The sequence below is a fragment of the Filibacter tadaridae genome (genome assembly GCF_900609045.1).
In the GTDB taxonomy this organism is placed as follows: domain Bacteria; phylum Bacillota; class Bacilli; order Bacillales_A; family Planococcaceae; genus Sporosarcina; species Sporosarcina tadaridae.
In genome coordinates this window covers 1-115343 of the sequence record NZ_UXAV01000042.1, presented here as the reverse complement: position 1 = coordinate 115343, position 115343 = coordinate 1, and the positions used below count along the sequence as shown (strand labels likewise).

Annotated in this window: 121 protein-coding genes (1 of these 121 running past the window's edge); 71 read left to right on the top strand and 50 right to left on the bottom strand. The window is 40.7% G+C overall.

Going from position 1 to position 115343, the window contains the following annotated elements; genetic code table 11:
• The 4 genes from FILTAD_RS09915 to FILTAD_RS09900 all read left to right on the top strand — a co-directional run.
• On the top strand, positions 1–297 hold the end of the coding sequence (locus FILTAD_RS09915) for a methyl-accepting chemotaxis protein (RefSeq protein ID WP_124070606.1). The gene continues 1404 nt to the left of window position 1, outside the view; 297 of the gene's 1701 nt are visible here — the last part of the coding sequence; its start codon lies off the left edge, out of view; its stop codon occupies positions 295–297.
• A gap of 301 nt (positions 298–598) precedes the next feature.
• The gene (locus FILTAD_RS09910) at positions 599–1567 is read left to right on the top strand and encodes a proline dehydrogenase family protein (protein ID WP_124070604.1); all 969 of its coding nucleotides are present in this window, start codon (positions 599–601) and stop codon (positions 1565–1567) included.
• Positions 1568–1679: 112 nt separating this feature from the next.
• The gene (locus FILTAD_RS09905) at positions 1680–2099 is read left to right on the top strand and encodes a DUF948 domain-containing protein (RefSeq protein ID WP_160117600.1); all 420 of its coding nucleotides are present in this window, start codon (positions 1680–1682) and stop codon (positions 2097–2099) included.
• A gap of 24 nt (positions 2100–2123) precedes the next feature.
• Entirely contained in the window at positions 2124–2657 is a 534-nt protein-coding gene (locus FILTAD_RS09900) for a DUF948 domain-containing protein (protein ID WP_124070600.1), read from the top strand.
• 73 nt (positions 2658–2730) lie between these two features.
• Here FILTAD_RS09900 and FILTAD_RS09895 read toward each other — a convergent pair whose 3' ends face one another.
• From FILTAD_RS09895 to FILTAD_RS09875, 5 genes are all read right to left on the bottom strand, one after another.
• Positions 2731–3174 carry a DUF948 domain-containing protein gene (locus FILTAD_RS09895; RefSeq protein ID WP_160117599.1) on the bottom strand — a complete coding sequence of 148 codons (444 nt, stop codon included), beginning with the start codon at positions 3172–3174 and terminating at the stop codon, positions 2731–2733.
• A gap of 39 nt (positions 3175–3213) precedes the next feature.
• Positions 3214–3702, bottom strand: a complete 489-nt coding sequence (locus tag FILTAD_RS09890) for a DUF948 domain-containing protein (RefSeq protein ID WP_124070595.1) — start codon at positions 3700–3702, stop codon at positions 3214–3216.
• A gap of 159 nt (positions 3703–3861) precedes the next feature.
• Positions 3862–5352, bottom strand: a complete 1491-nt coding sequence (locus tag FILTAD_RS09885; RefSeq protein WP_124070585.1) for a peptide MFS transporter — start codon at positions 5350–5352, stop codon at positions 3862–3864.
• Between the two features lie 592 nt (positions 5353–5944).
• Positions 5945–6799, bottom strand: a complete 855-nt coding sequence (locus FILTAD_RS09880) for an ABC transporter permease (RefSeq protein ID WP_124070584.1) — start codon at positions 6797–6799, stop codon at positions 5945–5947.
• Positions 6783–7712 carry an ABC transporter ATP-binding protein gene (locus FILTAD_RS09875; protein ID WP_124070583.1) on the bottom strand — a complete coding sequence of 310 codons (930 nt, stop codon included), beginning with the start codon at positions 7710–7712 and terminating at the stop codon, positions 6783–6785. Before FILTAD_RS09875 ends, FILTAD_RS09880 begins: the two co-directional genes overlap by 17 nt.
• A gap of 265 nt (positions 7713–7977) precedes the next feature.
• Between FILTAD_RS09875 and FILTAD_RS09870 the strand changes: the two genes are divergently transcribed.
• The 5 genes from FILTAD_RS09870 (at position 7978) to FILTAD_RS09850 (ending at position 13303) form a co-directional block, all read left to right on the top strand.
• Positions 7978–9858, top strand: coding sequence for an ABC-F family ATP-binding cassette domain-containing protein (locus tag FILTAD_RS09870; protein ID WP_124070582.1), 1881 nt, complete (start codon positions 7978–7980; stop codon positions 9856–9858).
• Positions 9859–9875: 17 nt separating this feature from the next.
• Positions 9876–11009: a conserved virulence factor C family protein gene (locus FILTAD_RS09865; protein WP_124070581.1), complete on the top strand. Its 1134-nt coding sequence runs from the start codon at positions 9876–9878 to the stop codon at positions 11007–11009.
• Positions 11010–11162: 153 nt separating this feature from the next.
• Positions 11163–11621 carry a hypothetical protein gene (locus tag FILTAD_RS09860; protein ID WP_124070580.1) on the top strand — a complete coding sequence of 153 codons (459 nt, stop codon included), beginning with the start codon at positions 11163–11165 and terminating at the stop codon, positions 11619–11621.
• A gap of 154 nt (positions 11622–11775) precedes the next feature.
• Positions 11776–12579: an N-acetylmuramoyl-L-alanine amidase family protein gene (locus FILTAD_RS09855; protein WP_124070579.1), complete on the top strand. Its 804-nt coding sequence runs from the start codon at positions 11776–11778 to the stop codon at positions 12577–12579.
• A 250-nt stretch (positions 12580–12829) separates the two neighbouring features.
• Positions 12830–13303 (top strand): flavodoxin domain-containing protein, encoded by a 474-nt coding sequence (locus FILTAD_RS09850; protein ID WP_160117598.1) that lies wholly within the window; start codon positions 12830–12832, stop codon positions 13301–13303.
• A 123-nt stretch (positions 13304–13426) separates the two neighbouring features.
• On the opposite strand, the gene FILTAD_RS09845 is transcribed toward FILTAD_RS09850, so the two are convergent.
• Positions 13427–13627, bottom strand: coding sequence for a hypothetical protein (locus FILTAD_RS09845; protein ID WP_124070577.1), 201 nt, complete (start codon positions 13625–13627; stop codon positions 13427–13429).
• A gap of 194 nt (positions 13628–13821) precedes the next feature.
• Between FILTAD_RS09845 and FILTAD_RS09840 the strand changes: the two genes are divergently transcribed.
• The 16 genes from FILTAD_RS09840 (at position 13822) to FILTAD_RS15980 (ending at position 26434) form a co-directional block, all read left to right on the top strand.
• Positions 13822–14259 (top strand): BrxA/BrxB family bacilliredoxin, encoded by a 438-nt coding sequence (locus FILTAD_RS09840; RefSeq protein WP_124070576.1) that lies wholly within the window; start codon positions 13822–13824, stop codon positions 14257–14259.
• A complete protein-coding gene (locus FILTAD_RS09835; RefSeq protein ID WP_238988220.1) occupies positions 14256–15035 on the top strand; it encodes a class I SAM-dependent methyltransferase in 780 nt (259 codons plus the stop codon). The genes FILTAD_RS09840 and FILTAD_RS09835 overlap by 4 nt, the downstream gene beginning before the upstream one ends.
• A 273-nt stretch (positions 15036–15308) precedes the next feature.
• A complete protein-coding gene (locus FILTAD_RS09830) occupies positions 15309–15896 on the top strand; it encodes a YpjP family protein (RefSeq protein ID WP_124070574.1) in 588 nt (195 codons plus the stop codon).
• A gap of 111 nt (positions 15897–16007) precedes the next feature.
• Positions 16008–16949, top strand: a complete 942-nt coding sequence (locus FILTAD_RS09825) for a thymidylate synthase (RefSeq protein WP_124070573.1) — start codon at positions 16008–16010, stop codon at positions 16947–16949.
• 24 nt (positions 16950–16973) lie between these two features.
• Positions 16974–17453 carry a dihydrofolate reductase gene (locus tag FILTAD_RS09820; protein ID WP_124070572.1) on the top strand — a complete coding sequence of 160 codons (480 nt, stop codon included), beginning with the start codon at positions 16974–16976 and terminating at the stop codon, positions 17451–17453.
• A 91-nt stretch (positions 17454–17544) separates the two neighbouring features.
• On the top strand, positions 17545–18198 hold the full coding sequence (locus tag FILTAD_RS09815) for a lysophospholipid acyltransferase family protein (protein WP_238988219.1): 654 nt from the start codon (positions 17545–17547) through the stop codon (positions 18196–18198).
• A gap of 333 nt (positions 18199–18531) precedes the next feature.
• Positions 18532–19371, top strand: coding sequence for a DegV family protein (locus FILTAD_RS09810; RefSeq protein WP_124071173.1), 840 nt, complete (start codon positions 18532–18534; stop codon positions 19369–19371).
• A gap of 45 nt (positions 19372–19416) precedes the next feature.
• Entirely contained in the window at positions 19417–20238 is an 822-nt protein-coding gene (locus FILTAD_RS09805; RefSeq protein WP_124070570.1) for a GDSL-type esterase/lipase family protein, read from the top strand.
• A gap of 4 nt (positions 20239–20242) precedes the next feature.
• Positions 20243–20821 (top strand): YpmS family protein, encoded by a 579-nt coding sequence (locus FILTAD_RS09800; protein ID WP_124070568.1) that lies wholly within the window; start codon positions 20243–20245, stop codon positions 20819–20821.
• Positions 20822–20833: 12 nt separating this feature from the next.
• Positions 20834–21364: a peptide-methionine (S)-S-oxide reductase MsrA gene (msrA, locus tag FILTAD_RS09795; protein ID WP_124070566.1), complete on the top strand. Its 531-nt coding sequence runs from the start codon at positions 20834–20836 to the stop codon at positions 21362–21364.
• A gap of 29 nt (positions 21365–21393) precedes the next feature.
• The gene (msrB, locus tag FILTAD_RS09790) at positions 21394–21780 is read left to right on the top strand and encodes a peptide-methionine (R)-S-oxide reductase MsrB (protein ID WP_124071171.1); all 387 of its coding nucleotides are present in this window, start codon (positions 21394–21396) and stop codon (positions 21778–21780) included.
• A 30-nt stretch (positions 21781–21810) separates the two neighbouring features.
• Positions 21811–22032 carry a YozE family protein gene (locus FILTAD_RS09785; RefSeq protein WP_124070564.1) on the top strand — a complete coding sequence of 74 codons (222 nt, stop codon included), beginning with the start codon at positions 21811–21813 and terminating at the stop codon, positions 22030–22032.
• A gap of 80 nt (positions 22033–22112) precedes the next feature.
• Entirely contained in the window at positions 22113–22817 is a 705-nt protein-coding gene (deoD, locus tag FILTAD_RS09780; protein WP_124070562.1) for a purine-nucleoside phosphorylase, read from the top strand.
• Positions 22818–22901: 84 nt separating this feature from the next.
• Positions 22902–24407, top strand: coding sequence for a lmo1851 family serine protease (locus FILTAD_RS09775; protein ID WP_124070560.1), 1506 nt, complete (start codon positions 22902–22904; stop codon positions 24405–24407).
• A 64-nt stretch (positions 24408–24471) separates the two neighbouring features.
• Positions 24472–25386: a CobW family GTP-binding protein gene (locus FILTAD_RS09770; RefSeq protein WP_124070559.1), complete on the top strand. Its 915-nt coding sequence runs from the start codon at positions 24472–24474 to the stop codon at positions 25384–25386.
• Between the two features lie 178 nt (positions 25387–25564).
• Entirely contained in the window at positions 25565–26434 is an 870-nt protein-coding gene (locus FILTAD_RS15980; protein ID WP_238988218.1) for a CAP domain-containing protein, read from the top strand.
• 68 nt (positions 26435–26502) lie between these two features.
• Here FILTAD_RS15980 and FILTAD_RS09760 read toward each other — a convergent pair whose 3' ends face one another.
• Positions 26503–27849, bottom strand: coding sequence for an MATE family efflux transporter (locus FILTAD_RS09760; RefSeq protein WP_415579167.1), 1347 nt, complete (start codon positions 27847–27849; stop codon positions 26503–26505).
• A 116-nt stretch (positions 27850–27965) separates the two neighbouring features.
• Between FILTAD_RS09760 and FILTAD_RS09755 the strand changes: the two genes are divergently transcribed.
• From FILTAD_RS09755 to FILTAD_RS09730, 6 genes are all read left to right on the top strand, one after another.
• A complete protein-coding gene (locus tag FILTAD_RS09755; protein ID WP_124071167.1) occupies positions 27966–29042 on the top strand; it encodes an undecaprenyldiphospho-muramoylpentapeptide beta-N-acetylglucosaminyltransferase in 1077 nt (358 codons plus the stop codon).
• A 267-nt stretch (positions 29043–29309) separates the two neighbouring features.
• Positions 29310–32117, top strand: coding sequence for a 2-oxoglutarate dehydrogenase E1 component (locus FILTAD_RS09750; RefSeq protein WP_124070555.1), 2808 nt, complete (start codon positions 29310–29312; stop codon positions 32115–32117).
• Positions 32118–32162: 45 nt separating this feature from the next.
• The gene (gene odhB / locus FILTAD_RS09745; RefSeq protein ID WP_124070553.1) at positions 32163–33392 is read left to right on the top strand and encodes a 2-oxoglutarate dehydrogenase complex dihydrolipoyllysine-residue succinyltransferase; all 1230 of its coding nucleotides are present in this window, start codon (positions 32163–32165) and stop codon (positions 33390–33392) included.
• Between the two features lie 106 nt (positions 33393–33498).
• Entirely contained in the window at positions 33499–33693 is a 195-nt protein-coding gene (locus tag FILTAD_RS09740; protein ID WP_124070551.1) for a DUF6501 family protein, read from the top strand.
• A 70-nt stretch (positions 33694–33763) separates the two neighbouring features.
• Positions 33764–34618 (top strand): ATP-binding protein, encoded by an 855-nt coding sequence (locus tag FILTAD_RS09735; RefSeq protein ID WP_238988239.1) that lies wholly within the window; start codon positions 33764–33766, stop codon positions 34616–34618.
• Positions 34619–34628: 10 nt separating this feature from the next.
• Positions 34629–36530, top strand: a complete 1902-nt coding sequence (locus tag FILTAD_RS09730; RefSeq protein ID WP_124070547.1) for a vWA domain-containing protein — start codon at positions 34629–34631, stop codon at positions 36528–36530.
• A 49-nt stretch (positions 36531–36579) separates the two neighbouring features.
• On the opposite strand, the gene FILTAD_RS09725 is transcribed toward FILTAD_RS09730, so the two are convergent.
• A complete protein-coding gene (locus FILTAD_RS09725) occupies positions 36580–37776 on the bottom strand; it encodes a toxic anion resistance protein (RefSeq protein ID WP_124070545.1) in 1197 nt (398 codons plus the stop codon).
• Positions 37760–38425 carry a 5-bromo-4-chloroindolyl phosphate hydrolysis family protein gene (locus FILTAD_RS09720; RefSeq protein WP_124070543.1) on the bottom strand — a complete coding sequence of 222 codons (666 nt, stop codon included), beginning with the start codon at positions 38423–38425 and terminating at the stop codon, positions 37760–37762. The genes FILTAD_RS09725 and FILTAD_RS09720 overlap by 17 nt, the downstream gene beginning before the upstream one ends.
• A 204-nt stretch (positions 38426–38629) precedes the next feature.
• Here FILTAD_RS09720 and FILTAD_RS09715 point away from each other — a divergent pair, with 204 nt between their 5' ends.
• A complete protein-coding gene (locus tag FILTAD_RS09715; RefSeq protein ID WP_124070541.1) occupies positions 38630–38941 on the top strand; it encodes a DUF1033 family protein in 312 nt (103 codons plus the stop codon).
• 193 nt (positions 38942–39134) lie between these two features.
• The gene (locus tag FILTAD_RS09710; protein WP_124070540.1) at positions 39135–39335 is read left to right on the top strand and encodes a cold-shock protein; all 201 of its coding nucleotides are present in this window, start codon (positions 39135–39137) and stop codon (positions 39333–39335) included.
• A 64-nt stretch (positions 39336–39399) separates the two neighbouring features.
• Here FILTAD_RS09710 and FILTAD_RS09705 read toward each other — a convergent pair whose 3' ends face one another.
• Together FILTAD_RS09705 and FILTAD_RS09700 are read right to left on the bottom strand one after the other, a co-directional pair.
• On the bottom strand, positions 39400–40086 hold the full coding sequence (locus FILTAD_RS09705) for a lipoprotein (RefSeq protein ID WP_124070538.1): 687 nt from the start codon (positions 40084–40086) through the stop codon (positions 39400–39402).
• Between the two features lie 109 nt (positions 40087–40195).
• Positions 40196–41800, bottom strand: coding sequence for an ABC-F family ATP-binding cassette domain-containing protein (locus FILTAD_RS09700; protein ID WP_124070536.1), 1605 nt, complete (start codon positions 41798–41800; stop codon positions 40196–40198).
• A 331-nt stretch (positions 41801–42131) separates the two neighbouring features.
• Between FILTAD_RS09700 and FILTAD_RS15830 the strand changes: the two genes are divergently transcribed.
• Complete coding sequence (locus FILTAD_RS15830; protein WP_160117597.1) at positions 42132–42308, top strand: hypothetical protein; 177 nt, start codon at positions 42132–42134, stop codon at positions 42306–42308.
• 292 nt (positions 42309–42600) lie between these two features.
• Here FILTAD_RS15830 and msrA (FILTAD_RS09695) read toward each other — a convergent pair whose 3' ends face one another.
• Both msrA (FILTAD_RS09695) and FILTAD_RS09690 read right to left on the bottom strand, forming a co-directional pair.
• Positions 42601–43143: a peptide-methionine (S)-S-oxide reductase MsrA gene (gene msrA / locus FILTAD_RS09695; RefSeq protein ID WP_282432581.1), complete on the bottom strand. Its 543-nt coding sequence runs from the start codon at positions 43141–43143 to the stop codon at positions 42601–42603.
• A 162-nt stretch (positions 43144–43305) separates the two neighbouring features.
• Positions 43306–43404: a YjcZ family sporulation protein gene (locus FILTAD_RS09690; RefSeq protein WP_124070534.1), complete on the bottom strand. Its 99-nt coding sequence runs from the start codon at positions 43402–43404 to the stop codon at positions 43306–43308.
• A gap of 288 nt (positions 43405–43692) precedes the next feature.
• Here FILTAD_RS09690 and FILTAD_RS09685 point away from each other — a divergent pair, with 288 nt between their 5' ends.
• The 20 genes from FILTAD_RS09685 to FILTAD_RS09595 all read left to right on the top strand — a co-directional run bounded on the left by FILTAD_RS09685 (position 43693) and on the right by FILTAD_RS09595 (position 62500).
• Positions 43693–44652, top strand: a complete 960-nt coding sequence (locus tag FILTAD_RS09685; protein WP_124070532.1) for an LCP family protein — start codon at positions 43693–43695, stop codon at positions 44650–44652.
• Positions 44653–44684: 32 nt separating this feature from the next.
• On the top strand, positions 44685–45902 hold the full coding sequence (locus FILTAD_RS09680) for an AI-2E family transporter (RefSeq protein ID WP_124070530.1): 1218 nt from the start codon (positions 44685–44687) through the stop codon (positions 45900–45902).
• 33 nt (positions 45903–45935) lie between these two features.
• On the top strand, positions 45936–46337 hold the full coding sequence (locus tag FILTAD_RS09675) for a sporulation protein (protein WP_124070528.1): 402 nt from the start codon (positions 45936–45938) through the stop codon (positions 46335–46337).
• A 197-nt stretch (positions 46338–46534) separates the two neighbouring features.
• Positions 46535–46945 (top strand): MarR family winged helix-turn-helix transcriptional regulator, encoded by a 411-nt coding sequence (locus FILTAD_RS09670; protein WP_124070526.1) that lies wholly within the window; start codon positions 46535–46537, stop codon positions 46943–46945.
• 498 nt (positions 46946–47443) lie between these two features.
• On the top strand, positions 47444–48580 hold the full coding sequence (yfkAB, locus tag FILTAD_RS09665; RefSeq protein ID WP_124070524.1) for a radical SAM/CxCxxxxC motif protein YfkAB: 1137 nt from the start codon (positions 47444–47446) through the stop codon (positions 48578–48580).
• Positions 48581–48787: 207 nt separating this feature from the next.
• Positions 48788–49489 carry a YwaF family protein gene (locus FILTAD_RS09660; RefSeq protein ID WP_124070522.1) on the top strand — a complete coding sequence of 234 codons (702 nt, stop codon included), beginning with the start codon at positions 48788–48790 and terminating at the stop codon, positions 49487–49489.
• A gap of 115 nt (positions 49490–49604) precedes the next feature.
• Complete coding sequence (locus tag FILTAD_RS09655; protein WP_124070520.1) at positions 49605–50318, top strand: EcsC family protein; 714 nt, start codon at positions 49605–49607, stop codon at positions 50316–50318.
• Between the two features lie 291 nt (positions 50319–50609).
• Complete coding sequence (locus FILTAD_RS09650; protein ID WP_124070518.1) at positions 50610–50813, top strand: hypothetical protein; 204 nt, start codon at positions 50610–50612, stop codon at positions 50811–50813.
• A gap of 235 nt (positions 50814–51048) precedes the next feature.
• A complete protein-coding gene (locus FILTAD_RS16105; protein WP_238988216.1) occupies positions 51049–51144 on the top strand; it encodes a putative holin-like toxin in 96 nt (31 codons plus the stop codon).
• Positions 51145–51513: 369 nt separating this feature from the next.
• Entirely contained in the window at positions 51514–51786 is a 273-nt protein-coding gene (locus tag FILTAD_RS09645) for a hypothetical protein (RefSeq protein WP_238988215.1), read from the top strand.
• A gap of 2 nt (positions 51787–51788) precedes the next feature.
• Entirely contained in the window at positions 51789–53144 is a 1356-nt protein-coding gene (locus FILTAD_RS09640; RefSeq protein WP_124070517.1) for a tripartite tricarboxylate transporter permease, read from the top strand.
• A gap of 35 nt (positions 53145–53179) precedes the next feature.
• The gene (gene mvk, locus FILTAD_RS09635) at positions 53180–54142 is read left to right on the top strand and encodes a mevalonate kinase (RefSeq protein WP_124070515.1); all 963 of its coding nucleotides are present in this window, start codon (positions 53180–53182) and stop codon (positions 54140–54142) included.
• A 32-nt stretch (positions 54143–54174) separates the two neighbouring features.
• Entirely contained in the window at positions 54175–55176 is a 1002-nt protein-coding gene (mvaD, locus tag FILTAD_RS09630; RefSeq protein ID WP_124071161.1) for a diphosphomevalonate decarboxylase, read from the top strand.
• Positions 55177–55202: 26 nt separating this feature from the next.
• Entirely contained in the window at positions 55203–56312 is a 1110-nt protein-coding gene (locus tag FILTAD_RS09625) for a phosphomevalonate kinase (protein ID WP_124070513.1), read from the top strand.
• A 19-nt stretch (positions 56313–56331) separates the two neighbouring features.
• Positions 56332–57366 (top strand): type 2 isopentenyl-diphosphate Delta-isomerase, encoded by a 1035-nt coding sequence (gene fni / locus FILTAD_RS09620; protein ID WP_124070511.1) that lies wholly within the window; start codon positions 56332–56334, stop codon positions 57364–57366.
• A 672-nt stretch (positions 57367–58038) separates the two neighbouring features.
• Positions 58039–58911: an ectoine/hydroxyectoine ABC transporter substrate-binding protein EhuB gene (gene ehuB / locus FILTAD_RS09615; protein WP_124070509.1), complete on the top strand. Its 873-nt coding sequence runs from the start codon at positions 58039–58041 to the stop codon at positions 58909–58911.
• A 74-nt stretch (positions 58912–58985) separates the two neighbouring features.
• The gene (locus FILTAD_RS09610; RefSeq protein ID WP_124070507.1) at positions 58986–59648 is read left to right on the top strand and encodes an amino acid ABC transporter permease; all 663 of its coding nucleotides are present in this window, start codon (positions 58986–58988) and stop codon (positions 59646–59648) included.
• Positions 59645–60334 carry an ectoine/hydroxyectoine ABC transporter permease subunit EhuD gene (ehuD, locus tag FILTAD_RS09605; RefSeq protein ID WP_124070506.1) on the top strand — a complete coding sequence of 230 codons (690 nt, stop codon included), beginning with the start codon at positions 59645–59647 and terminating at the stop codon, positions 60332–60334. The genes FILTAD_RS09610 and ehuD overlap by 4 nt, the downstream gene beginning before the upstream one ends.
• Positions 60335–60355: 21 nt before the next feature.
• The gene (gene ehuA / locus FILTAD_RS09600) at positions 60356–61129 is read left to right on the top strand and encodes an ectoine/hydroxyectoine ABC transporter ATP-binding protein EhuA (RefSeq protein WP_124070504.1); all 774 of its coding nucleotides are present in this window, start codon (positions 60356–60358) and stop codon (positions 61127–61129) included.
• Positions 61130–61408: 279 nt separating this feature from the next.
• Positions 61409–62500 (top strand): metallophosphoesterase, encoded by a 1092-nt coding sequence (locus tag FILTAD_RS09595; protein WP_124070502.1) that lies wholly within the window; start codon positions 61409–61411, stop codon positions 62498–62500.
• Positions 62501–63106: 606 nt separating this feature from the next.
• Here FILTAD_RS09595 and FILTAD_RS09590 read toward each other — a convergent pair.
• From FILTAD_RS09590 to parE, 3 genes are all read right to left on the bottom strand, one after another.
• Positions 63107–64327 (bottom strand): MFS transporter, encoded by a 1221-nt coding sequence (locus tag FILTAD_RS09590; protein WP_124070500.1) that lies wholly within the window; start codon positions 64325–64327, stop codon positions 63107–63109.
• A 96-nt stretch (positions 64328–64423) separates the two neighbouring features.
• On the bottom strand, positions 64424–66856 hold the full coding sequence (parC, locus tag FILTAD_RS09585; RefSeq protein ID WP_124070497.1) for a DNA topoisomerase IV subunit A: 2433 nt from the start codon (positions 66854–66856) through the stop codon (positions 64424–64426).
• Positions 66853–68826 (bottom strand): DNA topoisomerase IV subunit B, encoded by a 1974-nt coding sequence (gene parE / locus FILTAD_RS09580; RefSeq protein ID WP_124070496.1) that lies wholly within the window; start codon positions 68824–68826, stop codon positions 66853–66855. Before parE ends, parC begins: the two co-directional genes overlap by 4 nt.
• Positions 68827–69127: 301 nt before the next feature.
• On the opposite strand from parE, the gene plsY reads away from it, so the two are divergent.
• Positions 69128–69730 (top strand): glycerol-3-phosphate 1-O-acyltransferase PlsY, encoded by a 603-nt coding sequence (gene plsY, locus FILTAD_RS09575; protein WP_124070494.1) that lies wholly within the window; start codon positions 69128–69130, stop codon positions 69728–69730.
• 38 nt (positions 69731–69768) lie between these two features.
• On the top strand, positions 69769–70062 hold the full coding sequence (locus FILTAD_RS09570) for a HesB/YadR/YfhF family protein (RefSeq protein WP_124070492.1): 294 nt from the start codon (positions 69769–69771) through the stop codon (positions 70060–70062).
• Positions 70063–70066: 4 nt separating this feature from the next.
• Here FILTAD_RS09570 and FILTAD_RS09565 read toward each other — a convergent pair whose 3' ends face one another.
• From FILTAD_RS09565 to FILTAD_RS09535, 7 genes are all read right to left on the bottom strand, one after another.
• Positions 70067–70387 carry a hypothetical protein gene (locus FILTAD_RS09565; RefSeq protein ID WP_124070490.1) on the bottom strand — a complete coding sequence of 107 codons (321 nt, stop codon included), beginning with the start codon at positions 70385–70387 and terminating at the stop codon, positions 70067–70069.
• Positions 70387–70812, bottom strand: coding sequence for an acyl-CoA thioesterase (locus FILTAD_RS09560; RefSeq protein ID WP_124070488.1), 426 nt, complete (start codon positions 70810–70812; stop codon positions 70387–70389). Before FILTAD_RS09560 ends, FILTAD_RS09565 begins: the two co-directional genes overlap by 1 nt.
• Before the next feature lie 134 nt (positions 70813–70946).
• Positions 70947–71900 (bottom strand): NAD-dependent epimerase/dehydratase family protein, encoded by a 954-nt coding sequence (locus FILTAD_RS09555; RefSeq protein WP_238988214.1) that lies wholly within the window; start codon positions 71898–71900, stop codon positions 70947–70949.
• Between the two features lie 53 nt (positions 71901–71953).
• Entirely contained in the window at positions 71954–72892 is a 939-nt protein-coding gene (locus tag FILTAD_RS09550) for an NAD-dependent epimerase/dehydratase family protein (RefSeq protein WP_124070485.1), read from the bottom strand.
• Between the two features lie 46 nt (positions 72893–72938).
• Positions 72939–73817, bottom strand: coding sequence for a hypothetical protein (locus FILTAD_RS09545; RefSeq protein ID WP_148085399.1), 879 nt, complete (start codon positions 73815–73817; stop codon positions 72939–72941).
• On the bottom strand, positions 73783–75039 hold the full coding sequence (locus FILTAD_RS09540) for a glycosyltransferase family 4 protein (protein WP_124070481.1): 1257 nt from the start codon (positions 75037–75039) through the stop codon (positions 73783–73785). The genes FILTAD_RS09545 and FILTAD_RS09540 overlap by 35 nt, the downstream gene beginning before the upstream one ends.
• 98 nt (positions 75040–75137) lie before the next feature.
• The gene (locus FILTAD_RS09535) at positions 75138–75458 is read right to left on the bottom strand and encodes a DUF4183 domain-containing protein (RefSeq protein ID WP_238988213.1); all 321 of its coding nucleotides are present in this window, start codon (positions 75456–75458) and stop codon (positions 75138–75140) included.
• Between the two features lie 180 nt (positions 75459–75638).
• Here FILTAD_RS09535 and FILTAD_RS09530 point away from each other — a divergent pair, with 180 nt between their 5' ends.
• From FILTAD_RS09530 to FILTAD_RS09520, 3 genes are all read left to right on the top strand, one after another.
• On the top strand, positions 75639–76019 hold the full coding sequence (locus FILTAD_RS09530) for a DUF4183 domain-containing protein (RefSeq protein ID WP_124070479.1): 381 nt from the start codon (positions 75639–75641) through the stop codon (positions 76017–76019).
• Positions 76020–76252: 233 nt separating this feature from the next.
• A complete protein-coding gene (locus tag FILTAD_RS09525; RefSeq protein WP_124070477.1) occupies positions 76253–76879 on the top strand; it encodes a DUF1796 family putative cysteine peptidase in 627 nt (208 codons plus the stop codon).
• Between the two features lie 32 nt (positions 76880–76911).
• On the top strand, positions 76912–77886 hold the full coding sequence (locus FILTAD_RS09520; RefSeq protein ID WP_124070475.1) for a polysaccharide biosynthesis protein: 975 nt from the start codon (positions 76912–76914) through the stop codon (positions 77884–77886).
• A 164-nt stretch (positions 77887–78050) separates the two neighbouring features.
• Here FILTAD_RS09520 and acnA read toward each other — a convergent pair whose 3' ends face one another.
• Positions 78051–80765 carry an aconitate hydratase AcnA gene (gene acnA, locus FILTAD_RS09515; RefSeq protein ID WP_124070473.1) on the bottom strand — a complete coding sequence of 905 codons (2715 nt, stop codon included), beginning with the start codon at positions 80763–80765 and terminating at the stop codon, positions 78051–78053.
• A gap of 377 nt (positions 80766–81142) precedes the next feature.
• Here acnA and FILTAD_RS09510 point away from each other — a divergent pair, with 377 nt between their 5' ends.
• A complete protein-coding gene (locus FILTAD_RS09510) occupies positions 81143–81688 on the top strand; it encodes a cysteine hydrolase family protein (RefSeq protein WP_124070471.1) in 546 nt (181 codons plus the stop codon).
• 116 nt (positions 81689–81804) lie between these two features.
• Complete coding sequence (locus tag FILTAD_RS09505; protein WP_124070470.1) at positions 81805–82059, top strand: GlsB/YeaQ/YmgE family stress response membrane protein; 255 nt, start codon at positions 81805–81807, stop codon at positions 82057–82059.
• Positions 82060–82113: 54 nt separating this feature from the next.
• On the opposite strand, the gene FILTAD_RS09500 is transcribed toward FILTAD_RS09505, so the two are convergent.
• Together FILTAD_RS09500 and FILTAD_RS09495 are read right to left on the bottom strand one after the other, a co-directional pair.
• Positions 82114–82776: a lytic transglycosylase domain-containing protein gene (locus FILTAD_RS09500; protein WP_203229690.1), complete on the bottom strand. Its 663-nt coding sequence runs from the start codon at positions 82774–82776 to the stop codon at positions 82114–82116.
• Between the two features lie 34 nt (positions 82777–82810).
• The gene (locus FILTAD_RS09495; RefSeq protein WP_124071157.1) at positions 82811–83404 is read right to left on the bottom strand and encodes an SCO family protein; all 594 of its coding nucleotides are present in this window, start codon (positions 83402–83404) and stop codon (positions 82811–82813) included.
• Between the two features lie 360 nt (positions 83405–83764).
• On the opposite strand from FILTAD_RS09495, the gene FILTAD_RS09490 reads away from it, so the two are divergent.
• Positions 83765–84172, top strand: coding sequence for a DUF2621 family protein (locus tag FILTAD_RS09490; RefSeq protein WP_124071156.1), 408 nt, complete (start codon positions 83765–83767; stop codon positions 84170–84172).
• Positions 84173–84391: 219 nt separating this feature from the next.
• On the opposite strand, the gene FILTAD_RS09485 is transcribed toward FILTAD_RS09490, so the two are convergent.
• From FILTAD_RS09485 to FILTAD_RS09465, 5 genes are all read right to left on the bottom strand, one after another.
• Entirely contained in the window at positions 84392–84916 is a 525-nt protein-coding gene (locus tag FILTAD_RS09485; protein WP_124070466.1) for a CcdC family protein, read from the bottom strand.
• Complete coding sequence (locus tag FILTAD_RS09480; protein WP_124070465.1) at positions 84909–85238, bottom strand: thioredoxin family protein; 330 nt, start codon at positions 85236–85238, stop codon at positions 84909–84911. Before FILTAD_RS09480 ends, FILTAD_RS09485 begins: the two co-directional genes overlap by 8 nt.
• A gap of 20 nt (positions 85239–85258) precedes the next feature.
• Positions 85259–85969, bottom strand: a complete 711-nt coding sequence (locus FILTAD_RS09475; RefSeq protein ID WP_124070463.1) for a cytochrome c biogenesis CcdA family protein — start codon at positions 85967–85969, stop codon at positions 85259–85261.
• A 146-nt stretch (positions 85970–86115) separates the two neighbouring features.
• A complete protein-coding gene (locus FILTAD_RS09470; protein WP_124070461.1) occupies positions 86116–87903 on the bottom strand; it encodes an ABC transporter ATP-binding protein in 1788 nt (595 codons plus the stop codon).
• Positions 87903–89657 (bottom strand): ABC transporter ATP-binding protein, encoded by a 1755-nt coding sequence (locus tag FILTAD_RS09465; protein WP_124070459.1) that lies wholly within the window; start codon positions 89655–89657, stop codon positions 87903–87905. The genes FILTAD_RS09470 and FILTAD_RS09465 overlap by 1 nt, the downstream gene beginning before the upstream one ends.
• A 191-nt stretch (positions 89658–89848) precedes the next feature.
• Here FILTAD_RS09465 and FILTAD_RS09460 point away from each other — a divergent pair, with 191 nt between their 5' ends.
• Complete coding sequence (locus tag FILTAD_RS09460) at positions 89849–90298, top strand: DUF4362 domain-containing protein (RefSeq protein ID WP_124070457.1); 450 nt, start codon at positions 89849–89851, stop codon at positions 90296–90298.
• A 399-nt stretch (positions 90299–90697) separates the two neighbouring features.
• Here FILTAD_RS09460 and FILTAD_RS09455 read toward each other — a convergent pair whose 3' ends face one another.
• Positions 90698–91033: a YolD-like family protein gene (locus tag FILTAD_RS09455; RefSeq protein ID WP_124070454.1), complete on the bottom strand. Its 336-nt coding sequence runs from the start codon at positions 91031–91033 to the stop codon at positions 90698–90700.
• 110 nt (positions 91034–91143) lie between these two features.
• Between FILTAD_RS09455 and ilvA the strand changes: the two genes are divergently transcribed.
• Positions 91144–92418: a threonine ammonia-lyase IlvA gene (ilvA, locus tag FILTAD_RS09450; protein ID WP_124070452.1), complete on the top strand. Its 1275-nt coding sequence runs from the start codon at positions 91144–91146 to the stop codon at positions 92416–92418.
• A gap of 115 nt (positions 92419–92533) precedes the next feature.
• On the opposite strand, the gene FILTAD_RS09445 is transcribed toward ilvA, so the two are convergent.
• The 9 genes from FILTAD_RS09445 to FILTAD_RS09405 form a co-directional block, all read right to left on the bottom strand.
• Positions 92534–93787 (bottom strand): Y-family DNA polymerase, encoded by a 1254-nt coding sequence (locus FILTAD_RS09445; RefSeq protein ID WP_124070450.1) that lies wholly within the window; start codon positions 93785–93787, stop codon positions 92534–92536.
• A 482-nt stretch (positions 93788–94269) separates the two neighbouring features.
• The gene (locus tag FILTAD_RS09440; protein ID WP_124070448.1) at positions 94270–94416 is read right to left on the bottom strand and encodes a small, acid-soluble spore protein L; all 147 of its coding nucleotides are present in this window, start codon (positions 94414–94416) and stop codon (positions 94270–94272) included.
• A gap of 104 nt (positions 94417–94520) precedes the next feature.
• Positions 94521–94712, bottom strand: a complete 192-nt coding sequence (locus FILTAD_RS09435; RefSeq protein ID WP_124070446.1) for a DUF2281 domain-containing protein — start codon at positions 94710–94712, stop codon at positions 94521–94523.
• A gap of 100 nt (positions 94713–94812) precedes the next feature.
• Positions 94813–95187, bottom strand: a complete 375-nt coding sequence (locus tag FILTAD_RS09430; protein WP_124070444.1) for a YhfM domain-containing protein — start codon at positions 95185–95187, stop codon at positions 94813–94815.
• A 326-nt stretch (positions 95188–95513) separates the two neighbouring features.
• On the bottom strand, positions 95514–95624 hold the full coding sequence (locus FILTAD_RS16100; RefSeq protein ID WP_238988211.1) for a putative holin-like toxin: 111 nt from the start codon (positions 95622–95624) through the stop codon (positions 95514–95516).
• 405 nt (positions 95625–96029) lie between these two features.
• The gene (locus tag FILTAD_RS09425; protein ID WP_160117596.1) at positions 96030–96845 is read right to left on the bottom strand and encodes an alpha/beta fold hydrolase; all 816 of its coding nucleotides are present in this window, start codon (positions 96843–96845) and stop codon (positions 96030–96032) included.
• A gap of 382 nt (positions 96846–97227) precedes the next feature.
• Positions 97228–97731, bottom strand: a complete 504-nt coding sequence (locus FILTAD_RS09420; RefSeq protein WP_124070440.1) for a hypothetical protein — start codon at positions 97729–97731, stop codon at positions 97228–97230.
• A gap of 254 nt (positions 97732–97985) precedes the next feature.
• A complete protein-coding gene (locus tag FILTAD_RS09410; RefSeq protein WP_124070436.1) occupies positions 97986–98738 on the bottom strand; it encodes an SDR family NAD(P)-dependent oxidoreductase in 753 nt (250 codons plus the stop codon).
• Positions 98725–99669: an MBL fold metallo-hydrolase gene (locus tag FILTAD_RS09405; protein WP_124070434.1), complete on the bottom strand. Its 945-nt coding sequence runs from the start codon at positions 99667–99669 to the stop codon at positions 98725–98727. Before FILTAD_RS09405 ends, FILTAD_RS09410 begins: the two co-directional genes overlap by 14 nt.
• 439 nt (positions 99670–100108) lie before the next feature.
• Here FILTAD_RS09405 and proC point away from each other — a divergent pair, with 439 nt between their 5' ends.
• A complete protein-coding gene (gene proC, locus FILTAD_RS09400) occupies positions 100109–100918 on the top strand; it encodes a pyrroline-5-carboxylate reductase (protein ID WP_124071154.1) in 810 nt (269 codons plus the stop codon).
• Positions 100919–100969: 51 nt separating this feature from the next.
• A complete protein-coding gene (namA, locus tag FILTAD_RS09395) occupies positions 100970–101989 on the top strand; it encodes an NADPH dehydrogenase NamA (protein WP_415579164.1) in 1020 nt (339 codons plus the stop codon).
• A 69-nt stretch (positions 101990–102058) separates the two neighbouring features.
• Here the strand turns inward: namA and rnz are convergent, their stop codons facing one another.
• From rnz to mce, 6 genes are all read right to left on the bottom strand, one after another.
• Entirely contained in the window at positions 102059–103015 is a 957-nt protein-coding gene (rnz, locus tag FILTAD_RS09390; RefSeq protein ID WP_124070430.1) for a ribonuclease Z, read from the bottom strand.
• 16 nt (positions 103016–103031) lie between these two features.
• Positions 103032–104216: a DNA polymerase IV gene (locus FILTAD_RS09385; protein ID WP_124070428.1), complete on the bottom strand. Its 1185-nt coding sequence runs from the start codon at positions 104214–104216 to the stop codon at positions 103032–103034.
• Between the two features lie 468 nt (positions 104217–104684).
• The gene (locus tag FILTAD_RS09380; protein WP_124070426.1) at positions 104685–105161 is read right to left on the bottom strand and encodes a chemotaxis protein CheW; all 477 of its coding nucleotides are present in this window, start codon (positions 105159–105161) and stop codon (positions 104685–104687) included.
• Between the two features lie 14 nt (positions 105162–105175).
• Positions 105176–106297 carry a M20/M25/M40 family metallo-hydrolase gene (locus FILTAD_RS09375; protein WP_124070424.1) on the bottom strand — a complete coding sequence of 374 codons (1122 nt, stop codon included), beginning with the start codon at positions 106295–106297 and terminating at the stop codon, positions 105176–105178.
• A 112-nt stretch (positions 106298–106409) separates the two neighbouring features.
• Positions 106410–107957: an acyl-CoA carboxylase subunit beta gene (locus FILTAD_RS09370; protein ID WP_124070422.1), complete on the bottom strand. Its 1548-nt coding sequence runs from the start codon at positions 107955–107957 to the stop codon at positions 106410–106412.
• 3 nt (positions 107958–107960) lie between these two features.
• Complete coding sequence (gene mce / locus FILTAD_RS09365; protein ID WP_124070420.1) at positions 107961–108371, bottom strand: methylmalonyl-CoA epimerase; 411 nt, start codon at positions 108369–108371, stop codon at positions 107961–107963.
• Positions 108372–108482: 111 nt separating this feature from the next.
• Between mce and prli42 the strand changes: the two genes are divergently transcribed.
• Positions 108483–108578 carry a stressosome-associated protein Prli42 gene (prli42, locus tag FILTAD_RS15825; RefSeq protein ID WP_160117595.1) on the top strand — a complete coding sequence of 32 codons (96 nt, stop codon included), beginning with the start codon at positions 108483–108485 and terminating at the stop codon, positions 108576–108578.
• A 56-nt stretch (positions 108579–108634) separates the two neighbouring features.
• Here the strand turns inward: prli42 and FILTAD_RS09360 are convergent, their stop codons facing one another.
• Positions 108635–109075 (bottom strand): BrxA/BrxB family bacilliredoxin, encoded by a 441-nt coding sequence (locus tag FILTAD_RS09360; RefSeq protein WP_124070418.1) that lies wholly within the window; start codon positions 109073–109075, stop codon positions 108635–108637.
• A 478-nt stretch (positions 109076–109553) separates the two neighbouring features.
• Positions 109554–110564, bottom strand: coding sequence for an Rpn family recombination-promoting nuclease/putative transposase (locus FILTAD_RS09355; RefSeq protein ID WP_124070416.1), 1011 nt, complete (start codon positions 110562–110564; stop codon positions 109554–109556).
• Positions 110565–111070: 506 nt separating this feature from the next.
• Here FILTAD_RS09355 and FILTAD_RS09350 point away from each other — a divergent pair.
• From FILTAD_RS09350 to FILTAD_RS09340, 3 genes are all read left to right on the top strand, one after another.
• Positions 111071–111703, top strand: coding sequence for a helix-turn-helix domain-containing protein (locus tag FILTAD_RS09350; RefSeq protein WP_124070414.1), 633 nt, complete (start codon positions 111071–111073; stop codon positions 111701–111703).
• Positions 111704–111908: 205 nt separating this feature from the next.
• The gene (locus FILTAD_RS09345; protein ID WP_124070412.1) at positions 111909–112502 is read left to right on the top strand and encodes a hypothetical protein; all 594 of its coding nucleotides are present in this window, start codon (positions 111909–111911) and stop codon (positions 112500–112502) included.
• A 61-nt stretch (positions 112503–112563) separates the two neighbouring features.
• Positions 112564–113091 carry a hypothetical protein gene (locus FILTAD_RS09340; protein WP_124070410.1) on the top strand — a complete coding sequence of 176 codons (528 nt, stop codon included), beginning with the start codon at positions 112564–112566 and terminating at the stop codon, positions 113089–113091.
• A 449-nt stretch (positions 113092–113540) separates the two neighbouring features.
• Here FILTAD_RS09340 and FILTAD_RS09335 read toward each other — a convergent pair whose 3' ends face one another.
• Positions 113541–114389, bottom strand: coding sequence for a pyridoxamine kinase (locus FILTAD_RS09335; protein ID WP_124071153.1), 849 nt, complete (start codon positions 114387–114389; stop codon positions 113541–113543).
• Positions 114390–114609: 220 nt separating this feature from the next.
• Between FILTAD_RS09335 and FILTAD_RS09330 the strand changes: the two genes are divergently transcribed.
• Positions 114610–115161 (top strand): ECF transporter S component, encoded by a 552-nt coding sequence (locus FILTAD_RS09330; RefSeq protein ID WP_124070408.1) that lies wholly within the window; start codon positions 114610–114612, stop codon positions 115159–115161.
• Positions 115162–115343: the final 182 nt, after the last annotated feature.

The window sequence follows — 115343 nt, the reverse complement described above, 5'->3', positions numbered from 1 at the left end:
ACAGTCCGATTAACTGCTAAGTCCTTGGGAGATATTTCACATGCGGTATCTGAAACGGTGGATAGAATTAACAGTATTTCAACTTTAACAACTACTGAAGCAGAAAACTCAAGCCATGTTGTTGAGCTTATCAAGCAATTAGCAGTAGCTATTCATGAAATCGAAGAGGCAACTTCTGAGGTATCTGCCGCAACAGAACAAACATCCGCTTCAATTGACGAAGTAGCAAATCGATCCAATGAAACAAGTCACTTAGCCACGGAGTTGGAACAAGTGGTCAAACAATTTAAGTTATAAGAAAAGAAAACTATATATGTTGAACTAATGATTCTATATAGTCTCCAGCGAAGGCGCCTAACTGGGGTAGCCGAAGCAATAAGACTGACAGCGGTCTTCTGGCTGGCTTATTGCGGGAGGCATCCCCAAGCGCCGAGCGTTGTTGAGAGAATTCTTTATGTCAACATACATGGGATAGTTTATAAAAATGAGGCTAAAATACAAAGTATAAAGTCTACATTTCTTAGACATTTTAATACGAAAATTGTCGGACTGTGTGGTATAATTAAAGAGAAAAAACGCGAATTAAGGAGCATCGGAAATGTTAAAAGATCTATTCATCGGGTTATCCCAAAACCAACTTCTAAATAGTGCAGCTAAAAAATATGGTTTGAAATTAGGCGCACAATCTGTTGTCGCAGGAACGAATATCGAAGAAACGATTAAAACCATTAAAGAACTAAATGCGCATGGTATTTCATGTACTGTCGATAATTTAGGCGAATTCGTTTATAAAGAAGAAGAGGCTACTGCAGCAAAAAATCAAATCCTAGAAGTGATTCAAGCTATCCATGAAAATGGAGTAAACGCTCATATTTCGCTAAAACCATCTCAACTTGGTTTGGATATTGACTATGAATTTTGTTTGGGTAATTTAAAAGGGATTGTTGAAAAAGCGAATGAATATAATATATTCATCAATTTCGATATGGAAGATCACAATCGTTTAGATCCGTCATTTAAACTTTTGGACGAGCTCTCGAAACAATATGTTAACATCGGAACAGTGATTCAAGCCTATTTCTTCAGAGCGCAGGAAGACCTTGAAAAATATAAAAATTATCGTTTGCGTATTGTAAAAGGTGCTTATAAAGAAACTGAGGAATATGCATACCAAGACAAGAAAGACATTGATGAAAACTTTATAAAACTCATCGAATGGCATTTATTGAATGGTAAATTTACATCGATTGCAACTCATGATCATGTAATTATCAATCATGTGAAGCAATTCGTAAAAGAGCATGCGATTCCTACCGACAAATTCGAATTCCAAATGCTTTACGGGTTTAGAAAAGATATGCAATTGCAACTGGCAAGTGAAGGCTACAACTTCTGTACGTATGTGCCATTCGGTGATGATTGGTATGGTTATTTCATGAGACGTCTTGCGGAAAGACCGCAAAACTTAAACCTTGTTGTTAAACAAGTATTCACGAAAAAAACGAATACGATGATTGGATTGGCAGCAGGAGCATTCTTGGTAGGAAGATTATCAAAGAAAAAATAAAACATTTTTAAAAAGTCGTGAAGTGATTACGTAATCACGCCACGACTTTTTTCTTTCATGTTTTGGATACTTGTTTTTAGTGGTATAAGACATACAGAGGGGGGTGAAAGTAGTGACATTTGTTCACATTGGCATTTTTATCACAGCGGTCTCATTTGCACTTGTATCCATCTTTTTAGCTAAAATTCTTTTACGGGTTTCTGGTGTGATTCAATCTGTCGGACAAACTGTAAGCGGCGTTGAGTCAAAGTTAGATAAAACAATTGAAGCACTGGAAAATTCGTTAGTAGAAACAAATGCTACGGCATTAGATGTTGAAGTTAAACTACAAGCACTAGACAGCGTCTTCCATACGATCAAACATGTAGGAGATACATCATCACTTTTGAGCGAAGAACTTGAAACGACAACAGAAAAGTATAATAAGGATGCATCTCTACCTAGGATAAGACCATTTGTAAGGATTATTCAGTTAACGGAATTTACGTTGGGCCTACTCAGACCATGGAAACGCGGTAAAAGAGCCTTATGAAATAATAAGAAATGAGGGATTGATATGAATTTAACGGGAATTGGTGTACTGCTCATCGGAGTTGCTTTTTTGGTGCTAGCCATTTTCTTTGCTCGTGTTTTAAATAATTTTTCTTCAATTTTAAGAGGAGTTGATAAAACAGTCGAACAACTCCCCAATCAGTTGGATAGTATTTTGAACGAAACAGGAAGCCTGATTCAAAATAGTAATAATACACTTGCAGATGTAAATGAAAAACTGGGAACGCTAACACCATTGTTCAATATTGTCGGAGATGTTGGGGAATCCACACGCACGCTGTCAGCTTCGCTTGTTGATGCAGCAGCTTCAGCTAAGAAGAAGATGGACAAAGTAGACGTGCAGGCGAAAAATGAACGCCTGGGCAGTACATATGGGTCCGCTGCACTCGGATTTTATTTGTTAACTAAACGAAACGATGCAAAAAAAGTACCCGGCTTCATACGTGGAAGAAATTTGTATGTAGAAGGGGAGAAAAAATCATTTGATATCCACCAAATGAAGGGAAAAGCGAAAGAAGCAGCGATAACTGGTAAATAGATTGATTTTGATGGTAAATGAAAAGTAGCGTGTGAAGGAGATGAATCCCACCACACGCTACTTTTTTCACTGTTTATTTTAGATTTTGAACTTGTTTTTTTATTTCTACTTTTCTTTGGGATAGAAAGTAAATGAATGACAGTAATCCAAATACTCCATCGTACTTTTCACGTTCTGTGAATTTTTTCGCGTTTTCTGTTTGCTGTTTCATTGCACGCATCTTATTAAGTGCCACGGAAGTAAGCTTATTGGAGGTATTTCCTATTTCACCGATAACATGAAAGACTGGGCTTATTTCTACAACCTGCTTGTTAACGTTATCCAATGTGCTATTACTAGTGTGAAGAACTTCTGATACTTGGCCTGCAACACTGTCTAGCGTGGATGGTAACTGATCAGTCGTCTGTTGTACGCTATTTAAAACAGACGCTAATTTCGACAGTGGTTTAAGTAGGAAAATGACAAGTACCGCAAATGCGATTGCAATAATAAGTACACCAATACCCATCCAATCCATAATTAATCGCCTCTTTCTTAGATTATCCATTCGGCTAGTTCATTTCTTATAATCATCCCATTGCTTGGGTACAGGTAATTGCTTAAGCAAACCATCAGCTTCCATTTGATCACTTCTATTTTTTTCACGCTTGAACCGATAAAAAATCTTTGCGGCCACTTCACTTATCAACGTCGCCGTTTCAATCTGTTTTGTATACTTTTCGGGTAAAGACGCAACTTCATCCGAGATGGCTTGAAACGATTTTTTCACATGGTTGCTAGAATTGCGTAGGTTTTTGGTCGAATCGGACAGACTGTTAAGGGATTGTAACTTACTCTCAGCATCTGCAGCAATCCGGTTCGTTTTCACCATCAGTTCTTCCGATTTTTCAGTTATGCCGCTAATTTTAGTTTCAACCCGCTTTAACGTTTCTGAAACCTCACCCATCGTCTGTTTAGCACTTTTCAATGCAATAATAACGAATATTGCAATGAGTAATAAGGATAATGACGCAATGACTGCACTACTATACAAAAGAATTTCCACTTTAAAGGTACCCCCATTTCATTCAACTTACTTTTAAGATGTTAGTTAATTCTTACCACTTCTCTTCGTTACCTAAACCTATCTTAAAACGGTTACATCAATAATACCAAAAAGAAGTCCTGTCTATTGTTAGACAGGACGGTGATCTAATTTAACGATTTAGCTAACACCCTTCATGAAACGTTTAAGATAAGGTGATGCCAAGAATAATATAACACTCAATCCAATTGCTACAGCACCAATTGTCCCAAAGTAGATTACTTCATTGTCTTCTGAGTAGAATTTAACAAGTTGAGCATTTAATGCCTGTGCAGCCGCATTGGATAGGAACCATAAGCTCATTGTTTGAGCTGAGAATGCTGCTGGAGCCAATTTTGTTGTTGCAGATAATCCGACTGGTGATAGACATAATTCTCCGATTACAACTGTGAAATAACTCAATACAAGCCATAGTGGATTTACAAGTCCACCATTTCCTAAATAACCTGGCAATAAAATAACCAAGAAAGAAATACCCGCAAACAATAATCCAAGAGAGAACTTTTGCGGAATAGAAGGTTGACGTTTACCTAGTTTAACCCACAGCCATGCAAAAACTGGAGCTAAAAGAATGATGAATAAAGGATTCAACGATTGGAACCATGTAGGTGAAATATGTATACCCATGAAATCCAATTGCGTACGTTTATCTGCATACAATGCAAGAATCGTAGAACCTTGTTCCTGAATTGACCAAAACATTACAGAAGCCAAGAATAATGGTATAAACGCAAGTATTCTTGATTTTTCTACTTCAGACGTTTTTGGGCTTCTATACATGACAATGAAATACATTGTAGGAATTAAAAAGCCTAGAATACCAACAGCTGCGATAAATGTTTTAATTGTTAGCCATCCAGTAGGAATCGTAATTGCCAAGAGAATCGCTAGTACAATCAAGCCAATTGAAAATTGTTTAAATACTTTTTTACGTTCATCGCCAAGTAATGGATTGGTTGCTTGAACACCTGCAAGGCCCAATCGTTTCTTTTTAGTTAACGTAAAGATGATAAGACCAAACAACATTCCAATTGCCGCTAAGCCAAATCCGAGATGAAAATTATATTTCATTCCAATAGTACCTGCGGTAAGCGGAGCAATAAATGCACCCATATTAATACCCATATAGAAGATACTGAATCCAGCATCGCGTCTATCGTCAGTTTCAGCATACATATCACCAACAATGCTAGATACGTTTGGTTTTAATAAACCAGTACCGATTACAATCAATACCATAGAGACAAAGAACATTGGTAGGCCGCCCGGTAATGCTAAAACGATGTGTCCAAGCATGATGAAAATACCACCATAAAAAACGGCTTTAGATGTACCAAATATACGATCAGCAAGCCAGCCACCGACTATACCAGACATGTACACGAGTGATCCATAAATCGATACAATTGAAATAGCGAGTGTTTCGCTAATACCTAATCCGCCTTTAGATACTTCATAATACATATAGAAAACAAGTAATGCTTTCATGCCGTAATATGAGAAACGTTCCCAGAACTCAGTGAAGAATAATGTGAATAATCCTCCCGGCTGTCCAAAGAATCCTTTTTGTGGAACGCTATCCACGACTTCTTGTTTCGTATAAGTTTTCATAATATGCCTCCTTGTATTGTACTATAATACATTCAAACGTTTTCAATTGTCAAAAACAATTTATGTAAACGCTTGTATTTCTAAAAACGCCGTTATTACAACGTTTCTGTCTACTACCAATATTCCGAATTGAATATTTGTAATAAACGTATAGAGTCTTTAGTTTGATTAATATAGTAGAAAATTTTAAATACTGCGAGTTTAATAGTATAACTTAAACTTATTGTTGAATAGTAATTCATCTGAAATTATTAAACGTCATTGGGTGATTAGTGGAAGAAGACTAAGCAGTCTTGATTCCTTCAAATATGGGTTTGTCCGTCAGTGAATTCTACTTCGGAGGGAAAGAGGTTGTCCAAAATGATGGTCGTTGATAGAAGGGTGAATTGAACGCTTAAAAGGGAGACGAAGGGGGTGGAGAATATGAAAATCATAAATCGAAACTACTTAGTCAACGGTAGCGGTAGTCTAGATAGTGCAGTAAGTCAAAAAACATATTCTTATCATATAAGAAAAGCTTGCCCCCACTACATAAGAAATTGTAGGAAGCAAGCTGTTCGTTTTGTTATGGGAATCTCTACCTTACATTGCATCATTTCTTTTTCTTCATCATCACAAAAAGTGCGAGAATGAAAAAAAGGATTGTTGTGCCTAAAAGATAGATGAGACTAAATAATTTTGATGAAGGCTTTCCGTTTATTTCGTAGAAAATGCCCATTTCAAACTGGAAAGATTCCTTCATTCCTGTAGGTCCATTCGAAAAGGCATCAATCAGGAAAGTTTCCATCAATAGTTGCCGAAACAATGCAACTGAATGGGATACAGGAAACCATTTTACTACTGATTGAAGATAATCTGGTAAGCCTCCAATCGGTATATAAATGCCTGCTAAAAACCCGATAAATGTACCAATTACCATACTTGCAGCAGCAAATGCATTCGATGTGCGGATAAAGGAAACTAACAACAAAATCATCGATCCGCTTGCTGCTACAGATAAGATAATCACACCGCCCAGCTGCATCGTTTTTCCGAATGCTAGTATCGTTTCTCCAGATAGTAAAAGGTAAAGGTCTATTACAATAAATGTTAGTGAACACATGAGGACACCAACAAATAACGCACTTGTAATATAGCCGCCAACTAGTTTGAACGTCGGAATAGGAGACGAATTGAAGTCCATCTCAATCTTATCTGCCCGATCATCGACAAGAATACCAAAGGCACCTAAAGTGGTTGTCATAGATGTAACAGCTAGAATCCCAGCGATGAACCAATATTTGAGTAGCGATTTTTTGGAAGGGAAGTCAGGAAGACCTTTCGATGTCATGTCGCCTAGAAAAAAGACATACAAGGCAATTAAAATAATGACAGCAAGAAGTGAGAAAAAAACTGCCATCCTATCACGAAAATAGAGCAATATATTTCGTTTAGCGATTGTTAACATGCTGTGCCACATCCTGACCGTTTATGGTAATGAACACATCATCAAGGCTTGATTTACTCACTTCGAACGATGTGATGTAACTAGTGAATTGCGAAAGAATTGGGATTGCCTCTGTCGTATGTTCAAGTTGGATAAGGAAGATTGATTTTTCCTCTTTAAAATTGACACCTTCCGAAGTAAGCTCCCTTCGCAGTTCTTCTATATTATTTGTTGTTACCGTTAATTGATGTGATGAATACGTATTTTTCAACTGGTCCGGTGTTCCTTTTGCAATAATGCTTCCTTCTTTCATAACGACAACATAATCCGAGTTTGCCGCTTCCTCAATATAATGTGTCGTTAAAAAAATGGTCATCCGCGTTTCTCGCTGTAGCTGTAAAATCATCTCCCATATACTTTTTCGACTCTGAGGGTCAAGGCCTGTTGTAGGCTCATCTAGGATTAAAATAGTCGGCTGGTGTATTAATGCGCGTGCAATATCAGCCCGACGTTTTTGTCCGCCAGATAATTTCCCGTAAGGACGGTTTAAAAAAGACGTGCAATCCGTAATTTCAACAACTCTTTGAATAGCCGCCTTACGTTCTTGCTTTGACAATCCGTAAAAGGAGCCCCGGATGTTCAAGTTTTCTTTCACAGTGAGTAAAGCATCCAACACACTTTCTTGGAAGACAACGCCGATTTCTTTGCGAATGGCATGATCTTGTTTTCCGACTACATAGCCATTTACCTTTACTTCACCAATGTCTTGACTTTGTAGGGTCAGTAGAATTGATATCGTTGTCGATTTGCCTGCGCCATTCGTTCCCAAAAACGAAAAGAGCGAACCTTCTTCAACGTAAAAACTAATGTCGTTTACAGCTTTTACCATGCCAAATGACTTTGACAATCGTTTCACATCAATGATTTTTTTCATTGGACATCCCCCCTTGTTTTGTTATCCTTCACTACCTTTAATTTTTACGCACTTAACAAACTTTTAATGTATGTAATAGTCATCTATCCTATCAGCGAAAAGGCATATTGATAGAATTGTAACATTTTTCAGTCGAGTGAACAATCTAATTTATACGACGCCTTTTTCGCTATAAGGAATGCAATCATTAGTACTTAGTCATTTATTAATGCAGAGAAATCAGCTATGATAGTGTAAGGTAGACATAAGAAATGGAAGTGTTGTCATGAGTCAATTAATCGTTGAAAACCTCACAAAGACGGTTGGGGAGAAAACGTTGTTTAATAATATAGCATTCACAGTAGTAAGCGGTGAAAAAGTTGGTTTACTCGGCATCAATGGAACAGGCAAGTCGACGTTATTGTCAATCCTTGCAGGAGTTGAAGAAGCCGACTCGATTTCGACTGATCACCCAAATAAGTACCGTATTGTCTATTTGCCCCAAGAACCAGAAGTCGATCCGGAACTTACTGTCATGGAAACAGTTTTCATGAGCGATGCACCAATCATCAAAGTCAATTTGGAATACGAACACGCCCTTCAAGCGCTTTCTGCAGACCCGGAATCTACCGTGAATCAGGACCTATACTCGAAATACCAAAACGAGATGGACGATCAATCGGGCTGGGATATAAATTCGAAAGCGCGGACAATTTTGTCCAAACTTGGTATTGAAACGTTTGATAAGAAAATGGGCGAGCTTTCAGGTGGGCAGAGAAAACGTGTCACACTAGCAAAAGTGCTAATTGAGCCGGCAGATCTGTTACTCCTCGATGAACCGACAAACCATCTCGATGTAAATTCAATCATGTGGTTGTCTGACTACTTGAAAAACGAACAAGGTGCCGTCATCTTTGTTACCCATGACCGATACTTTTTGGACGAGTTATCGACTAATGTCTATGAACTTGCAGACAAAACGTTATATTCCCATACAGGTAACTACGCAAATTATCTTGAGTCGAAAGCAATTCGTGCAGAAATGGCCGCAGCATCTGACGATAAACTTCGCAACCAGTACCGATCCGAATTGAAATGGATTAGACGTGGCGCGAAAGCAAGATCGACAAAGCAGAAAGCACGGATTGACCGTTTTGAAGACCTTTCAGAGAAGGTTAAGAAAGAAGAGAGCAGTGGTGAGATGGATGTAGCGCTCAAGTCAGCTCGGCTCGGTAAAAAAGTGATTGAAGCGGTCGGTATCTCAAAGTCATTCGACGGTAGAAAAGTGATTGATAATTTCTCGAGTATCCTTCAATCGGGTGATCGTATCGCGCTCGTAGGACCTAATGGAGCGGGGAAGACAACACTAATGGATATGTTCTCTGGAGCTAGTGAACCGGATAGCGGCATCATTGACAAAGGTTCGACAGTGAAAATTGCCCATTTCCAGCAACATACACCGATTATGGACGAAAAGAAACGGATTATCGAATATATACGCGATACATCCAACGATATCGAAGACGCTGATGGTGTGCATATTTCAGCATCCCAAATGTTGGAGCGTTTCTTATTCCCAACAAAAGCACATGGGACACCAATCGGAAAACTATCAGGCGGTGAACGAAAAAGACTTTATCTACTGAAACTGCTGATGGAACAACCAAATGTCATGCTTTTAGATGAGCCGACAAACGACCTTGACCTTGAAACGCTTTCCGTTTTGGAAACGTTCATTGACACATTTCCAGGCGTAGTCATCACAATTTCACATGATCGTTTCTTCTTGGATCGGACATCCACAAAATTGTGGGTAATGGATGGCTCTGGAGATATTGACACATGGTTTGGTATTTATTCTGACTTCCTTCAAACGTATGTACCTAAAGAGAAAAAAGTGCAAGAATCTCTCGTCGAGCCAGAAAAACTGGTTCAGCAGGAATCGAAGAAGAAAATGACGTACGCGGAAAAAAAAGAATATGAAACAATCGAAGCAGATGTCGAGAATACTGAGAAGAAAATCGAAGCACTAGAGGCCGAAATGGCATCTACAGGCTCTGATTACGACAAGCTGCGAGAATTGACTGCAACTCTTGATGAACTAAATGCGAACTATGAAACGCTTATTGAACGTTGGTCTTATTTACAAGAATTGAATACGATCTAACGAAGGGGGCATTACAAATGAAAATTGTAACAATCGAACCGACGCCGAGTCCGAACTCCATGAAAATTGTACTCGACACTGAATTACCACAAGGTACAAGTCACAATTACAAAAAAGAAGATGCAGAAACGGCACCTCACCCCCTTTCCGCATTACTGGCCATCAATGGCATTAAAGGTATTTATCATGTGCTGAATTTTATGGCGGTTGAACGAATAGGAAAAGTATCTTGGGAATCTATTCTTGCGGATGTCCAAGCTGTTTTCAACGAGGAACAAGGCGAACTGGCAGAAATGGAAGAAGAGATAGACGATCGCTACGGTGAAGTTTATGTTCATGTACAAACCTACAAAGATGTACCATTGCAAGTAAAAGTATTCGATAGTAATTCCGAAGAACGGTTCGGGTTAAGCAGGCGGTTCATCGAAGCAATGGAAGCTGTACACAGTGCAGAAGTAGAGAACTATATTCTATTACGTAAATGGGCGGATTATGGAATTCGTTATGGTGAAAAAGAAGAGATTGGCCAACTGGTTAGTCAAGAAATCGAGGCTGCTTATCCTGAGGAACGGCTGCAAGAAATCATCCGTCAATCAAATGAAGGGCAATCAGATTCAAAACAGCGCGGAAAAAAAGTATCACTTGATGAATTCACTGTCGATGAGTGGGAAACTAGATTCCAATTACTTGACCAATTGCCTGACCCGGACGTATCAGACCTGCCTCTTCTTAGCCAAGCGCTCAGTGATGAAAAAATGTCGATCCGTCGGCTTGCAACTGTGTATCTTGGCATGATTGAGGACGAAGCTGTCGTTCCGTATATCGAGAAAGCACTGCAAGATAAAAGTTGGGCAGTCCGTCGAACAGCGGGGGATTGTACGAGCGACCTCGGTTTCAAGGAATTCGAAGATGCGGCAATCAAAGCGTTACAAGACAAGAACAAACTTGTCCGATGGCGGGCAGCAATGTACCTATATGAAACCGGAACCGAAACGGCATTGCCTGCTTTGAAAGAGGCTGAAAATGATCCGGAATTCGAAGTGAAACTTCAAATTCGCATGGCGATTGAACGTATTGCAGAAGGCGAAGACGCGAAAGGTTCCGTTTGGAAACAAATGACGGAAGCTCGGACTGCATCGCAAAAAGAATAAGTACTTTTATTCGACAAGATAACCTAACAGACAGCCATCCACTCCTACGAGTAGATGGCTGTTTTCCTTTTCTTTAAGTCATTGTTCACACTGTCTTAAGGTAGCCGAATACTATAGAGCAACAAGAGAATGAGGAGTTAGGGGAGAGGGCAATTGAAAGAAATCATCATTGCATTAGTAAGTTCTTCAATTACCATCGTGATTACCAGTTTTTTTAATTATCATTTTCAGTTGATGAAAGAAATTCGGAATGAATCCGTTAAATATAAAACCGAAATTTTGAAAAAAGTATACACACCTGTTCTAAAAGTACTGGTCGCATCTGTCGTTCCGGGAGTGGGCTATGACGGGATTACAAAAGAAACCCTTTTTGAAATAGAAGGTATTATGAAGAAAAACTATGAATTAGTCGATCCCGATTTGGATTCGATTATTTGGGCTTTAAGAAAGGAAATAAGATGGGAACACTACGAAGAAAGCTCAAAACTATTTGATAAGGAAAAAAGGTTGCTAAGCCATGTTGAACATAATTTCAACTTTTATAGGAAGCAGTTAGGGCTGCCTTTCAGTAAAGCTAAAATCAAACGGTCGTTAGCTGAGCATTACAGATGACGACTTTGGACTAACCTAGAGTTTAGTTGGTTTCCTATTTTGTCTGTGAATGGACAAGTGCCGCCTCCGAAAAATGCATAACGCATATACTATACAGAAAAAGTATTTACAGTTTTTAACCCAATCTTAATGCACAAAAAAGGAGGTGACCTGAATGGTTAGAATTGTTATCGATGCAGGGCATGGTCTTCACACACCGGGTAAACGTTCTCCAGATAATGAGCGAGAGTGGTCGTTTAACAATAAAGTAGCTCGCTATGCCATTGTAAAACTGAAAACCTACAAAGATGTAGAAATACTTCGGGTGGATGATCCAACGGGTATGACAGACGTTCCACTGAAAACTCGCACGGACCTGGCTAACAAGTGGCAGGCAGATGTGTATGCGTCCATTCACCACAACGCATTATCGACTAAATGGGGCAAACATAGCGGTATTGAAACCTACACGATAGACAACCCAGCTGCAAATTCGAAATCAATTGAAATTGCAGGAGAAGTTCATCCACGTATTGTCGTAGCGATGGGAGTAAGTGACCGTGGTATGAAACAAGCGAATTTCCATGTTCTACGCGAATCCGCCATGCCAGCAATACTAACGGAAGGTGGTTTTATGGATTCAACAGTTGACATAATAAAATTACGTGACGAACGCTTTTTGAAAGCGCAAGGGGAAGCTATAGCGGAAGGACTGGCGGCATACTTTAAGCTTCAGCCCATCGAGATAGATGATTCAGCGATACCTGCAAAGAAAAAAGGGGATAATTTGTATAAACCATCTTCCCAGTCAATTATCAATACGACAGCAACTGTGTTGAAGCGGCTTGAAAGTAAAGATGAGGGTGCTATTAATTTAAAATGGCGTAAAAAGTTATTGAATGGAACGCTAACGGATTCGGATGCGATTGGAATTCTTTATGAAGCACTTGACCGTGGGTTATTGGATGAAAATAAATAAACGTCTTTGCATTAGTAGCAGCAACCATCTCAACTGAGAACTGGTAGCTGCTTTTTTGACCCACTCGGTGCCACTGACATCATTTGCTCCTTTCAAATTTTTGCAGCAACTGGCACCGAATTCAATGTTATAAACTATTTTTGTACTATATTGCTGTACCTCTTGATCCGCATCAATGATTTTTGCGTCCAAATTCTTTATAATGGTAGATGAGCGGTGGATTTATTTTAGCAAAAAGGGGGTTCTTAGAATGAGGAATATACTAATTGCCTATACAAGCATGACTGGAAATACAGAAGAACTAGCAGAAATCGCTAAAGTTGTATTAACAGGCAGAGGATTCGATGTAACGGTTAAAACATTTGACGCGGAAGCCATTGCGGCAAAAGAGTTTCTTGCCTACGACGGTATTTTGTTCGGAACATACACATATGACGATGGTAATTTGCCTTATGAGATAGAAGAAACGTACGATGATTTGGATACAGTTAGTTTTACTGATAAAGTGGTTGGCGTTTTTGGTTCTGGTGATTCTTGTTATTACGAGTTTTGCCACGCCACTGACTTGATGGCGGAAAAATTTACAGAGGTCGGTGCTCATGTGGTGGATTCAATCGTCAAAGTCGATTTGGATGCGCAGCAAGCCGATGTTGATCGGATGCAAGCAATGGTGAATATGTTTTGCGATGCAATAGACCAACGATTAGAGGATTCGTGCGCATAATAAGCCTAAAATCTATGATAAGTCCATTATAGATTTCTGGACAATCGTCTTAAATTAAAATAAGCCTAAATTAAAATAAGAAAGGTGAGAGCCCATTTAGCTCTCACCTTTCAAGCATAGCTTTTATTTATTATTATCGAATTGTTGATTGTTGTTTTTGAGGGTAACATTGTTTTTTATTTGAGCGTCAAAATCAGCATCAAAATCGGCAGCAAATTCTTCGTTTGGGTTACTGTTATTACTATTGCTGTTTTTATTGTTTTTGTAGATTTCAAAACTATTATGCGTTCTTTCGTTCATTGTCTTTTTGTTGTTTTTGTCCATGGATATTCACCTCCTAGAGTCTAATATGCTCAGTATAGAAGGCTTTATTCTTGAAAGAATATTTCTTCTTTTTATTTATTTATTTCGTTAAAAAACTAACATTCGAAGTGAAGAACCGTGAAAAAATGTGCAATCAAAGGTAGAATAGGAAATGAAGAGCTTGGTTTTTAACATATCTAAAGGGGGACGAAAACATGAACGCTTATGACGAATATATGAAAGGCATCGTGCAACCGATGCGTGAAGAACTCGTACAAACTGGATTTACAGAACTGATGACTGCCGAAGATGTAAAAGAGACAATGGACAAGGTAGGAGGAACTGCTCTTGTTGTCATAAACTCGGTATGTGGTTGTGCAGCTGGGCTTGCGCGTCCAGCGGTCAGAGAGGCATTGGAAGATGCAGAACAAAGACCTGATCATTTATTTACCGTATTCGCTGGTCAAGATAAAGAAGCGACAGCGTCTATGAGGGATTACTTCCCAGAAGTGCCGCCGAGCTCGCCGTCCATCGCATTGTGGAAAGATGGCAAACTTGCATACTTCATCCCACGTGAACAAATCGAGAATTTTGAGATGGGTCAGATTAAAGACCATCTGTCGGAAGTTCTTAACCAAGTCTGCGTAAAATGAGTGGAATCGTAACAACTAGCGGCAGACCTGACGAACAATCCGTTCAATTAGCAGCCAATGCGGCTGAAGTTCTTGGATTTCCTGTCGTCGAACGTAAAAAAAGGTCGATTGTACAATTGCAAGCTGACTACAAGTCTGATGTCATTATTGCGGGTAAAAACCGATTTGACTTATATCGAATTGGGATGGATGCACCGTTTTTCTTCCATCCCAATTCCGCTGCATTTCGTTTGAAGCGTCTATTGAAAGGTGAAAAGGATCCATTAATCGAGACAGCCCAATTACAATCAGGAGATTCTTTTCTTGATTGTACACTTGGTCTGGCTTCCGATAGTATCATCGCTTCCTATGTAGTTGGGGAAAGCGGTTTTGTGACAGGGGTCGAGGCGGATTCAGCCGTTGCATTCATAACAAGGCATGGACTTCATACGTTTCCCACTGAGTCAGTGCAGCTTAAACAGTCGATGGCGCGGGTAAACGTCATTCATGCTCGAGCAATCGATTTTTTGCGGACACAGTCTGATTCTACATGGGACGTCGTTTACTTGGATCCGATGTTCCATGCGCCTGTTGAAGAGTCTTCTAATTTTACAGCACTCCGACAATCAGGCTTTCATAGCTCGTTAACGGAGGAATGGATGGAACAAGCCGTTCGCGTGAGTAAGCGACGTGTTGTCGTGAAAAGTCGATATGACTCGCCAGTGTTTGAACAATTTGAGTTAAAACAAATGATAAGGCCGAATACGAAGTTCCATTTTGGCTTTAAGGAAAAATAAAAAACGTCGTCACTTCCGGAAAAAGAAGTTGACGACGTTTTTGTCATTGCGATTAATGGGTAAAATTAAGTGAGCTTAAGTATAGGACTAATGCCAGCATTCCTAGACCGATAAACAATTGAACATCCATCAGAAAGTACCTCCTTCAAAAAAACGCACATTTATCTACATGTATATTGTACAATGAATAGAAGAAAGAAGAAACCTTTTGTGTAATTGTTCGTCCAATATACAAATAGTTAAAAAAGTGCATATAATCGAGGGTGATAGTCTATGAAACAATGGTTGCAGAAAATGCTCATCGTTTCCGTTGCACTTCTTACATTCGGCGTTATCTCACCTGGTCATGATATATGGTTACATTTACAAGACAAGGATGAGCCGAAACAAGCAAACGGACCGTCTAGTGAAACAGATTATCGAATTAGTTTTTCTGATTCACAAGACTCTGGGCAAAGGGAAACATCGGAAAAGGAACTCGTTACTTCCGCAAAAGAAATATCGTATACAAAATTCGGTTCGAAAATCGGACCAGTTATTGCCGATGAATTTGACGATGTCATCTTCCCGAAAATTGAACTAGCAATTCAAGAAACATTGAAAACAACTGGTGATTTACATAAGCGCCGTCTTGCAATAAGCGAAAGACCCGCTGGAAACTATTCCGAAAAAATCTTTCACGTATATGACATGAACGACCGAAAAGATCTTATCCGTTTTCATGTGCGAACTGAAAAGCGTCCACAAGACGGTTATTTCTTTAATTTCCATTATCATACTTCAGAAGATGAGTTTATAGCCCATCATTCAATCGGGGATATTTATTGGTCAAAAAACACACCGCCTAAGTGGTTATCCTAACCCATATCGGCGGTTTTTCTATGTTGTCTACAAACATTCATATAAAGGTCATCTACAAGATTATTCAGGTGGTTTTTGTTATACTATACATAATGGCAAGGAGGAACACATATGAAGCAATATCTAGATTTGTGCAAACACATACTAGCTACAGGAACGAAAAAAGAAGACAGGACGGGAACCGGAACAATTAGTGTATTCGGTTATCAAATGCGTTATGATTTATCCGAAGGTTTCCCACTTATGACAACAAAAAAAACAGCCTTCCGTTTAATAGCATCGGAACTTCTTTGGTTTTTAAAAGGGGATACAAATGTCAAAACACTTATTGAAAATCGAAATCCAATCTGGGACGAATGGGCATTTGAACAATGGGTGAAAAGTCCAGAGTACTCAGGTCCTGACATGACAGATTTTGGCCGTCGTGCCACACAAGATCCCGAATTTCAAACACGGTATTTAATTGAAATGGACTCCTTTAAAAAACGGATTCTTGAAGATGCTGACTTCGCAGCGAACTACGGAGATTTGGGCCCTGTTTACGGCAAACAATGGCGTTCTTGGTCGAAAGGTGAAGAGTCAATCGATCAAATTGCCAACCTAATTGCTGGCATTAAACAAAATCCCGATTCACGGAGACATATTGTAACAGCCTGGAACCCTTCCGAAGTGGAAGATATGGCGTTGCCACCTTGTCACGCACTGTTCCAATTTTATGTGTCAAACGGCAAACTTTCTTGTCAACTTTATCAACGCAGTGCGGATGTATTCCTTGGCGTACCATTTAATATCGCTTCCTATGCGCTACTCGTTCATTTAATTGCCCATGAATGTGAGCTTGAAGTTGGAGAATTTGTCCATACACTAGGCGATGCCCATATCTACAGCAACCACATTGCTCAGGTAAATGAACAAATAACACGCGAACCACGTACCTTACCCAAATTGAAATTAAATATGGAAGGGAAATCCATATTCGACGTAGAAACAAGTGATATAGTACTTGAAAATTATGATCCACATCCAAAAATAAAAGCACCCATTGCAGTTTAACTGTGCAAAGAAAGGAAGTTCATTATGATTTCATTACTCGTTGCACATGATCCGGATCGGGTTATCGGTTTGAATAACAAACTACCCTGGCATATTCCAGAAGATCTTGCTTATTTTAAAAAGATGTCTATGGGGAAATCAATAATAATGGGGCGTAAAACATACGAATCCATTGGTAGGCCTTTACCAGGCAGGCTCAATATTGTAGTGACACGAAACAAGGATTTTACAGCAGAAGGTGTTACAATCGTACATGATTTAAACGAAGCGATAGCACAAGGGGAAAACTATGCCGATGAAGTGATGATCATCGGAGGCGCTGAAATATTTAGGTTAGCGATGGGCATAGCAAACCGTTTATACATCACGTACATCCAAAAACCGTTCAAGGGGGATACCTACTTCCCGCCCTACGGAATTGACTGGAAGCCTACATCCTCATCAGAAGTCTATATGACCGAAGATGGAACGCCATATTCTTTCCTCATTTACGAAAGGAAATAAAGAGATAGTTATGTATAATTCAATACGAACGTTTTCTTATTTGTTCGGCTATTTACCATTTACAATAAAAAGATTGAACAAGGTTAAAAAATTGAGTAATAAGTTAGATCCGGCTGTCAGAGACTTTTACGTTGATGAAGTACCTCGTATTTGGGCTTCAGGTATTTTGAAAAGGACTAGAAGTATCATTTCGGTAACTGGTATCGAGAACTTGCCGGAGGGACCCGTACTATTCGTCAGCAATCATGAAGGGAATTTTGATATTCCTGTATTGATAGCTTCCATTCCAAAGCCGTTTGGATTCATATCCAAGATAGAAGTGAAAAAGTTACCAATCATCAATGATTGGATGGAGCAGATGAACTGTGTATTTATTGACAGGACTGATAAACGAAGCGCGATGAGGGTGTTGTCAGACTCCTCGGATATGTTAAAAGCGGGGCATTCGATGATCATTTTTCCTGAAGGGACTAGAAGCAAAGGAACTGGTTTACAACCCTTCAAATCGGGATTTGCAAAAATTGCTCTAGATGCATTAGTCCCTATTGTGCCGGTTGCTATAAGTGGTACTTCAGGAATAATGGAGAAGAATAACAATAAGATTCGTGCTTCACACGTATTTGTGGAAATTTTGCCGGCCATCGAAGTGGAAACAGTGAAGACACTCGGACGGCAGGAACTTGTTATCCATGCGGAATCATTGATAGGGGAAACGCTTTCATCGATAATTGAAAACCAATCCTAGTATATTTGGGTTGATCAAATGACAATCAATACAAACGAAGCGAAGGATTTTTACAGGCGGTAGGCATCCCCTAGCGCCGAAGCGGCTTCAAAAGGCGTTCTTATTCTAATATGTATTGAAGGTTTCGTTTTATCTTCGTGGGCATATTATGAAGTAGAGTACACATATGGAATAAGAGAAACACGGATTCTTTTTCTTTACTATATGGGTTGAACAAATGACTATCTATATAAACGAAGTGTAGACGCCAAAGTAGCTTCAAAAGGAATTTTCATATCAACATATACACTAAAAAAAGTTTAGAATCGCTACTAGCAGAGGGAAGTGCAAATGATGAGAAAGATTCATATCGTTACGGATTCAACAGCAGATTTGAAAGAGAATGACATTAAAAAATTCAACCTTCATGTTGTGCCACTGAGTATTCAAATCGACAACAATACGTATATGGATGGAATGGACCTGCAACCTGATGTATTCCTTGGAATGATGGCAACAGCAAAAGAACTTCCAAAAAGCTCTCAACCAGCAGCAGGGGTGTTTAAAGAATTATATGATTCCTTGGGGAAGGATGGCAGTGAGATCATCTCAATACATATGACAGGCGGAATGAGTGGAACAGTAAAGTCAGCTCAAGCAGCCGCAGAAATGACAGATTCAAATGTAACGGTTATCGATTCTACATTTATTTCCCACGGATTATCATTTCAAGTTCTGGAAGCAGCACAAATGGCTGAAAGCGGGAAGTCGGTCGATGAAATAGTGACCCGATTGAATACAGTACGTAAAAATACGTCGTTGTTTGTTGTTGTTGATGTATTGGATAACCTGGTGAAAGGCGGACGCATCGGTAAAGGGAAAGCGATGATTGGCTCATTGCTTCATATTAAACCTATTGCAACATTGCAAGATGGAGTTTATACGCCCGTCGGCAAAGCGCGAAGCCATAAACAAGTTGTCGCTCAATTATTTAAGGTCTTCAAAGAGGAGACGGCTGGGAAAATAATTCGCAGTGTAGGTATTTCACATGCAAATGGGCTGGCAATGGCGGAACCATTGAAAAGACTTCTTGAAGAGTCAGGGATTAAAGATATACCACTTACCTTTACCACACCTGTTATCAGTACACACACAGGTGAAGGCGCAATTGGCTTTATGTACTATACGGACTGATTGATTTTTAATTAATTCTTTCTGAGGAAATGAGGAACTATTCGTATGAGAAGAATGTTTGTATTCATGATTGCCTTCTCATTATTTTTGACCGGTTGTAGTACTCCACTTGTAAAAAACGTTAAACCATCGACGGAAAGAGAGCAACTTATATTTTCGGAGTGGGAGATTCCTGAATATTTCATCCCGAAAAAGATGCACGTTATAGGTTTAGGTGATTCACTGACGCAAGGCGTGGGGGATGAACTAAAAAAAGGTGGCTATTTTGGTCGTTTTACTGATGGGATGAATGATTGGAAAGGAATCCGGGAAGTTACAGTCGAGAATTTGGCGAAAAGAGGTCGCAAAAGCGGTCAACTGATTACGCAACTCGAAAAACCGGAAATTCAAGAAGAAATAAAAAATGCAGATATTATTTTTTTGACAATAGGCGGCAATGACATTATGAAAATAGTGAAGGCTAATCTCTTTGAATTAAAAAAGTTACCTTTTTATAAGGAACTCGGAAAGTTTGAAAAAAGATTGAACGAGGTCTTCAGTATTATTCGAGGACTCAATGGAGATGCAACGATTGTCATGGCAGGACTGTATAATCCACTTTCAATTGTCACAGATGAGGCTAATGAATTTGGAGAAATTATTAGAGACTGGAACAAAACAATTGAAGTTCAAACCATTTTGGATGTTAATTCATGTTTTGTGCCGGTAACGGATCTGTTCGATTCAAATCAGAATATGGTTTATCATACCGATTTCTTTCATCCGAATGCTAAAGGATACGATGCAATGACACAAAGATTCATGGAAAAACTAATAGAATGTGGTTTACCAGGGTTATCGTATGGGGAAATGAATAGGCAGGGGTGAACGCATGAATCGATGGAAAATAGGATTTTTTGCACTAGCAGGTATGATAGTGGCGGCTGTGGCCTACGTTATTTTTCTAATTGGCATGCCGTCTGAATCAGTTCCTATACCTGATACAGGGGTTACTTCAAATGCGACAGATAATATATTGACTGTACGTTCGACAAAGAAAAACTTTGAAGGTATTGCGAATACGTATATTCGAAAAGCGATGAATGCTGAACCTCTGCCGGTTACGATGGAAATTAAAGATGATATTGCCTTGCATTCTGAATTGACCATTTTTACATTTACTCTTCCAGTCGTGATGCATTTTGACCCAGTAGTCCAGGATAATGGAAATGTTATTTTAAAACAGACCTCCATGGAGGTTGGTGATTATAATATCGCTCCTTCTGTAGTTTTAAAAATACTTAAGGATTCAATAAAACTACCTCCGTGGATGATTGTTCGACCAAAAGAGGAAGAGTTGTTTATAGACTTATCAGCAGTGCCTGTTTCGGGTAATATACAAGTGAAAGCAAAGACATTCAATTTAGCGGAGGATGAAATTATCCTGGAGATAAGAATTCCAAATGAATGAGGTGTATTGAAGATGGTGAATTCATTAGCAACGTTTTCGGGTGGCTGTTTTTGGTGTATGGTAAAACCATTTGACCGTTATGATGGCGTACTTTCTGTCGTTTCAGGATATACTGGCGGCGAAGTAGAGAACCCGACCTACGAACAAGTCTGTACAAATATAACAGGGCATCGTGAAGCTGTTCAACTTACATTTGACGATGCGATCATTTCATACCAAGACTTACTTGCTGTTTTCTGGCGTCAAATTGATCCGACCGATTCTGGCGGACAATTTTTTGATCGTGGTGATTCATATAAGACTTCTATCTTCTACCATTCACCAGAACAGCAGCGGCTTGCCGAGAAATCGAAAAACGATTTAGAGGCGTCAGGGAAATTCGACAAATCCATTGCTACAGAAATTTTACCAGCCAAGCCTTTTTACCCTGCTGAAGAAGGTCATCAGGATTATTACATGAAAAACCCAACACATTACAATAGATATGCAACCGGCTCAGGAAGAGAAGGGTTCAAATTAGCGAACTGGGGTGAGGAAAAGTGAAAGAAGAATTGAAAAAGAAACTAACGGATATGCAATACCACGTAACTCAGGAAAAAGGGACAGAACCGCCTTTTAGCAATGAATTTGATAGTCATTTTGACGAGGGCATTTATGTTGACGTCGTTTCGGGCAAACCATTATTCAGCTCTAAGGATAAATACGATGCAGGATGCGGTTGGCCAAGCTTCACAAAGCCGATTGAGGCAGTGGAGGTGACCGAACATTTCGATTCGACCCATGGCATGCGTCGGACGGAAGTTCGGAGTAAAACAGCAGATTCTCATTTAGGACATGTATTTCCTGATGGGCCCGGTCCCGAAGGTATCCGTTATTGCATCAATTCAGCCGCACTTCGGTTTGTACCTCTAAACCGTCTTGAAGAGGAAGGGTACAGCGAATACTTAAAAAACTTTTAACGTAAATGAATGTTGAAGGAGGATGAATGGATGAATCGGTCATTTTACCGTTTCGCCCTTTCATTCCGTGGTGGTGTGAAAGGCGATATGAAGGCGGTTTTTGCGGAAAAAATGTATAATGATCATAGTTTTCCAAGAGAAGAGAAAAAGTTCGATCCACTCTCACGTTATATCGAGGAGAAGGCTGATTTTGAAATGTCCACAGCCATTTTCGATGAATTGTATAAACAATACGAAGAACGTTTTTTGTAGGGCTGGATTGCCTCTTCATTGCAACTCTTATAAATTGAATGTATGATTGGAAAAGTAAATTTGAAAGCGGGGCTATAAAAATGAGTGTACATATCAATGCAAAAAAAGGCGATATCGCAGACGTAATCTTGCTACCTGGAGATCCTCTTCGCGCAAAATATATTGCCGAAACTTTCTTAGAAGATGTTACGCAATACAATGAAGTTCGGAATATGTTCGGGTATACAGGAACATACAAAGGAAAACGTGTATCTGTGCAAGGAACTGGGATGGGTGTACCATCCATTTCAATCTATGTAACAGAATTGATGCAAGAGTATGACGTACAAAAACTGATTCGCGTGGGTACTTGCGGCGCTATTCAAAAAGACGTACATGTACGTGACGTTATTCTTGCACAAAGTGCTTCAACCGATTCGAAGATGAACGAAATTATTTTCAATGGTATAAGTTATGCACCGACAGCTAACTTTGATTTACTTTTGAAAGCATACAACGCAGGACTTTCAAAAGGACTAGATTTAAAAGTTGGAAATGTGTTCACAGAAGATGTTTTCTATAATGAATTTGCTCAACATGAGAAATGGGCACAGTATGGTGTTTTAGCTGTTGAAATGGAAGCTGCGGCACTATATACACTTGCAGCGAAATTCGGACGTCAGGCGCTTGCGATTTTAACAGTGAGCGACCATCTATTGACAGGGGAAGCTACGTCTTCCGAAGAACGGCAACTAACGTTCAATGATATGATTTTAGTAGCACTTGAAGCAGCAATCCAAGAATGATCAAAAGGAGGACCGCCCGCAATATAGCGGTTCTTTTTTGAATACCTCTTGTATTGAGAATCAGACTGGGAAGTGGGGAGTGACATGGAAGAAAAAAATAACCCCGGCCTCGGTCAGGACAACGAACCGGATCGCCAATCACCGGCAAATAGATATATAAAGCTTAAGCCATTCTCGTTTGTGATGCTAATCTTCGGACTCGTCCTAGCTACTGTGGGTGTAACATTTTTTGCATTGACAACAGGTGAAGGAAAAGTCGTTGAAGTCGTAAATCCTCAAAAACCCGAAACAATGGAACGAGCGGAATTTAAGAAACTTTACGAAGCTTATGACGAAATGGAAACGAACTATTATGATGAAATTGATGAGTCTACTATTATCGATGGTGCCATAAATGGCATGATAGATGCACTAGGCGACCCGTACTCAGATTATTTAAATGAAAAAGAAGCGAGACAACTAAACGAAAGTATTTCCTCTAGTTTTGAAGGAATAGGTGCCGAAATCCAGGAATACAATGGGTATATTCAAGTTGTTTCACCTATTAAGAAATCGCCAGCAGAAAAAGCAGGTATTTTGCCGAACGACGTAATTGTCGCTGTTGACGGAAAAAGTATTCAGGGCATGTCTTCATCGGAAGCAGTCCTTCTGATTCGCGGAGAAAAAGGGACAACCGTTACGTTAGCGGTTAAGCGCGGTGATGCGGTTGAACCGGTCGATATGAAAATTGTCCGCGATGTTATCCCGATCGAAACGGTCTACGCTGAAATGCTTGGAGACGGGATTGCACATATCCATATAACAAGCTTCTCTGATGGAACATATAAAGAATTACTAACTGCATTAGATGACATGAAAGCTGAAGGCATGAAAGGTTTAGTCGTCGATGTACGGCAAAATCCCGGAGGAATATTAAATGGGGCCATGCAAATTTCAGATCTTTTTGTGGAAAATGGAAAGAATATTTTCCAATACGAAGGAAAAGACGGGAAACCAGAAATCTATAAAGCCACGGGAAATAGGAAAGTCGATGTTCCTGTTGCGCTTGTTATTGACGATGGAAGTGCCTCAGCGTCTGAAATCTTGGCTGGTGCATTGAAAGAATCTGCTGATGTACCACTAATCGGTGTAAAATCATTTGGTAAAGGAACTGTTCAATCACCTAAAAACCTACCAGATGGTTCAAATTTAAAGTTAACGACAGCCAAATGGCTTACGCCTAACGGTAACTGGATTCATAAAAAAGGAATCCAGCCAGATTACGAAGTTCCATATCCTTCTTATGCAATGCTTCCATTCCTTGATCCCGCAATGGAGATGAAAGAAGGCATGGTTTCAAGCTCGGTGAAAGCCGCTGAGGAAATGTTGGATGCGGTTGGTTATGAAGCTGGGGAAATCGATGGTCTATTCGATGCTGAAACGATTAGTGCTGTAAAGAAACTTCAAAAGGATTTAGCACTTGAAACAACAGGTATTCTGATTGGTGATACAACAATCGGTCTTATGGATAAATTACGTACAAAAATTCAAGAAGATGATCCACAACTTAAAAAGGCGAAAGAAGTTTTGCTTGAAAAAATCGGGAAATAATTAGAAAGCGTCCAGTCCAAATAAGGACGGACGCTTTTTTCATTAAAAAGAACGGGGTGTATTCATGATAGATGTCTACTTATTCAGCGGGTTCCTTGGCAGCGGTAAAACGTCGCTTTTGTTGCATACAATCAAACAATTGAAAGAACAGGGGAAAAATCCTGCTGTATTAATGAATGAATTCGGCGCATTGCCATTTGATTCGGATACGGTTAAAGGTCAAGATGAAGTTCCACTTAAAGAGTTGTTGGACGGTTGTATCTGTTGCACGGGATCTGAGAAAACAGAAGCGCAATTGCAAGGATTACTCGAAGAAAACAATGATATTGACGTCATCTTAATTGAAACGACGGGTGCTGCACACCCTGTCGAAGCGCTAGATGCCATCTACTCGCCGCTGTTTGCAGATAAGCTGCTCGTGAGAGGGATTGTAACCGTTGCGGACTCGAAGCGCTGGCTAGGGCGACACACGCTGTCCCCGCAAATACGTGCGCTCTTTTTGGAGCAAATTCGACATGCTCATATAATACTAGCGAACAAAGCAGATTTACTGACAGAATCCGAGATGGCGACGGTAACGCTAGAACTTTCCAACCTTAATAACTCCGCGCCGATAATCCAAACAACTGATGCTAAAATCGCATTTTCCTACATTGAGAAAGTACTTAGTGAATCTCAAAACAAGATAGACAAACCTATTGTTTCAGGAAAAAACCTTTCGCTGTCGACAAAGTTACTTACCTTTACAGAAAGTGTCGATCAAGATGAATTTGAAGACTGGGTTAAATCACTTCCAGATACTATATATAGGATGAAAGGATATGTACCGGTCAGGGGGGTTAAACATCCTTATCTCTTTCAATATGCATACGGAATGGTTAATTGGTTACCGGAATATGTCATGATGGAACCTCGTCTTGTCGTAATTGGTGAGGGGTTAGATGGGCTGGTATATAAGCATTCAAATGCGTCAGAATGACATATGTCAACCCCTTTTCATTTGAAAATTAAAGGGAGTTGCCCAGGAGTATCCAATTAATAACGTACAGAAGACCTTTTGCAAGGTGTTTTTCGTTGAATTGGGTTAGGTGGAAAAAGTATCCGATAATTCGAATCTCCCACACGTTAAGATAGATTGCGAAGGGAGGAGTTATGAGATGAAAAAATCGATCGCTGTAATTTTGCTCGGTTCAGCACTCATGCTGCCGAACAACAATAGTGCTGAAGCTGCCAATGTTGACAATAATGTTAGGGTACAAAAAGCACAATACGTTCAATGTATAAAATGGGAGGGTAATCAAGACTGGTTATCTTATTCACAACAGATTAAGCGGTTCAACAACCTATCCCAATACTTTTACAATAATTATTTTGTGAAAGATAGAGAGGATAAACCGGAACACGTAAAACCGGAAACTCCTAAACCAGAGGTAACGCCGGAACAACCGAAACCGGAACCTTCTACACCAGAGGTAAAGCCGGAACAACCAAAACCGGAACCTTCTACACCAGAGGTAAAGCCGGAGCAACCGAAACCGGAACCCTCTACACCAGAGGTAAAGCCGGAACAACCGAAACCGGAACCCTCTACACCAGAGGTAAAGCCGGAACAACCGAAACCGGATGAAACAACTCAAGATGCATCAATTTCTGCAATTGAAAAAGCAGTACTCGATTTGACAAATGTTGAAAGACAAAAAGCGGGACTTGCACCATTACAAATCGATAGCAAATTGATGAACAGCGCACGCCAAAAGTCTTCTGACATGGCATCGAAAAATTATTTCTCACATACAAGTCCGACATACGGTTCACCATTTGACCAAATGAAAGCAAATGGCATTACCTACAGATCGGCTGCAGAGAATATTGCACAGGGACAACGGTCAGCTGAAGAAGTAGTCAAAGCTTGGATGGAGTCACCAGGACATAGAGAAAACATTTTGACACCTGGTTTTACACATATCGGAATTGGGTATGACAAAGACGGAAACTACTGGACTCAACAGTTCATCCAAAAACGATAAAGTAAATAAATGAAAGAGCTATCCGATTCACTAGTTTAAATTCAGTGAATCGAATAGCTCTTTTTCTTCTATACGAATTTTTTCTTCTGAATATACATAAGACGAACCAGCAGTGTAATCGCACCAATGGTTAAACCTGCAATGAGTCCAATCCAATACCCGTATGGACCCAGGTCAGTGAACGTCGCCATTAGATAGCCTATAGGCAAGCCAAGAACCCAGTACGATACAATCGCCATAATGAACGTCATATTGACATCTTTGTAACCTCGTAAAGCTCCTTGGACAGGCGCCTGTACCGCATCAGATAATTGGAATAGCGCAGCAAAAACGAAGAATTGTACAGCTAAACTTATAATTGCTCCATCCGTTGTATAGAGAGATGCAATTGGCTCCCTAAACACTAGAAGAATTGCAATAGAGATAAAACTGAATGCAATCGCCAATCCGACAGCAAGGTAACTGTATTGTTTAGCATCGCGCATTTGGCCCGCACCGACCGCTTGACCGACGAGTATAGTTGCCCCCATTGAAATACTAAGCGGAATCATATAAAGAAGGGAAGTGAAATTAAGAGCGATTTGATGGGCCGAAATAATAGCCGTTGAATAATTACTCATGAGCAGCGTCACTGCAGAAAAAATACTCGTTTCGACAAATATCGAAATCCCAATCGGCACACCGATGAACAAAATCTCTTTCCAACTAACAAATGAAATCTTACCCCATTCTTTAAAAAGGTTAAACTCTGTAAATGGTTTTCGTCCCCAGGCAACCGCACAGGCAATGAAAAATACGATCCAATATGTTATTCCGGAAGCGTACCCAGCACCAGCACCGCCTAATTCAGGGAATCCCCAATTACCATAAATAAGTAGATAGTTTATGAGTATATTGATAGGAGCTGACAATAAAATAATGAACATAGAAACCCGTGTAGCGCCCAGTGCGTCAAAAAACGAACGAAGCACCGTATATGCAAAAAGGGGTAGTAAGCCGAGGCTCATTCCTTTCAAGTACTTAGCAGCCACTACACGGACCTTTTCCTCCAGCGGCATCGCTTCAAGAATTGGTGCCACGGCGAATAGTATGAACGCGTAAATAATTGCAGCTAGTACAACTGAAACATATAGTCCCTGTTGGACAGACGGGCGCACTTTTTCGCTACGCCTTGCACCTATGTGATGAGCAATGATAGGTGTTAGTCCCATCAGAATTCCTGCAAGCCCCGTGTAAACGGGCACCCAGAAAGAAGAACCAATTGTAACGCCTGCCAAATGGTATGTATCATAACGTCCTGTCATAAGAATATCGAAGAAGGTCATTAAGTAGAGGGCGACTTGCGTAATAAGAATCGGCATGACAATTTTCGCCATTTTGAAAGGTTTTTTTCCTAGCGGTAAAGACGTTTCCAAATAAATCACCCTTTATGTTAAATTAATCCCCATTGTACCATGTTTCGTTTGCTATAATGACAGTGAAGTAAAGTAAACATATAGCATATTGCTTAATGTAGAAGAGGTGAATGGTCATGAAACGGCCTATTATTTTATTGACTGGGGGCGGCACGGCGGGACACGTATCTGTGAACGAAGCGCTTATCCCTGTATTTAGTGAAAAAGGTTACGAAATCCATTATATAGGTTCCCATGAAGGAATTGAAAAAGAAATTATCGGCGATGGGCATCCCGAGGTGACGTATCATGCAATACAAAGCGGGAAATTGCGACGTTATTTTTCTGTGAAGAACTTTACCGACCCATTTCGTATTTCGGCAGGCGTTCTTCAAGCGCTTTCAATCATTCGGAAAATCAGGCCGGAAATTATCTTTTCTAAAGGCGGGTTTGTTTCCGTCCCAGTTGTGCTTGCTGCAAAGATCACAAAAACGCCTGTTGTTATTCATGAGTCAGATGTATCTCCTGGGCTAGCGAATAAGCTTTCCTTACCATTTTCGAATCATATTTTCACTGTGTTTGAAAAAACACTAGAATACGTTCCAAATGGGAAAGCTACCTGTTCAGGCGCAATTATAAGACCTGAATTGTTTAATGGTCGACGTGAAGAAGGTCTTCGTATCACGGGTTTAACTGGGGATAAACAAATACTAATCATTATGGGTGGCAGTCAAGGTTCGGCTGTAGTTAACAAAGCAATCCGCAAAGATTTAGCCGAGATTATGCAAACGTTCGATTTGATTCATCTTTGTGGAAAAGGGAATATAGACGAAACACTAGAAAATACGCATGGCTATATTCAGTTCGAGTATGTCACGGAAAGTTTAACGCATCTACTTGCTGCGTCCGACTTCGCCGTTTCAAGAGCTGGATCTAATGCCATTTTTGAATTATTAGCCCTACGTAAACCAATGCTGCTTATTCCATTATCTGCAGCTGCAAGCCGAGGTGATCAGATTCTAAATGCAACACATTTTAAAAAGCTTGGTCTTGCACATGTAATCAATGAAGAGGACGTAGAACAGGCTGCCTTATCTAAGGAGTTTATGAAACTTCAACAGGATGAAAAGCATTTAATAGAAAACATGAACCAGACTCCGTTGCCCAAAACACCTCAAGAAATGGTCGAAATGATTATGTCATACCGAAAATAGCTGGATTAGACAACTAGCATTGTATTTTGAGTGCTATTAAGGGTTGCAGAGAACGTAAAACGGGTGTAATCTAGTTCTGGACTTAATTTAATATCATTTTTTCTTCATTTTTATCTTGCTTAAAAGTAAGTCTTATTGCTCATTGAGTACTAAAGTATCCCAGTTCATGCGAAACCCTTTCAGTTAGAGTGTTTGCGTGGTAAAATTAACTAGGATAAAAAAATATAATCACAAAATGCCGACAGGCAAATGTGGAGGTCTTTTTTCATGTCGAAAAAGTATGAAAGACAAGATTCACCGTATGCAGATTTTACGGGCCCGAACCTTGGATATGCAATGGAAATGTACGAAATTTACAAACAATCACCTGAATCGATCGATACTGAACTTGCGGAAATGTTCAGTCGTTTCGGCGCGCCACAATTAGGCAATGCGGAACAAGCGGCAGGAGCGATTCCTACCGGTGACTTCGGTAAAGTATTATCAGCCTTTAAGTTGCAAGACGCCATCCGTACATATGGACACCTTGCTGCAGATATCTATCCACTCAATGATCGTCCAAAAGATTCATCACGTCTTGAATTGTCTTATTACAACTTGACAGAAAATGATTTGCAGGCAATGCCCGCATCTCTTTTCTTCAAAAACGTTCCCATGAATGTGGATAATGGATTAGAGGCAGTCAATTATTTAAAAACATTGTACACAGGGAAAATCGCATATGAATTTGCCCATGTTCTCAATGAGGAAGAACGCAACTGGATTCAATCGAAAATCGAAAATGGTGAAATTTCTACAACACTATCTACGGATAATAAAAAAGCATTATTAGAGCGATTGACGAAAATTGAAGGTTTCGAAAAATTCATTCACCGTACATTTGTAGGTGCAAAACGATTTTCAATCGAGGGACTTGACACACTAGTCGTTTTCTTGGATGAGCTCGTTAGACAATCGGAAGAAATGAAAACCAAAAAAATGTTGATTGGTATGGCTCACCGTGGCCGATTGAATGTACTAACGCATATTTTGAACAAACCATATGAAATGATGTTTGCACAATTTGCCGGTGTCCCAGAAGAGCCGTTCCTTCCAGCTGATGGATCTGTAGAAACTTCACGTGGTTGGTTTGGCGATGTGAAATATCACATGGGTGCACTTTACAATGGGAAATCGGGAATGTCACGATTCCTTGGCTATAACCCTTCTCATTTAGAAGTGGTTAACCCCGTCATTGCGGGGCAAACCAGATCGGCACAGGAGAAAAAAGATAGCCCAGGAGTACCCGTACAAGATACAAATTCGGCATATGCTGTAATGGTTCATGGTGATGCAGCGTTTCCTGGAGAAGGTATAGTTCCTGAAACATTCAATTTTAGCCGTGTCCGCGGATTTCAAACTGGCGGATCTATCCATGTAATTGCAAATAACATGATTGGTTTTACAACCGAACATTATGATTCACGCTCTACACATTATTCATCTGATTTAGCAAAAGGCTATGAAGTGCCTATACTGCACGTTAATGCCGATTGCCCTGAATCAGTTATCGCCGCAGCTTCATTTGCATTTGAATACCGTCAGAAATTCAGAAAAGACGTTTTGGTCGATTTACTTGGCTATCGCCGTTATGGTCATAACGAAATGGATGAGCCACTTGTAACAAATCCAGTTATGTATCACGCGGTTCATGAACATCCAACCGTTCGTGAATTGTACGGAGCTGAACTTGTTGCAGCAAACATCATCGCCAATGAAGATGTTGAGCAGTACGATAAAGACGTATATGCAATGTTGCAAGCTGCAAACGATCGTGTAAAAGAATATTCTTTTGAAGCGGAAGAATTGTCGAACGCTACACCTGAAGAAGTGCTTATCGGTTACCCGAGAGACTTAACGACGGGCATTGAAGAAGATACACTTCGTCATATGAATGAAGAACTTCTTACGTATCCAGCAGAGTTCAACGTATTTGGCAAACTGGACCGTATTTTAAAACGTCGTCAAGATCCCTTCAATGGTAAAGGGAAAATTGATTGGGCACATGCAGAAACATTAGCATTCGGTACAATTTTGCAAGACGGAAACCCAATTCGTTTTTCAGGTCAAGATGTACAACGTGGCACATTTGCACATCGTCATCTTGTGTTACATGACGAGAAAACGGGCGAAGAACTTGTACCGTTGCATCATATAAGCGGCGCGAAAGCATCATTTGTCGTTTACAACAGTCCACTAACAGAAACTGCGGTGGTCGGGTATGAATTTGGTTATAATCTTGAAGACGGGAAAGCATTATCCATTTGGGAAGCACAATACGGGGACTTTGCAAACATGGCGCAAGTTATGTTTGATCAGTTTGTCTCTTCCAGCCGCTCAAAATGGGGACAAAAGTCAGGACTAGTCCTACTTTTACCACATGCTTATGAAGGTCAGGGGCCAGAGCACTCGAGTGCACGTATTGAACGCTATTTACAACTTTGTGCAGAGAACAACTGGACAGTCGCAAATTTATCTAGCGCTTCAAACTACTTCCACATTCTTCGTAGACAAGCGCAAATGCTTGGCGATGAGTCTGTTCGACCTCTCGTTATTGCAACGCCAAAATCGCTTTTACGCCACCCGTTAGTTGGTGCGGATTTAAGTGATTTGTCAGAAGGTCATTTCCAAACTGTGCTTGAACAACCAGGTACAGGAACTAAAGTAAAAAAAGTTGAACGAATCTTATTGGCGAGTGGTAAAATAGCCATCGACCTCGCTGAACGTGTGAAGGACGGAGAAGGTTTCGATCACTTGCATATTGTCCGGGTTGAACAGCTATATCCATTCCCGGCTGATAAGATTAGTGATATAATTGCCCGTTATCCGAATGCTAAAGAAATCGTTTGGGTACAAGAAGAACCGAAAAATATGGGATCATGGCTATTTGCATCTAACTATCTTCGCGAAGTCGCTGGTGATAAAAAGATTTCATATGTTGGACGTATTCATCGTGCGAGCCCATCGGAAGGAAACGGGCAAGCACATAAAACTGAGCAAAATCGTATTCTTGATGAAGCATTGAAGATCAAGTGAAAATCACACTATTGAATGAACATATATTTTGAGGAGGAATTTATTGTGGCTGAGATTATAGTCCCAGAGTTAGCTGAATCGATTACTGAAGGAACAATTGCACAATGGTTGAAACAACCTGGTGAAACTGTAGAAAAAGGGGAATTCATCGTTGAACTTGAAACAGACAAAGTAAACGTTGAAGTCATTTCAGAAGAAGCAGGTGTTGTACAAGAACACCTTGCAGCTGAAGGCGATACTGTACAAGTTGGTCAGGTAATTGCAATAGTTGGAGCCGGTTCAGGCGCACCTGCGGCGGCAGCGCCAGTTGCTCAAACAGAAGCACCAGCGGCTAAAGTTGAAGCAGCTCCTGCAACAACCCCAGCAGCAATTGTAACTGAAGAAGCGACTGGAACAGATCGCACAATTGCTAGCCCTGCAGCACGTAAACTAGCACGTGAAAAAGGAATTGATCTTGCAGCTGTATCTCCAGTAGATCCAATGGGCCGCGTCCGCGTTCAAGATGTAGAAGCACACGGAACTGCTCCAAAAGCACAACCAGCAGCACCTGCACCTAAAGCAGCGGCACAAGAAGATGGACGTATAACACGCGAAAAAATGACGCGTCGCCGTCAAACAATTGCAAAACGTCTACTTGAAGTAAGACAATCAACTGCAATGTTAACAACGTTCAATGAAATTGATATGACAAATGTGATGGCGCTTCGTTCACGTAAAAAAGACGAGTTCTTGAACAGATATGATGTCAAGCTTGGATTTATGTCATTTTTCACAAAAGCAGTAGTAGCTGCTCTTAAAAAGTATCCATATGTAAACTCCGAGATTGATGGCGATGAAGTACTTTTGAAAAACTTCTTTGATATCGGTATTGCGGTTTCTACGGATGGTGGACTTGTTGTGCCAAACGTTGTCGATGCAGATCGTAAAAACTTTGCAGAACTTGAATCCAATATCGGTGAACTTGCGAAAAAAGCACGAGACAATAAACTTACAATCGCCGACATGACAGGCGGATCTTTCACAATTACAAATGGTGGGGTATTTGGATCATTATTGTCCACTCCTATTTTGAACGGAACACAAGTGGGAATCCTTGGTATGCACACAATCCAAAAACGCCCGATTGCTGTTGGTGACAATGTTGAAATTCGTCCAATGATGTACGTAGCTCTTTCATATGATCACCGCGTAATCGACGGAAAAGATTCTGTAGGATTCTTGAAAATGGTTAAAGAATTGATCGAAAATCCAGAAGACCTTCTTCTCGGATCTTAAGTAGAAAAGGAACTGTCTAATATTCGCATGTAGACAAGTAAATCGGCCTGCCCAGTTATGCAGGCCGATTTTTCCTAATTCATAAATGTGAAAGGCGTGAAAGTAGATGGCATTCACTGACTGGGTAACTGAACCCGCATTACGTACAGTTGTCTGTAAACATGCAGATGCAAAAAAATATGTTGTAAACAATGTTTTAACTCCCGGACAAACATATGAAGTGAAAAATGAAACCGATGAATTTATATTTGTTATCGATAATACCGGAAAAGTCGGGGGCTATTACAAAACGTACTTTTGAATAAGAGTAGACCCGGCACCTGTTTAAGGTGCCGGGATTTTTATAGTGGAGGCGAAACAAGTTGAATCCTATCGTGGAAAATGAAAGAATAAAACGCTCTCGAAGAAATCATGCTTCATCCGCTGAATTGCTTATCCAAGCTGGCGGCTATGTATCTCCAAACCCTTACTTATGGGAAGATGCACTCATCAGTGTTGTACTGAAAAAACCGATCCTATTAAAAGGTCCTTCCGGTTCTGGAAAAACAAGATTAGCACAATCTATTTCTCACTATTTTGAGCAGCCGATGCAAAGTATTAACTGTTCAGTCGATCTTGATGCTGAATCGCTTCTAGGCTTTAAAACAATCATTAGCAATCATGGAGAGACCGTCATTGAATTTGTTGAAGGTCCCGTCGTGCAAGCCATGAAGAAAGGGCATATCCTTTATATTGATGAGATTAATATGGCAAGACCTGAAACGCTACCCATTCTGCACAGTGTCCTTGATCACCGTAGAATGCTAACAAACCCTTTTACAGGAGAAGTGATTTATGCGCATGAGGACTTCACAGTTATTTCAGCGATTAATGAGGGCTACGTTGGTACTTCTCCAATGAATGAAGCTTTAAAAAATCGTTTTGTATCCTTTACAGTCCCCTATTTATCGGGCAACCAATTAAGAGAAGTCATCGAAGGTATCTATCCCGATACGTCTAAAGAAAAAGTTGAGACCTTTCTTCATATTAGTCATGACTTGAAACAACAGGTTATGAATGGTTTGTTATCAGATGAAGCGGCTTCTGTCAGAAGTTTGTTAGATGCGATGGGGCTTGCCGCCCATATCCCTGTAAAACGGGCGATACAATACGCAATTGCTGAAAAGTTGGATGACCAAATTGAACGTAGACTAGTCATGGAACTTGTAGACACTTGGTTGAAATGAGGCGAACGTTATGGTAAAGATGAATCGATTCATTCAATTTAATGACGAGACTGTCGACGCCAAGACACTTCTATTGTATGAACGGTTGGGTAGGGCGCTTTCCGATACATCCTTTCTAGCGTTAACGGAAAGGAAGTTACTCGAATTTCAGCCGAAAGAGGGCATTATTTCAATGAGCGTCTTTTGGCGTCATCGTACAGAAGAGGTTATGCATGCAGGAAGATTAACAGACATCTATTTATTGTCGATGGGGTATTGGAAACAATTTGATATAAAAAGATGGATTTTGTTTACGAAAAAGTTCAGCTTACATCCTCTACGTAAATTCACTTGCGAGCTTCTGCTGATGCTTGAAGAATTCCGGCTTACGGATGCCATTATTAAGAGTAGGCCAGGAACCGCTAGCGCATTCGATGTGAGAAAGGATGCCTACGTCAGTTACTATAAAAATGCGCTTCCGTCCAATATGCAAAAAAGCTTCTTGGCGGATGCCTTATTTAGTCAGCTGTTCATTTACTTGCATGAAGGCATGTTCTCTGATTCAACAATTGATTGGGGTCCCGTCAATATGGATTTGATTCAATCAGTTTTACAAAGTGCATACGATTCAAAGAGTACAGAAGAGAATATTTATATCGCTGAACGAATTACAGGCATTATTGATGGAACAATTAAAAAAGATCTTGTCCATCAATATTATTCTGTCGGGGACTCCTTTACTGATGAAAATACAACGTTTCATTATCACAGAGGGATGGCGGATGCGGAAAAAGGGGAAACGGAGCAGAAAGAAACAATTGAAGAAGTATTTCGTTCATGGCACCGTGAGAATGAAAGCGAATCGGGTGTCCATCTTCAATATGAATTGGAGCATGGTCGTTCTGGTAAAAGTGATGGATCTGATGCTGCTCCTGGCAATGAAGAAGCTGAGATTGAAGAGACTGGATTAGGTCAATCAGAAGGAAATGACAGTAACCGCTGGAAAGACGAAGATAGTGAGTCAACACAAAAACGTGATGGAAAGTTAAAAGCAGGGAAGGTGTTCGGCAAAGAACATACGAATGTCATCTATGCAGAACAACGGGTAGAAATCACGAATGAATACGATAATCGGCAAAAAATAAGCACATGGCGTGAAGAACAGAAACCGTTTGTTCGTTCCATTGTTGAGGAAATGAAGAAGCGGATTGAGTTGAAAGAGGATTCGCGACGGGAAAGGCTTAGCAAAGGGCGATTATCAACGAAATTAACAACAATGATAATAGATGAACGACCTAAACCATTTTATCGAAAAAATTCGCCCTCTATTCATTTGGATGCCGTGTTCGGTCTTCTGGTTGACGGCTCTGCATCAATGATTGATAAGTTGGATGAGACAAAACGAGCTGTCTTATTATTTCATGATGTACTACGTGAATTAGGAATCATTCATGAAATATCGTCTTACTATGAAGATGCCTATAATGCTTCGAAAGAGGTGCAGCCTAATGGGTTCGATCTTATGCATACGTTCACGGACCGCGCAAAAGACAGTGGCCTGGCGATAGCATCATTTGAAGCAAATGAAGATAACCGGGACGGTTTTGCAATTAGATGGATGGCCAAACGGTTAGCTGCAAGACAAGAAAGGCATAAGTTTCTCCTCTTGTTTTCTGATGGCGAACCTTCCGCATTCGGTTACGATCAGAACGGCATACTTGATACGGCAGAAGCCGTGATGGAGACGGAGAAAACAGGCATTTCGGTCATCCATTTATTCCTTTCAACAGATGTACCGACAGATGACCAGAAAGACTTATTCTCGATGATGTTTGGTAATAAAACAGCATCGTCAAATTCTGTGGAAAACTTTACAGAGCAGACTTTACGTATTTTAAGGAAATTACTTGCCATTGTCATCCGGCATCCGTGAGAAGAAGGTTGGAAACAAATACGTGAACTCGAAAAACACAGGACTGCCCTTAGCTAGGGCGGTTCTGTGTTTTTTCGTGTACGGCAAGTAATCGTTGTTTTAATTCTTCTTCCATACGACCGATTTCAATTTCAGCAGATTTTCGTTTTTCGCGCCCATCTGCTTGGATGATAAGGGTTTCTTCAATAGTTTGAATCAGATTCTCTTGTGTTTTCTTAAGTGTATCAATTTCAATAATTCCTCTTTCATTTTCTTTGGCTGTTTCAATCGAATTGACTTTCAGCATTTCAGAGTTCTTCAACAGCAAGTCATTCGTTGTTTTCGTGACAAGTTTCTGAGATTCGACAGCCTTCATCTGTCGATTTAAAGTAAGAGCTATTGCAATCTGGTTCTTCCAAAGTGGAATAGAAGTCATAATAGACGATTGAATTTTTTCTGCTAGTGTTTGATTTGTCTGTTGAATCATTCGGATTTGAGGAGCGCTTTGTATCGTAATTTGACGGGATAGTTGTAAATCATACAAGCGTTTTTCTAAACGATCGAGAAACTGTGCCATATCATTCACTTCCTGGAATGCCATCTGATCATTTGAAGCTTCAGCCTGTCTACGCATCTCAGGAATGATTACAGTAGCAATCTCATCGCGTTTCAGTTCGGCAGCTGCAATATAAACATTAAGTGCTTGGAAGTATGTCTTGTTCTGATTGTACAAATTATCGAGCATTTGAACGTCATCTAGAAGTCCTCGTTTTGAATGTTCAAGCTGGATGCCAATTCGATCAATTTGAGTACTCAGCTTTTGATATTTCGTCATCATCTCTTGAACGGATTTGGATACTTTTCTGAACAGGCGGCTTATAGGTGATTTTTTCTTCTCACTTAAATCTTCAGGATCCATTTCAGATAACTTATCCATCAAGTCTTTCAGTACATCGCCAACGGGTCCGATATCTTTACTTTGGACATGATCAAGCATTTGCTGTGAAAAGCGTGAAAGTTCGCCTTGTGCGCTTGCACCGTAAGTGATGATCGCTTCATAGTTACCCACAGGAATTTGGCTGGCAAGCTGCTGTGCCTTCTCTTTCTCCAGATCAGATAAACGATCGAATAATTTAACGGGTGCATCCGTCTGCGGACTTTTTGTCATCATTTCTTGCGGAAGTATTGGTTCTTTTATGTCAAAAGGATTGTCCAGTAAATCGTCAATCGATTTACCTGTCGTTACCGGATTAGTATTTTCTGTCATTGTGCGTATCTCCTTTCATTTCAAGAAGCGGTTTCTGCTTTTTCATGGAGGAATCGACAAATTCTATTTCCATTTGAAGTTTTTCGATATCCGTCGCTAACGCTCCTTTAAGGTCCTGTTCAAGTTGCTTATTCACGTCAGTCAGTGTTTCCCGCGTATTTTGTAATGCGATACGAATATCTTTATCCTTTAAAGGCTGGTTGACAAGCATGGAATAGTTGGAAGTCAATTCAACCGCGGAATCAAGATGCGCATAAAAGAATTTTTCTACATGATAGAATTTCTTCGGATTCGCCTGAACAATGCTTAGAATTTTTCGTGACAGGCTATTAATTTCGTGGAGCTGCCTAAATGCTTGTACGGAACGTACTTTACCGTAAAGCCCATTAAGCTGCCTTACTTTTTGTTTCGCCTCTTTCATTTGAACTTTTATATGATTGTATTCTGAACGGGTCATTCCTAGTTTTTTTAAATTGGACATGAGTTGGAATTGTTTAATTGAAAAGTTTCCAGTAAAGTAAATTGCAACCAACAGGCCTGTTGCTGCAAAAAAATTCAATCCTGCACCGAGGATAAAGTAAAGCCATGAGCCGAAGCTGATTGGCGCAGTTATGAAATGTCGTATAAAAAATTGTTGAATTTCTTTCATGATGTCTTCGGGCCTCCTTAAGCTATATACTTTTATACGTTTCAAAATGAATAAAGTTTCATCTTGGTAGTTCAATTATACCCGATAATCATAGTGTACACCCACCAAATGGATTGGCCATAAAATGCTTTTGAGTGGACAATGTATCTGGTTTTGATAAAATGAGGGACATTCATCATAGAGTAACACAGGAGGTTATCAAACGTGTTTGAAATCATATATATGAAAGCAGACTATGAACCGTGGTGGATGTTTGAAGACTGGGAAGAATTGATTCGTACCCGCAAAACCTTTGAAGACATGCAAGAAGCTACCGCCTATCTAAATGGGCTGTTGGAAGAACTTCGTAGTAAGCATCAACATGAGAAAACAAAGAAAAACTGTTTTTATGCTTTTTGGTCAGAAGACGAAAAGAGTTTCTGCGAGGGATGTGATGAGGACTTACAACTCTATCATGGGGTAATTCTCATGCAAGCAGGGGTACCAACGCCGTACGATTCAAAAGGAATTGAATAATCCATTTACTTCGTTGACAATTTTTTAGAATATGGTATGCTAGATAGCAACAATTGAACGAGGGAATCCGAGAAAAACGTATTCACATATTGCAAAAGTGATCGACGTTGTCGGTGCTTTTTGTAATATGTGAATTTTTCTTTACCTGAGATTGTTCATGTATTTTAAATACTTTTTAGTTGGGGGTTTTCTTATGAAAGAAGGAACAGTGAAATGGTTTAACGCAGAAAAAGGCTTTGGTTTCATTGAAGTCGAAGGAGAAGATGATGTATTTGTTCATTTCTCTGCTATTGAAGGAGAAGGATTCAAATCATTGGATGAAGGTCAACAAGTAGAGTTTGAAGTTGTCGAGGGCAATCGCGGACTGCAAGCTGCTAACGTCGTTAAACGTTAAGAGTTAAAAATTGAAAGCGGAAAAAGGCAGCCGTAAACGGACTGCCTTTTTGTCTGTCTATTTGTTATTCATCAATAGCTTCTAAAGTGGAAATAACAGTAAAGTCTTTTTCTCCTTCAACTGCCATAATGGATTCACGCTTAACCTCTCCAAACCCTTCCACGAAATATTTGCGTGTGATTATATCTTGATCTTGCGATTCAATAACGATGGCGTGGTCAAATTTTTTGTATGGTGTTTCAACAGTAACATCTGTTTCAACGATTTTCCAATTATCGAATGTGGTCCCTTTTTCGAGTGGCTTTTTTAAATAAGTGCCAGTCGGTTTCATAGCATCAAGTTCTTCATGCGAAGGGAAATCCTCTTCTAGATCGATGGTTTTCTTAGCGATGGTGCGAATCGCATCAGGCTCAATCTTATAAATGTATCGAATGAGCGAACCACCATTGTTTTCGTGAATAACAATGTAATCTTCAAAAGGTCGGGATACTTCCACGTCAAGTTCTGCAAATTCATTTCCTATTCCTTTGAAATGTGCTTTTGCACCATCTTCTAGGAAGAAATCAGACATGTTTATTTCGGTGGTTTTCTCACCTGATTCCGCATTCCCATTGTCTTTGCCGACCGTCCCATCGGAAGAGCCTGAATTATCCATAGCGGTCGATTGGTCATTTGATGTTCCGTTTTTCGTACAACCTGCAACGACAAGAATGGCAACTAATGCAAAGATGAAGAACTTAATTTTCCTCATGACATTCACTCCTTTCATTTGGTTATTCCCAATTACTCATAATCCATACAAAACCGCATCCTGTTAAAAAATAAAAACCCATTTTCCAATGAAGGAAAATGGGTCATTTTTATTTTTTGCGCTGTTGTTCTTTCCAGTCAAGATACTCATCATATGGCATCGATTTATCGAAAATCGTTCCATCATCATGTATTTCGATAATCCGATTAGCGACTGTTTGGATGAACTGTTGGTCATGCGATGTAAAGAGCATGGCTCCTTTATAAGCTGTCAAACCATTGTTGAGTGCTTGAATGGACTCTAGGTCCAAGTGATTCATGGGTTCATCCAGAAGAAGGACATTCGCATGTGTCAACATCATTTTAGACAGCATACAACGAACTTTTTCGCCACCAGAGAGGACAGATGGTTCTTTATTTACTTCTTCACCTGAGAATAACATACGGCCAAGGAATCCACGAAGGAATGTTTCCGTTTGGTCATCTGGTGAATACTGACGTAACCATTCGACAAGTGACTTTTCAGAGCCTTCGAAGAACTCGCTATTATCAAGAGGGAAGTATGAACGTGTTGTTGTCACGCCCCATTTAATAGAGCCAGTGTCTGGTTGATCCACCTCAGCTAGAATTTCAAGGAGTGCTGTTTTTGCAAGTGGATTTCCAAGAAGAATAACTTTGTCTTCTTTATCAATTGTAAAAGTGGCATCTTTAATCAATTGTTTACCATCTTGTGATTTAGATACATCTTGCACGCTAAGTACATCGTTACCAATTTCACGGCCGATACTGAAATTAATGAAAGGATAGCGGCGGGAAGAAGGTTTAATGTCATCCAGTTCAATTTTTTCAAGTGTTTTCTTACGTGAAGTCGCTTGTTTAGATTTCGATGCATTCGCACTAAAACGTGCAACGAATGCTTGAAGTTCTTTAATCTTTTCTTCTTTTTTCTTATTTTGATCTTGGGACATTTTAAGTGCTAGTTGACTGGATTCATACCAGAAATCATAGTTCCCTGGATACAGTTGGATTTTCGAGAAATCGAGATCCGCAATTTGCGTACATACTTTATTGATAAAGTGACGGTCATGGGATACAACGATAACAGTGTTCGAGAAATTGATAAGGAATTCTTCTAACCAGCGAATCGCCTGTAAGTCTAAGTGGTTGGTAGGCTCATCAAGAAGAAGAACATCCGGTTTACCGAATAGAGCTTGTGCAAGTAATACTTTTACTTTATCAGAGCCCGAAAGTTCAGCCATCTTCGCTTGATGAAATTCATCGGGTAAACCGAGACCTTGTAAAAGAATAGCGGCTTCAGATTCTGCTTCCCAACCGTTTAGCTCTCCAAATTCACCTTCGAGTTCAGCCGCACGCATGCCATCCTCATCGGAAAAGTCTTCTTTCATATAAATCGCATTTTTCTCCATCATTATGTCATATAGGCGCTTATGACCCATAATGACAGTATCAAGGACGATACTTTCTTCAAATTCGAAGTGATTCTGTTTCAGTATAGCTAAACGTTCGTCTTTGTTCATGATGACATTTCCCGTTTGTGGCTCTAACTCACCAGACAAGATTTTAAGAAATGTTGATTTACCCGCACCGTTTGCTCCAATAAGACCATAACAATGGCCTGGATTAAACTGTATATTGACATCTTCAAACAGCTTGCGGTCGCCGAACTGAAGACTTACATTACTAACTGCTATCATAAAAAAATCCTCCTAAATTCACAATGCTCCTAGTATAGCACATAATAAAACCTATTAGCAATTAAGCCTATACCACAGGGTTTCAGAGGGATGGGAACTTGTTTCTCTTGCGCCTATCTTTCTGTAGCTCAGGATGGACAGGGTTTTATTCGAATTTAAATTAAACGAAATTTATATTAAAAAGATTTAGGTGAACAGTCTTGTAAACAGTTGAGGGAGATAAGGAAAAAGCCATTAATAAAAAAATTTCTAAATAAAAAAAGTTTTTTAAAAAATTTAAAGGAATCCTCCTTTTCTTGTCGAATATTAATATATGAAAGGAAGGGATAACATGAAAACGAAAATCACTGTAGTAAATGGCGAAGTGTACATTCTTGACGGTCACCCATTAGATTATATGAAATTGGTAGGGGGATTGGGCAGGGCAAAAAAGACCACTTTAGAGGTGGCACCAGGCAAGACGATTAAGATGAGAGATATTGTTACGTTTCAGGAAGTGCAAAATTAATTCAGAGGGACGTCCACATAGGGCGTCCTTTTGTACGACTATATTTAGTGGTTCATAGATTGTGATAAGGATCGCCTGATTGTAGAAATTCCTGATTCCTGTACTATTGATGGATCAAGGAAAGAGGAAGGTGACGATAGTGATGCAGAAGTCGTTTTTTATAAAAGGGCATGAAAAACGACCTCCTTCTCAATATAAGTTGGCGGTCGTTTATAATTCAAGTATCTTCCATTTTGTCGTACTATTATGATTGGTATACTTACATAAAGCAGCTAAAGTTAATTCCAGTAGCTTAGTTTGACCAATTTTTTTCGATGAAATCATCGCGGCCGGATTGCGCACGATCTTTTTCATAATGTTCCTTTTCTTTACTGTAATAATCTTGATGGTATTCCTCTGCCGGATAAAATGTTTCTGCGGGACGGATGGGTGTCACAATCGGTTTGGAGAACATGCCGCTAGCTGAAAGATTCTCTTTGGATTGTTCTGCAATCACACGTTGCTCATCCGTAAAGTGGAAAATAGCAGTAGAGTATGAATGTCCGCGGTCTTGGAATTGTCCTTCTGCATCGGTCGGATCGATTTGTTGCCAAAATATATCAAGTAATTTCTCATAAGGAAAAACGGCAGGGTCGTATGTAATTTCCACGACTTCTAAATGACCCGAATCACCATTTTTCACGTCTTCGTATGTCGGATTATCGGTATGCCCGCCCATATAACCGGACACGACGTCTTGAATACCGTCCCATTGTTTAAAAGGTTTCACCATGCACCAAAAACAACCGCCAGCGAATACAGCCCTTTCGAATTCCCTATCTATTTCCTTATTCAAATTGAACAACCCCCTTCGTTATGTACATACATGAATTATAGCATGTCCTTCACAAGAGAAAAAGTGGATGATTTTAGTCCGTTTTTAAAAAAAAGAGCGCTTTTTAAGCGCTCTTCGCTTTGAGGGTTGCTAGTGATTAAGGTGTTTTTCATCCAAACATTTTTAGCAGATGTAGCTTGCGCCGATAATGATTAAGAGGATAAAAAGCACGACGATCAAAGCGAAAGATGAACCTGATCCACCTGAATATTCGCGTCCCATACAAAACACCACCTTCTTTATAGGGTATGCAAAACGTCCATAGTGGAATGGGGAAATGTCACGGGTCATGATTTTCAACAGATTTAGTTGAACGTTATTCTAAGATTCAAAAAGTGGATTAGCTCAGATTGTCGATGGGTAAAGTAATAGTATTACAAGTTTTTAGTGAATACGGTTTTCTATGATCAAGATACAAACTCGTCGTGCTATAATTAACACGCTAGAATGCAACTAACGCACTTCTTGCTCGTCCTAAAGGGAAGATCATTTTTTTGGAGGAATTTAAAAATGGAAGATCAGTATGAGGAATCGATTCCGAAACGGAGAAGAAAGAAAAAGCTTCGAATAGGGAGGGTCATCTTTACACTAGTCCTTTTTTGTTTTATAGGGGCTGGCCTTTATGCGTATTTTCAATATAACGCCGGGAAGTCGATGGCAAAAGGTAATGATATAGATCCAGGTCCATTTCAAGGTGATGCAGTAGATCCGAATTACACATCTATTGAAAACTATTTATTGTTAGGTGTCGATGATGATGGCAGTGGTAAATCGCGTACCGATACAATGATGGTATTGTCGTGGGACAACCATGCTGGAACAATGAAAGTTATCTCATTCATGCGCGACATCTACGCGGATATACCAGGATATAAATCTTATAAATTAAATACGGCATATTATCTTGGAAAAGTTCAACTGGCAAAAGATACGATAACAGGCATGTTCGGAGTTCCCATTCATCATTATGCAATTGTTGATTTCGATAATTTCGAATCGATCGTAGATATTGCGTTTCCAAATGGTGTAGAGATTGACGTAAAAAAAGAAATGTCTGAAAAAATCGGTGTGACTTTAACACCTGGCAGGAAACATTTAAACGGCAAAGAACTACTTGGATATGCCCGCTTTCGAGCAGATTCAGAAGGCGATTTTGGCCGTGTTGGCCGCCAACAGCAAGCACTCTCAGCGATGAAGAAAGAGGCGATGAAGCCTGGTATGATTCTCACCGTGCCGAAACTTGCAGGGGCTCTGTCGGAGTACATCAAAACGGATCTCACATCAAAGGACGAACTAGCAAAAGCATTCAAGCTTATTGCGAAAAAAGGAGCCACAATGGAAACGATGACGGTTCCTATTGAAGGTACTTATTCCTTTAACTCCTATTCACATGCAGGATCCGTTATTGAACTGGATATCGAAAAAAACAAAAAGGCAATTGAAAAGTTCTTGTCTATTAAGTTGGACTGAAATCTCCCTATTGGTGAAAGAAGGTGATATCCATGAAGTTTAATGGAGAAAAGAAATTACCAACGAAAGAGAAATTCGGGAAAGCGGATAATCGAACGTCTACCTTGATACGTTTTCTTGGTGGGCGAAGTACATTATTCGTCCTTATATCCGTGTTGTTGATTGGTTTGATTATTTTTATTTTCAATCAGGTATCTTTTATCTTTTATCCCATTACTGTCTTCTTCTCTACAGTCGTGTTGCCTATTATTCTTGCGACGATAGCTTTCTACTTACTAAGACCGATTTTACGACTGTTAGAAAGGATGCACATTCCGCGTATATGGGGAATTTTAATTATTTTCATCGGTGCAATTGGGCTAATTACATTAATTGTCGTTCTCGTATTACCCTTTCTAAAAGTGCAAATCCATAATCTTATTGAGGATTTCCCTACATACTTTAGACAATTATTAGTGAACATTGATTCGTTTTTCCGTACATCCATTTTCGCCTCGTATTACGAGGAGTTGGATGTCAACGCCATGTCCCTCATTGATACCGCACCAGAGAATGTGGGGAAGTTTTTTACTGACACGGTCGGCGGAATTGCAAGTGGAATCACATCCTTTGTCTCCGCGTTGACAGGTTTCATATTAGCCATCGTCACTGTTCCGTTCATCTTATTCTATTTATTAAAAGATGGGGAGAAACTACCAAAACTTATTATTAAGGCATTGCCGCCACGGATGCGAGATGATGCAGAGGTCATTCTTCACGATGCGGATCATCAAATCAGTTCATATATACAAGGACAGATACTTGTCGCCATCTGTATTGGTATCATGGTTTCTATAGGATTTCTTATCATTGGCATGGATTACGCACTGCTTCTTGGCGTTTTGGCGATGTTTACAAGTGTTGTCCCTTATCTGGGACCATTAATCGCCATCATACCAGCTGCAATCATTGCAGTTGTCACTTCGCCTTTCATGCTTATTAAACTGGCTGCCGTATGGACAATTGTTCAGTTAATCGACGGGAAGTTTATTTCGCCGCAGATTATGGGGAAATCTTTACGTATACATCCCATTACGATTATATTTGTATTACTGACAGCCGGTTCGTTGTTCGGCGTGCCTGGCGTTGTTTTGGGGATTCCAGGATATGCGCTGCTAAAAGTTATAGTGACTCATTTATTCACTCTATTTAAAATACGGTATAATAGGTTTGAAGTAGACGAAATAAATCAGTATGAAAATAGTGATTGAAGAGGAAATACGAGATTGGGGAGATTATGTGTGTTGAAACAATTTTCATCGGTTATCGAATACGGGGAAATGATTGTAAATACGATTGTTGACGGACCGAATATTGCATTTGGTGAAACACTATCTGGAACTGTTTATATTGACGGGGAAGAAGGAGAGGAACTGATAGATCAAATCGAAATCGAATTATTGAAAAGAGCCGAACTGGTGGACATAACTATCAAAATGCCTATTCAAGAAGATGTTATTGCGAAGTATTCAGTTGAAATGGTTAGCGCCCTTAAATCGAAAGAAACATGGATGATTCCTTTTGAGATGGTACCTGACGAACGATGGGAAATCAAGAGCGCTAAAGAAATACTCATTCTCCGAACGACAGTCTATTTAAAAAGCGATGTTTATATTCAGGATGAAGACGGAATAACATATTCTTAAAAGGAAACGCGCCTTCCGATGAGGGGCGCGTTTTTTATATGTGGATTTTAAATTTGTGGGGGAATGCACATCGATGTTCTTGCCTTTTCTTACAAACGGAATTATGCGGTTTTTTTATCCAAACAATATTTAGACAGCAATCGCCTTAGTTTTTTTATGTATAATAGTAAAAAGGGTTGATAAGGGGGATTTATGACATGGATACGATCGTTCCTATTTTTCACTCGTTAACAAAAAACTTGAACAGTATTCATAAGGAAAGCTCGAATGGAATTTCCATCGTACAAAGTTCCATTTTACACGAGATTTCGTTAGGAGAAAAGCCATCTATGCAGGCTGTTTCCGATGCTGTCGGGATGGACATTACAACATTCTCCAGACAGATTAATACTTTGGAAAGAAAAGAGCTTGTCGTAAAGACACCGTATCCAGGGGATCGCAGATTTTATCTATTAGCATTGACCGAAAAGGGCAGGGCAATCACCGAGTGCATCAATGAATCGATTTCTGTGGAAATGGGAAAGGTATTCGAGTCGATGAATGACTTTGAACGCGATACCATTGTTCGTTCCATGAATATGTTGGAGGAAAGATTACGGACTAACTGACGAAAAATAGTGATATAGTATTCACTATTGTCTGAAACTTGTAAATTGCAAGTAGTATTAGAACGAATAAGTTGCAATCTTCAAGTGATTAAATATATAAATTTGTATTATGCAACTAATTTAAAGTCTATTAATTCGGGTTTGTAAGTGATTCGGACTATCTCTTGTATAATGCAACTATCTAATTGGATTTGTCCCAGGCTATAATTAATTAGTAAAGAACCTGTGGTCAACCAATATATAACAAAAAGAAATTTGCGTATTTTTAACATAATGGCTCATGCGTTTAAATCGAGTTTGCAATTGTGTCTTGATGTAAATCTTTGGATAGTAAGTATGAGTGTTTTTATACAATTGACAGTGGCCGAATTCTATTCAATCGAAAGCGGTCGCCCCTAGATGGATTTTAAAAACCCCGTTTTGAAGTGCTTGCGAAATTCCCATGGAAAGCGCATACTATTTTAGTATCTTAATTTTTTTATAGGAGTTTATAAAAGTATGAAAAATAATTTAGTATCAGTTGAACAAATGACACCCGTTTTCGATCCATGGGAAGCATACTTGGACGTACAGGAGCATGGAAAACTGACTTTATCAAGCATTGAATTTACAACGACTTACCTATGTAATATGCGCTGCGAACATTGTGCAGTCGGCTATATGTTGCAGCATAAAGATCCAGATGCATTACCCATTGAATTACTTTTATCACGTTTGGATGAAATCCCTCATCTACGGACTATCAGTATTACAGGCGGCGAGCCGATATTTTCTAAGAAATCGGTGGATCAATACGTCTTACCATTATTGAAATACGCAAATGAGCGTGGAGTCCGGACGCAGATAAATTCAAATTTGACGATGCCCCTTGATCGTTATATGGCCATTGCGCCTTATTTGGATGTCTTACATATCTCACATAACTGGGGAACAGTCGATGATTTCGTTGATGGCGGCTTTGCTAATATGGAACGCAAACCGTCGAAGGAACGCCGTGCCAAACAGTTTCAACGGATGATCACCAACAGCCGCGCGCTAGCAGAAGCGGGCGTCATGGTGTCTGCGGAAACAATGTTGAATAAACGTACATTGCCACATCTTGAGCATATTCACCGACAAGTAATTGAAGAGATGAAATGTGCAAGGCATGAGATACACCCTATGTACCCAAGCGATTTCGCTAGCCAACTAGAGGTACTTTCATTGGATGAAACAAGGAAAGCAATTCATCAATTGTTGGATTCCCGTAACGAAGATGTTTGGATGCTGTTCGGTACATTACCATTTTATCCATGCAGTGATAATGAAGAGGATTTGGCATTGCTACAACGGATTTATAGTAGTAAAAACGTATCGGTACGTAATGATCCGGATGGCCGTTCTCGCTTGAATGTCAATATTTTCACAGGGGATGTCATTGTAACGGACTTCGGGGATACACCGCCGATGGGCAATATTCAAACGGAATCTTTACCGATAATGTTGGATAGATGGTTGGAACGACCCCTTGCGGAAACGATTGGTTGTCACTGTCCAGCCGTAAACTGTTTAGGGCCGAATTTATTGGTGAAAGACGCCTATTACCCTGAAATGGATTTCCAAAAAAAGAAAGCAGATATTTTACTATCGATCTGACTGAAAACGATACCATTATGGGTAAGTACTCATAACGGTATCGTTTTTATTTTTTTATGTTCACCACCGATAGGTGACCACCGTTTTAAGCAGGTGTTCGCCAAAGCAAGCAATTGGTATATACTATAAATAGAGTTGTCTGAAAACTAGCCAATGTCAGGCTATCAGGGCCTTCATCAATAATCTAAACGTAACGGGGAGGGAGTTATCTTCAAGTATCAAGAACCTTCTTTTACACTGTTTTCAACGTCACATTTAGTAGCAGTACTTGTGTTATTTATTTTGATCGTTCTATTATTCTTAATCAGGAAGAAAGGAGAGATTCAGCAAAAGTATGAACGACTTTTCGCATTGTCTTTAGTGGTGATGGAGCTCCTTTATCATAGTTGGATGATGAGCACCGGCAGATGGGATTTGAGCGTTTCATTGCCACTTGAATTGTGCAGCATCAGTCTGCTTGTTGTGATTGTCCTTCTATGGACAGGAAATAAGCGTTTAATCGATTTTGTCTTTTTTGCAGGTATTGGCGGTGCTCTTCAGGCGATGGCAACTCCTGTATTAGATGTCGGGTTTCCACATTTCCGCTACTTCCACTTTTTTTACACGCATATAGGAATCATAGTAACAGCTTTTTACTTTACATGGATGAAAGGATACATGCCTACCTTTAATGGGGTTATTAAAACGATGGTCGCATTAAACATACTGTTACCCATTATCGTTGTTACAAATGTGTTATTCAATGGAAACTATATGTTTTTACGAGAGAAACCGGTAGATGGGAGTTTGCTTGATTTCTTAGGTCCTTATCCGTGGTATATCCTTTCGCTCCAATGTGTTGCATTTATTGTTTTCAGTTGTTTGTGGTTATTATTCAGGAAGTGGAATAAGCTTATTAGGTCACGTTAACTACATCCTGAGGATGAGTTGAAATCACTTCTTAGGTCTATGTGAATAATATGCCATTCCATTATACTGGAGTCCGATTAGCGGATTTTTTGCTTCGTAGAAAGAGGTGTAGATTATGAATGATTATACAATGAAAGTGCAAGAAGAACTGCGTTTTTGGAAGCGGAAAATGATAAAGCGAGCTGGCCTTATTAGCCGCACGTCGAAGAGCGCGCAAAAGAAAGTGAATGGTCTTATTCCAGAAAAAGTTCATATCATCATGACGGAAGGCATAAAAAACATGGTGAAAGCTACCCTGGCCGGTTCAAACATCACGACGAAAAAAGGGCGAAAAAGTGCACTAAGCCTTTATGAACGTGATGAGTTATTTAAAGAAAAGCTTTCTACATTCCGCAAAACAGCTGTCATTGAAGGTGCGGGAACAGGTGCGGGCGGCATTCTGTTGGGCCTTGCCGATTTTCCGCTACTACTATCCATTAAAATGAAGTTCCTATTTGAAGCGGCTGCCGTTTATGGATTTGATACGGATGTATATGAAGAGCGACTATTCCTTTTACACGTATTCCAGCTGGCTTTTTCAAGTGGGGAAACACGGAAAGAAACATTATCTATCATTGAAAATTGGGAAGTGCAGAAACATCTGATTGCGGATATGGACTGGAGGGACTTTCAGCAAGGGTATCGGGATCATATCGATTTAGTGAAGATGTTTCAGTTAATCCCTGGATTTGGGGCAATCGTTGGTGCGTTTGCTAACTACAATTTACTGGACCAACTCGGTGAAACGGCGATGAATGCATATCGGCTACGTCTGCTACAGCCCATTTGAAAGGTGGATAACGGAAGAATCAAGATTCAAACTGAAAAGGAACCGGGGAACGCGACAATTGAAATCAAAATGAAAAATAGAAAAATAACGATAAGGAAATGATAAATACTCGAAGTATTCGTTGATGCAAAGCTTTCGGTAAGTCATGACATGCCTTTTTTTATAGAGATTCAAGAAATTCATTGGACACGTAATTGAAATTAATGGTATTCTGTATGATAAGAGGTACCTTACATGATGAGCACAGACTATGATTATTTGGTATTACACATAGGATAGGGGGGATTATAGATGACTGAATCCAACGAAACAAACAACGCTGAAGAGAAGAAAGTTAAAATTAGTTTTAAAGATGCCGTGAATCAGCAGCTTGAAGCGAAGAAAAAAAAGCAGACTGTTGCACAAAAGCAAGGGATTGCTAATAAACAAACGAAAACCATGAAGAGTCAAAAAGCTAGAACTGCAAGTAGTTCACATAAAAAAATGGGACTTTAATTTTGAAAGGATAATCCTTTCGAAAAAGAAACCAAAATAAAACCGTTTGACGTATCTAACGTTAGGCGGTTTTTTCTTATGGATGGATGATTTTTATATAGCGGGTTATTTCATTATTATTTATAATTCAAGAGAACGTATGTATGTCATAATAGAATAGGTTTTTCAAGGGGGTAAGCATTCCCGGTTCATGTTTCGGTCATGGTATATTACTTGGCGGAAGGGGGTGCTGCAAGTGACTACATTCGAAACGCTTGTAATCACAATTAGCTTTTTATCGCTAATTGTTGCAATGATTGCATTGTCGTATATGATGTCACAAAAGAAATAATCCACCCTTGAGTTTAGACGGTTCAGATGGATTATTTCATCATGGGACGCTGCTCCCCTATAAGGGAACCTACTATTACACTGACCAATCGATGCTCTAACATCGGTTGGTCTTTTTTATTCTAATCAATCTATGCATTCATTATACGTTTGAAACTATGCGCTGACAACTAATTTGAATATCTTTCTTTAAGTAGACTGCCCGAAAAGGATTAATCTACCACTTAACCATTGTCAATTAGCTGAGGTAAGATTCCCTATCATTGATAATGATTTTCAACTTCATTATAATCAAGAATGAATCCGATACATTGATTGTACGGCGTCACGAGTCGGTTTAGCTTTAAGGAATAGAAGGGGTTGAATAGCTTTGAATAAAATAGAAGAACCATCGCAAGACCCAAATGAAATAGATGAAGTAAAAGAAAATATCGAAGTTTGGGAAGACCTTGTGAATATTAAGGAATTGGTTTTGGCATTGGTCATTTGTAGCGTGACTACGCTAGGCGGCTATTTCATCGCACCCAACGAACCGCCTAAACCTTTATTTTTCGGTTTAATTGGTGCGTTAGTCGGTTTTATAGGAAGCAGTATTTTGATCAAACCGAAGCGTAGATTCCGTGTAGTTAAGGATGAGGCCTGATTATGGATGTGATGTTAATCTTACAAATGATTGCGGCAGCCATGTTTGCGGCAGTCCTGTACACCATTATCGGGATTGCACCAGGTACAGACGAAACAGCCGTACTAGCACCTGTTACATTAGTGTTGGTATTGACTGGCATGGAACCAGTCGTTGTTTTAGCCTTCTTCATATCTGCAATTGTTGCCAAAAAGTTAACCGATTCCGTCCCCGTTGCAATTGCAGGAATTCCAGGAGGGGTGATGGCAGCCCCGATGGTCGAACATGCGATGATTTTAAAGAAACATGGTGTGCCTGATTTAAGTATTCGGAAAATGGCATCAGGTTCTGTGATTGGAACATTGGTTGCAGTACCAGTCAGTCTACTTCTGGCGAATGCTTTAATACCTTTTGCAGATGTCATCACCTCGTACGCTAACCAACTATTTTTTATCGGTGCTATTATTTTGGCATTGATGTGCAAAAATAGATGGCTCGCTCTCGCATCGATTGTGCCATTTGCAATCTTAATCCAAGGTTTACGTCATTTGTACTGGGGAGTTGGCGTGGTACCAGAAGGAACAAATGTATTTATCTCCTTTTTCCTAGGAATCACGATTGGGCCGGTGATTTTAACCCTTTTTGAACTGTTACATAAAGAAAAAAGGGAGAGCTTGGAACGCTTCGGTAAAAAGACTATTGTACTCAATAAAACAAAACGCAAAAAGGAAATTCCCAACCCTTTCAAAATATTAACGAAAAAAGAAGTGGGTACTAGTGCAGTCGCTTCATTAGTCGGTACATTCACATTCATCATGAGTCCAGTGGGCATGACAATCCTACTTGGTGAGCTGGTTTCTAGTCGTATTAAAGATCCCGTGAAAAAGGCATCCCGGGCGATCTCCAGTATGGATGCACTGACAAATGCTACGTATATTTCAGGAACGTTGATTCCACTGATCGCGCTTGGTATACCACTTTCACCTGTTGCGATTGGTCCAGCCAATGCGCTATTCAATGCACCGCCTGTATTTACATTGGATCACAATATGCATCATATCCTATCCACCGCAGATTTCGTATGGGCAACAATCATCGGGGCGGCAGTGGCACTGTCTATGACGTACTTTGTTGTTGTTAAGTATTCACAGGAAATTTGTACATTTGTATTTAAATGGGTGCCTCATGAAGCACTGTTAGGCCTATTTTTTGCACTCGTTTTATTACTCGCATTCATGGATGCGGGCTGGTTGAATATTGGCGGCGTTTTACTAATTGGGTTAGTAGCGGGAATCCTACATAGGTGGGGCGTCAATTACGGGGTTCAATTTATGGTTCTCTACTCAGCACCGTGGATTGTCAGTATTATAGCGGGTTGAACAGATTTTTTCACCTAAGAAAGAGAGGCACACGAATGATAAAGCTTCCTCAAAAAAAGGCTGTCGGTTCTGCGCACAGTAAATTGATTTTAGTCGGTGAGCATGCTGTCGTATATGGTAAACCAGCTATTGCACTTCCTTTTCCAACTATTAAAGCTCAATCCACTGTTGAGGAACTGCCGGCGATAAAGCGTACAGAGGATCTTCTTGTAGATTGCAGGTATTATGTCGGACCGCTCGAGGGTATTCCCACAAAATTGATGGGAATTGCTGCATGTATCAATGAAACTCTAAAGGTGTTAGGGCAACAACCAATAGGTATACGCATCCATATTCAATCAAGTATTCCGATAGGGCGCGGATTAGGTTCCAGTGCTGCAGTAGCCATTGCAATTGTGAGAAGTCTGTATAAGTACTTCAATCAGGATTTACAACAGGACAGGCTTATGCAGCTTGTGAGCATTGCTGAAACACATGCTCATGGCAATCCCAGTGGTATCGACATGGAGGCGGCATCAAGCGATATTCCGATTTGGTTTCAAAAAAACAAAGAAATAATTCCGTTACAAATGAAAGAATCACTGCACCTCGTTGTTGCAGATACGGGCCATGTAGGTGATACACGTACCGCCGTGGAAGGTATAAGAAAGATGTATCAAGTCAATCCGGCGCTTACACAACAATCACTCGACATACTGGAAAAGGTTACATATAGCGCCAAAGAGGCACTCGTTACCGGGAATGTAGAACAGTTGGGAAGCACTATGAATCAAGCGCAGCATGAACTGACAAAATTAGGTGTCAGTGATCATTCTATAAATCGGTTAGTTCAAACGGCGAGACATCACCAAGCACTTGGAGCTAAATTGACGGGTGGAGGCCTTGGCGGCTGTGTCATCGCGTTAGCAAAAAACGAACAACATGCCACTACGCTAGCCGATGCAATGCGCGATGCGGGAGCTTATGAAACCTGGCACTTTCAAACTGCTGGAAACTAAATGACTTCAAGAGTTAAGGAAGGGGTTATATGATGGAGGCAACAGCAAGGGCTTATACGAATATTGCGCTCATAAAATACTGGGGTAAACGTGACGAGCAGTTATTTTTGCCGATGAACAGCAGTCTCTCCATTACGCTAGATCAGTTTTATACAACGACATCCGTCCAGTTTTGTACCTGTCTTTCTGCCGATATATTTATATTGAATGGCCAATTGGCAAGCGAACAGGAAACGGTGAAAATCAGTCGTTTTATGAGCTTGCTAAGGGATTTATCGGGTAAGAAACTATATGCAGTGATTGATTCTACGAATAAGGTCCCAACCGCAGCAGGATTTGCGTCGTCAGCCTCAGGCTATGCCGCTTTAGCAGCTGCAGGAACGAAAGCACTCGGGATGGATAGTGATGACCAGACACTTTCGAAAATTGCTCGCCAAGGATCAGGTTCTGCATGTCGATCCATTTACGGCGGTTATGTAGAATGGCAGAAAGGTGATAAAGAAGATGGAACAGATTCTTATGCGCACCAAATTCTCGAAGCGCAAGACTGGAATCTAAGTATTCTATCTGTCCTTTTAGTTCCCGAACCGAAAGAAGTGTTAAGCAGGGAAGGCATGAAACGTACAGTGGAAACTTCCCCTTTTTATGCTGGATGGTTAGACACTGTAGAAGTGGATTTAAACACCGCTAAATCAGCACTGCAACAACGTGATTTTGAAATGTTGGGAAATGTCCTTGAAGGCAATGCGTTGAAAATGCATGCGACCACTTTAGGAGCGAATCCACCTTTTATGTATTGGACAAGCGCAACGCTTGATGTCATGCAGCAAGTCAAAGAATTACGGGCAACCGGCATCCAAGCTTACTTTACAATTGATGCAGGACCTAATGTGAAAGTTCTCTGCCAACCAAAAGATGAACAAATCGTTCAAGAAAAATTAAAGGACATACCAGCAGTACAAGATGTTTACTTATGTCACCCTGGCCCTGGTATCACTTATTTACCACAATCCAAGAAAAAAAACTGTTGCTGATCACACTAACGGGAAGGGAGTAAGCAATGATTGATGCGAATTACCATATACGTGTTCCAGGAAAGTTATTCATCGCAGGTGAATATGCAATTCTTGAGCCTAGAGGACAGTCCATTGTTGTTGCGGTGGATCGTTATATAGAAGCAACTATAAAGCCTTGTGAAGTAAATAGGTTGTCGCTTCCTCAGTTAGGACTGGATAGCATCATATGGACTGCTGATGGGCATACAATCCATTTCAGTGAATCCAGTCAAAAGTTGCGATATGTTCAATATGCAATCACTACGTTCAATCAATTTTTACAGGAAAGATTGGTTGGTTTACAACCGTTTTCATTAACAATAACAAGCGAGTTGGATGATGTTTCAGGTAAAAAATACGGATTAGGTTCCAGTGCAGCCGTCGTTGTAACAGTTATTACCGCTATGGCGAACTTATATGAGCACTATACCGGAAAGCCGACTGCACTATTGATCTATAAACTTTCAGCAATTGCCCATATACAAGCTCAAGGCAATGGATCATGTGCAGATATCGCTGCTTCTACGTATGGCGGTTGGCTACATTATACCGCTTTTCAATCGGATTGGCTTTTGGCAGAACTAAAGGATGGAACACCTCTACATTCACTTATGACCATGTCTTGGCCAAATCTTGAAATTATGACGATAACGCCGCCAGAAGAACTCAGACTCTGTGTCGGCTGGACCGGCTCTGATATATCAACCGGACCGATGATCAATCATATCCACCATTTACAGGAACACCAGCCACTGCTTTATAGCAAGTTCCTTGATCGTAGTGAAAAAGCCGTTTCAAGGATGGTTACAGGTTTTAAAAACAAGAACTATCTAGAAGCACTATCGAGCCTTTCACAAAATAGAGAAGCTTTAAAGAGCCTTGGTGAGGATGGGGATGTCCCTATCGAAACACCTACACTAAAAAGACTGATCCAGATTGCTGATAAATACGGCGGCGGTAAAACATCGGGTTCCGGGGGCGGAGACTGTGGAATTGCCTTTGTCAATGAAGAGCACAAAGCCGAACAAGTATATATCGAATGGCTGCTGGAAGGGATTATGCCTCTACGTCTTTCTGTTTCTGAAACAGGAGCGATAGCTGAAAAACTTAACTAGAAAAGGCGAGTGAACCTATATGACGGTCCCAATCAATAAAAGAAAATCAGAACATATCAAAATCGCTTTAAATGAACAAGTAACTGGCGAAAATATTTCAACGGGCTTTGATCAAATTAGATTTATCCATAATGCATTACCCGAAATTAATTTTGATGAAATTGATATGAGTACAAACTTTTTCGGACAGGGTCGTAAAACGCCATTTTTAATTAGCTCAATGACAGGCGGAGCTGAATTTGCTGAAACCATTAATCGGAATTTAGCGATTGCCGCTGAAGAAAAAGGTTGGGTATTAGCGCTTGGTTCTACACGTGCGCTTATTGAAAGCCAAGAATACCGGACCTCTTTTCAAGTTAGAAAGTACGCACCGACAACCCCTATCATTGCTAATCTAGGTGCAGTCCAATTGAACTATGGCTTCGGAACGGATGAATGCAAGCAAATCATTGATATAACAGAGGCGGATTCGTTGGTTCTTCATCTAAATAGTATCCAAGAAGTCATTCAACCGGAGGGAAACCTGAATTTCAAAAACTTGCTGATGAAAATAGAGCGGCTGTGTAGTGAGCTAGGTGTACCCATTGGCGTGAAAGAAGTAGGGTGGGGAATTGACGGAGTTACCGCGAAAAGATTATGTGACGTCGGGATCTCATTCATTGATGTGGCGGGGGCGGGCGGCACTTCGTGGAGCCAAGTTGAAAAGTTCCGTTCAAAAGACTCTGTAAAAAGCAAAGCGGCAGAAACGTTTAGTGAGTGGGGTATACCAACGTCGGAATGCATAAAGTCCGTCAGGGAATACATCGAAAACCAACCTGTCATTGCAAGTGGCGGCATGCACACAGGACTAGACGCAGCAAAGGCGATTGCATTAGGAGCAGACATGACCGGTTTTGGACGTTCTATCTTAAAAGAAGCCACACAATCTGTTGAAGATGTACTAGAGGTAATGGAAACGAAAGAACTTGAGCTACAAATGACGATGTTTGCAATCGGGGCGGCATCCATTAAAGAGTTGAAATCAACGAATCGATTGAAGATGGATATATATTGAACATCATGTAAGAGAAAAGGAGCATTTTAAAGTGCTCCTTTTGTTTTTGACGTAAAACTTGTTTACATAATACATAAAATAGTGATTATCGTAAACTAGGAGTCAAATAAAATATAAGAGTTAGCAGTTACTTTGTATCTTTCTTCGGCGGATTATAACTCTTCAAAATTAACTTTTTATCGATTTCAAAAGAACTAAATGAAGCTTCCGGGCAATACTGAAATAATATTCTAATATAGTGATATTCATTCGAATATCGATGAACAAACTTGCGTTCCACTTGTACACCTGCAGGGGGCTTGACTCTGTTAAATGGAAATTCTAATTGGTAGTCAGGTGTTTAAAAGATAGTTTAAACACATTCTAAAAAAATTTATATTCTTTATATTTTCCTTCAAACAATTTAGTTCGAACAACAGGATATTAATAGAATTTAAGATCAATATCCTTTAATTCACAAGGGGAACTAAGCGTTCACAAAAAAACTTTTTATTTATTTTGCAAGGGTTTTAGAACTCTTCTAACGGTTGGTATGACAAACTTTTAGACATAAACAAAACTATCTGTTAACTGAAAAATACGGGGATTTCTATTTGATGTTTAAAAATACCTATGGTAGTCTAGTAACTATCAAATTTCATTGTTTGATGAAAAAATAAAAGGGGGCATACTGTGAGAAAATTCAAGTATGGAATTTTGGCTGTGGGAATTTTACTTTTACTATCGGCTTGCGGAAAAGGGGAAGTGGAAGCTGAGGATGTTTTGGGGTCGCTGAAAGACGAAGGAGTCGTTAAAGTCGGTTTTGCAAATGAAAAACCGTATGCATATGAAGAAGATGGGGAATTGAAAGGCGCTGCGGTTGATATTGCCAAAAAGGTATTTAAAAATCTTGGCGTTGATGAAATTGATGGGCATTTATCTGATTTTCAACAACTGATCCCTGGATTGAAAGCGGGGAAATTTGACGTTATCACAGCGGGAATGGCAACTACACCCGATCGTTGCGAAAATGTCGATTTTGGTGAGCCTGAAATGAAATATGGTGAAGGGTTGATTGTTGGAGCTGGTAACCCTATGAACTTGAGAAGTTATAAGGATATCGCAGCAAATCCGGATATTAAAGTAGCCGTGATGAGTGGAGCAACCGAAAAAGCGTTCATGATAGCTGAAGGGGTGGACGAAAGCCAAATTACAATGGTGCCGGATATTCCTGCTTCATTCTCAGCAGTCGAATCGGGTAGAGCACATGCTACAACCGGTACAGAAATGACAATTAAAATGGCGCTTGAATCGTCAAATCAAGAAAAACTTGAATTCGTCAACGACTTTGAACAACCAGCTATTGAAGGTGTACCAAGTTATGGCGCGGCTGCTTTCCGTCAAGACGATGACGCATTGAGAGAGGCCTATAATGCAGAACTTAAAAAGTTAAAGGAAAGCGGCGAGATTGTTGCAATCATGGAGCCTTATGGTTTTACAAAGGAAATGAATAGTGTAGATCTAGAAATTACAGCTGAAAGTGTTTGTAACGGTGAAAATTACTAATCATTTTTTAGGTCACACCTTCTTTTCAGGTATGACCTTTTTCTTGTCACAAAAGCGAATAATGGAGATGTTTTATGAATTCCATAATGGATATTTCCCTCTTACTTTTGAAGGGAATCAAAATAACGTTAATCGTATTAGCTGTTTCAATCGTCATTTCAACATTGATTGCATTTGTTGCGGGGTTGTCAAGAGTATCCAGCAATGTCTTACTAAACAAGTTTACTGGCGTATATGTTGAGATATTCAGAGGAACTTCGCTCATCATACAACTTTTCTGGTTTTCTTATGCGTTGCCAGGGTTATTTAATATCCATCTTGGTAGTGATATTTGGACAGCTGTCATCGCAATTTCATTGAACTACGGAGCATATATGTCCGAAATTGTCCGTAGTTCAATCCTATCGGTCTCACATGGCCAGACAGAGGCATCAGTTGCTTTGAACTTGACGAAATTCCAACGCATGCGGCATATAATTATTCCACAAGCAATCCGGATGATGCTCCCTGAGTATGGAAATTATTTAATACAAATCTTGAAGGCAACATCACTTGTTTCTTTGATAGGGCTAACAGATCTGTTGTATTACGGAAATATTTATCGCAGTACGCATTTGTCTGAAGCACCTACAGTCTATATGCTGATCCTTGTCTTCTATTTCGTACTTGCGTTGCCACTCATCGCTTTCACAAGGAAGATGGAAGTCTTTTCTAAGAAAGGGGTGGCCCAAGAATGACATGGGATTGGGGCGTATTTTTTGAAGTCATTCCACTTATTTTCAAAGGTCTTTGGATTACGATTGGTTTAACAATCGCTTGCTATCTTTTCGCAATGATTTTTGGGTTCTTTTGGGTGTTTGTTGCTCGTATACCTTCAAAAACAATTAGTTGGATTTTCCGATGGATTGCAGAATTTATTCGCTCGACACCACCATTAGTCCAATTGTTTTTCATCTTTTACGCATGGCCGATGGTGCCTGTTGTAGGTGTAACATTGAATCCGTTTGTGGCGGCGATTCTAGGGCTAGGGTTGCACTTTAGTACCTATCTGTCAGAAGTCTATCGTTCTGGCATAGAGTCTGTTGATAAAGGGCAATGGGAGGCTTCGACAGCATTAAATCTGTCAACAAAACAGAAATGGCTAAAAATCATTTTGCCACAAGCTATTCCACCTACCATTCCAATGCTTGGAAATTACTTAATCATTATGTTTAAGGAGGTTCCACTCGCCTCCACTATTGGAGTTGTTGCAATGCTGCACATGGCGAATGATTATGGTGCACAACACTGGAAGTACGTTGAACCGTTGACGGTTGTTGCACTATTCTTCTTGCTGCTTAGCTATCCATCTGCATTACTCATCAGCAAATTAGAGAAAAAGTATAATCGGCGTTTTGATAAAAAAACAATTTCGACACTGTGACTATTTAAGGAGAATTCGATTATGGGAAAACCTATCGTTAACTATTCAAAAATACACAAATCATTTGGTGATGTCGACGTATTAAAGGGCATCAATCTTGACATCAAACCTGGTGAAAAGGTCGCATTGATTGGTCCTAGTGGATCAGGTAAAACGACCATTATCCGTATGCTTATGACATTAGAACAACCGACATCAGGAACAATTTTAGTGAACGGGGAAAACTTATGGCAGATGGAGAAAAAAGGACAATTAGTGCCTTCCGATGATAAACATTTACATGCAATTCGAGGAGATATCGGTATGGTGTTCCAACACTTTAACCTATTCCCGCATATGACGATTGTAGAAAACTGCATGCTAGCTCCTGCACTTGCGAAGAAGAACGACAAAAAGGAAGTTAAAATTCAAGCGGTTGAAATGCTTGAAAAAGTAGGACTTGGCGATAAAATCAATCTCTACCCAGCGCAGTTATCGGGAGGGCAAAAACAAAGGGTGGCGATGGCTCGTGCTCTTATGATGAAGCCAAAAGTAATGCTATTTGATGAAGTAACCTCCGCGCTTGATCCGGAACTTGTTGGAGAGGTTCTGGAAGTGATCCGTGACCTAGCAAAAGAAGGTGAAATGGCAATGATTTTAGTCACACATGAAATGGACTTCGCACTTGATATTGCCGACCGGATTTTATTTCTAAATGAAGGTGTCATCGAGGAAGAAGGACCGCCCTCAGAACTGTTGGTAAACCCTAAAAGTGAACGACTACAAGATTTCCTAGCACGTTTTAACAAACGTTAATCGTTTCCTTTGATTGATGGCACTTGGTCTCTTTCATAGTAGGTTAAAGTAAACGGCCTGGATTAATGAAAGCGGTTTAATAGTTCCTTGCAGTGCTACTTTTTTAGCACTGCAAGGAACTATTTTTAATTAATGATAAATTTATTTTGCTATAATTCAAGGACTGGTCGAATGAGTTTTAGTTAAAAGGGGGGGGCCTTTGTTATAATAGACTGCATAACAATAATAATCCATTAAAAAACTATGTGAAATTGGCATGAAGAGAGTGGAGTTGAGGGAATGATTGAAGTACGGCAGCTACAGCTAGATAAAACAAAAAGATCAATCGTTATTTCGGATATACATGCAAATCTGATGCTTTTAAAAAAGCTATTGAGTAAATTAAAGTATACAGAAGATGATTATCTATTTATCAATGGGGATCTTTGCGAAAAAGGACCCAAAAGTTTAGAAGTGGTCAATTATGTACGGTATCTTTCTAAGAAATCAATTAATGTCTATGTAACAAAAGGGAATTGTGATGTTCTTTATCGACCAGTTTTTAACGGGATTGAGGGAATCATTCCATACATGAACAGACAGAAGAACTCCATATTAAATGAAATGCTATCGATGCACGGTAAATCACTTGAAGACTTCTCCGATTTGCAAGCATTAGCCGAGTTTTATCGCCACTATTTTCATGAAGAACTGGAATGGCTTGAATCACTACCAGTCGCTTATGAAACAGATAATTTCATTATCATTCATGCAGGGATTGAAAATATCGGAAATTGGCACCGAACGGAAGAAGCATTTGCATTATCCGCACCTGCATTTTACGAAAATGAACACCAAGCAAACAAAACCGTTATTGTAGGTCACTGGCCAGCCGTTAATTATCGATCAAACAAGGTCAGTTCAAATAATCCACTAATTGACTTAGACAAAAAAGTTATCTCGTTAGACGGTGGAAATCAAATTAAAATAGATGGACAATTGAATGCCCTAATTTTTGAAAATAATACATATTCATTTACATATGTTGATGATCTACTAATAGAAACCACGATTCAAAAAGACTATATGGATTCATCTAACAGAATCGGAACCGTGACATATCCGAACTACGACATGAAAATAATAAAGCAGGAAGAATACTTTACACTTTGTGAAAATAGTAAACTTGGTTTACAGCAATGGATCAAAAATGAATATCTGATTGTCGAGGATGGACAGACGCGTTCTAAAAATGACCTTAGTACAACTTTCTTATCCGTAACACAGGCCGAAAAAGTTAGGGTTGTTGATGGTGACTGTGCGGGCTATACGCTTGTAAAAAGGAATAATGGCGAAGTGGGATGGATACCCAAAGACTGTTTGGATAGTTAAAAAGGAAATTTGAGTAGATGAAAAGGATGAATGTTACCTATGTATTTCACTTCATGTGCATAAAAAGGAGGGTTGTCTTAAAAAGGGAACAAATGTTCATCACTCGGAAAAAGGGCATTTTTGAATATACTATAGATAGAATAAGGGTTTATTCGAAAAAGAGATCTATTTAAATACGGAAATTAAGACGGACGAAACACACGTTTGTATAATTAATCATCTGATAGGGAATAAATTAGAAAAAGTTTTGAAACAAGAGGTTATTTTATACAGTAAAGATTCAAGGTCTAAAAATCATATTCAATATAAGACAACTTATGAGTGATTAGCTCTTGTAAAAAAATTTGTTAAACGGAACAAGCTAATTATCAAAGATATCGTTGAGTACAGTGTGCAGCTGATTGACGCCGAATAAAAATAATCAATACAAAGAAAGCATCCAGCGGTGAAGCATTTAATCTCATAGCAAACAAAAGGGGTAGTTATCAAACGACCCCTTTTCCTTTAAAAATATTTAGGTTTACATAATATAAAATATGAGAAGCTACGTTTCATTCGATAAGTATACTTGAAACAGTGAGATAAAACAGAAAAAGCCGCAAAAAGTCAAATACTTTCTGCGGCAGCTTTTATAGGTTGTTCCAAGCTAATATTTCTTTGTTTCATTTGAAAGAAAAACAATGCTGTCAAACTTAGGCTTATCATTCCGAATATAATCATCATCGATTGCAACCCGATAATATCCAAAAATGCACCCGCTGTTAATAATACAACCTGGAACATGATTCGTTCCAACATATTTCTGAATGAGAAAAATCGTCCGTGATACTCTTTTGGCATTTGTTTCTGAAAAATCACCATTGCTGTTGGGAAAAAACATCCTAAAGTGAATCCCAAAAGCGCAAACGCGGCCAATGTGATAACTGTATTTTGTGCAAAGTACAGCATAAATTCTGCAACCGCCAACATAGATGCAAAGAAAAATAAAATGGTAGTTGTTTTCCACTTCTTCGAAATAACTTTTACTACCAATGCGCCAATCATGAATGCAATGCCTTCAAATGAATAAATAAGTCCTTTTATAGATGCTGAGTCTTGAATTTCACTAATATTAATAACAAGTAAATTGAAAGATCCCAGGAATAAAAGCGGAACCATCGTCATAATAAGCGTCATACCCACGGCAGGATATTCCTTCAACACAGGGAAAACTTCCATGAATCCACCTTTACTGCCAACACTTTTCACCTTGGCCTCCCTACCCTGTTCTTCATCAATACGAATCATCATGGTAAAAATAAGAAGTCCTCCATAAGCGAGCATTGAAATCCAATACAAGGATGCAAGTGACCAGTATACGAGCATGATACCAGCAAGCGCCGTACCAGCGACCCGTGCAATCGTCGCGACATTCATATGCAAGCCATTCATCGTCAACAGATCGTCATCCTTTACAACGAGTGGTATGGTCGACTGCAAGGCTGGAAAATAAAATGTTGCGGAAACTTGAATAGTGACCATAAAGACAATCATCCACCAAATAGAACCTGTCGCAATCGCAATCAACATGAAAACGACGCTAATCATCCGCCCCGCTCCTGAATATAATAAAATCGTTTTCTTTTTGGATTGATCAATGACCCTTCCAGCTAAAGGCCCCGCAACAATTCCGGCAAGAAGTCCAACCGATAAAATTAGCGCCTTCACAAAATCAGATGGAATCTTTTCCTGTAAAAACTCAAGGTTTCCGATGATTCCTGTCCATAATCCCAAACCTGCAATCATTTCCCCGGATAGAATTATCCAGACGTTCCGATTTCTCCACATGACCCTGTCCCCGTTCTTTATTTCGATTTTCGAATTAGTATACGATAGACAATAAAAAAAGTCACGGGGCTTTATACCCGTGACTCACTTATTTTCTTACTCTAGTTCGGCTTTTGGGTCCTTATAGATATACGTTACGTTACCGTCTTTTTTATCATCAGCAATTGCGCTGCCATTCGAATAACGATCGACCATTCGTAGAGAACCGGCAACGATTGGAAGTTTACTCCCCTTGTCTGTAGCTAAAACGACGATTTCATCATTTTTCACTAGCATCGCTCCGATAATCCGGTGTGCATTTGACTTCAATTCTTTTAATACAACGACACCACGTTGCGCGCGCGAGGCAGGTTCTAACTCTTTTAACCCCATACGTTTAACCGCGCCGCGTTGTGTAGCGATTAATATTGAAGTCCCTGCATCATTCTGTACAATTTCCATTGCGACCAGGTAATCGTCATCTTTTAAGTTAATTCCTTTAACACCCGCTGTACGAATACCTGTTACAGACAAGTCAGTCAACGGGAAACGCAATGCATACGCTTGATGTGTGAATAGCAAAATATCATGTTGCCCTTTAACGAGACGAGCGTCAACCATTCGATCCCCTTTTTTAATCCCCATCGCTTTAAATGTTCGTGAATACCGTTGGACCTTAAAATCCGCTAATTTCGATTGTTTGACTAAACCGTTTGCAGAAACAGTCAGGATGAAAGCCTCTTCATCAAAACTTTCCAAACCAATTGCAGCAATGATGGATTCATTTTGTTCTAACGGAACAATGCTAGAGATATGCTGACCAAGGTCTTTCCATCTGATTTCCGGTAACTCATGGATAGGTTGATAGATATAGTTTCCAGCTGAAGTAAACAATAACAGATGATGCTGTGTATTCATCTGTGTTTCCAACAAACTATAATCAGATTCCTTCATTTCTTGTCCCGCACCATTCGATGCACTATGCGAGCGTATGCTTGTCCGTTTTACATAGCCATCTTTTGTAACGGATACGATAACTTCTTCACTTGGTACAAGAATATCCAAATCAACTTTGATTTCTTCGATTTTCTCCATGATTACAGATCTACGCGGTTCTGCAAACTGCTTTCGGATGTTGATAAGTTCCGATTTTATAACCGACGAAAGTTTTTTGTCGCTTTTTAAAATCGCATCTAGCTTTTCTATTAATTTACGGAGTTCAGCGTCTTCTTGTTGAAGCTCTGTAATATCCGTGTTCGTCAGTCTATAGAGTTGAAGCGAAACGATTGCTTCTGCCTGTACTTCCGAGAAGTCGAATGCCGTAATCAGGTTATTTTTAGCGTCGCGCTTATCCTTAGAGCCGCGGATTGTTTTAATCACTTCGTCTAAAATTGACAAGGCTTTCATAAGACCCTCGACGATATGAAGACGATCTTTCGCTTTTGTAATATCATATTGTGATCTTCGTGTCACAACTTCTTTTTGATGACTGATATAGGCATCCAGAAGCATTGGCAAGGACATTAAAGTCGGTCTACGGCCAGATATAGCAATCATATTAAAGTTGTATGTGACCTGTAAATCCGTGTTTTTCAAAAGGAATTGTAAAATTGCATTGCCATCAATATCTTTTTTTAGTTCGATAACAATACGTAGCCCTGTCCGATCTGATTCATCTCGAACATCTGCTATGCCATCCAGTTTTCGGTCAAGGCGAAGCTCGTCCATTTTTTTAACCATATTTGCTTTGTTTACATCATAAGGGATTTCTGTTACAACAATTTGTGATTTACCGCCTTTTAACGGTCCAATTTCCGTTTTTGCACGGATAATGAATCGTCCTTTACCTGTTTTATAGGCGGTCTTAATGCCATCAGTTCCTTGGATAATTGCCCCTGTAGGAAAGTCAGGCCCTTTTATGACTGTCATTAATTCATCCACGGTTACGTCCGGATTATCCATGCGCATGAGGACGGCATCGAGTACTTCATGAAGTGCATGCGGTGGGATATCCGTCGCATATCCTGCTGAAATACCCGTAGAGCCGTTGACAAGTAAATTCGGGAAACGCGAAGGAAGTACAGTCGGTTCCGGTTCCGTATCATCAAAGTTTGGAACAAAGTCGACTGTGTTTTTTCCGATATCGCGCATCATTTCGCCAGCAATCGCTGAAAGCCGAGCTTCCGTATATCGCATCGCAGCAGCTGAGTCCCCGTCCACTGAACCGTTATTCCCGTGCATTTCAACCATCATATGACGAAGTTTCCAATCCTGGCTCATACGTACCATCGCTTCGTAAACAGATGTATCTCCATGTGGATGATAGTTACCAATAACATTTCCGACTGTCTTTGCAGATTTCCGGAATGCTTTTTCGTGTGTATTGCCTTCATGGAACATTGCGTACATAATACGACGCTGAACGGGTTTCAAACCGTCCCGGGCATCTGGTAGTGCTCGGTCCTGAATGATGTATTTACTATAACGGCCAAACCGATCGCCGATTACTTCTTCCAAGGGAAGGTCTTGGAAACGTTCTGATGATGTCATTCAAAATCCTCCTCAACGCGCAAAAATTCATTGTCTAAAATATTATGGTCTTCCAACATGCCAAAATCGACGTTATCCTCAATCCAACGTCTTCTCGGTTCCACTTTGTCACCCATAAGCGTTGTAATGCGACGCTCTGACTTAGCACCATCTTCAATTGTTACACGAATAAGCGTTCTCGTTTCGGGGTTCATCGTTGTTTCCCAAAGCTGGTCTGCGTTCATTTCACCAAGACCTTTATAGCGTTGCAACAGGTACCCTTTACCTACCTTATTGGCAGCTTCTTCAAGATCGGTTTCTGTCCATGCATAGGCCATCTTTTCATTTTTCCCTGCTCCTTTGAATACTTTGTAAAGTGGTGGCAGTGCAATATACACTTTTCCAGCTTCGATAAGCGGTTTCATATAGCGGTAGAAAAACGTTAAAAGTAGTACTTGAATATGTGCGCCGTCCGTATCAGCATCTGTCATGATGATTATTTTATCATACGCGATATCCGCAACCTGGAAATCTGAGCCTACGCCGCCCCCGATTGCATGAATAATCATATTGATTTCTTCATTTTTCATAATGTCTTCCAACTTCGCTTTTTCCGTATTTAACACTTTACCTCGTAGCGGAAGTATCGCTTGAAATACACGGTCACGGCCTTGTTTTGCAGAACCTCCAGCGGAGTCGCCTTCGACAAGGTATAGTTCATTTTTTGCAGCATTACGTGATTGAGCAGGTGTTAACTTTCCTGAAAGCAACGTATCCGCCCTTTTCCGTTTTTTCCCGGACCTTGCATCTTCCCGTGCTTTTCGTGCAGCTTCCCGGGCCTGTTGAGCGCGGATCGCCTTACGGATGAGTGACGCACTTAAATCGGCATTTTCTTCAAGAAAATAAAGCAATTTCTGTGACACGATTGAATCTGTAATACCGCGCGCTTCGCTTGTTCCCAATTTGCCTTTTGTCTGTCCCTCGAATTGTAAAATCTCTTCGGGGATACGTACAGAGACGATTGCCGAAATCCCTTCGCGAATATCCGCGCCTTCAAGGTTTTTATCTTTTTCTTTCAATAAATTCGTTTTCCTGGCATATTCATTAAATACACGTGTCATTGCCGTTTTTGCACCTGTTTCATGCGTACCGCCATCTTTCGTCCGTACGTTGTTGACGAACGAAAGAATTGTCTCTGAATAGCCGTCACTGAATTGAAAAGAAAACTCGACTTCTATTCCAGCCGACTCCCCTTCCAAATAAGCAACTTCATGCAAAACGTCTTTTTCTTCATTCAAATAAGAAATGAACGCCACAATACCTGTATCGTAATGAAACACGTCATGCTTATCTGTTCCTTCTTCTTTCAGCTCGATTTTCAAGCCTTTTAACAGGAATGCAGATTCACGAAGTCGTTCGCTTAATGTATCGTAGTGGTATTTTAACGTAGAAAAGATGGACGGATCCGGTTTGAAGTGGATAAGCGTCCCTTTTTCACGGGTTGTTCCAATTTGCTCTAGCGTAGTGGTGGGCTTTCCACCCTGTTCAAAACGTTGTAGAAACTTTTTACCGTCGCGGAAAATTGTAACCTCTAACCACTCCGATAATGCGTTGACAACAGATGCACCTACACCGTGAAGCCCTCCACTTGTCTTGTAACCGCCCTGGCCAAACTTCCCGCCAGCATGCAGCACAGTAAGAATGACTTCTGCTGTAGGCTTTCCCGATTGATGCATCCCTGTAGGCATGCCTCGTCCATAATCCCGGACACTTACACTGCCATCTTCGTGAAGTGTAACATCCACTTCGGACCCGAAACCAGCTAGTGCTTCATCTACTGAGTTATCAACGATTTCATAGACAAGGTGGTGAAGACCGCGAGAATCAGTTGAACCAATATACATACCTGGTCTCTTTCGAACTGCTTCAAGACCCTCAAGTATTTGAATTGAAGTATCATCATACGTATATGCTTCTTTATTTTTCGTCAAATTGCAACCCCCATCAAACGAATGTTCTCTTATATATAATCGTAACGCTTCCGTTAAAGGTTGTCAAATCAACGTTTTTGGAAGCTTGCTCAATTAATTGTATAGAAGAACGCGTTTGATTGCAACGAGGAGAAGTAATTGTTGCTCTGCAAGGACGTAGTAGTTCTTCGTCAGGGATGGTACTTCTGAGATAACTATTTCACGCTGCTATCGCCCAATTCGATTGATGAAGACCATTGTCGCGGCTATACTGTTCTGCTAAAATGAAGATAGAAATGGATAACTTAAAAAGGGGTAGACAATGGAACTTATCTTACTTTTACTCATCGCTTATTTACTTGGCTCGATTCCATCCGCATTATGGATAGGTAAATTATTTTATAAAACGGATATCCGCGAACACGGCAGTGGGAACTTGGGTGGAACAAATACATTTCGGGTTCTTGGTAAGAAAGCAGGTCTGGCCGTAACTCTTTTAGATATTTTAAAAGGGACAGCTGCTGTTCTGCTGCTTCTATTACCGTTTTTTGAAACAGTTGGCGTCCATCCGCTCATTCCGGGCGCACTGGCAGTTATCGGACATATGTATCCCGTTTTCGCACGTTTTAAAGGGGGGAAAGCTGTCGCGACATCCGGCGGCGTTTTACTTGGCTATAACTGGCCCGCTTTTGTTCTCTTGCTAATCGCATTCATCATCATCTTAAAATTATCAAAAATGGTTTCATTGTCTTCGATGCTCGTATCGATTGTCGGCCTGCTGTATAGTATCTTTTACTACTTTCAGACGGGCGATTATTATATGATTATCATGATCGGTTTGTTCGGTGCATTTATATTCTACAGACACCGTGCCAATATCGGTCGTATCAAGGCAGGAACAGAGCCTAAAGTGACATGGTTGTAATATACTCAGAACAACAATCCTAAAGGCGGGTGTAATCGATGAAAATTATCGTATCAGATGAGGCACAATCCTGGTTCCAAGAAGAGATGGATGCAAAGACGGGTGACTGTATAAAGTTCTTTGCAAGATATGGAGGGTCAAGTGCTCTCCATGAAGGTTTCTCGCTAGGTGTTATGAAAGAACAACCTGACGAGACCGCTGTCAAAGTCGTCCATAACGGCGTTATATATTATATTGAACAACGCGATGAGTGGTACTTCTTAGATCATGATTTGCATATTACGGTTAACCCCGAGCTGGACGAACTTGTTTACACATACGAAAAAGCGTGAAGGTTTAAAGCTTCACGCTTTTTTCATGTGGATGGAATCGTTCAAGCTGTTTCGACAATCCTTCCCTTTCCATAATCTCCCGTTCATGTTTACCAAACAGATCAAAATGCGGAAAGTCTCCCCGCTTATCAATCCATTCCTGCTTTAAGCCATATTGTCTTCCCCACTCGACCAACTTTTTGATATCTGCGCAACCTACCTTTGTCACTGTAGTGCAGCCCGGAAATCGTTCATCAATCCAGTAATGTGTTAGAAATCCGATTTTATTATTACCAACGGCCGCCTTCCAAGCGTTCAGTTCTTCTCGCTTGATACCGAAAGCCATCAGTCCATCACACGCTGGATTTCCATATACTTTGCGTCCCATGCCGGGTCTATTTTCCGAAGGGATACAGGACGGAAGTTTTCTTTTTTTACGACTACATGCTCTGAAGTGGCCGTTGCAGCAATTTTTCCATCCTCATGTACAATTTCGTAGCCGTATGTAGTACGAATCTTGCCGTGCTTTTCAACCCATGTGCGGACGGTTGCTTTCTGTCCGTATTTCATCGCCGCCTTATATTGGATGGATAAGTCGGTCACAGGTGACAAATAGCCCTCTGCCTCCAAGCCAGCATACGTGAAGCCAAGGTCTTCAATAAGCCTTGTCCTTCCAATTTCCATCCACACCAAATAGTTCGCGTGATAAACAACACCCATTTGGTCTGTTTCCGCATATCTGATTTCAATCTCTTTTTCGCTTATATACACGTCCTTCACCTCCCGTCCATTATACAGAAAGCAGGTTCGTATTGCCTGGATTTTGTCTAGACAGACGATGATGATTCCTCGTAAACAAAATAGACCTTTGCAATTTCTCGCGCAGGTCTCCAATATGTGATGGGCTAGCTAGATTCATCTTTACGATTAGCTAAACGTCTCCGTTGATCATCAAGAATATCCTTTAATGATTGGTTGAATGCTATTTTAGGCTTCCAACCCAACCCAACTAAAGGCGTTGGCAAAACGGGCTCAAGTATTTCCTTATTATCTGTTTCAGTTATGATGTCAAATTCCACCGTTGTCATTGATCTGTAAAGTCTGGTTATCTCTTTTAGATAACGGGGAATCCCTGTTGAAACCGTATAGATATGACCTTTTTCCCCCGTTTGCAAAAGAATTTCATAAGCATGGACTGCATCTCTAACGTCCAAGAAGTCCCTTTGGGCGTTTAAATTATGGGTCATTAGAATTTTTTCACAGTCGCCTATTTCCATTCGAGCAACTCTATTTGCAAACACAGTACATACGCCGGTTGATAAACCAGGACCAATTAAATTAGTTGGTTTTGCGATCAAGACGTTCATACCAAATAGAGCTTCATAGGATTGTGCCATTAACATCTGTAAGGTCTTACTGAAACTGTAAGGGTGCGGTAAAGTGGATAGATTATTGGGGTTGAATTGTAGCGCAGAGCCAACGACGACAATTCGGCAAGCATTTTGTTCGTTACGAACCGCATCCAGTAGGTACGCAGTTGACATGATATTCGATTCATAGGAAGATAGAGGATCTTCCCAGGAATTTTGAACATGGTTCTGTCCCGCCAAGTGGAGAAGAAAATCGGGGCGTGTTTTCGCAATTAGTACATTCACTTGGGTTTTGTCGGTAACATCGCATCGTTCAATTTGTATACGGTCTGATGAAACAGTGTCCAATTCATTTCTTACAACAGCAATTACGTTATATCCCTTTGCCGAAAAATAGGTGCAAGCATGCCTGCCTGTAAATCCGTTCGCACCTGTAATCATCAGCTTTTTCCGATTCACGCCTACGTTATCCATCAGCAACAGCAACAATCATTTCTTTCTTCACTTGACAAGCGTACTTCCTCATCCACTTTCTCCTTTCATTATTGCATTCCCCAATCCACATCCAATTGGACTTGATTGTATAGATAGGTTTCTGTCAAACCTTCAAGAATTGAGACCTTCGGTGACCACTTCAGCATACTTTTCGCCTTTTTATTACATAGACAACTATGTTTAATATCCCCTGGTCGATCCGCCGCCGAGATTGTATCAACTGAAAATCCGTGTATGTCACTTAAATGGTTCAGTATTTCATTGATAGATGTCCTTTTTGCCGTACTGATTTGAATCGTTTGTTGGTGCCCATGCTCCATCGCGGCACGAATCGCGTTAACCACATCCGTCACATAGATGAAATCTCTCGTCTGTTCCCCATCACCATGTACGCGTAATGAGCCATTCATTTTTATCCGTTCCAAAAATACGGAGACCACGCCGCCCTCCCCTTTAGGCAATTGCCTAGGTCCATACACATTCGCAAAACGAAGTACCGTAAAAGGGAGTCTATATAACTCGTGAAATAACTGGATGTATTGTTCCGCGGTCAGCTTAGACAATCCATAGTAAGAAGCGGGATTCACCTGTGCATCTTCAGTGATCAACTCCTTATTCAGGTTCCCGTAGACAGCAGAAGTTGAAGCAAAAATAACTTTCTTTACGCCTGCTTCACGGCTAGCCTCAAGAACATTAATTGTTCCTTTTATGTTTACTTCAGCATCATACTTAGGATCATGAACAGATTTTCCTACATCGGCCTGTGCCGCCAAGTGAACTACAAAATCCGGTTTAAAGCGGACAATTAGTTGTTTTGCTTCTTTACTACAGATGTCTACTAGTTGAATAATAGCTTTCGCATTCACATTTTCAATTTTTCCTGAAACTAGATTATCCAACACATGCACCTCTGCATCATTTGCAATAAGGGCATCCACGAGGTGGGATCCTATGAACCCTGCCCCGCCTGTTACAACTACCTTCATTCTTCTCTCCACCTTTTATTCGAAAGATTTATTGATTCACGTCCGTTTACGCGCTAACAACCGGGCTTAACTGAACTTCATACCCTTTTGGTAATGAAGAAATGATTTCTTTCCAAACAACTTCATCAACAATTACTTCCACGGAGTGTCCTGAAACTGGAAAAATAGAGTGATACGTTTGACCACTCATCGGTGCAAAAAGCGCTATTGTTTCGGGATTTGGAAGGATATATTCTTTTGGAATAGTATTCAGGATTGCTTCCCATATTGAATTATCTACAAAAAGCGCTTCCAGACGAACCGCATTGCTAAATAACGCATCATAATGCGCCCCAGCCATCGGTTTAAAATTCACTGTTGCTGCCGAATTGGGAAGCACATAAGTAGCAGGTAATCGATTCATGATCACGTCCCATACATCCCTTTCAACAAATAGATGTGGTGTTTCCATTTCCAATGTAAATAGCGAATCATACTGGCTTCCACTCATAGGCTGCAGTACTTCTTCAATCGTTGAATCAGGTATTTTATATGTTTGCGGGATTGACTTCATGATTTTCTCCATCATTATATGATCGACAAATAGGTTTGGAATGGACTCGGGTTCGGAGAATAGTACGTCATACGCATCCGCATTCATTCGAATAAATAAGCTAATTGAAACGGGATTTGGTATTTCATAAGTAGAAGGTATTTTATCTACGATTTGATCCCATATATTTTTTGGAACAAATATGGCTGGGGATAAAGGTGAAGAGGTATAGAAGTTACTAGTTACATACAATCCAGAGCTTTCATCCAGAACAGGGAGTGTAGGTGTTTTGCGAACTACTATTTTGCAAATCCGTTGCCATAAGAGTCTCCCTTTTAGTAAGCAAAGCAGATAGATATTAGTGATGAATTGAATGACTAGATTCATCCTCATCGCCTTGCTCTCGTCTAGCGATTGCTTCTTTATAAACGTCTACTAATCTCCGTACACCTACGTCAAGTGACCAATGTGACATGCCCCACTTTTTGGCATTTGAACTTATATTCTTCCGTAATCTGTCATTCCCAAGCAGCAACTCCAAGTTTGCGCACAAACTTTCCGGGTCAGATGGGGGCGTTAAGAGCCCTGTAACTTTTTGTTCTACCATCTCTGGTAGACCACCCACATCACTGACGATAACTGCCTTTCCGGCTAACTGTGCTTCAATTAGCGACAACGGTTGGTTTTCAATAAGACTTGGAAGCACAAAGATATCCGCTTTCGACATAATACTTGGAACGTCATCACGTTGACCAAAGAAAAATAAGTCGTCTTGTATACCTAATACCTTACTTTGCATCTTCAATTCCTCTTGAAGGTCCCCTGAACCGACAAGCCAGCATACCCAATCGTTACGTATTTTTTTTAATTCACCGAGCGCTGTTACAAGGTGATGAACCCCTTTCAGCTCGGTTATCCTCCCGGAGTAAATAATGACTTTTTTATTTTCGGGGCGAATGATTGCATTCTTTTCCCTCATTTTTTTGATGAATTCTTTTGTATCAAAACCATAATGAATAACGCTGATTTGCTCTGACGGCACCTCAAATTCATTTGTCAATATCTTTTTTAACCACTCATTTGCAACAATGGTCGTATCCGCGGCTGTTGCCCCACTCCACTCCAACTGGTCGTAATAAGCTCTTGCCATATAGGCATTCGCTGATTTGTGAATCGTTTTTAACTGATGTCTTATCTCATGGGCAACTGAACCATGCAGGGTTGCGACCAATGGCGTAGAACGTGGTCTGACCCTATCGATGCATGCTGTGGAAATGACATCTTGGGTATGGATTAGATCATATTTTTCCAGGCCTAAATAAGCCGTTCCCAATTCATATGCATAACGTTGGAACTCTGTATATTCCACAAGCTTGTTGGCATATAAAGCGGGATAGTTTTCGGGGTTCATTTTTGCGCGTAACAATGGCAATAATTTCTCAGTTTCAATTTTTCTCCCCTCATTCACAATGTGGATGATGGTATTATCCTCACCATAGCCTAGCAAATCGACTTCGTGTCCCAGTTTTTCAAGTTTCTTTTTAAGTTGCTCCATATAATTCCACACGCCGCCCAAATGTGGTATTGTCCAAAATGTCGCAAGCAGTATTCTCATCTATTCATCTCTCCCTATACAAGTGTCTTACTGTATCTATATTGTTAAATTTTGCCGAGGAATAGGCGTACATGTACAAGTATGGATGCAATGACGTTTTAGAACTTTATCATTTGTAAAATAATTGGAGCACCGCGCAAAGGCGCATCAACGGTATTTAAAATGAGTTTCCCTTGCTGTATTTCGTAATGGGTACGTAATTGCAAAACGCCATTAATGAATAAATTCGTATAGGATACTTCTGACGGATCCACAATTTTTTGTTCGCCATACCCCGCCACGCCATCTTTTTCAGTAAATATCTTTTTTCTCCCATCAGATTCTGTGTAATATTCTTGAATGGTTACCGCTCTTGGAGGTACTATGCGGATTTCACTTGTCGGTGGTGTAGGTGCCAGTAATAGCGGAGATGATAGCAAATTCGTCCTCAAGGCAAATGATTTTCGGTTACTAGCTACTTTAATCCCCCCTATTCTTTACTATACGTAGCGGTTCCAATTAGTGTTATACGTGTTTTAACTTTCTTGACTGTGTTCTTGTTATAACTCTTTGGTTTGATGTTACATATATTGTTAAGTACGTTGAAAGGAGGAACGAAATTGACACTTAGAATCATTAAACTTGCGATTTCTTCAAACCAGAGAATCACAACATCCCCCACTGTTACACGTCTATTTCATGTAGTTACAGAAAAGATTCATTCATTAACTACACACAAAATTAATACATCGGAGTTTATGGATGATTCGGGAAATCCTGCAGAGTTGCTACCTGAACTCCGTATGAACAATAATTACTTTAATGTATTTATTAACGGCTCATTACAAATGGATGAGCTATTTGCCTATACGGCAGGAGAAGAAGGGGTTGGATCTTTAATCATCTCAGTACCTGAAAACTCGGAAATACCTAAAGGGAGCCCAATTATTTTAGAAATCGTAAACTTTTATCCACGTATTAAAACAAATATAGGCACTTAATTTTCATTTGCTCTTTATGAGATTTCCAGGAAACGCACTTTTATGTTTCCTGGAGTCTTTTTTTATGGAGTGAATGCCACTATTTACGAAAAAGGGAATTTTGCCCTATCATTCTTATCTTTCCAGCATGTATTAACTATATAAGCTCGTCTTCGAAAGAACGAAAACGGCTTGTCTGACAGTTTTTTAGTCGGTTTTTTTTTATGAGCACAAAAAACAGGGGGTGATAAAAAGTGAAAAAACATGAAATTCACGGGGATTACGATGCGATATTCAGCTTAGGTGATCTTTGCCTAACTTCCATTCAGTTAAAGAAACACGGGTTACGTCCCTATTCTGGGGTGTTGGATTGGGTTGCCTCAAAAGAACTAAAGACAGTGAACCGTCTATTAAAAAATCGATTTGCCGGTTTTATGGACTTCGAGAATTTACGGGTCATTGGATACGCTGGCGAAGATTTTATATGTGTATCGGATGATGGTCACAATATCGTATCCAACCATGACTTTGAGGTAGGTAAAAACACGCTACACTATTTAGGTTCCTATTCAGAGGTAAAAGAGAAATACGCGAGACGCATAGGACGTTTTTTAGAAAGAATGGAAAATGCAAAAAACATATTATTCGTAAGGACAGAAGGTTCTTTTGAAGATATTTTGGAATTGCAAACTGTGCTATCTAATCTAGTGCAACATGACTATCGTATTCTTCTGATTAACCATGAGCCTGTCAGTGGGATTGTAAAGAAGAATTGGCCACTGGAAAAAGTGTATGCCGTTGATTTACCTAACAAGGATATTTGGGAAGGCAATCATCATTTATGGGATGAACTACTAGAGGGTGTTCGCTTGGTGGATTAACGACTAACTGTTGAAAGGAGGGAAATATAAAAATGTTTACGAATACCGTTATATTGGTAACAGGAGGAACAGGTTCATGGGGCATCGAGCTAGTTCGTCAATTGCTTACGCATAATCCCAAAAAGATTATTATTCTATCTAGGAATGAAAATAGCCAAGTGCAGATGAGAAGGGATATAAAGGATAAACGATTGTCTTTTTTTATTGGGGATATTCGGGACAAGGAGGCATTGGGAAAAGCGTTTTTAGGTGTAGATTTTGTCTTCCACTTGGCGGCACTTAAGCATGTTCCTGTATGCGAGGAAAATCCGCTTGAAGCACTGAAAACAAACGTTATCGGTACACAAAATGTAATTGAAGCTTCTATTGAAAATCATGTTAAAAAGGTAATATATGTATCGACGGATAAGGCGGCAAATCCTGTGAATTCATACGGAATGACGAAAGCGCTTGGGGAAAGACTAATCATACATGCCAACGAGAGCAGTACCGTGACAAAGTTTCTATGTGTAAGAGGGGGCAATGTCCTTGGAAGTAGTGGCAGTGTCCTACCTTTGTTTAAAAAACAAATTATCGAACAAAAACAAGTACAAATTACAGATAAGCGCATGACACGTTACTTTATCACTCCACAAAAAGCGATTAAAACCTTACTAAAAGCAACCATTTTAGGAAAAGGTGGCGAGATTTTTGTCATGCATATGGATGCATGTAACATTCTTGATTTGGCCCAAGTTTTAATTGATCATTATGGGAAAGGAGAAATAAAGATAGTTGAGATCGGCGTAAGACGTGGCGAAAAAATTCATGAAGTACTAATTGGTAGTCTTGAGAAGGATTCAGCTGTTGTTTATGATGAAGACTTAATCGTTATTTTCCCTGATTCAACTAATCAGGAAAAGTCTCAATTACCTGTTGGATTAACGACAATCAAAAGCGGCTTGGAACGGCCTTTAATGACGAAAGACGAAATCAGGGAATTGCTTGTAGAAGGCGGATTACTATAATGAAGTCCTACGTGTGATATGAAGGGAATGACAACTCGACAATCAATGAAGATAGACACTGTACGATAGAGTGTTTTTTCTTTTGCGACAAAAATGTCTATTGTTCAAAAGTGTAAAAAAAAGGGTGTCCACAATTAGAGTGGGCACCCTTTTTTGATAGTAGCTTATTCAGCTTTCATTTTATCACGAAGTACCATTTGCAGGATTCCGCCGTGACGGTAGTAGTCGACTTCAACTTCGGAGTCGAAACGAGCAAGTACGTCGAATTCTTTAACAGATCCGTCTTTTGCTGTTGCTGTCACTTTCAGGATATCGCGCGGTTTTACACCATCTGTGATGTTAACGTTGATTTCCTCTTCCCCAGTAAGGCCAAGTGTTTCTGCACTTTCGCCTTTCATGAATTGAAGTGGAAGAACGCCCATCATGACAAGGTTTGAACGGTGAATACGTTCATAGCTTTCAGCGATGACTGTTCTGATACCTAATAGTGATGTACCTTTTGCTGCCCAGTCACGTGAAGAACCCATTCCGTAGTCTTTACCTGTAATGATTGCAAGACCTGTACCCTCTTCTTGGTACTTCATCGCTGCATCATAGATCGGCATGATTTCTTTTGTAGGCCAGAATGTTGTGTATCCACCTTCTGTACCTTTTGCGATTTGGTTACGGATACGAATGTTTGCGAATGTACCACGCATCATAACTTCATGATTTCCGCGACGTGAACCGTAAGAGTTGAAGAAACGTGGGTTTACGCCGTTGTCAAGCAAGTATTTCCCAGCCGGTGTATCTTTACCGATTGCGCCTGCAGGTGAAATATGGTCAGTTGTGATTGAATCACCGAACTTACCAATGACACGAAGTCCAGACAATGCTTGAATATCAGCCGGCTCTTTTGCAAGGCCTTCAAAGAATGGCGGGTTTTGGATATATGTCGAGTTTTCATCGAAATCGTACAAAGAATCATCTGTTGTTTCGATTGCATTCCATGCTTCGTTTTCCGTGAATACACGTGCATATTCTTTACGGAATAATTCAGGTGTAACTGTGGATTTAACAGTTTCCTTAATTTCTTCTGTTGTTGGCCAGATATCTTTGAAGAAGACATCAAATCCATCTTTGTCTTTACCGATTGGATCTTTTTCAAAGTCGATATCTACTGTCCCAGCAAGTGCATATGCGACAACAAGTGGCGGTGAAGCCAAGTAGTTCGCTTTCACAAGTGGATGGATACGTCCTTCAAAGTTACGATTCCCTGATAATACAGAAGACATTAACATATCATTGCCCATAACTGCTTTTTCAATTTCTGGAAGAAGCGGTCCTGAGTTACCGATACATGTTGTACAACCGTATCCAACAGTGTTGAATCCGATTTGACCGAGGTATGCATCAAGTCCTGATTCTTTTAAATAACCTGTAACTACCTTCGATCCAGGTGCTAGTGATGTTTTTACGTAAGGTGGAGGAGTCAATCCTTTTTCAACTGCTTTTTTCGCGACAAGGCCTGCTCCTAACATTACGTAAGGGTTTGATGTATTTGTACATGAAGTGATTGCTGCAATTGCAAGGTCACCTGTTTTGATCTCAACTGTACGTCCGTCTTCGAACTCAATCGTAGCTGTTTTTTCTAACTCTTTCGGAGCAAGACCAAAACCTTGGTTCCCTTCAGGAGCGACAACTGCTTCGTTGAACTCGCGTTGCATTTCTGTAAGTGGAATCATATCTTGTGGACGTTTTGGTCCAGCAAGGTTTGCAACAATTTTAGATAGGTCGATTTCGACAACATCCGTATAGGTCGGTTCCTCGTTATCTACTGTGAAGAACATGTCGTTCTCAATCAAATATTGTTTTACGACTTGGATATTCTCTTCTTCGCGGCCTGTCAAACGCATGTAATTAAGCGCTTCTTCATCTACCGGGAAGAAACCACAAGTTGCGCCGTACTCAGGAGCCATATTGGCAATTGTTGCACGGTCAGCAAGTGGTAATTTCACTACGCCTGGTCCGAAGAACTCGACAAATTTGCCTACAACGCCGTGTGCGCGTAGTGTTTGTGTAACTTTGAGTGCAAGGTCAGTAGCTGTTGTTCCGTTTGGAAGTTCACCAACAAGTTTCACACCGACTACTTCAGGAATCGGGAAGTATGAAGGCTGTCCAAGCATACCTGCTTCTGCTTCAATACCACCAACACCCCATCCAAGAACTCCTAGACCGTTGATCATCGTTGTATGGGAGTCTGTTCCGACAAGTGTATCCGGATACGTTTCGAATGTACCGTCTTCGTTTTCCACAGCATGAACAACATGTGCAAGGTACTCAAGGTTTACTTGGTGTACGATACCTGTTGCTGGTGGTACTGCACGGTAGTTATCGTATGCCTTTTGTGCCCAGCTTAAGAATTGATAACGTTCAGCATTACGCTCAAACTCAAGTTCCATATTCATGCGTAGTGCTTCAGGTGTCCCGTAACGGTCAACTTGTACGGAGTGGTCAATAACAAGATCCACAGGAATTTCAGGATTGATTTTATCTGGATCTCCACCCATTTCAGCCATTGCTGAACGAAGAGATGCCAAGTCAACGACAACAGGTACACCTGTGAAGTCTTGAAGGATAACACGTGAAGGTTTGAACGGAACTTCTGCATCTGCATCCGCATCTTTACCCCATTTTGCAAGGTTTTTTACATGGTCGTCTTTAATGACATACCCATCATGTTGTCTTAATACAGATTCAAGTAACACTTTAATTGAATACGGTAATTTGGAAGTGTTCGCAATGCCGGCTTCTTCGATTGCTTTTAAGTGGTAATAATTATACGTCTTACCATTTAGTTCGAATGATTTACGGCTATTGTGTAAATTGCTTTTCACCATTACTAAATTCCTCCTTCATTCTACTGAAAAGGCTATAAATGAACGTCTTTTCTCTATTTCATCATATAATACTATCGAACATAAGTAAAATACATTATATTTATAGTCTTTCATAAGTTATCGTGATGACCTTCTTCTGCATATACCCTACCTAATTCTTTTGGAAGAAATAACTGTTCCTTTACCTGTACAAAATTTGTATTAGGAAAGTAAAAGCACTCCTATTCCCCGCTAGTATACTACTGTTCTATTAAGTATAAACTTTACTGAATATATGTGCAAAGGTTTGTATTGTTTTAACAATGGATATTGATAGCTGAATTTTTTGCGTCGATATGGCATGATTAAATGGGTATAGTGAAAGGGGATGGCATACATTGAAGAAAGCTTTACTGGTTATCGATTACACAGTCGATTTTGTTGCGGTAGATGGGGCACTTACTTGTGGGGATCCGGGTATCGCTCTTGAAAATTATATTACAGCTTTAACAGAGCAGTTTTTAGACGAAGGTTGCTTTGTTGCAATGCCTGTAGATGTACATGAAATTGATGATCCTTATCATCCTGAAACAACACAATTTCCACCCCATAATATTCGAGGGACATCGGGAAGAGAACTTTACGGTTCGTTGCAGCAATTGTACGAACAGCGCAGTGAAAGTATCCATTGGATGGATAAAACACGTTTTAGCGCGTTTGCCGGAACCGACTTGGAACTTCTTCTTCGGGCGCGTAATATTGTGGAAGTTCATCTTGTCGGTGTCTGTACAGATATTTGTATCCTTCATACAGTAGTTGATGCGTACAATCGCGGATTTGACATTGTCATCCATGAACAAGGAGTTGCAAGCTTTGATATGGCAGGGCATGAATGGGCACTAAAACATTTTGAAAACACGCTAGGAGCAACTGTTATTCATTGATTTCCACTTACTGTTTTTAGTTATTTTTTTGCATCGGATGTTTGAAATAGTTGAATAAAGGTTATTTCAAATACTGTAGACGCATTTATGATTAACTAAAAAAGGAGATGGATTGCATGAGTTTAATTTGGTTTTTAATTATAGGTGGGATAATCGGTTGGGTTGCCGGTATGATTCTAGGTAAAGACGTTCCAGGTGGAATTATCGGTAATATTATTGCTGGGATTGTTGGTGCTTGGGTCGGAGGAATGCTCCTTGGAGAATGGGGACCAAAAGTTTCTGACTTCTATATTATCCCCGCACTAATCGGTGCGCTTGTTCTTGTATTCATTGTGAGCCTTATTATGAAATCAATGCGTAAAGCCACTTAAGCTTAAACGTAAAAAAGATGAAGCGCGTTATGCGCTCCATCTTTTTTATTTGATTTACTTTTTTTCAATCTGGCGCTTTTCAAATTCATCGAAAAAGAAAAGAACATCCTGTACATACTTTTCACTGTGGTTATAATTAAAGATTGCTTTTTCAATATCCCCTTCAGCCGCCCCGCTATTTGCCAGGTAATTTGCCGCGCTGAATATTGCATCTTCAATGTCATATGGATCGGCTATTCCGTCGCCATTTGCGTCTATACCATACCCGCCGTACTTTTTAATGACTTCAGGATTTGTCTTGTCTTTTTCTGGGATGTCCCCGCTCCCTAGACCGCCACACCCGGGATAGCCCCAGCCGACAAACGTACATGGCATGAACTGCATATGACCTTCCGCACCAACTGGGGATAGCAAAGGATCCATTGATGAAAACCTTGTTTCCACTCGGTGATGTGCAGCTAGAAGCGTCCAAGGAATTCCGTATCTTTCGGCTGCTTCTTTATAGACAGGAATATATTCATCCGGAATTGTTGTGTAACTATGTCGATCTTGCATATCCAACAAAGCACTGGCGGATTTCTTTATCAATTCCGGGCTTTTTATACCTGTCCAAATAATAGCCGTTAGCGTAAAGATGATGACCGCAGTAGGAATGAATAAGATTATAAGAAGAGCCTTCACTCTTATAGACAATCCTCTTTTTTTTCGTTTTTTCATCATCACACCTCGTTGCGTACTATATGTTACATGTTTATTTTCCTTGTTTTATGAGCGCTTTCATATCTTTTGCAATTTCCTCGTAAGGTACATCTGATAATCCGCTATAACTTTTAACAAATTCACCCTTTTGGTTAACGAGCGAGAATGATGTACCGTGCAATACGGTATTGTTGGCTGGGTCATCGATTACAGCTGTTTTGAACGTTTTCGCCGCAATATCTATTATTTTTTTCTGCGAATAGCCCGTTAGCATTTCCCATTTGGATTCATCAGCTACGTCATATGCCGAGAGGTATTCCTGTAATACTTCCGGGGTATCTGCCTCAGGTTCTATGCTGAACGAAACTATTTTATAATCTTCAATACCTTCCTTAACGAGTAAGTCTTGAAGTTTAGCCATATTAGCCATCATTGGTGGACATGCAGCCGTACAATTCGTAAAGATAAACTGAGAAATCCACACTGTGCCTTTCAAATCATCCAGTGATACTTGTTTGTTTTGCTGGTTTGTAAATTCAAACGGCTCGACCTTATACTTATGATCCGCCTTGAACCCACCTGGTGTACACGCACTCAGTAAGAGTACGATAAGTAAAGTATAGGGTAATAAAATCTTTTTAACCATTAATAATCCCTCACTATCTGTTTGTAGCTTCATCATAACGAAAGTAAATGCCTGAAACAAGTGAAGCGATACTATGTTTCATGGCAGAATTAGAACGAATATGTGAAGTTCAGTTCATCTTTAATGATACAAGTGCTGCATGTATAGCGACAAGATTCGTTTCGAGTAGGTTCACGAAAATTGATGTTTAGGGTCTTACTGCATTTTTTCATTCGATAGTCACCATTCAATCACCTACTTTCACTCCCTAAACAGGGTAAATGACAGGACGAGATACATTGTTCGTGTATTTTTTCATGGATGCTCTTATAATGGTGAATAGAATGGAAGAGGTGAAGACAGTTGCAACAAGATTTGTTTATGTGGTTCATCATATTTTGGTGCTTCGTACTCGTCATATTGTTTGGAATCGGCGGTTTTTTCATGTTCCGCAAATTTCTAAAAGTATTTCCGAAAGACGATGGCAAATCTACACTTGATTGGCAGGAGCATTACGTAGAAAAATCCCTTCATCTATGGAACGACGAGGCAAAGGCGCTACTAGGTGAACTTGTCACCCCGGTTCCCGAACTGTTCCGCGATGTAGCCAAACAAAAAATCGGCTCCAAGATTGGACAGATTGCACTAGAGGAAAAAGCGAAGAAAATTGATACTGATCTTATTATCCGAGGATATATACAGGCAACGCCGAAGCGAGATCACAAATTTCTACGCAAGAAATTAGCAATCATGGAAATTGACGTAACACCTTACGAGCATTTATTTTAACGTAGAAAAGCGAAAGCGGCCCGCCTTGCTGGATATATATGTTGAACTAACGATTCCATATGATCTCCAGCGAAGGCGCCTTACCGGGGTAGCCGTAGCAATAAGACTGACAGTGGTTTTCTGCCCGCGCTTATTGCGGGAGGCATCCCCAAGCGCCAAGCGTTGTTGAGAGGATTCTTTATGTCAACATAGTTAGTAAGAAAAAGGTATTCGCATAAGTTAACTGCGGATACCTTTTTCTTTGTTTATTTTTTTATATTTCATAAGCATACCGATTCGCCAAGGGACAATCATACCGAATGCAAGAATCCAGAACATCCCGCCCAACTCTCCGACATTAATGGAACTACTGAGAATAAGTTTCGCAACAAGACGAGCGATAAGTAAGCCAAGAAGGATAAACAGAAAAGCCTTGGACTGTTTAACATAAATCTGTTCATCTTTCATTTCGAAATTCGTTGTCTTAATCAAAATAAGTGAAAAAAGCATTCCGACAATAACCGCTTCGAGCACCTGGTTGAATGGCACCCTGAATTCCTGAAATACGAACATCAGTGCACCCGTCGACATGAACAGCGGCGGCAGAATAATTCTTTTTGGGGAAATTGGTCTTTTTGCAGCCTTCGCTCTCACGATGAACGCCATCGTCCCCATAAATAAGAAGATTAGTGAAGAACCAACAATTAAATAAACCGGAGGAACTTTTGTAAAAAGTGCGCTAACCACTTCCCGCAACTCAAACATTTTCGTTCCCCCACTCTACCAATTCATCCATTCTACGTTTTAATTCCCCCATTTGAACAAAGCGTGCAAACCGGGCATATTCTTTTCCGTTATTGAATAATAGGACGACAGGAGCCGAAAACAAAGATAGCTGACCTGCAATCTCAGGCGTTTCTGTAACATTCATTTTATAGAAAGGGAATGGATAATCCTTCCCCAGCGCTTCCACTTGCGGTAGCAATCCGTCGCAGACTGAACAGTTCTCCGATTTTACGAACAACAGAAACTGTTTTTCTTGTTCAACTAGTTCATTCCACTCTGCGAAAGAGACGATAGATTTCATCGGTTTTCCTCCATTTCAAATTAGAATCCTTGGAAGTCCCCGAAGATCGGGCTAAGAAGGCTTGTTATATAGGTCATGCCATCGAAGAATAACAAGATTCCGACCGCGATCATAAGATAGCCGCCCACTTTCATAATGATTCCATTATATTTCCGGATCCATTCAAGTCGTGTGATGAAAAATGACAAGATGAAAAACGGAATTGCAAAACCAAGGACATACATCATCATATAAAGCATCCCTGACCCCGAATTTGCTGCGGCCAGCGTAATTATCGCACCAATGATGGGACCAGAACAAGGCGTCCACCCTGCTGCAAAGGCCACCCCGATAAGTACAGAGCCAAAGTAGCCGGCCGGTCTATTCTTAAATTGCAGTTTTTTCTCTTGCATAAGAAATTTTGGTGTGAACAATCCGACAATCATTAGTCCGAATAGAACAATGAAAATGGCTCCCACTTGCCTTAGAATTTCTTGATTTTCCCTAAAAAACGTTCCTACAAATGAAGTGCCGAAACCTATTACGATAAAAATAATCGAAAATCCGATTAAAAAGAACAACGTATGAAGTATTCCACTTCGGCTCATCCGTTTTGAGTCCGATTTCAAATCATCTAACGACATACCGGTAATATACGAAATGAATGCTGGATATAACGGCAATGTACATGGTGATATAAAACTCAGAAAACCTGCGCCAAAAGCGATGAATAAGTTTAAATCAGTCCCCATGTCTTCCCTCCTTACCTATTTCTGTTTCAATCCTATCAAAAGTTACGCAAGAATACGCCTATAACGTCTGTGAACAGTTTATGACATTTCATGTATGCACAAAAAAACTTGCACCTCCTTTTCAGGTTTTGTGCAAGTTTTTATTGTCAGATTGCATCATCCAAAATGCCATTTTGAAGTAGATACATCTTGTGATATAGCCCTTGTTGTGCGATTAGCTCTTGATGTGTCCCCCGTTCGACAATCTCACCTTTATGCAAAACCAGAATCAGTTCTGCATCCTGAATGGTACTCAGTCTGTGTGCGATCGCGATTGTTGTACGGCCTCTTCGCATTTTTTCAAGACTTGCTTGAATCGCTACTTCTGTCTCCGTATCGATATTCGCTGTCGCTTCATCGAGAACCAGGATTTTAGGGTTCGTCGCAATTGTTCTAGCGAACGCAACAAGTTGACGTTGGCCACTTGAGAAAGTGGAGCCGCGTTCCGTCACTTTTTGTGAGTACTTATCATGTAATTTTTCGATGAACTCATTCGCTTGGACAAATTCAGCAGCAGCCCGTACTTCTGCAGAAGACATGCTTTTATCATGCAAACGGATGTTGCTCTCAATATCACCGTAAAAGAGGAACGGGTCTTGCAGCACAAGTCCTGTTTTCTTCCGTAGTTCTTCTTTTGGATAGTTCTTCAGCGAAACACCGTCAATGACGATTTCTCCTTGCTCATATTCGTAAAAACGCATAAGCAAGTTGATGATGGAACTCTTCCCACTACCCGTATGACCGACAAGCGCAACTGTTTCACCTGCGTTTGCAGTGAATGATATGTTTTTCAACACGTCCGTTTTTCCGTCGTACGAGAATGTCACATCGCGAAATTCAATTTTTCCATTGCGGATTTCCGCGTTTTTATTTTCTATCTGTTCCGGCTCCATATCCGAATCATCCATCAGTTTGAATACCCTGGATGCCGCGACAAGCGCCTGTTGAAAAATGGAAAGTCGTTGCATCACTTGCTGAATTGGTTGGAATAAGCGGGCTATCAATGTCGAGAATGCATACAACACGCCCACTTCAACCGAGCTTTCAAGTGACATAAATCCAAAGTAGCCAAGAACAGCTACAATTGCAAATGCATACATCAAGTCAATCGCCGGTCCTAGTAACATACCGTCAAACTTAATATTTCGCATACCTGCTTTGTAATGCCCTTCATTAATAGATTCAAATTCCGCTTCAAAACGGTCTTCTTGCCTAAACGCCTGAACCATCCCCATCCCCGATAAAGATTCAGCGATTTTCGCATTGAGCTGACTTAATCGTTCACGAATATCTTGGTAAAAGTCAGCGCTATATCTTCTGTAAATGACAATAATCAGTAGGAACAAAGGCAATAGCAACAAAGAAAGTAGCGACAGCTTTACGTCAAGTGAAAATAAGGCGATATAGACACCAATCAGTACGAATATCGCTTGTAAAAACGTAACAATAACGCTGACAAACATTTCTTTAATCGCCTCTGTGTCATTCGTCACTCGCGAAACGATACTGCCTCCGGCTGTTTTATCAAAATAACGCATGCCAAGTCCTTGTACCTTTGTAAAAACATCGACACGCATTTGTTGAATAATTTTCAGTGCGATTTCCTGGAAACGAAGTAGTTGGAAATAAGACACCCCTACTATAAATACTTGAATACCTATGTAGACGAGCGCTATCGTTAACACTTCTCTTTCCGGGAAGTTCATTGGCGTTAAATAATCATCGATGAATGTTTGAATAATAAGCGGTCCGACAATGCCACCTGTAATCGTTAGTATCAGTAATAGAAGTGCTATTGCAATGCTTTTTTTATGAGGGATTGCATAACGCAATAGTCTCTTGAGGACAATCCATTGATCTTTACCCGTCAGTTTCGGCATTTTTTCTCCTCGCATTAATCCTCACCTCCTTTTTCAACAAGCACTTCAAGTTGTTGTAAATCGTACATTTCTTTATATTTACCATCCAACGCTACTAATTCTTCATGCGTACCTTCTTCAACGATTGTTCCTTCATGTAACACAATGATTTTGTGTGCATGTTGGATGGCACTTAAGCGATGCGATGTAATGATTGTCGTCTCGCCAGTCCGTGTCTGTTTCAGTGATTGCAAAATGGCTTCTTCCGTTTTCGCATCGACTGCCGATAAAGAATCATCCAAAATTAACAGCTCAGGGTTCATAATCAATGCACGGGCAATTGAAATCCGTTGTTTTTGCCCCCCAGAAAGTGATACGCCACGTTCTCCCACAATTGTTCCATAACCCTCTGTAAATCCGACGATATCCTCATGAATATGTGCAAGCCTTGCCGCCTCATATATTTTTTCAGTCGCAACTTTAGGATTCGTAAAAGCGATGTTTTCTGCAAGGGTCGTGGAGAATAGAAAATGATCTTGTGGAACATAGCCGATGGATTCTCTCAATCGTTGCTGTTTGTATTGATTGATGGGGTGTTCTCCATATAGAATCCTGCCTTTGTATCCTTCGAACTCCCTTAGTAATAATTTCAGAATTACTGTCTTTCCTGACCCTGTCTTCCCGACAATCCCAATCGTTTCCCCGCGTTTCAATGTGAAATGCACATCACGTAATGCGACACGGTCATCCCCTGGGAATTTAAATTCGTCGATATCGACATGTAAATCGCCTGCTGGTCTTGTATCAATCGCATTTGGTGAATCCGTAATTTCCGGTGCTACCGATAGTAGCTCCGTAATTCGTCCATAAGATGCATTTCCTCGCTCGACAATATTGAACAGGAATCCGAATGCAAGCATTGGCCATACAAGAAGGCCAAGATATGTACTGAATGCCACCATATCCCCGATAGACATATCACCTGCGATGATAAACTTTGTTCCGAAATAGAACGAAAGAATATAAGATATTGCGAAAATCCCAGAAATAGTCGGATCGAATAATGCATCTACCTTCGCAACACGCATGTTTTTATCGACAACATCCGTCGATAAATCTGTGAAGTCAGTGATATCTTCTTTTTGTTGACCGAACGTCTTGATGACTTTAATGCCCGATATGCTTTCTTGCGTCTTATCATTCAAGTTGGAAAAGGCTTCTTGAGCAAATCGGAATCGCTTATGTAGCAACTTTCCATAATAGCCCGTCAAAATGATCATGAAAGGAATCGGGATTAATGCAATTAACGTTAATTTCCAACTGATGGTGATTGCCATCGTTGCGATGACAAAACTCCCTGTCAAAACGGAATCGACTAATGTCAAAACACCCATCCCCGCTGTTTGTTGAACAGCATTAATGTCATTCGTTGCATGAGCCATTAAATCGCCAACACGCCTTTTTTGATAAAAAGAGGGTGACATTCTTGTAAAATGATTAAACAATTTTTCTCGCATTGTTCGTGATAATAAAACAGCCGAACCGAAAATCATAATCCGCCAGTAAAAACGCGCGATATACATAATAATACCTGCGAGTCCCAAGATGATAAGCCACTTCGTTAATGCAGTAGCTGTCAATGAACCTACCGTAATATTATCTACAATTAGCCCAATAATTTTTGGAGGTAATAATTGCAGCAGCGAAACAATGACAAGCATTGAAATACCGAAAATATATTGTTTCTTCCGTTGTTTGAAAAACCAACCAAGTTGTACTAGAACCTTCACACTACTCCCCCTCGCTTCGCTGTAAAATTGGACCCTTGAATAGTTTAGCAAATGTCTGAACAATTTAAAAGCTACGTTTTTCAAATAATTAGAGTTTCGAAATACTTTTGATCATTTAAGGAGATATCGCATAGGTTTACGTCATAGAGTTAAGGTGAAGTACTTACTTTTATTTGGATGGAGGTTTTGTAATGCGCAGAAAAGCAACTTTACTTTTAATCGCCATTATGGGAATAGTTCTAGGGACGGCTTGCTCATATGATAGTGAAAAGGCGTTAAAAAACGGTGACGTTGTTAATATGAATGGTCCAGTTTATAACTTTGTAATGTTCGAAATCTTTCTAAACAGTATTGAAACGAAAAACGCGGATACCGTCCGAATCACGAATTATTCTGTTGAAGGGGATCCGATATTTTACGATTTGAATTATGATGGTTCGTCGATAGACCTGGAAGTCGATCAGTCAAAAGATAAGTATAAAGGAGACGGTCCGGCTAAGGTTCAAATGAGCTGTACACATATGGCTACTGATGATGGACAACAAGTCGTCACGTACACGCTGGAAGGTTGTGATCACCAATCAGCGGATGAAGGCTTTATCGTATTAAGTGTGTTGAAAGAAGAGGAGCATGACCATTAACTTAATTCAGCAGAAGTCCCCCACTTCCATAAATGAGGCCACTGAAGAGTTCCGAATCTCTTCACATCCCGTTGATTTTCGTTCCGAGCGGACGCTTTCCGCGGGCACGGCTTCAGCCAATCGAACAGCAAAGGGTTCGATTTGCCTTAATTTCTGCGTTATTTGCAGAAATTAAGGCATTCTTGCCCCGGGGTCTTCAGCTCGTGCTGTTCCCGCAGGAGTCGCCGCTCTCCACTACAATCAACTAGTTATCACTATAAAAAAGAACTTTTTCAGTGGCCTTCCATAAATGGCGGGATGAATGCTGGATATGCATCCAATCCAGTGGGGGTTAAAACCCCGGCTGAATAAGGGATCTCAGACTAAGAACGCCGCGTCCTGCGGCAGATGTCACACACACTACTCAAAACCAATCGTTTGGATGCCGACGATTGTATGCACATTGATTTTACGCACAGTCACACCGTCTGTTAGATAGATAAGATGTAATCGCAAATCTCTTTTTTGAAGGATGCCTATCGAGTCAGTAAATTCACCACTCGCCCAGGTTTTGATAATTAATTCACATTTCGATTGGTAGGCAATGTCCAACTGTTGCTGAAATTCTTGAAAAGTCCATTCATCTATAGTCGGTTTTTCCTCATATGCGTCTTCAGCTACCCAATCGCGTAACTTCACCAAGTGTTCGGTCAGCATCATTGCTGTCCATTTAATATTTCCACGGTCACGGTTCATATGAATCTCCTTTTTTTATTTTTTTAAATTAAGGTTTGCGAATATTCACACACGATGCAAATTTCATGTTATCATTGTACAACGTTGATTCGAAACCAGGGGGAATGGATATGACGACAAAGCTAGTAGATACCGAATTGGAAACGCTGCACGTTGAAGATGTTTTAAAAGCTTATCAACTTTTGAAAGATGTGGTTACTCATACACCTTTACAAAAAAACGAGCGTCTTTCTGAAAAATATGATTGCCAAGTGTATGTAAAGAGAGAAGATTTACAATATGTCCGTTCCTTTAAATTACGTGGTGCGTATTATAAAATAAAAAAAGTGGAAGCACTAGCGCTTGAAAAAGGAATTATTTGCGCCAGTGCAGGTAATCATGCACAAGGGGTTGCCTATGCTTGTGCTCAACTCGGAATTGACGGTAAAATCTTTATGCCTCAAACGACGCCGAAACAGAAAGTGGATCAAGTACGGATGTTTGGCAGAAATCATGTCGAAATCGTTTTGACAGGTGACACGTTCGACGATTCATCTGCCTGTGCGATGGAAGTTGCATTACAGGAAGATCGAATCTTCATTCATCCATTTGACGACCATGATATCATCGCCGGTCAAGCAACGGTCGCTGTCGAAATCATGAACGATATCGAAGAACCGATTGATTTTGTCTTTTCTAGCATTGGCGGCGGCGGTCTTATGTCGGGTCTTTGCACATACATTAAAAATGTTTCACCCCACACCCGCATGATTGGCGTTGAACCTTCAGGGGCCGGTAGTATGAAAGCCGCATTCGACAATAAAGGAATCACCGCTTTACATACAATCGATAAATTTGTTGACGGTGCAGCCGTGCAATGCGTAGGACAACGGACATATGCGATTTGCCAAAAGTATCTGGAGGACATCGTGGCAGTTCCGGAAGGCAAAGTATGCTCGACAATTTTGGAACTGTACAATCAGCATGCGATTATTGCAGAACCAGCGGGTGCTTTATCAATTGCCGCACTCGATTTCTACAAAGAGAAGATTAAAGGAAAAACCGTTGTCTGCATCATCAGCGGGGGGAATAACGATATTGGCAGAATGCAAGAAATCAAGGAAAAGTCATTAATTTATGAAGGTTTGCTTTATTATTTCATCGTTAATTTCCCTCAACGGTCAGGCGCACTTCGGCAATTTTTGGATAATGTTCTTGGGCCAGATGATGACATTACAACGTTTGAGTATACGAAAAAGAACAACAAAGAAAGTGGACCGGGACTTGTTGGTCTTGAACTGAAGAACAAAGACGACTATGATGGCCTTATCGAACGAATGAATTTGCTTGGTTTCGACTATAAAGAAATCAACAAAGATCACACATTGTTTGATTTGCTTATCTAAGAGAAATTAGGCATTTCCGTAAGGTGGCTTCTTCAATTTCAGAAACCAAAAAAGTAAACCGTTCACGCTTCATGTGTGGACGGTTTACTTTTTTCGATTTCCGCCCTATACCGCGTTATTTGTAATGCCCACCAATCAGTTTCGCCCGTTCAACAGCAGTTCCTGCACTTGTGTAGGAAACTGCGCGGAGAATGGCATTTGATCCATATTTGTCACGAAGTGAGTCGACCGTCATACCGAGTTGCCGGTTGCGCCAGTTATGCTCATCAAACAGACTAAGCTGCATGGAATGTTCTTCCTCTAAATTCGTGATGCTCATTGATAAGCGGCGTACGGGACGGCCGTCATGGAATTCATCAAAAAGTGTCGTGCAGAGCTGATAGATTTTCATCGTATCATTCGTTGCCTCACTCATTGAACGGGAGCGACTAAATCCGCCGCCCAGCGCCTGTTTGGAATAGCCTACGGACAAGTGGACGGTCCGCCCTGCCCTTCCCGCCTCCCTGGCACGCCTGGCAACGTCTTCACACATTTCGAGAATAACAGTGAGGACATCTTCCCGTACGGTATAATCGCGGAATAGAATCTGTCCTTTACCGTAGCTCACTTGGCCTTCGATAAGCGGCGCTCCCATGTCAGACAGGTCGATGCCATGCGCGTGGTAATAGAGTTGATTGCCCATGATGCCGAATTTCTTTTCCAGCGTCTCCAGTGGTGTGTGCGCAAGATTGCCAACTGAAAATATACCCATGTTATTGAGTGTCCGCTCAGTGCGGCTACCGATGCCCCACATACGGCTGAGTGGTGCGATCGGCCATAATTTCGTGGGCACGTCCTCATACGCCCAACGCGCGATGCCCGTCTTTTTCGCTTCGATATCAAGAGCAAGTTTTGATAGTAGCATATTCGGTCCCATGCCACATGCGGACCGTAGCTGAAACTGACTGACAAGCTCATCCTGTATACGTCTAACCGTTTCTACAGGAGGACCCCATAGGCGTTCAGTCCCGCTGAGATCGACGAAACTTTCATCGATACTGTACACATGAATGGCTTCTTTCGGAACGAAGCGGTTCAAAAGCCGAGTGATTTCCATTGAAACATCGATGTAAAATTGCATTTTTGGTTCGAGTAGATGAATTGCCGGGTCATCAGGAATTTCAAATAGCCGCATGCCGGTCTTTACACCGAATTCTTTCTTTAAACGCGGAGACGCTGAAAGAACGATGCCGCCTTTTCGTTTTTTATCGCCAATGATGGCAATCGGCGTATCCATGACATCAAGCCCTTCAAGTGCCGCCGCACAACTCGCGTAAAAGCTACGCATGTCGATACAGACCATATTCCGATCCGGTGCATGTTCATACATATGCGATTCCTCCAGTACAGAACATTTGTTCCTAACTCTAGTATAACCCAATTTGATAGCATCATTCAACATGGAAGTTTTCCCATGGTTGGAGGGTCTTACATAAGCTTGCAAGCAACCAGTTATTTTCATCGCAAAAAAAGCCGACACTAGCGTCGGCTTTTGCATTGAAAATCCTATCTATTCATCCGACAATTGCAATGCAACGTCGCCCACTTCTGTCGTACGATTCGGGACCACTCACTGTGAATAGGAAAACCAGCCAAGTTTGTGAATTGGCTGGTTTTCCTATCTATATAAGTCGAATTATTGAATCCGGTGTATTAACTGAGCGAAGGCGCCTTAACAGGGGTAGCCGAAGCCATAAGACTGACGACGAAGTTGTCTGGTTTATGGCGGGAGGCATCCCCTAGCGCCGTAGCCGTTTAATGGAATTCTTTATTTCAACATATACGATTATTGCAATGGAAGGTACTTAAAGTCTATTTGGTGTTTTTCTTTTTAGCGATTTCTTCTAATTTACTTTTTGGTTCTTCAGCGAATTCCGTATCTTGGTTCCCTTGAGGGGTTACGCTAGTGGCTTTCTTTCCCTTATCGTTATTTCTATCGCTTCTTTTGCTTTTCGCCATTTCTTTCACCTCCACTTGGACAACCTACAATTTTTCAGTTCCATATGTAGTATGCCCAAAAGGAACAGTTACACTCCTTGGATTTTGGCGTTTAATCATACTTCTTAGTTCCAAACCTCGTCATCAATGTCATTATCCCAAAAGCCTAGGCTACTCTCACTAGCCTTTGTTAAATCCTGCGAGACACTTTTATCTCTTTTAGCTTTCAAATATTCTGCAAAGTCTAGAATCTTATCCACTTCCTGGTCAGGAATTTCATCAATTATTTTAAGTAAACGCTCCCTAGCTGTATTCATGTGAATAATCACCTCTTCCAGGAATGTTTTATTTTATTATACCACTTGGCATTATGACAAACTATATATTTAGAACCAAGTTTTTCTGGACACGCGCCCGTTAACGGAACATATTGTTCACACTTTTAACTGACTTACCTGTTAAAGAATATATAGTGTTTGTATCTTCGACATCCATTATTGTTCCATGGTCTTGACTTAACCAAAGGAAAAATGATTTTCCACCCAATTCTACTTTATACTGCGGGTCTGCCATATCCACTGCACCTGGTTGCTTTTTAGCACTGCTAAAAGCTTTTTTAAATTGCTTAATCGCCTTTTTATCTGTAAAGGTGACTAAGGAATCCTCTCTAACTTCAGAAAAGCTTTCCATCTCATAGACATTTACTTCAACCTCTTTAATTCCTTTGCTACAACCGCTTAGGGATGAAATAAATGCAAAGAGCAAAATGGATATAGTTAAATATTTATTCATGGATTCACCCCTCATTAAAGTTAGTCGTTACCTCTTACAAAAAGTTTCATACGCATTCAACAAAATGGTCCGATTGCGCAATATTAAAAACAACGTCAGTTTCTGTGTTTTTGTATCGGTATGAACTCAACTTCATTCTTAACAAAATTCTTAAACATGTGTATGCTCCACATAATTGTGGTAAACTAAGCATATACTAAAAAAGACTGAGTGCGTCAACACCCAGTCAGTGCAGCTGACATCCGCTTAAAGTGCGGTTGGCCAGTAATCAAAGAGTTTTTACGAAAGGTAACTACCCTGCTTACATTGCCGTTAGCGGAGGGTAGTTACTTTTTTCTGTTGATGAATAGAGCAATCATCGCTACAATGGCAGTTGCCGTTGCTGCGAGGAACATTCCAAATTGGAATAACATGTTCATTGCGTCGTATGTCACCATGTAAACACCCCCTTTCTCAAGGGAGTGCCAACCGCCCATCCGCTTTATGTAGCTGCTTACACTATTCTATCCTTTATTAGATAGAAAAGAAAGACACCCTGCAAAGAGGTGAAATCAAACACGAAATTCTTCTTTCACAATCGCGCCCTTATCTGGAATAGTATTAACAACCGTTGATTTGCGTTCCAGCTGGACGCTTTCCTGGGGGCGTGCGGTGAGCCTCCTCGGTCCGCTTCGCTCCCCTGTGGGGTCTCTCACCTGTCACGCTGATCCCCAAGGAGTCGCCGGCTTCCACTCCAATCAACTAAGTGAGTGCCTTTTCACAATTGCGCCCGTTTATGAAAAGTGGGCGCTGATCTTTCTTTAAGAAAAGCCGCCGTTTGCAGTGAAAATATATATTTCCAGCTATAATTTCCGTTTAATCCATTCATTTATTTTCCAGGAGATTATCTCTGGTGCATCCCGATAAATATCGTGGCTTGTGTTTGGAATTGCTTGTACCTCAGCTTGAGGAATTTTCTCAACAAAATATTCAATTGCTGTTCTACGGTCATCCTCTACTTCTGTGGGAAGCGTACTACGCATTAACAACACTGGGGACAGTACCTTAGGGAACATAATTGCTGTCTGGTCCTGATAAATTCCTTTAATCACTGCTTTGGCTGTAAAGGGAGATATAGCCAGTCGGATTTCACCGTCAATTTCAGTAACTTGCGCCAATCGGCCCGCTTCAATCTCCTTTGACCATGTTGGAGAATCAACTTTTTCAGATTCAAGAAATGCCTCCCACGAAGGATAGCGAACTTTCTCAGTGAATACATCCACATTTTCAAGTTGTTTTGCCAGGGAATCACCGACAGGATCTTGTTGAAAGTACCCTCCGTCTAATAAGATCAGTCCTTTGACCATTTTTGGATAAAGTCCAGCCAGATATAGTGCAAGGTGTGCACCCCATGAGTGTCCGACAAGAATAACATCAGTTAAACCTAATGACTCAATCAATTTACTTAAGTTTTCTGCAATACTTGTTGGCAAATAATCTTCCTCATTAGGCAAGGGAGCTTTTCCACCATGTCCAGGTAAATCAAAAGCGATAATGTGATAATTACTCATTGTAAGTTTTGCTAGTTCCCCGAAACTCAGTCCTGCAGAACCCATTCCATGCAAAAAAACTAGAGTAGGATTATTTCTATTGCCCCATTCATAGTAACCTGATTCCATGACTTCATCCCCTTTATGGCGCGTTTGTTGAATTGGTTCAACGAGAACCATTTTCAATATATTTTAACATAAATCCCCTTGTTTCCTTCAAAAATCATCAATGGATTTTAGGCGAGCGCCTTTAACGGTAGTTATTATATCCAAACAATTAGCAAGCGTTTTAACATTGTAATTAACAACGGCGCATAAAGTTATGTACTGTCGTTAATCCCCGTACCAATTAGGGTGCTAGTTCCTCAATAAAAAGCACACAGACGCTGATATAACAACAAATATAAGGACGCCAATTCTTATGCGAATTGTGTCCCCAAATACTGTGTTTTTTAATGATTTCTCCCCGTCAACCGAACCCGTTAATTACAAAACTCGGCACTTTTATTGTTTATTTATCATTTATAGGCAATGAGATTCTTTGAACACCATCAACAAGGACAACAGTTGACAGCTCATTAGACACACTCTTATCTAAAGTAAGCACAAAGTTTCTTGGGCTTGCATCAGCAGTACAATTTCCAGACTTCGAGGATAGGTTAACTTCCAACTCGTTTTTTTCCGAATTTGCAAACGTATCGTTAATGTCATAAGAACAACTACTGGATTCAAAAAGGCCTATAAACAAAACATCCTTAGCTTCAGTATCAATATCCACTAGCTCTTCCTTCATCTGAAACTTATTCCACATTTTTCGATAGTCTTTTTTATTTTTAACTCTTTCAACAACATATTTTTCTTGGTCATGCTCGGAGGCCATTTGCTCAAACGACAGTGGCAAACTCTTTTCAGAACTAATTAAACCCGGTTCTAAAATCTCTTTATCTTCCTTTGGATTACACCCTGAAACAGATAATAGTAAAAAAGTAAGTGCGAGTAATCCTAACTTCTTCATAAAATCACTCCATTATTTTTCTTTTTTCAAGACATTTCTTATATAAGGGGTACAGTCAGCATTTATTCTCGTTAGAAGATATCCCATAGTCGAAAAAGGTACCTTACCCCGAAAAATAACAAACGAAAAGGAAGGAACAGTAACTCTGGAATCCAAAATACGACATCCATAAAAAAATCCAAACCAGAATAACGTTCATTATTCTTTTTCCTTTTTATCTTCCTTCGCATCTTCATCAAGACTTCCCCTTTCATTTACTTTTTCATAAAGTACTTGCGTCCCAGCCGTTCGACAAGTGCGGGAGCGACGGCGTGAAGTTTGCTTGTAATCCCCATAATCTTAGGCAAGTTCACTTCCCGGACAGGTTGTTCCATTGTTTTAATGATTGCATCGACAACCGTTTCCACGGTCAGTATATACTTTCCAAGTGATTCTCGGTACTTGCCGGTGTCATCCGCAAGATCGAGGAATGGTGTATCGATTGGTCCAGGGTTGATGGTCGTGACATGGATATTGTGCGGTGAAACTTCCATGCGAAGTGCATCCGTATAGCCAATAAGGGCATGTTTCGTTGCTGCATAGATGGATGCTTTCGGTGTTGCCACTTTCCCCGCTTGTGAACCAAGGTAAATAAGATGGCCACTTTTTCGCTTCATCATTTTCGGTAACAGGCGCTTCGTCAATTGCATGGGTGCGATGACATTGACGGCCATCATTTCGTTGATGATCCTATCCGTAATTTCATGTGCTAATCCGAACGTTCCAATACCCGCTGAAAAAATGACGATATCCGGGGAACCGACTTGTTCAACTAATTTGATGATGTCTTCTGTTTTCGATAAATCAGCTGGGATTGTATGTGCACCGTTGTTTTGCAACTCCCATAAAACATCTGGCGCCCTACCCGTCACCCACACATCCATCTTCTCCCCAAGTAGTCGTTCCGCCAGCGCGTACCCAACTCCACTTGTTGCTCCTGTGATAAGAACGGATTTATGCTTTTTCATAATAAAGAACGCCGCCCGCATCCTGTGTTTCAAGCGCTAACCCTTCATCGATAAGATAATCCGTCTGCCCGATTGTCATCGACAAAGTAAGTCCTAATTCTTTTTCATATACAGCCGGGAATAGTTCACGCGTTAATTCGAAAATCGTCCGCGGTCCCTGTTCCAACATTGCATGCACTTTCATTGCACGGTCATGTTGTTTTGCGAGCCGTTTTTCAATAAGTTCATGCGCATTGTACACTTCATCACCATGCCCTGTATAAATGACGTCAATCGGTAATGTAAGAAGTCGTTTCAATGATTCATTGTATTGCAGTAAAGAACGTGGTCGACCTTGTTCCGGGTCAAGCGGTGGTTCAATAAGTGGATTCGAGGCTACTTTACCAAGCACAAGATCCCCACCAATCATCGTTCGGGTATCTTCATTCCATAAAGAAATGTGGCTTTGCCCATGGCCAAGGGTTTCCAGTACAGACCAACCAGGATGACCGGGTAACGCATCACCTTCTGTAAGTTTTATATCAAGCGGGCCTTCTCCCATTAGTTCTGCTGACCGTTTCATTTTCCCCACCCAGTTGAGGTATTCTTCAGGTACACCTTCTTCAACTAACCGATCATGGTAAAAGGTATCATGGAATTGGAAAAATGACTGATCACGCGTCATCCAAAACTCATTGTAAATATGCCCTAGTGTTCTTGCATTATCGAATGCATCGAACCATCCCAAGTGATCTGGATGATGATGTGTCAAAATAACTTGTTCAATATCATTCATGGAATAACCAGCTGCTTGAATACCGTATTTGAGAGCTTCATATGCTTGTGGAGTTTTCGGTCCTGCATCGACAAGTGATAATGTGTCGCCTTTGATAAGAAAGGTATTGACGTCTCCGACTGCGAAAGGTGTAGGTACTATAATTTTGTGTATCATATGTATGATCTCCTCCGATGAACTGAATGGTTATTCAGTCTATTGTACTCGTATTTAGCGAAAACGTCATCTTTTCTTTCAGTTGAAAGAAAGTTGACTTTTTTCCGACAGCATGTATATAATCACTGTAATTCATGTACGTACAAGCGTTGACGAAGACGAGTAGTTGCGGTGATGGAAAAAAGAGAATGTGGTCACTGGCTGAGAACCACATATCCCTCTCCCGCTTCGAACCTGCTTCTGAGCAGCCATGGAAACACGGCTCGTGCCTTTCGCGTTAAGAAAGAATTTGAGATGTGTTGGTTTAAGAGCCGGCAAATTTAGGTGGTACCGCGGAGACATGCGTTTTCGTCCTTATTAGAGGGACGGAAGCGCATGTTTTTTTTATTTTTAAACCAAAGATGCTATCGCTATTTCTGCGATGAAAGGATGGATGGATATGAAAACAATCGTATTTGTTGGAGCGGGTTCAATGGCCGAAGCGGTTATTGCTGGAGTTTTGGAGCAAGGTGCTGTGAATCCCCAGCAGATTTTTGTGATGAATAAATCGGACGATGAACGTTTGGCCTTTATGAAAAATAAGTATGGTGTATCGATTGTCTGTAATGAAAAGGAAGCGTTGAAAAGAGCGGATCTTGTGATTCTTGCGACGAAGCCAAAAGACATCCACCATGCAATGGCTGATATATCTTGTTACATGGCTGATACAACGGCCGTCTTGTCAGTCATCGCGGGGATTTCAATCCAGACAATCGAAAACGGTCTCGGTGCAAGGCCGATTGCCCGTTCGATGCCAAATACATCTGCTACCATCGGAAAATCGGCGAGTGGCGTCGCCTGGAATGAAGCGGTTAGTGTTGATATGAAAACACTTATCCTGGACCTATTGGCATCCATCGGTATTGTGAAGGAAGTCGAGGAGGATGAATTACATGCTGTAACGGCCCTTTCCGGTAGCGGTCCTGCATATGTCTATTACATGGCGGAGGCGCTGGAAGAGGCAGCAATGGACAAAGGGTTGTCCAAAGGCGTGGCACGTGAACTCATTATCCAAACAATTGAAGGCGCAGCAGCGATGTTAAAGCAAACGGGATTGGAACCTGCGGAACTAAGAAATAATGTGACCAGTCCAGGTGGCACAACCGAAGCGGGACTCCAGGCATTGGAAAAAGGACGGTTTAAAGAAGCCATTAAACAGTGCATCGAAATGGCAGAGGCACGTTCACGTGAGCTTGGCAGACTGTCTTAATCGTTCCTCATTGCTATACTGAGGTAGAAATGTACAAGGGGGTTGGAAAACTTGGCTAAATTATTTGAACCTTATACGATACGCGGTGTCGAATTCAAAAATCGGATCGTCATGTCACCGATGTGTATGTATTCCAGTCATAACAAGGATGGCAAAGTGGAGGATTGGCATAAGACTCATTACGCGACACGCGCCGTCGGACAGGTCGGTTTACTCATCGTTGAAGCGACGGCCGTATTGCCGGAAGGCCGTATTTCCGCGCAAGATCTTGGTATTTGGAGCGATGATCATATCGACGGACTTACGGAAATCGTTAACCTGATGAAACAACACGGTGCAAAAACCGGTATTCAACTAGCACATGCTGGACGTAAAGCGACGATAGACGGAGATATATTCGCACCATCCGCTATTGTTTTTAATGAGAAATATAAAACACCAATCGAAATGTCGGAAGTTGAAATCAAAGAGACGATCCAGGCCTTTAAAAACGGCGCTGTCCGTGCACTAAAAGCCGGCTTTGATGTTATCGAATTGCACGGTGCCCACGGCTATTTGATCAATGAGTTTTTGTCCCCGTTAACAAATAAGCGTACGGATGCCTATGGGGGTTCCGCGGAAAATCGATATCGTTTCTTGCGGGAAATTATCGATGAAGTAAAAGAAGTGTGGAATGGACCTTTATTCGTCCGTATTTCTGCACATGATTACACGGAAGGCGGTATGACGCCAGCTGCTTATGTTGAAATGGCGAAGTGGATGAAAGAACAAGGAGTCGATTTGATCGATGTCAGTTCGGGTGCGAATGTCCCTGCTTCAATCGATGCATTTCCGGGTTATCAAGTTCCCTTTTCAGAAACCATCAAAAGGAGCGCGGACATTGCAACAGGTGCGGTTGGCTTGATTACAACAGGTATCCAGGCTGAGGAAGTTTTAAAAAACGGCCGTGCAGATATGGTGTTTCTTGCGCGTGAACTTTTGCGAAATCCGTACTGGGCCTATACCGCAGCGAAAGAACTTCGAGTCGAAATACCAATGGCGAAACAATACAATCGTGGTTGGACATTCTAATACGCATAGATAGCAAAAAATCCACGCGAACAGTTTGTTCAACGTGGATTTTTGCCTTTTATCACCGACTCAAGAGGGTTTCTCGGCGTTAAGGTTCTTAACCTGCCCATCTATCCACACAAAGCGGGAAAAGTCCTCTGCAATATGAAGCGTAGGGAAAATCGCTTCGCCTTGTTCTTTCAATTTTGCCACATCACTCGGCATGAACCGAGCACTTATATGATTTGCGATTAGTTTCTTCGCACCTGCTTCACTGGCTGTTCGTGCAGCATCTCCAATTGTCGAATGACCATATTCCTTTGCCAAATTATCCGTGTCCATGTCAAACGTCGCTTCATGGACAAGAAGGTCAGCATCCAAAGCTAATTCAACAGCTGCGTTACAATAACTTGTATCACCGAGAATGGTGACCGTAAACCCTTCCTGCGGCTCGCCGGTGACGTCTTTGCTAAAGATGAGACGCCCATCCGGCAAGGTTACATCTGATCCGTCTTTTAACTCTTTCAAAAGAGGCCCTTTCGGAACACCCGCTTCATTTACCTTGTCAATTAATAACTTACCTGGTAGTGGCTTTTGTTCAATCCGATAGCCAAGGCAAGGAATTCCATGTTGCAGATTTTTCGCAATCACTTTAAATTTATCATCTTCAACTATGATACCTTCTCCAACTTCTTGGATAAGGAGTTCGTAATTCAAATGTGTTGTTGTAATACGCAAAGTAGTTTCTAGCCATTCCTTTAATCCGCTAGGCCCATATATTTCGAGTCGCTCATTGCCACCAAGGAACGACCGGGATCCTAGTAAGCCAGGCAAACCGAAAATATGGTCACCGTGCAGATGGGTAATGAAGATTTTAGCGATTTTCCGAGGTTTTAATGGTGTATGTAAAAGTTGATGTTGCGTTGCTTCTCCGCAATCGAATAACCAGTACCCTTCTCCTTCTGCTGATAAATTTAAAATAACAGCGGACGTGTTACGCATTTTGGATGGCATACCGGCGCCTGTGCCTAAAAATTGGAGTTCCATACTGTCTTCCTCCCTTCTACTTGTTACCCCTTTTAATGGAGCCTTCACCGAACTTCTGCCCCAGTTGTGTGAGCAATCCGTCTATTTTATCTTCTTTGGCATGTTTTTCGAAATTATAAATCGATAATTGTTCATGTAATTCATTCATCGGTACGACATTTGTTACGGTGACTCCCAGTAGACGTACAGGTTCATGATCCCAATGTTTCTGGAATAGATCTACGGCTTCCTTATAAATGTCTTGGACTTTATAAATGGGGTTGAGTAATGAACGACTTCGTGTCTGATTGCGCCAGTCTGCTGTACGAATTTGAATCATGACGACAGTTCCTGCAAGTTGGTTTTTATCAAGCCGATCCGCCACTTTGATGGAGAGCCATTTGAAAACTTCCAAGCAAGCATCCAAATCAGTTTCATCGACTGGAAGCGTCGTGGAGCTACCAATACTTTTTCGTTCTTCTGCTGCCTCTGGGTCAACCGGGCGATGATCAACGCCATTTGCCCGCTTCTGTAGACGAAGCCCATTTTTTCCAAGGGTCGCTTTAATCTTCACTTTATCGGCGTTCGCCAAGTCACCCATTGTATAGATACCGAGTGTATGCAACTTTTTCTCAGTGCTTTTACCGATTCCATGCATCTCGATGACAGGCAAAGGCCATAGAAGTGCTTCAACCTGACGCTTCCTCAAAATGGTGATTCCCATCGGTTTTTTCATATCGGATGCAGTTTTTGCAAGGAACTTGTTAGGTGCAATACCGATTGAACAGGGCAAATCCAGTTCTTTTAAAATGCGTTGTTGCATTCCACTTGCGATATTGACTGCATCCGTTAATCCTCCGATTGCAGTAATATCAATATAGGCTTCATCTATTGACACTGGTTCAACTAGCTCGGTATAAGAACGTAAAATCGTAAAGACAGCTGTCGAGGCTATTCGATACTTTTCGAAGTCCGGTGGTACAATAACAAGATCGGGACAAATCCGTCTCGCTTCACCTACTGTCATCGTTGTGTATATTCCGAGCGCTCTCGCCTCATAAGAACAGGTGACTAGAATGCCCCTTCGCTCTTTCGGGTTGCCTGCGACAGCCATTGGAATCCCTTTTAACGAAGGATCATGTGCTTGTTCAACAGAGGCGAAAAAGCTATTCATATCGAGGTGAAGAATGACCTTCGCCCGCGTTTCAGCTGCTGTTCCCATCGCACATGCCCTCCTTCTTATGCCCGTCGCCCCTGCACGGCCGCATTCGCTTTTCTTCATGGCTAGCTCATGCGGCCAGGGGCTCGGGTCATAAGCTGGCACGGTTTTGCGGCAAAGGTCGCCGCTTTACCGCACCCTCTTATGCCCGTCGCCCCTATACGGCCGCATTCGCTTTTCTTTCTGGCTAGCTCATGCGGCCAGGGGCTCGGGTCATAAGCTGGCACGGTTTTGCGGCAAAGGTCGCCGCTTTACCGCACCCTCTTATGCCTGTCGCCCCTACACGGCCGCATTCGCTTTTCTTTCTGGCTAGCTCATGCGGCCAGGGGCTCGGGTCATAAGGTGGTACGGTTTTGCGGCAAAGGTCGCCGCTTTACCGCACCCTCTTATGCCCGTCGCCCCTACACGGCCGCATTCGCTTTTCTTTATTATAATGCAAAGACCGAGCAGTTTAAACTGCCCGGTCCGGTTTCAAGGGTTTTGTGTTAACTGTGCTTCAACGTATTCTTCAATTTCATTCATTCCCGCAAGCGTTCGTGATAAAATTTCAGGGTCAATTACAGTAATCATTCGGTTTTCCAGATTCGCGACCGTTGTGAAGTATTTCGTTTTCGAATAGGCCATTAGACCAGATGAAGTCATCAAGCTCTCCGGGATATCAAGAATTTCTTTCGCATCGAGAACGAGCAATCCAATATAAAGATTCTCAGTTTGCACAACGACAACGCGTGCTTCTGCATGATTTCTTGCACTGTTTCCATATAAAATTTGTTCAAAATCAAGAATCGGAACGAGTTCACCACGAATCCTCATAAGACCAAGCATATACGCTGGAAGATGCGGAATTGGGTTCACATGTTCCAAGAGCTCGATTGAAACGACCGCTTCTACTGGAATGGCATATTCTTCGTTGCCGCACTGAACAACAACTACTTTTAAGTCATTCACTTGTTTACCCCCATTTACTCGGTCGCTGTTACACGAACGATTTCAAGTAATAGTTCTGTCAGCTTATTCAATTCTTCGACTGGCATCCGTTCACTTTTCGTATGAATTTCTTCATAACCGACAGATAATGTCACTGTTGGAATCCCAGCTCCGTTGAAGATGTTGCCGTCACTACCGCCACCACTTGTCAATAGCTCCGGTGCACGCCCAATATTGCGGATTGCTTCCATCGCGGTTTGAACCACTTGTGCTTCTTCGCCAAAACTAAATCCTGGATACATGATTTCTACATCCGTTTCAGCTTGTCCGCCCATCGCATTTGCTGTTTCTTCAAATGTTCTCACCATATGTTGTGTTTGCTCATTTAGTTTCTTAGGATCGATTGAACGGGCTTCTGCCAAAATACGCACTTCATCACAAACGATATTTGTCGCTTGCCCACCTTCAAAACGTCCGATATTCGCTGTTGTATTCGTGTCGATTCGTCCAAGTGACATGGCAGCAATGGATTTAGCAGCAATATTGATAGCTGAAACACCTTTTTCAGGCGCAACGCCCGCATGCGCTGTTTTACCATGGATTGTCGTACACAATTTTGCCTGGTAAGGTGCAGCAGTTACAATGCCGCCAACCTTGCCGTCGCTATCGACTGCATAGCCATATTTTGCTTTGATACATGTCGTGTCCATTTCTTTTGCACCCGCAAGACCACTTTCTTCGCCAGCCGTGATGATGAACTGGATATCGCCATGCGGTTGACCGCTTTCTTTTAAAGACCGTGCCATTTCAAAAAGGGCTGCAATTCCGGCTTTATCGTCCGCACCAAGAATGGTCGTTCCGTCTGAATAAATGTAACCATCTTCCCGAAGTTCCGGTTTAATGGCTTGCGCTGGAACAACTGTGTCCATGTGACAAGTGAAATAGATTGGGTCGATACCATTGGCTGTCCCTTGCATTGTAGCAATTAAATTCCCCGCTCCGTGCCCGCTCCGTGGTGCCGAGTCGTCTTCTACAACTTCAAAGCCGAGTGCTTCCATCTTTTTTGTTAAAATATCTGCAATATTACGTTCGTTCTTTGTTTCCGAATCAATTTGTACGAGTTCTAAAAACTCATCGAGTAGTCTTTGTTTATTCATTAAACCCAGCTCCTTTTATATATGTAGTCCATTGAATCCGTTGTGGCACTAAGGGATGTCTATCCCCCAGGTGCCTTCGATTAGTTTGCATAGCTATTCATGTATTCAACCCTTAAAGTGGGATATTGCCGTGTTTCTTTTTCGGTCTTGTTTCCTGTTTGTTGCGCATCATATCAAGTGCTTGTAATAGTTTGATGCGTGTTTCGCGTGGATCGATGACATCATCCACCATTCCGTGGGAGGCTGCAACGTATGGATTAGCGAATTTTTCACGGTACTCTTCAATTTTATCTGCACGTGTTTGTTCGGGATTTTCACTGTTCGCAATTTCACGTGCAAAAATAATATTTGCCGCGCCTTGTGCACCCATAACAGCGATTTCAGCATTTGGCCATGCATAGACGATATCGGCACCAATTGATTTTGAATTAAGTGCTACATATGCGCCGCCGAATGCTTTTCGAAGAATCACCGTCATTTTCGGCACAGTCGCTTCCGAATAGGCATATAAAATTTTAGCGCCATGACGGATGATGCCGCCGTGTTCTTGTTTAATGCCCGGGAAGAAGCCGGTTACATCTTCAAAGGTGATAAGCGGAATATTGAACGAATCACAGAAACGGATGAAGCGAGCGATTTTATCGGAAGAATCGATATCGAGTCCACCAGCCATCACTTTCGGTTGGTTACAAATCAGACCGACCGATTCACCTTTCATACGCGCTAATCCAACAACTGCGTTGCGCGCGAATTCCGACTGTACTTCCATGAATGAATCCGCATCGACTACTTGTGCGACAACTTTGCGAACGTCATATGGCCGTGTTGTTTCGTATGGCACGACATCTGCTAGATCCGCGCGATAATCATCCGTTTCATCGTATGCTAAGATAGGTGCTTTTTCTTCATTGTTCTGAGGTAGATAGGCAAGCAGTTTCCGTACATCTTCGAGAACCGTTTTTTCATCTTTCCCACGGAAGTGTGCATTTCCACTTATTGAATTATGTACTTTCGATCCACCTAAATTTTCAGATGAAATTTTTTCGCCTGTCACCGTTTCAATTACTTTCGGTCCCGTGATGAACATCTGACTCGTCTCATCCGTCATGAATACAAAATCAGTAATAGCTGGTGAATAAACAGCCCCCCCAGCACAAGGTCCGAGAATAACAGAGATTTGTGGGATGACACCTGAATAGATAGCATTGCGGTAAAAAATTTCACCATAGCCGTCAAGCGACACAACACCTTCTTGGATGCGTGCACCACCCGAATCGTTCAATCCAATAAACGGTGCTCCATTCTTCGCAGCCAAATCCATCACATTCGCGATTTTCATGGCATGCATTTCACCAAGTGCCCCTCCAAAAACTGTGAAGTCTTGAGAAAATAGGTAGATAGGTCTTCCATGAATTTTGCCGTAACCCGTTACGACGCCATCCCCGGGTCCTACTTGCTTATCCATGCCGAAATCACGTGTCCGATGTGAAACGAATGGATTCAACTCAACAAACGTATTGGGATCTAGAAGCAGATCGATTCGTTCCCTTGCAGTCAGTTTCCCTTTTTCATGTTGCTTCTCGATTCGCTCATCTCCACCACCTAGTTCAATGGTTCTCTTTTTGTCATATAATTCGCTTATTTTATCATAAATATCCATTGTTCATTCCCCTTTACTGCTTTTATCACAAAGTTCATACAGAACACCGAATGACGATTTAGGATGAAGGAATGCAACTTTTGCACCACCCGCACCTGGATTGGGTTCATCTTGTAAAAGTTGTACCCCTTTTTCTTGCAGTTCCGCCATTCGTGTCCGAATATCCGTAACACCGAACGCGATATGGTGGACACCTTCCCCGCGTTTAGCAAGAAACTTCGCAATAGCTCCTTCTTCACTAAGTGGTTCCAATAATTCAAGTTTAATATTTCCAGCGTCAATAAACGCGACGCGCACATTTTGGCTTACCACTTCTTCGATGGCTAGAAGTTTCAGTCCAAGTGTATCTATATAGTAGGCTACTGATTTATCGATGCTTCTTACAGCAATTCCAATATGGTCGACTTTTTTCAATATACTCACCCCTATACTCTATTGTACATTCTTCCAGATGAATTCGCTACATCTTGTGAAATCTTCAGATTCTGTTAAAATAGAATCATAACGGTTAAGGAGTTTGGAGCCATGAGTAATAAGAAAGTACAAAAATTTATCGTCTATGTAATGGTTGCAGCGATGGTTGCATCTAGTCTCTTGTTTGGGCTTAGCATGATTATGTAAATATGAAAAAACAGTCCGTGTTGTGCAATTTCGCACTCACGGACTGTTTTTTTTGATTATACTTCTTCGCAGAATTCGTCGAACTGACCTTGTAGGTTTGTCACAACGGACATTGGGTCATGCCCTTCAATTTCATAGCGGCCCAGTTCCGCAACAAGTTTTCCGTCTTTCATAAGCGCAAATGATGGAGAAGATGGTAAATGATCTTCACCGAAAAGCATACGTGCTTGTGCTGTCGCTTCTTTATCTTGTCCTGCAAATACAGTGACTAAGTGATCTGGACGTTTATCGTTATGAATTGCATGTGCTGCCGCCGGACGCGCGATGCCGCCTGCACAACCACAAACAGAGTTCACCATAACAAGTGTTGTGCCTTTACGTGCAAAAGCTGCTTCCACTTCTTTGGGTGTTGAAAGCTGTTCATAGCCGCTAGCTTCCATTTCAGCGCGGGCACGTGTAAGTGTTTCATTCATTAATAAATCAAAGTTCATATTCATCGATGTTCAAACCCCTTTCTAATTTCATTTCCATCATAGCAGTAGAGAGCGTTCCATGCAAAAATTCAATATGAAGAACAAGGTGTAACACTTTATGTGACTACAGGTATATGTATTATTTCAAAACTTTCAATACGGATATCTAATTATCACCTATACAATTAAGACTCTTTCCAACGACGCTCGGCGCTTGGGGATGCCTCCCGCAATAAGCCTGATAGAAACCACTATCAGGCTTATTGCGGGAGGCTACCTCAGTGAGGCGCCTTCGCTGGAGATTACATAAAACCAGAAGTTCAGCAGAGCTACTAATAAAATAGAAAGGAGCTAGTGTACGGTGCCAGTCACTCATACTAACATGAAAGTTCGAACAATCATGTTAGTTGAAAAAATGCAAAGGTTTGAGTGACAAGCGTGAGTAACTGGCACGGTAAATTAAGCGAGCCATTGTTTCCACTTACATTTACTATTACACGGCTTAGTTCAACGTTTTCCGAATCTCCTTTACTTGCTCCAAAGTAAGTCCAGTAATTTCTGCAATTGTTTCAAGTGCCATGTTTTTCAAAATTAATTTCTTCGTGATATCTCTTTTTTCAAATTCTATTCCTTGCTCTATTCCCTGTTCTCTCCCTTGCTCTATTCCTTGCTCTATTCCTTGTTCTATACCTTTCTCCAACTCCAAATCAAAAGCATTCATAATTGTTGGGGAAGCATTTTCTTTATTGTATAGCTCCATTAGCTCCGTCTCCTTTCTAATCATTGGTCGAATTTCTTCAGATAACCGATTTGTATACGCTTCTGGCAATTGTAGCAAGTAATCAATAAAATGAAAAACAGCTTGGACTGCAGTACGTGAGTAATTTTGATTGTGGATAAGTTCACGCATTAGCTTTCTTTTGAAAAGATAGCGTTGGTGTGCTTCATCTTTTGTTTGATGCAGTACTTTTGCTGCTAGGATGATTTTGCTGAAAAGCTTATCCGACCGTTCGAGTTCCTCGTCTGAGTAAGCTTCCGTTTGATAATTTCTATACGAATAATGTAGCTGCGTACCAAAATAATCGTAGGTAAAACGTTCGGGTATATCACTCCGACTCGGGGATGTATGAACAGCGATAGCGACAATTTTCTTTTGATGGCGGTCGTAGATGCGATAGAAATATCGAAACATTCGTTCAGGGAAATCCGTTTCTTTTTTACTTTGCACTTCGATATGGATGAGAATCCATTGCTCTTTTCCATCTTTCAAATGGACTTTTGCCAATCGATCCGCAAATCGCCTCCCTTTTCGCTTATCCACGACTTCCTGAAATAATTCCTTATCTAAAAACTCTGGCTCCTTACAGAAATCGATATGTGTGTGCAATTCTGGTGCAAAAAACAGTAAAAAATCTTCGAACAACTCTCCAATCACTTTTTTCCACAGACCGTCTTGATCCACCAAACTTCCGCCATATTGCGTCTTTTCTTCTCTGACCCATGCCACAACCATTTAATAAAACACCTCCAATTAGGTTTCAGACTATTGTATTAACTATAACACAACACGAACGCACGTTCAATCGTTAGGTATATATCAGTTGAAATTGAGTTGATTTCATAGTGAATGATTTGCAAGATTGAATAGGGTGAAGGCTAGGTATTTTTTGTTATACCAATCCATTAATCTAATTATTTTCCCGATTGTGTGCGCACCTGTGCAATAAAAACCAACCAACAATTTGAGTATAGGATACCTGAGTAACAAACAATCATGACTGTTTAAACTTTCACGATAGTTTCTTGCACGAGGTACTTCAAATCGACTTGCGCGGGTACTGCTCAGTATAAAATGCCAACCTAGCAACGTAAAACGCCAACCTCACAACATAAGCTCGAAACCCCATAACTTACTCCCTGAACCTAGCAACGTTTTCTTCACACCAAAAAAAATTTTCGCCAAAATGTATCCTTCCGCCCCATTCCCCTCTATATAAAGAATAAAAGGGGCTCCTTCCAATGAAAACATACCTAACAGAGCACGCACACTTCACAAACACAAAAGACTTAGACCAAGCAACTCGGCAACATGTATTGGCCCACTGGAACGCTATGAATAAAACTGAGCGGGCTGTCCTCGATATGATTCGCCGTTACTCCGTCAAATACGGTGCCGCTCACTTGAAACACGAAACCATCGAAAAGGCTATCAAGAAATCCAACGCAACCGTCCGACGCGCTATTCGTAAATTAGAAAAGCTCTACATCATCGAACGCATTCACTTTATCCGCCCTGTCATGAGCGGGCTAGGCGCCAACATTTACGTTATTATACCTTTTCATGACCAGTCGAAAATGAACAGCCCAGAAGTGACCGAAAAGACAGCTGACAGTAAGCCGCAACCCGCAATTCCGCAGACTGAAGCCTTTCTTTCTAAATCTATAAATTCTAAAGATCTTAAAAGAACGTCTCCTCCGGAAGTGTTGCCTACAACGCTTTTCGGTAAAATGAAATCCCTTCTTTCTTCAACAATCGGAGAAAGTAAATTGGTAAAGGGTACCTGTGAGACAAACAATCCTGGTTATTCAAACATTCACGAAAGTTTCTTACGGAGGCACCCCGAATTCACGCACGTTTCACATGGCGGATGAATATACTACTATGCAAAGGTATATATGACTAAAGTACTGTAAAGAAATTGGTGTATTAAAACTTTCAATTCTAGTTCATTTGTTCATCGCAAATGAATAGAATCGCTCGGGATCACATTTCTATAAAACTAAAATCTAATCACCCGACGCTTTGCCACCCTGTTTTGAAATTTATGCGAAAAGAGGAGTATATATCAAACTACCCGTGAAGAAATACCTCATTCCAATAGGACTAGCGCTTTTTATCACCCTGGGTGGTACAGCTATAGCCAATGAGAAAAATCCCGCAGACTATATTAAAAACTTGATGGATACCACTGTCATTCCTTTGCTTTCTGATGCCGAAAAATCGATTCAGGCAACTAGCCAAGGCTACGAAAACGAACTCTCCGCTTTGGTAAAAGATGCTCATTTTCAGGTTTCACGTGAATTAACATCCTGGAACGAGTCTGAATTGAAGAGAGTAAATAACGAGTTAAGCGCTTATTATGCGTTGCAGCTCGCTGTGATTGAAGATGCAACCGAGAAAGAAATCCGTGCTGGAAAGTTGAAAATCACAGAGCAACTCAACGCCTACATGGCTAAAGAGAAGGCAAAAATAGATGCCGCACTAAACGCAACCACCGGTGAAATTAAAGGAGTTGACAGCAAAAAACCTATCCACATCGAACCTCCTGTTGAAGAAGTTGAAATTGAAGATGGAACTGATGGTGAGTTTGTTCAAGATGGTAGTGAATTAATGGAAAGTGAAGAACCCGATACGAGTCCAATTATAGAAACAAGTGAGAGGGACGAATAACAGGTTGCCCAGGAGACAATGTGCCATCTCCCTTAAATTTAAATGAAAAGAGGAAACATGTATGAAACTAGTTAAAGGTGTAAAAGGTAAAGTAATAGCTGGGATTCTAGTGGTTGCTTTAGTCGCAGGAGGTATCGGTGCTGCTGCAAATAATGCTACTTTTACGGAATTTATTAGCAGTGCGGCCACCTCGTTATTTGTAAAAGTTGCTGGGTGGGCAGGATTTGAGGTACAAGAGAATTCAAAAGGTAAAATAACGCTAATCGAGAAAAAAGTCAAAGAAGAGTTTGACGCTGCCCAGGAAAAGGTACAAAAGCATCTAGAAAAAAGTGTAAGTAAAGGTAATGCAGAAATAGATAAGGAATATGGAAAGTTAGTGAAGGAAATTGAAAAGTCCATTAAGAATGAAACCGCTGAGGCTGAAAGACTTATTACTGAGAACGTAGAACATGAAGTGAATGTAGGTAAGAAAAACTTACAAACGGCAGCCCAGAAGAAAGCCCAGGAGTTAATTAATACAGCTAATCAACAACTTCCGGATCCAGGTTATGTAAAATCACCGCTTCTTACAAATACTGTTCCTAAATAAACACCAGTATGATGGCGAAAAGTATCATGATAAGATTGAATGATAGGGTGGTAATAAAGTTAAAAAGAAAATCAGCCATTTAAGTAGATGGCTGATTTTCTTTTTTCTTTAAATTTTCAGTACGCTGTGTCATGGACAATCATGATTGTTTAAACTTTCACGATAGTTTCTTGTACGGGTACCTGACACTAACACACTTCTAGTAATTATGAGGGCACCTTTACAGGGGTAGCCGAGCTCAAAACGCTGAACGGACTAAGTACATAGGGTAAACTCGCATTGTCAATTTGTGTTGGTTTGAAAATACGGATATCTGTATGATCCATCTCCGCTCCATTTTCTTTGAATACGCAAAAAGCAGTATTCCTCCTCATTCCAAAGGAAGTATACTGCTTTTGTACCTATAGAATGTCATGACAGGTGATAGTCACTCACACGGTGTCAACCAACTAAAGCAACATTCGCAAAAATTGTTCGTAATTCACGCCTGCCTCGCGCGGAACCTGCTCCCTTGACGTAGCTTCAATCGCAGCGGCTAAGAACGCCTCCGCAAGCTTCATGGACTCCACTAAATCCTGTCCGCGCATCATACCACCCATAATGACTGATGCAAACAAATCACCCGTTCCCGAATAGCTCTCGCCGTTAAAATCTCGTAAACGATAATAGGAATGATTTGCATCGACATACATATTGCCTACATAGCGCTTGTTCCCATCTGCTGGCGGCGGATTCAAACCAGTAATTATGACATTTGCCCCTGTTACATGCTGGAGCTGATGGCCCGCCTCCTCCAACACCTGAATATAATCCGAATCATTTTGATAGCTCTGTAGCTTCTCATACGACAACCCTGTAAGCAAGCAACACTCTGTAACATTTGGTGTAACAATGTCTGCGCACTTCACTAAATCCTTCATACGATCAAGCAACCCGCCTGTAAACATTTTGTATACCTCGCCCGTATCGCCCATTACTGGATCGACAAGTAGCTTCGTTTCATTCGAATGAAACACGTCTAAAAACTGAAATAGGTTATCAATTTGCTCTTTTCCTGTCACAAAGCCTGTATGAATGCCATCAAAGGTCGCACCAAGCTTTTTCCATTCCTCCACAAAATAGTCCATTTTTGACGTTAAATCCTCACAATAAAAGCTTGGATACCCAGTCTGCGCCGTTAAAATCGCGGTTGGCAATGGCACTGCCTGAACACCCATCACTGATAGCACAGGTATTGCAGCCGTTAACGAGCACTTCCCAAAGGATGACATATCTTGAATGACAGCTACTTTTTTAATGCTATTCGCCACCTAACTAATCCTACTTTTATTCTCTTCATCGTATCATAATAAGGAAGAGGCGAAAATGCATCAATTAATATAGATTGAAATGAACTATTATTGTACAGACAAAACAAACTGACCCTTTACATTTTAATGAAATTGACACTTTAACACTAGTCAGCCCTTTGCTAAAGTTAAAGCATTCAAAATACTTATTGAAGTGAGGGAGATGCAGGTGCAATATATACAAAATCAAACCTATACAAAAGCACGAACGAAAACATTTGATTTAGTGATTACATCAATTTTAGCGGCACTTATTTTCATCTCAACCGTGTTTATTAATATCAAGCTTCCCATTGGGCAAGGAGGCCTCATTCATTTAGGGACAGCGATGCTTTTCATCACAGCAATTTTATTCGGCCCTAAAAAGGGAGCACTTGCCGGAGCAATCGGAATGGGCTTGTTCGATATACTAGGTGGCTGGTTAATTTGGGCACCAACGACAATTATATCCCGCGCATTACAAGGTCTGATTGTCGGGAAAATAGCCTGGTCTAAGGGTCATAAAGGCGACAGTATTGGGTTAAACATTTTGGGAGCAGTTGCTTCAATGCCCGTGATGATTGCGGTATACTATATTGGACAAGCGATTATGTTCAAAAGCTGGATCGTTCCTATAGCATCAATTCCTGGAGATATCATCCAAAACGTTGTGGGTTTACTTGTCGCGATTCCAGTATGTATCGCGCTGAAAAAAACATCTTACTTTAAAAAGAATTATTAATACGTACAACAGAAACACGCCATCTTGCTGTTTTGCTTACAGCATGGATGGCGTGTTTCGATTGTACGGTGCCAGTCACTCATTGTTACTGACGTAAGAATCTGACCGGAAATTAACGTTTTCCTTTGTCCAGTGATTGCTTGAATTTCTGTCCATGCATATTTAAAAGAAAAGAGAACTTA

Coding starts and splice junctions, on each gene's coding strand:
- FILTAD_RS09910 (WP_124070604.1), top strand. CDS start 599: ATGTTAAAAGATCTATTCATCGGGTTATCCCAAAACCAACTTCTAAAT.
- FILTAD_RS09900 (WP_124070600.1), top strand. CDS start 2,124: ATGAATTTAACGGGAATTGGTGTACTGCTCATCGGAGTTGCTTTTTTG.
- FILTAD_RS09895 (WP_160117599.1), bottom strand. CDS start 3,174: ATGGATTGGATGGGTATTGGTGTACTTATTATTGCAATCGCATTTGCG.
- FILTAD_RS09885 (WP_124070585.1), bottom strand. CDS start 5,352: ATGAAAACTTATACGAAACAAGAAGTCGTGGATAGCGTTCCACAAAAA.
- FILTAD_RS09880 (WP_124070584.1), bottom strand. CDS start 6,799: ATGTTAACAATCGCTAAACGAAATATATTGCTCTATTTTCGTGATAGG.
- FILTAD_RS09875 (WP_124070583.1), bottom strand. CDS start 7,712: ATGAAAAAAATCATTGATGTGAAACGATTGTCAAAGTCATTTGGCATG.
- FILTAD_RS09870 (WP_124070582.1), top strand. CDS start 7,978: ATGAGTCAATTAATCGTTGAAAACCTCACAAAGACGGTTGGGGAGAAA.
- FILTAD_RS09865 (WP_124070581.1), top strand. CDS start 9,876: ATGAAAATTGTAACAATCGAACCGACGCCGAGTCCGAACTCCATGAAA.
- FILTAD_RS09855 (WP_124070579.1), top strand. CDS start 11,776: ATGGTTAGAATTGTTATCGATGCAGGGCATGGTCTTCACACACCGGGT.
- FILTAD_RS09850 (WP_160117598.1), top strand. CDS start 12,830: ATGAGGAATATACTAATTGCCTATACAAGCATGACTGGAAATACAGAA.
- FILTAD_RS09845 (WP_124070577.1), bottom strand. CDS start 13,627: ATGGACAAAAACAACAAAAAGACAATGAACGAAAGAACGCATAATAGT.
- FILTAD_RS09840 (WP_124070576.1), top strand. CDS start 13,822: ATGAACGCTTATGACGAATATATGAAAGGCATCGTGCAACCGATGCGT.
- FILTAD_RS09835 (WP_238988220.1), top strand. CDS start 14,256: ATGAGTGGAATCGTAACAACTAGCGGCAGACCTGACGAACAATCCGTT.
- FILTAD_RS09830 (WP_124070574.1), top strand. CDS start 15,309: ATGAAACAATGGTTGCAGAAAATGCTCATCGTTTCCGTTGCACTTCTT.
- FILTAD_RS09825 (WP_124070573.1), top strand. CDS start 16,008: ATGAAGCAATATCTAGATTTGTGCAAACACATACTAGCTACAGGAACG.
- FILTAD_RS09820 (WP_124070572.1), top strand. CDS start 16,974: ATGATTTCATTACTCGTTGCACATGATCCGGATCGGGTTATCGGTTTG.
- FILTAD_RS09810 (WP_124071173.1), top strand. CDS start 18,532: ATGAGAAAGATTCATATCGTTACGGATTCAACAGCAGATTTGAAAGAG.
- FILTAD_RS09805 (WP_124070570.1), top strand. CDS start 19,417: ATGAGAAGAATGTTTGTATTCATGATTGCCTTCTCATTATTTTTGACC.
- FILTAD_RS09800 (WP_124070568.1), top strand. CDS start 20,243: ATGAATCGATGGAAAATAGGATTTTTTGCACTAGCAGGTATGATAGTG.
- msrA (WP_124070566.1), top strand. CDS start 20,834: ATGGTGAATTCATTAGCAACGTTTTCGGGTGGCTGTTTTTGGTGTATG.
- msrB (WP_124071171.1), top strand. CDS start 21,394: ATGCAATACCACGTAACTCAGGAAAAAGGGACAGAACCGCCTTTTAGC.
- FILTAD_RS09785 (WP_124070564.1), top strand. CDS start 21,811: ATGAATCGGTCATTTTACCGTTTCGCCCTTTCATTCCGTGGTGGTGTG.
- deoD (WP_124070562.1), top strand. CDS start 22,113: ATGAGTGTACATATCAATGCAAAAAAAGGCGATATCGCAGACGTAATC.
- FILTAD_RS09775 (WP_124070560.1), top strand. CDS start 22,902: ATGGAAGAAAAAAATAACCCCGGCCTCGGTCAGGACAACGAACCGGAT.
- FILTAD_RS09770 (WP_124070559.1), top strand. CDS start 24,472: ATGATAGATGTCTACTTATTCAGCGGGTTCCTTGGCAGCGGTAAAACG.
- FILTAD_RS15980 (WP_238988218.1), top strand. CDS start 25,565: ATGAAAAAATCGATCGCTGTAATTTTGCTCGGTTCAGCACTCATGCTG.
- FILTAD_RS09755 (WP_124071167.1), top strand. CDS start 27,966: ATGAAACGGCCTATTATTTTATTGACTGGGGGCGGCACGGCGGGACAC.
- FILTAD_RS09750 (WP_124070555.1), top strand. CDS start 29,310: ATGTCGAAAAAGTATGAAAGACAAGATTCACCGTATGCAGATTTTACG.
- FILTAD_RS09740 (WP_124070551.1), top strand. CDS start 33,499: ATGGCATTCACTGACTGGGTAACTGAACCCGCATTACGTACAGTTGTC.
- FILTAD_RS09730 (WP_124070547.1), top strand. CDS start 34,629: ATGGTAAAGATGAATCGATTCATTCAATTTAATGACGAGACTGTCGAC.
- FILTAD_RS09725 (WP_124070545.1), bottom strand. CDS start 37,776: ATGACAGAAAATACTAATCCGGTAACGACAGGTAAATCGATTGACGAT.
- FILTAD_RS09720 (WP_124070543.1), bottom strand. CDS start 38,425: ATGAAAGAAATTCAACAATTTTTTATACGACATTTCATAACTGCGCCA.
- FILTAD_RS09710 (WP_124070540.1), top strand. CDS start 39,135: ATGAAAGAAGGAACAGTGAAATGGTTTAACGCAGAAAAAGGCTTTGGT.
- FILTAD_RS09705 (WP_124070538.1), bottom strand. CDS start 40,086: ATGAGGAAAATTAAGTTCTTCATCTTTGCATTAGTTGCCATTCTTGTC.
- FILTAD_RS09700 (WP_124070536.1), bottom strand. CDS start 41,800: ATGATAGCAGTTAGTAATGTAAGTCTTCAGTTCGGCGACCGCAAGCTG.
- FILTAD_RS15830 (WP_160117597.1), top strand. CDS start 42,132: ATGAAAACGAAAATCACTGTAGTAAATGGCGAAGTGTACATTCTTGAC.
- FILTAD_RS09690 (WP_124070534.1), bottom strand. CDS start 43,404: ATGGGACGCGAATATTCAGGTGGATCAGGTTCATCTTTCGCTTTGATC.
- FILTAD_RS09685 (WP_124070532.1), top strand. CDS start 43,693: ATGGAAGATCAGTATGAGGAATCGATTCCGAAACGGAGAAGAAAGAAA.
- FILTAD_RS09680 (WP_124070530.1), top strand. CDS start 44,685: ATGAAGTTTAATGGAGAAAAGAAATTACCAACGAAAGAGAAATTCGGG.
- FILTAD_RS09670 (WP_124070526.1), top strand. CDS start 46,535: ATGGATACGATCGTTCCTATTTTTCACTCGTTAACAAAAAACTTGAAC.
- yfkAB (WP_124070524.1), top strand. CDS start 47,444: ATGAAAAATAATTTAGTATCAGTTGAACAAATGACACCCGTTTTCGAT.
- FILTAD_RS09655 (WP_124070520.1), top strand. CDS start 49,605: ATGAATGATTATACAATGAAAGTGCAAGAAGAACTGCGTTTTTGGAAG.
- FILTAD_RS09650 (WP_124070518.1), top strand. CDS start 50,610: ATGACTGAATCCAACGAAACAAACAACGCTGAAGAGAAGAAAGTTAAA.
- FILTAD_RS09640 (WP_124070517.1), top strand. CDS start 51,789: ATGGATGTGATGTTAATCTTACAAATGATTGCGGCAGCCATGTTTGCG.
- mvk (WP_124070515.1), top strand. CDS start 53,180: ATGATAAAGCTTCCTCAAAAAAAGGCTGTCGGTTCTGCGCACAGTAAA.
- mvaD (WP_124071161.1), top strand. CDS start 54,175: ATGGAGGCAACAGCAAGGGCTTATACGAATATTGCGCTCATAAAATAC.
- FILTAD_RS09625 (WP_124070513.1), top strand. CDS start 55,203: ATGATTGATGCGAATTACCATATACGTGTTCCAGGAAAGTTATTCATC.
- fni (WP_124070511.1), top strand. CDS start 56,332: ATGACGGTCCCAATCAATAAAAGAAAATCAGAACATATCAAAATCGCT.
- FILTAD_RS09610 (WP_124070507.1), top strand. CDS start 58,986: ATGAATTCCATAATGGATATTTCCCTCTTACTTTTGAAGGGAATCAAA.
- ehuD (WP_124070506.1), top strand. CDS start 59,645: ATGACATGGGATTGGGGCGTATTTTTTGAAGTCATTCCACTTATTTTC.
- ehuA (WP_124070504.1), top strand. CDS start 60,356: ATGGGAAAACCTATCGTTAACTATTCAAAAATACACAAATCATTTGGT.
- FILTAD_RS09595 (WP_124070502.1), top strand. CDS start 61,409: ATGATTGAAGTACGGCAGCTACAGCTAGATAAAACAAAAAGATCAATC.
- FILTAD_RS09590 (WP_124070500.1), bottom strand. CDS start 64,327: ATGTGGAGAAATCGGAACGTCTGGATAATTCTATCCGGGGAAATGATT.
- parC (WP_124070497.1), bottom strand. CDS start 66,856: ATGACATCATCAGAACGTTTCCAAGACCTTCCCTTGGAAGAAGTAATC.
- plsY (WP_124070494.1), top strand. CDS start 69,128: ATGGAACTTATCTTACTTTTACTCATCGCTTATTTACTTGGCTCGATT.
- FILTAD_RS09570 (WP_124070492.1), top strand. CDS start 69,769: ATGAAAATTATCGTATCAGATGAGGCACAATCCTGGTTCCAAGAAGAG.
- FILTAD_RS09565 (WP_124070490.1), bottom strand. CDS start 70,387: ATGGCTTTCGGTATCAAGCGAGAAGAACTGAACGCTTGGAAGGCGGCC.
- FILTAD_RS09550 (WP_124070485.1), bottom strand. CDS start 72,892: ATGAAGGTAGTTGTAACAGGCGGGGCAGGGTTCATAGGATCCCACCTC.
- FILTAD_RS09545 (WP_148085399.1), bottom strand. CDS start 73,817: ATGAGGATGAATCTAGTCATTCAATTCATCACTAATATCTATCTGCTT.
- FILTAD_RS09540 (WP_124070481.1), bottom strand. CDS start 75,039: ATGAGAATACTGCTTGCGACATTTTGGACAATACCACATTTGGGCGGC.
- FILTAD_RS09520 (WP_124070475.1), top strand. CDS start 76,912: ATGTTTACGAATACCGTTATATTGGTAACAGGAGGAACAGGTTCATGG.
- acnA (WP_124070473.1), bottom strand. CDS start 80,765: ATGGTGAAAAGCAATTTACACAATAGCCGTAAATCATTCGAACTAAAT.
- FILTAD_RS09505 (WP_124070470.1), top strand. CDS start 81,805: ATGAGTTTAATTTGGTTTTTAATTATAGGTGGGATAATCGGTTGGGTT.
- FILTAD_RS09500 (WP_203229690.1), bottom strand. CDS start 82,776: ATGAAAAAACGAAAAAAAAGAGGATTGTCTATAAGAGTGAAGGCTCTT.
- FILTAD_RS09495 (WP_124071157.1), bottom strand. CDS start 83,404: ATGGTTAAAAAGATTTTATTACCCTATACTTTACTTATCGTACTCTTA.
- FILTAD_RS09490 (WP_124071156.1), top strand. CDS start 83,765: ATGTGGTTCATCATATTTTGGTGCTTCGTACTCGTCATATTGTTTGGA.
- FILTAD_RS09485 (WP_124070466.1), bottom strand. CDS start 84,916: ATGTTTGAGTTGCGGGAAGTGGTTAGCGCACTTTTTACAAAAGTTCCT.
- FILTAD_RS09480 (WP_124070465.1), bottom strand. CDS start 85,238: ATGAAATCTATCGTCTCTTTCGCAGAGTGGAATGAACTAGTTGAACAA.
- FILTAD_RS09475 (WP_124070463.1), bottom strand. CDS start 85,969: ATGGGGACTGATTTAAACTTATTCATCGCTTTTGGCGCAGGTTTTCTG.
- FILTAD_RS09470 (WP_124070461.1), bottom strand. CDS start 87,903: ATGCGAGGAGAAAAAATGCCGAAACTGACGGGTAAAGATCAATGGATT.
- FILTAD_RS09460 (WP_124070457.1), top strand. CDS start 89,849: ATGCGCAGAAAAGCAACTTTACTTTTAATCGCCATTATGGGAATAGTT.
- FILTAD_RS09455 (WP_124070454.1), bottom strand. CDS start 91,033: ATGAACCGTGACCGTGGAAATATTAAATGGACAGCAATGATGCTGACC.
- ilvA (WP_124070452.1), top strand. CDS start 91,144: ATGACGACAAAGCTAGTAGATACCGAATTGGAAACGCTGCACGTTGAA.
- FILTAD_RS09445 (WP_124070450.1), bottom strand. CDS start 93,787: ATGTATGAACATGCACCGGATCGGAATATGGTCTGTATCGACATGCGT.
- FILTAD_RS09440 (WP_124070448.1), bottom strand. CDS start 94,416: ATGGCGAAAAGCAAAAGAAGCGATAGAAATAACGATAAGGGAAAGAAA.
- FILTAD_RS09435 (WP_124070446.1), bottom strand. CDS start 94,712: ATGAATACAGCTAGGGAGCGTTTACTTAAAATAATTGATGAAATTCCT.
- FILTAD_RS09430 (WP_124070444.1), bottom strand. CDS start 95,187: ATGAATAAATATTTAACTATATCCATTTTGCTCTTTGCATTTATTTCA.
- FILTAD_RS16100 (WP_238988211.1), bottom strand. CDS start 95,624: ATGGTGACATACGACGCAATGAACATGTTATTCCAATTTGGAATGTTC.
- FILTAD_RS09425 (WP_160117596.1), bottom strand. CDS start 96,845: ATGGAATCAGGTTACTATGAATGGGGCAATAGAAATAATCCTACTCTA.
- FILTAD_RS09420 (WP_124070440.1), bottom strand. CDS start 97,731: ATGAAGAAGTTAGGATTACTCGCACTTACTTTTTTACTATTATCTGTT.
- FILTAD_RS09410 (WP_124070436.1), bottom strand. CDS start 98,738: ATGAAAAAGCATAAATCCGTTCTTATCACAGGAGCAACAAGTGGAGTT.
- FILTAD_RS09405 (WP_124070434.1), bottom strand. CDS start 99,669: ATGATACACAAAATTATAGTACCTACACCTTTCGCAGTCGGAGACGTC.
- proC (WP_124071154.1), top strand. CDS start 100,109: ATGAAAACAATCGTATTTGTTGGAGCGGGTTCAATGGCCGAAGCGGTT.
- rnz (WP_124070430.1), bottom strand. CDS start 103,015: ATGGAACTCCAATTTTTAGGCACAGGCGCCGGTATGCCATCCAAAATG.
- FILTAD_RS09385 (WP_124070428.1), bottom strand. CDS start 104,216: ATGGGAACAGCAGCTGAAACGCGGGCGAAGGTCATTCTTCACCTCGAT.
- FILTAD_RS09375 (WP_124070424.1), bottom strand. CDS start 106,297: ATGAATAAACAAAGACTACTCGATGAGTTTTTAGAACTCGTACAAATT.
- FILTAD_RS09370 (WP_124070422.1), bottom strand. CDS start 107,957: ATGGATATTTATGATAAAATAAGCGAATTATATGACAAAAAGAGAACC.
- prli42 (WP_160117595.1), top strand. CDS start 108,483: ATGAGTAATAAGAAAGTACAAAAATTTATCGTCTATGTAATGGTTGCA.
- FILTAD_RS09360 (WP_124070418.1), bottom strand. CDS start 109,075: ATGAATATGAACTTTGATTTATTAATGAATGAAACACTTACACGTGCC.
- FILTAD_RS09355 (WP_124070416.1), bottom strand. CDS start 110,564: ATGGTTGTGGCATGGGTCAGAGAAGAAAAGACGCAATATGGCGGAAGT.
- FILTAD_RS09350 (WP_124070414.1), top strand. CDS start 111,071: ATGAAAACATACCTAACAGAGCACGCACACTTCACAAACACAAAAGAC.
- FILTAD_RS09340 (WP_124070410.1), top strand. CDS start 112,564: ATGAAACTAGTTAAAGGTGTAAAAGGTAAAGTAATAGCTGGGATTCTA.